The organism is Alkalinema sp. FACHB-956, from assembly GCF_014697025.1.
GTDB lineage: Bacteria > Cyanobacteriota > Cyanobacteriia > Leptolyngbyales > Leptolyngbyaceae > Alkalinema.
In genome coordinates, this window is sequence record NZ_JACJRC010000004.1 from 115,343 (window position 1) to 230,685 (window position 115,343).

Consider the following 115,343-nt stretch of genomic DNA (forward strand, 5'->3'; position numbering starts at 1 on the left):
CGGTGATGTTGACGGCGTGGACGCGACCTTGGAGCAGGCTGGCCATTTGGATCATGTGGGCGGGGTTGGTGCCCTTGGGGGGGGCGACTTCGGCGGTGATGAGGAAGTCACGGCGATCGATTGCTTGGCGGAATTGGGTTAAGGGCTGGCGGCTCTGCTGCATGGGTTTGGGCTGGGAAAAGCGTGAACTCCGAAAAATTACTGACCAGACAATTTCTACCAGACTAGGCGGGATGGCGCTGGTTAGGTAAGAATTGTGGCGAAATTTTACGAGAACTTTAACCTATCACGGTTGCTGATGGGTGAGGTGGGTGGGTATGGGAGAGCTGGAGGGGACTGTCGGGATCTGTACCTAAAAGTTGACAATTAGATCTCAAAAAGTTGACAATCTAGTTGAGTCTGGTTGACAAATAATTAGGAAAACCGAAGGAATAGGTGTGATGTGTCAAAAATTCTGAAGCGAAGTGAACAGATTCGTCAATTTATTTTGACCCATGTTGAAGAACATCCTCAGGATGTGGCTGTTTTAGCGGCGCAAGAATTTGGCGTGAGTCGGCAGGCCATCAATCGACATATTCAGGCTCTGGTCAAACAAAATGCAATTGTTGTTGAGGGGTCAACAAGAAGTAAGCGCTATTGTCTACATCCCTTGGTGGAATGGACGAAAACTTACTCGCTGAAAAGTCCTTTGGAAGAAGATCGGGTATGGGATTCTGATATCAAGTCGCTCATTGCAGATTTACCTGATAACGTTCGGGCTATTTGGTATTACGGTTTTACTGAAATATTGAATAATGCGATCGATCACTCGCTAGGTCATCACGTTAGTATTACGGTGAAAAGAACTGCGATTAGCACTGAAATATTTATTCATGATGATGGAGAAGGAATTTTCAAAAAAATTCAACGAGAATTGAATCTCTATGATGAACGTCATGCTGTTCTGGAATTGTCTAAAGGAAAATTGACGACTGACCCGAAACGCCATAGTGGCCAAGGGATCTTTTTCTCATCACGGATGTTTGATGCGTTTGATATCCTCTCGGGTACTGTGCATTTTTCCCATCAATTTCACAGGCCAGAGGATTGGATTGCTGAGTGGCAAATGCCGGGTTCTGGAACCTCCGTTTTTATGTGCTTGAGTAACAATACTTCGAGAACCTCTAAGCAAGTGTTCGATCAGTTTTCGTCGGGGGATGATTATGCTTTTACGAAAACGGTGGTGCCTGTGCGGTTAGCGCAGTACGGTGATGAAATGTTGGTATCGCGCTCTCAAGCGAAACGCCTATTGGCCAGGGTGGATAAGTTTAAAGTTGTGATTTTTGATTTTGCTGGGGTGGAAGCGATCGGGCAAGCCTTTGCAGATGAAATTTTTCGGGTGTTTAAGCAACAGCATTCTGAGATTGAAATGATGTCCGTAAATGGGAATGAAGAGGTGAATAAGATGATTCGTCGGGCGCAGAGTAGTTTGTCGGATTAAGGGCTCGGATTCAGGACAGAGCAGGCTAGGCGAGTTGAGTTTGGGCGACCCAGGTGCGCATGAGTTCGACGCGGTATTGGTAGCGATCGTCGGGGTTGAGTTGGATGATGTCGTGGTCTAGGAGGAGTTTGAGGCCGATCGTGAGGTGCTGAGGGTCGAGGTCTAAAGCGGTTTGGAGTTGGGTTGCGGTGGCGGGGTCGTGGGTGAGGTGGCGGAGGATGGCAAGTTGGGTTGCGGCGTCGGTTTCTTGGGCTTGTTCCCAGATGGCGCGGAAGTAGGCGCTGCCTTCCTGGAAGAAGTGGGGATGGTTGATGACCTCGTAAACATCATCTTCCGTGAAGAGGGGTTCAATTTCTTGGTTTTGCTCGAAGCGTAGTTGGTTGAAGCGGGATACGAGGTTTTGGCAGATCAGTTGGATCAGGTAGGGTTGGCCGCCGCTGAGGTGGTAGATCTGGTCTACGGCTTCGGGGGTGTAGTCGATCGGGAAGTCGTCGTTGGGGTTGGTGATGAGTTTGCGGGCGGCGGCGGGGCTGAGGAAGCTGACGGGGATTTTGCGGACGCTGCCGAAGAGGGGGTTCCAGTAGTCTTGGGTCATTTCCTGGAGGGTGTGGAGTCCGGCGAAGGCGAAGATGATCCAGGGGAAGTCCATGAGGATGCCGCGCCAATGGCCGATGAGGCTGGTGTCGAAGCGCTGTTCGCGGATGCCGGTTTCGATCAGTTCAAATTCGTCGATCGCGATGATGAAGCGATCTTTTTGACGATATTGGTCGAGTTTTTTGAGCCAACGACGGAAGTCTTTTTCGGGGGTCGGGAAGTCGGTGGGTTGGGGTTCGGGGAGGTGGGGTTGGATGTGGGTGGGGAGGTCGTCGTAGAGGGTTTGGGCGAGGGCGAGGATGAGGTCGGCGGTGGTTTGGAGGGTGCCGAGGGTTTGGATGTTGAAGTTGATGATGTGGGTGTGTGGGTCGAAGCGTCCGGGGAGGTTGCGGAGGATGGAGGTTTTGCCCATGCGGCGGTGGCCGTAGATGACGACGGATTCGAGTTGGCCGGGTTTGTTCCAGAGTTCTTCGAGGGTGGTGAGGATGTCTTCGCGTCCGACGAAGAGGCTGCCGGTGACGGGGGGGCCGACGACGTAGGGGTTGGCGACGGGTTCCAGGAGGGGGGCGTTGGCGAGTTCACCGCCGACTTTGGTGATGATGGTTTGCCATTGGTCGATGATGCGGAGGAGGAGTTTTTGTTCGGGGTAGTTGGGGTGGATGGTTTGGGTGACGGTGGTTTTGAGGGTTTCGAGTTGGTTGTTGGCGTTGAGGATGGCGTTGCGTTGGGTGACTTTGCTGGAGAGGATGTTGGCGCGGTGGACTTCTTGGCTGAGGGTGCTGAGGGTGTGCAGGGCTTGGATGACGGTGGGACGGAGGAAGGTGTCGGTGGGGTTGAGCCAGGTGAGGTGCTGGGGAAGGTGCTGGGGAGCGGTGGCGATGTCGGCAGAGGTTTGGAATTTGAGGTAAGCCAGGAAGGTTTGAAAGGAGGCGGAAACTTCGCTGCCGTGGGGATAGGTGGTGAGTTCTGTAAAGTTGGGTGAGTTTTCGAGATGGGAGATGGGGCTTTGGTTGTCGTCAAATAGGAGGTGATGGAAAAGCTGAATCAGATCACGTAATGGGCTTTGGGGAATTTTTCTGAGGGGATAGGTGAGGGAGTACGGTAGGGTTCTAAAAAATCCTGCTTTGCCTTCGTGGTTGATGGGAACGCCTGCTAACTCACTCAATAAGCTTTGTTTAACGGTCACGAAGTCGCGTTGTTCTTGCCGATCGATGGGGAATGAAACATAGCATTCCAAAAACTCTGGTTTGAGCCAGTTATAGAGGGTTTGTAAAGGATGCTGAGTTTGGTGCAGGTGTCGATAAATGGCATTATGAACAGCCCAGGCTTGAAAGGGATTGCTGAGGACTTGGGTACAAAGCTGGAGTCCTTGTTCTGGATCAGTGTTCAGTTGAGTGAAGAGATAACGACTGCTGCCAGGGAGAGGAAGGACGTTTAGTTCATCAGTGATGAGAGGATGGCGTTTCCTACGCTGCCAGGGATTGTATACCCTAATCAGATGTATCAACCAAAAAGGTACCCGTAACGCACCCACGCCTCCCGCCACGCCTCCCGCCACGCCGACCGCCACGCCTCCCGCCACGCCGACCGCCACGCCTCCCGCCACGCCGACCGCCACGCCGACCGCCACGCCTCCCGCCACGCCGACCGCCACGCCTCCCGCCACGCCGAACGCCACGCCGACCGCCACGCCTCCCGCCACGCCTCCCGCCACGCCGACCGCCACGCCTCCCGCCACGCCGAACGCCACGCCGAACGCCACGCCTCCCGCCACGCTAACGGCTAATCTGCTAAGCATGAATGCTAAGTTCGATGTAAACCAATTTATCCAGTAAATAAGTGTGAATTTTTGAGAACGTATATCAATTAATTTGCAAATTCTTTCGAAATCTTCTTTACTCAAATTTCTGGGAGTTGAACGTGGGCAAGACCAATAGACAGAAGGACTGAATAATTCTTGAAAAAAATTACCTAGTAATATTATTAAAAACGAAACTAAAGTTGTAGTAATTAATGCTGTAAGCAATAGATTTTTATAGGTAGGTAAACGGATATCTGCAATAAATTTTTTCCAGCCACCTTCACTTTTGTAAATCTCTGGATCGGCCTGATACAAATAACACTTCAACGCCGTCGGACGGAAAAACACCCAATACAACACCAACCAATAATGCTTTGGGTTCAGGGGGTTGAGACATTGCGGCAGTTCGCCATCGTAGGTGGGGAAGGTGGGCATGGGGAGGGGGAGAGTATGGGGGTAGGAGGGTGGAAGGGTAGGAGGGTGGGGTTAGTGGATGGCGAAGCCTGTGAATTGGCGTTTGAATGGAGAATGGAAGCCTAAGACAATATCTTGCTTGTCAATTCCGGCTTCGACTAATTCATGGGCAATATCAAACTCGGTGCCATTGTGCTGAATCCAAATCTTGTTATTCAAAATATCTAAATGTAAAACGCAGCCGTAAATCCGTCGATCGTTCTGCCAACCAACGTTTACCAACTGATAATGATCATGTTCTCGATCGGTAATCAACTCTGACATCACATCTTCTGCATCCTGATCTCGATGCTTTTCCAAGACGGTAAGAATCGCCGATCGGTAAGCTGCTAGTTTATTCTTTGCTGACATTACCTTCTCCGAATCGAAGCCCGCATCTCTTCTCTTGTCATCACATCCTCAGGATTAGCATCGTATGCTCTTGCCCGCCGATCGAGCTCCTGCTGTAGCTCTGAGGTTAACTCTGGATACCCCTTCTCCCCAGCAATGCTCTCCAAAATTGCCTGCACAATCTGAATGCGCTCCTCCACACTCAAAGCCATAATGCCTTCTAAAGTTTCTGCAATGTCCATGATTTTCCCTTCATCTTCAGATTATAAACAGCGATCTCACTCCAGCCCCACCTCCCATTTCAGCCTACTTCACAACTCATCCCCTACCATTGGCGGCACATCCGGCACCTTGGCCATTACTGCTTCAAAAGCTGCATCATTAGCTCGACTTGCGTAGGCACGCATCACAGCAAATGACTGCTCCGCCTTCACCTTCTCACTAATCGCTAACAGCATCCATTGCTCCAACGAAAGCTGCTTCTCGGCTGCCAACTGTTGTACCTGCGCTAATAGTTCATTGGGTAGTTCCAAAGAATAAACACTCATTCTCCTAACCTCCTGACTAAATCATATTGCTTGACTAAATCTCTTGGCTGAATTAGCTCAATACCAAACTGAGTTGCTGCTGGCAGAAAATCACGCTGATTAAATGTCACAATTCCACGTGCATTCACATTAATCGCACATTCTAAAACCATTTCATCATTAGGATCCCGTAACTGGGGTCGCCATTGAAAATAAATGGGAACAGCGATCAATCGATCGGCCAATATTTCCATCACCGTATCAACCTCCACATCGCTTGCCCAAAATGCCTCACGATTTGCCTCGCGTCCTACCACATCCAAATATTCTAGAAAGAGTGCTGCTGAAACTGCGCCAAAAATTAGTCGCCGTTGAACTGCCTGTAAAATAACAAAACTTGCACCTTGCCTTGAACGTAATGCTGCTATCCACACATTGCAGTCAAATACATACATATCAGATCTTGAATTACCCCTCTCACACCATGGCCATAGTTTGGTATTACCTCCGGTCTTGCAAAACGTATTGGCCGAACGATCGAACCGCCTCTCCCAAATCCGTCTCTGCCATCATCACATGTTGCTTGAAAACCGCTAATTCTAACTGCCGTAACCCGTCTAATTCACTCTGTTCAATCTGCTCATAACCGCCCTCCCGCAAGTGATACAACACCAACGTCCCATCCTCCCAAAACCAAACCTCAGTCACCCCAAGGGCCTGATACCGCGCTAACTTGTGCACCCCGCCACGGCTAAAAACCACCTCGATCGACAAATCCGGAATCTCTTTCAACCCGCCAAGACAATAGGACTGATCCGGCTGTGCGGCTGCAACGTTTGCTTGCTTCTGGTCGGCAGACCCCGTCGCGAAAAATACGATTCCCTGCTGTGCTAGAAATAGAGTCAACAACGTCCCGATCGCATGGGAAAAAATTTCGTGTAACTGTCCCGGCATAAGTAATTCGATCGTGCCATCAAAATAAAACAACCGCACGCCGGAACTCTGCTCACAGCCCCGACGAATCAACTCAAAATGCTCCCAATCTCCCTGCAAAGTCACCACCCGATCGCCCTCGGAATAGGACGCCGGAGCATTCCCCCACGATCGTTGTTGATCCGTTGCGACGGTCATAGCCAGTTCACCTCACAAAAGCGGATTGCATCGCTGCTTTCATCATAAAGGATCTCATCGGGCCACCCGGCGATCGTACAACTCCCGCGCCAGTTCTCGCACCCGTCGGGGTTGCCCACTGCTTTGCTCATAAATCTTGGCAATCTCTGTCCGATCGAACCGAATCCCTGTCCCCGCCAAGCGATCGCTGACAAACCCTTCCACCTTTTTCAAGCTCCAATACTGCAATTCCAACGTCTGCCCCCCAAAAAAGTCAGCCAGGGGGGAAGTCTGGTTTGGGTTATCAGGAAACAGTTGCCGTAAATCTTTCTGACTGCTGACGACCAACTGCAACGGAGACTCTGGCATTTCCGCTGTACCCCGCAGCCAATTTCGAGTGGCTTGTGGAAAAAAAGCTTCATTTGTCAGTACGTGAATTGCATCCAGACACAGAACGTAAGGCTGTTTTGCCTTCTTTAACTTGCGTCGTATTTGATTTTGGTCACAAGTCTCATAATCTAAAGCAGTGGCCAGTTCCTCAAAAAAACCTTGCTCATCCCGAATCCAGTGCATATCAATGTAGAGAAAAGTGTCAGAATCTCGCCCGAGTTTTGTTGCGCCTTGCCGCCCGATCTCCCTCAAAATCTGTGACTTCCCGCAGCCCGCTGGCCCAATTAACGCCTGACTGCCCCCTTTACCCAATCGCTCAACAATCTGCCGTAACAACTCATCGCAGCCCCATAAATCTGTGCGATCGAAGGGATTATCAGGGTAGAGTTTCGCGTTGGTTCTAGCCCCCGTCTGGGATTTGGGTGGGGCTTGTTTGACGTAAGAACTTTCAGTTAACTCTAGCCCGAAGCCCTCCATCATCTTTTTGAGACTGCTATAGCTGACTGTCTTGCGATCGAGAATTTTGGTTACTGAATCGTTGTCTAGATTCACGAGCCGTGCGATCTCAGAAAAATTACTAGCGTCTTCTGCTAGCGTCTCTCGAATGGCATCCCATAGCAGCCTGTGAGCTTCATCTGTCAGCAAACAATATTTTTTTGATTCGCTGACCACAGGCTACCTCGAATTCATCTCCAGGAATCTTTCCACTATTCTACGATGATTTCCAAAATCCACTGTAACTTACCGATCATCCCTGCCGATCATCCCCAAACCCAGAATTGACAAGCCTTATCGTTGGAATCAGTTGAGAGCTAGCCCAACCCCAATCCATTGATTTCTAAGGTCAATATCACCATGTCTAATCAAATTCAGCAAGAAATTCTGCGCCAATCTCGCGAGAGCTTCAACCTAGCTCAAAAATACTACTACCTGGGGCTGTGGAGCAGTGCTGCCAGTAGCGCGATCGGGTTGGCGGCTGCCATCAGTCTCCTCTGTGGTCATGGTAACATTGCCACGCTCACGGCATTGACCAACCTATTGCCAACCCTCACCTGCCACCAAGTCATCAAATCTGGCGCGAAACAACTCGAAGATGCCAGCGATCGCCTCCGTGAATTTTTAAAGTAATGCTAGGTGTATTGGTTCAGCTAGCATGTCAACGGTTGAAAGCCTTTCGCAGAGAATGTGGGAGGCTGCATAGAAAAAATGTAACGATCGCAGCGGTCAATCACCAATACAGTCCACCGATAGATTTTCTGATAATGCCAAGAGTAGGATTGACTCTAGTGCTTGCAACCATTGCCAATGGGGTTGTTTTTCCAGAGTCTGGGTAACCAATTGGTTTAATACTGTTTGACGAATAGCCGGATCTTGAGGCAGTTTGGTGCGAGTTCGGTAATGCTGACAAATTTCCTCCTCTACCTCCTGACGTAGTGCTTGCAGGAGTTGTAAGACAGCCTGTTGGGCGTGGGAGTCTAAACGGCGATCGCTGTAGGGATCTACCCAATTTAAGATGGTTGGAGTTTGCTCAATTAACCAGTCCATAAAGGCTGAAGGCGGAACAAAATCGATCACGATCTCTCCTGATTTTCGGATAATCCAGTTCATGGGTCAGTCCTGGTAGCTCAAGAGGTTGCCAATCGTTGCACAAAAGCTGCGTGTTCCGCCGATCGTAATCCTGCTTGTAGGGTTGCCATCACTGCCTGCATTTCACCCGATAGCATGGCATTGACTGACAGCCATAAGCCTGGATAGATGCGACTATGAATCACGCCTGCATTATCCATCGGTAGGAGTGTGTAAAGGCCATTTTCCAGAATGAACCAGTCGATCGCGCGATCGTAGACTCGCCAGACGATGTATTCCTGCACGCCATTGCGTTGGTAGGCTTGCTTTTTATCTCCGAGATCAATGGCAACGCTGCTACCTGCAATTTCTGCCAACAGTTCTGGTGCACCCTCGATGTAGTCATCCTGACTGAGCTGAGCTTGTCCCCCACAGGCCTCGCTGATAAATAGTGCGGCATCGGGTTGGGGTTCGTTGCCCATGTCTAACCTGACCGTTGGTTCGACGCCTAGTTCCAGGCCGGGAGTCGCAATTTTGTAAGACCAGAGCCAACCTAGGAGGTTACTATGTGGATCAGCGTGGGTTTTGAAGCGTAGCGCAGCAGGCAAGTAAACAACTCCTTCAATCAGTTCTGCTTTTTTCAGGTGGGGCATGGTTTGATAGCGGCGCTCGAATTCAGCACGGGTGAGCCGATCGCCGTTTTCTAGGGGAGGTGTAGTGGGGAGTTGGAACTGGGTCATGGGAGGGAGTCGATCGCGAAGAATGCAACGCTTTCCTTAGTGTATCGAAGGTGTCTGGAAAAGATCGAGGGCAAAATGCCTTGAAGGTGCCCGCGATCGGTGATGTGGATTTGCCTTTACCGTTGCTGCTTGCGTGGATGGGTTTCTGGGCAAATGAACGATCGCTTATCATTCCAGGAATTCTATTTGCTGATTCAGTTGCATTAGCGTGGATTAATTTTTAACCATGCAAATACTTGCTCAGCGGTGAGTTCTAGTTTGATGTCATCTAGGAACGGTGAACTGGGCCGGTGCCAATCCGAACGCACCACGGTTGAGCATTGGGAAGGCGTTGGAACAGCCGATCGGTGGCACTCAAGCTATCATCGCCAATTTCAAATTCACCTGTCTCGATGGCGTTCACAAAGTGTCGCGTGAGCGAATGGCGACAATCTTGTTCCGATGGGTTTGCTCAACCTGAAACCGGATTTTGGATTCATAGAGCGCATTTCCCCTTCGGGTAAATTCTTCTTTGCTGTATGGGGGTTGGCGTCGGTGAAACTTTCCTCTGAAGAAACTGCTATAGGGGTGACCTCGCTAGGACTTCAGTGCTCTCCTTGTAGCTTGGGTGGATGGGCGATCGTAATTCACAATCGAAATGTTAGGCACGGTCTGAGCCTGAAAGAGGAACCAACTGGAGTGTTGTAAGTTTGCTTTCCTTAGTAGATCTAAGGAGATAATAGGTAGAATGTTGATAGCTCGACTCAAAACATAACTTCTTCCCTTGTCCTACTATCATCAGTATCCCCAAGCGTTTTCTCAAATTTACCTCAGTGAGTTGCAAGGACAAATTTTAGCTTGTCCCTACTTTGCCGTAAATAATCTGAATCGTGATTTTGTAGGGACAAAAGGGTTTTCCATAGTATTTCGGCGGTCTCATCTGATGGACGTCAAGCAGCGTTTCCCTTACCTCAAGCTCTACCTGAATCGAGTAGTGCAACAAGAGTGCAATGCTTTTTACCTCAACCCCCTACTACTCGGACTAGGCTCTCGGGTAGACCCCCACATCGATCGCTCCCTGCGCTCCTACTGCGAAACGATCACCCCTCCTGTTGTAGTCAGCGTTCTTTATATCGAGGTACCCGCAGATTTAGAGGGAGGGGAACTGGTGCTGCGATCGCGCAAACGCCAAATTGGACAAATTCGCCCCCAAACAAACACCCTGCTATTTTTCCAGGGAGATTTGATCCATTCGGTGAATCCTGTGACGAGTCCAGGTATTCGCCTGAGCCTCGTTTGTGAACAATACAACCTGGATGATGCTCAACTGAGGGAAATCCCAGAACTTCAACTAGAGTCAAGGGCAATTAGAGTAGAGAAGGGGAGAAATAAGCGAAGAAAAAGAAGTTGAAGCAATAGCTTTGGTAAGCAAGTTTTCCTACTAGTCTTCTTAACAGATATGGTTCTTGTGCCTAACGCAAAGTTCACCTGCTGGGAGTTGACTTTGCTGAGAACGGTCTAGCATTGCCAGTCAGGTGCGACGACGGGTTAGGCTGGGCTAATGAGGAAGATTTTCTGAAGATTTAATTCAGAACGACTGCCTACGAAATAACCTGAAAAGCCGATCGAACTTTGCATCACACAAATGAGTGAGAAAATACACGATCGATCTCAACTGCCGCCATTTTTGCTTTCGCGGACAGGTTTCTGGGCAAATGAACGATCGCTTATCATTCTAGGAATTCTATTTGCCTATTCAGTTTCGTTAGCGTTGATTAATTTTTAACCATGCAAATACTTGCTCAGCCGTGAGTTCTAGTTTGATGTCTTCTAGGACTGGCAGTGGGTGGCTTCCTCGATAAATGTTGGGTTCTTTGTGGGGGATAAAGGTGAGAATGGAATAATCATCTGGATCAATCATCCACCCTAACTGACACCCGTGTTTGAGGCAATGTAAAAGGTTGTCAATGACGCGGTTGGCTTTTTGATCAGGGGAGAGAATTTCGATCGACCAATCGGGGGCTTTTAGGAAGTTGTCTTCGGGTTCTCCTAGGTCGTTGACTGGAATGCGATCCCAGGCGATGACTGCAATGTCAGGCACGATCGATCGGCCAGCGAAGGTACAGCGTAGTTCGGGGAGTGCGGTATAGGTTTGGCTATGGCGATCGATTTCAGCTAATAGGCGTTTTTGTAGGATGGAGTGGCGGGTTTTAGGCATCGGTTTTTGAAGTGCCGTTCCATTGATGTATTCCCACGCGGGGGATTCTTCGAGAGATGGAAGGTCGAGAAAGTCTTCAAGGGTCAGAATTTGGGTGGGAGAAGCAGTCATGGTTGGAGAATGGGTATTGATTGTGCTTCTGCTGGGGCATGAAAGCCTAAACGGTGAACTGGGCCGGTGCCAATCCGAACGCACCACGGTTGAGCATCGGGAAGGCATTGGAACAGCCTATCGGCGGCACTCAAGCTATCATCGCCAATTTCAAATTCATCTGTCTCGATGGCGTTCACAAAGTGTCGCGTGAGCGAATGGCGACAATCTTGTTCCGATGGGTTTGCTCAACCTGAAACCGGATCTTTGACTCATAAAGCTCATGGCCACGCTGCGCAAATTCTTCTTTGCTGTATCGGGGTTGGCGTTGGTGAAATCTCTCCTCGGAAGAAACTGCCATAGGGGTGACCTCGCTAGGACTTCAGTGCCCTCATTGTAGCTTGGGGTAAAAACGAAGCGCTATCTATCTGGGCAAAGGCGTTTTATCAAGCTCAGAAACAGGCGGGGAAAACGCATCAAGCAGCGATTCGCGCCTTGGCATTCAAATGGATTCGCATTCTGTTTCGCTGCTGGCAAGACCGGGTACCTTATGATGAGGCCAAATATTTGTTGGCGTTGCAGCAGAAAGGTTCACCATTAGCACAACAAATCATTTCACAAGTATGAACGTAATATTTGTCAACTTGTGAATGACAATGATAAAGTGAATTTAGGATTTAGCCTTCGATTCCAACAATGCTAGAGCAATTCAGTTGAGAATCACTAGACCGCTATGCTTGTATTTGGAATAGTAACAACAGTAGAAGTGCATTTTCGCATTCTGACTTGACTTAGTCAGGCTCAGGGCATATGTTAGGCTCTCGCCAGCTATGCCCATTTAACAATAATGCTTATTATCTCTGAAGCTCATCTACTGCTTGGTTTTAGGCCATGACGATTAGCGAGGAGAGCAACATCCTTTCGGTTGGTGCTATGGCAGAGACGCTGGAGAACAGTTTGCTGCGTCTCTGGTGTCCAGAAAATCTTCAGATTCTCACGTGCCCGAGTTACAGCTGTGTAGAAGATGCTGTGCGTGATATCATCTTCATTGGCATCAGTGATCACGATTTTAACGGAGTCATACTCCAGACCTTGCGCCTTATGAATCGACACAGCGTAGGCTACCTGAAATGGCACCGTGTTGTTCAGAGAGTCATCATCCTCGTCGCTCGTATCGTGGCTGTAGACCTTGAAGCGTACTGTTGAGTCGCCCATCCATTCGAGATCATCAACAAAATAGACATCAAACTCATCGAGTGCTCGATCCAGTTCAATATCGAACTGAATCCAGTCACGATCGTGCTCGATTCTGATGATTTTCCCTTTCAGGTTGTTGTAGATTACCGGACGAAATCTCTCGATCTCGTTGAAGAGAACAGGATCACCAATCTTGTAAGTGGAGACACGCCAGGTAGTCGCTGCACCAGGATTGCTGCTCTGTAAAAACCGGTTGATGTTATTAATGCCATAAAGACCGTCGTAGTTCAGGCAAAGGATGATCTCGTCCTGTATTTGGGTCTCGAACAGTGATTCGTCAAGCACGGTTGAGTACCCGTTTCGGGCCATGACCTCAGCGATGTCGTCTTCGATAGATCGAACCTTGTTCCAGAAGCCCAATAGTGCGTCGTTTTTGGTTCTGAAGGGTGTCGTCAGCTCGAACACTGACGTATTCGGTATGAATGAACGAATGATTCCGAACCAGTTGCCAAACTGAATCGACTCAATTTGATATACATCGCCAACGAGTACGAGCAACTTGAAGGAGGTCTTATCCAGCACCTTGATGAAGTCTGCGTTGCTCACAGTGCTGCACTCATCAATGATGAGAAGGTCATACTCCGGATCGGAGGCACTCCTGTAGATCTGGCTGCTGATCGTCCGGAATTCCGATCTCTGAGCAGTTACCTTGCGCTTGAGGTTGTCAATCGCTGGGTTGGTGTGCGCGAGAAAGAGCTTCCCCTTATCGTTAAAGTATTGCGCGATGTGATCCACCATCGTTGACTTGCCAGTGCCTGCTGCCCCGTAGATCAGAGCGACACGCGACTGGCTGAACAACTGCTTGAGCGCATCCTTCTTCGCCGGGTCATCAATAGGATGAGGTGTTTGAACAAGCCAGCGCTCGACGGCTTGGGTATAGCCAGCGATTCCAGATGATGAGTACTCCTGCAACTTCTTAACGATGGAAACAGTGTCATTCTCATATTCGCAGATGAAGATGTGCTTCTTGTCGAGTACAAGCCGACGCCCAGTATGCTTTTTGTAGAGATTGTTGTTGTAGGTGGAGATTAAGTTGTTAACGTCCCCGAAGTCTTCGAGATCGACCTCAGACGTGTAGAGGACTCCGTGACGCTCCACGTTGTTCTTTACGTATCGAGCGAGCAGTTCATGGCTTCGTCCCGTCACATCGAGGCTCTCAACAAGATCCCAGTAACGGGGATTATGCCCCGGTAGCGAGGTACAAAACGGCATAGTGTCAAAAGGAATACAACCATACTGAAGTTTCATGCTGGAGAGACGGGGGCAACCAGCTTGGTCGTACAGAAGTTTGAGTATCTTGTTGTTCATCCGCAGCATAAGATATCGGAGAACGTTATAACCCGGAGCAGCTAAACGCACGATGTGACGCGCCTCATCCAGCGCGGGGAAGATCTGCGGCTTGACGACGTTGGCAATACCTTCTGCCTTCACCTTTTCGTACTTGTCGTCGGGAATGTCCATCAAGTCTAGTAGGCTGCCGGAGCTAACTGTCAGCCTCCGCATCAAATAGCTATACTCACTCGATCTGGTTTGAACTTTTGTGGGCAGGCCTAAAAGCCGCGCGAAGCTGTCGAACTCGCATGGGCGGATTGAGACTGCCCAGTCGCGAATAATCATGATGGGCATCGTCTGGTTGAGCACTTCAATCGAGTCCCGCTCAAGCAACAACAGCGCTGAATACTTGTCATTTATGTCAATATGAGTAAAAGCGATGATGCGATCAAACTTGCTTACTCTATTAACAGCGGGGTAAAAAGTAACTTCATAGTAGATGCGCCCGCCGACAAAGAACGGGCGCGTCTTGTGTATGTAGTACCGATCCATACGGCTGCCGTATGGCTGAGTTAATTGAATTGCCTCAATTCTTGCGGCTATCTTCTCGTGGTACTCTTGCAGCGATGGGTCGAGGTTAACAGGGAAGTCCTCAAGGTTTGCTAGCACCGCGATTCCACAGTGGTCTTGGAGCAAACTGCGGATACGGTGGAGATACTCGTAATACTTGAGCATCAACCGCTCAGAAGCATCTCCGTCCATGGTGTAATGGGAAGCACTTTTCTGGATTAGAGTGTGAAACTTTCCGAGGAAGTTGAATTTTGCCTTACTCTTGACAAAGGTTAGTCCTGGCTCTATTGCAGCGTACTTGAATTCGGCATCGGGTGAATTTGTGTGGAGACGAACCGCAACTCCCTCAACTAGGTTCCGGAGCTGTGCGAGAATGTTTTGGGAGAGTAACGCCCGCTTGCCAGCAAGCGATTCAATATTCTGACAGATTGCCTTATCAGCGCTCTGAATTTGCTTGGTGACTGTAATCATTAACTATCCAATTCCGCTCGGTTAAAGAAAGTCATGGACATCCTTTTCTTATCTCATAGCCATACATCTGTAATCTCATCTTCAAGCAGGCAATGAAACTCAAGTAACTCACGCTCTAACCATGCCTAAGTAAAGTTCACCTGCTGTGAGTTGATTTTGCTGGAACCAGTTTAGCATTGCCAGTCAGTTGCAACGATCGATTAGGCTAAGCCAATGATGAAGTTTTTCTAGATTTTCACCCGAAAACGATGCCCACAGAACAACTTGAAAAGTAGGTTACGATTGCATCACCCTAATGAGCGAGAAAGGTTCGCGTTAGCTGGGGTGCCCACAGACTGCTAAATAAACCTGTGGACACCAATGCTTCAACTGTTACCTTTGCCGTTCGCGACTGAGGATGCTGATGTATTGCCCGTCGGAATGGACAATCTTCATCGGTTGACTCCAATGAATCCTGTCAGCAATTCGATGGACATGCAATTGATTAATCGTATCCTGAATGAATTCTTGATGACCGATTAAGTGGATCTGTAAGCGTTGTTTTTCATGTTCAACCGAACGATCGCTCCGATCGCTAGAACCTTTCGCCATATTGTGAGCTTCTCCTTGTTGAAGTGAATCCCATCCCGAATGTAATCTTGCTCCCTTCTCCTGCGGGAAAAGGGCTGGGGATGAGGGTCTTAAGAAGCCCAAAAATTTAGAGCCACCCCGTTTGACATCACAAACAAGAGTGGCTCGATCGAATGTTAAAATTCTCAACAAGCCGCCTTGCTGCGCAACCAGCGAGGGGGAATAGCTACTTGGGGTTGTTGGCGCAATCCCGAGTAGTGGCCTAAATTTTTGGAACCTAGCGACCCCATGCTTCATGCCGACCCGTTGAAAGAAGGATGTCCATGGCAATCGCTTAAGAAACAAGGCTACTGACAAACCACCATCACTGTCAATAGTATTTAAAAAATCCATCAAGTGTCATTCAGCACCCGTGCAGTTGAACACCACACATCCCTGACCCAACCTGTAAGCCCCCATGCCCATCCGCTACACTGATGAATAAACCAACTCACGGATCTAACCCCCTATGCAAATCACCCTTGACATCCCCGAAGCCCTACAGCAAAACCTCCTCAGCCAAGCTGCCCAAACCCAAACCACCCTGGAACAACTGATCATCCAAGTCCTCGATCAATACCTCCAACCCGCAAAATCAGACAACGCAACCGATCAACTACTTTCTCTAATCGGCACCCTAGATCTCGGCACAACCGACCTTGCCGAACGCCATGACCAATACATTGGTGAAGCGCTCTACCGAGAACTCCATCATGCCGAATAACCTTTTTATTGATACCTCTGGCTGGGCAAGCATCTTCATCCCTACCGAAACCCATTATTCGATCGCTGCTGAGCATTTCCGTACTGCGATCGCTAATTCCAGTGAAATCGTAACTACTAACTCGTCACCACTAACTATGTAATCGCCGAACTAGTTGCATTGCTCAACAGTCCCCACCGACTATCTCGATCGCGCATCTTCAACCATATCAACATCATTCGTCAAAATCCCTACATCACCCGTATCCACATTGATTCCACGATCGACCAGACCGCCTGGGAACTCTGCCAAAACCGCCCTGACAAACCTTGGTCCCTCGTCGATTGCAGTTCTTTCATCGTTATGCGGCAAATGACGATCCAACAAGCCCTCACCACTGACCATCACTTTGAACAAGCAGGTTTCACTCGGCTCTTGAAATAATGATATAGAGAAACTCCCTCAACATCGTCATCGCGTGAGTCGCTCAACGGGTCAAGGGAGAATAGTCTCAGTTTAAGTCTTAGAAAAAATAGTGCTTGGAGAATCTAGCTTACCGAGCCGCAGCCACAGCCCCCAGCCCCACCAAATTCATCGTCAGATCCCACATGCGACGCGCATTTTCATCATCCCGCGCCTGGGGAGACACCCGCTGCACAAAGGACTGACCATCCTTGCGTTGACGGTTGCCCCAGCTCCAGTAAGCCCCCGACTGCTTGTACTCCGGATCAGCCAGCACCATCGCCACCCGATCGCCCGCCAATTCCTGACTGACATAACCACCCGTGATGTTCTTTTGGAACAGGGGGAACAGCTTTTGGAACAGCGGATAGTGGTTGCGGAACAGCGGCGTATCCGCCACGCAACCGGGATAAAGCGAAACAAACGTAATACCCGTCGAGGTATGGTAACGGCGGTGCAGTTCCCGCATCGTCAGCACGTTACACACCTTACTTTCTTTGTAAGCCCGCACGGGTTCAAACTTATCACCCTTCGCCATGGTAATCGGCGCTTTGAACCCAGCCGCAAAACCATCAAAGTTACCCACATCGGGACGGGGCGGAATCTTACCACCGAGTTCATCGGGGTTGTGGGTCACGGTGCCCAAGATCACCATCCGCCGATCGTTATAGGTAGACTTTTTCATGTCCTCCAGCATCAGATTGCACAGGAGGAAATGGCCCAAATGATTGGTCGCCATGGTCAGCTCATAGTTCTCTGGGGAAAAGAGCGGCTCCTTCAACAACGGCATATAAATCGCCGCGTTGCAGATCAGGCCATCCAGCGATCGGCCCAAGGCCCGGAAATTGGCAACAAACTGGCGCACACTGGTCAAGGACGCCAAATCCAGTTGCATGATGGTGTAGCTCTCCTGCGGAAAGCCCAACTCATTGGCCGCAGTTTCCGCCTTACCCACGCTGCGATTCGCCAAAATAACGTGCCAGCCGCGATCGATCAACGACTTTGCTGCATACAAACCGACACCCGATGTGGTCCCTGTAATTACGACCGTTGGCTTTTGATCATTTCCCATTGCTTCAAACTCCGTTGATCGTCCTTGTTTCTCTTAAGTGTTTTGTCTCAGTGTCGCACCCCAGTGAGCGCAATTTCGGGGTGTCCATCAGTGTTCTAACCCGTTTAGGGATCCCATTTCAAGATGTTAGACAAATCGATGCAATTCTTTATGGAAGCCCAGAGGCACCCTCGGAAAACCCAGAGAACAGGCACTGTGCCGCCCTTCCCCGCCCTGCGATCCCGGCTGATGCTGGCCCATTCCGTCCGCTGCCCCCAGCCGCGCTCCCAACGGAGCCAATCGCCCGATCCGCTAGGGATTCCATCGATGCCACGGGGCGGGATCGATCGGGCCAAAGGCTGATTTAACAAGACCTTTCACCCGAGGGAACTGGAGGCATCGGGAGCGATCGAATATTTTTGTCTATTGTTCTTATTTTATAATTAGGAATGTATAAATACTTCTAGAGTTCTAAAAATAGATTTCCAGGTTATTCAGATTGATTTTTGAATACCTTTAATTTTCCATGAATCTAACGAATCATTAATTCGCAGCCTTTCAGGGTTTACCGAACCTGAAACATGAACAATAATGCTTGTCATAGACCAATAGATTCCATTGAGCGGACTCACTAATTTCGACCGCTTCCCCCTTACCCCCGCTTGAGATTGATTGGTCATCCCTTCACCCCTAACTCGCCAACCCCGACACCCGCCCGTAACCCCTCCCTCGGAGATTCAACTAGGAGATTCCACTTATGAGACTGGCTGTATATGGAAAAGGTGGCATTGGTAAATCAACCACCAGTTGTAATATCTCCGTAGCCCTAGCCCGACGCGGTAAAAAAGTACTGCAAATTGGCTGCGATCCTAAGCATGACAGTACTTTCACCCTCACAGGTTTCCTGATTCCTACCATCATTGACACCCTACAAGAAAAGGATTTCCACTACGAAGATGTTTGGCCGGAGGATGTGATCCATGAAGGCTATGGCGGCGTACATTGCGTGGAAGCGGGCGGCCCCCCAGCAGGCGCGGGCTGTGGCGGCTATGTGGTGGGCGAAACCGTCAAGTTGCTCAAAGAACTGAACGCCTTTGACGAATATGATGTGATTCTCTTTGATGTGTTGGGTGACGTGGTGTGCGGCGGATTCGCAGCCCCGTTGAACTATGCGGACTATTGCATGATCGTCACCGATAACGGATTTGATGCCCTATTCGCTGCCAATCGTATTGCCGCTTCTGTGCGCGAAAAAGCCCGTACCCATCCCCTACGCTTGGCTGGACTGATTGGCAACCGCACCTCCAAACGGGACTTGATTGAGAAATATGTGGAAGCGGTACCCATGCCCATCCTAGAAGTGTTGCCCTTGATTGAAGACATTCGGGTGTCCCGCGTCAAAGGCAAAACCATGTTTGAACTGGCAGAGTCCGATCCTTCCCTGAGCTATGTCTGCGATTACTACCTCAACATCGCCGATCAAATTTTGGCTAGACCGGAAGGGGTCGTGCCCAATGATGCTCCCGATCGGGATTTGTTTGCCCTCCTGTCTGACTTCTACCTGAATCCCCAAACGCCGAAGCAGAACGAAGCTGAATTGATGATGGTTTAGTTCGCAGGTCCGAAATCCCTGAGATTCGATCCCTAAATCCCCTAGATTCGATCCCCCTAAATCCCCCTTAAAAAGGGGGACTAAGAAATCTGATCCCCCCTAAATCCCCCTTTTTAAGGGGGACTTTGAGAAAGTCTTATTTGCAAAGAGACATTTAATGTAAATCTCCGGTTCCCCCTTTATTACCCTTTATTAAGGGGGGCTAGGGGGGATCGAATCACCCGATCGTCAGTCCCCGAATTTCTCCTTGTAATCATTTTTCTGCTAAGGACGCGCAACTATGACATTGGCCGATCCACAACCCCAAGCTCTTCAATTTGACTGCGAAACGGGTAACTATCACACCTTCTGCCCGATTAGCTGCGTGGCATGGCTCTACCAAAAAATTGAAGATAGCTTTTTCCTAGTCGTTGGCACTAAAACCTGTGGCTATTTTCTGCAAAATGCCATGGGTGTGATGATCTTTGCAGAACCGCGCTATGCCATGGCGGAGTTGGAGGAAGGGGATATTTCCGCCCAACTAAATGACTACGAAGAACTGAAACGACTGTGTTTGCAAATTAAGCGCGATCGTAATCCTTCGGTGATTGTCTGGATTGGCACCTGCACCACAGAAATCATCAAGATGGATATGGAAGGGATTGCGCCGAAGTTGGAAGCGGAAATTGGCATTCCGATCGTCGTGGCCCGTGCCAATGGCTTAGACTACGCCTTCACCCAAGGGGAAGACACCGTTCTCGCGGCCATGGCTCAGCGCTGCCCCACCTCCGCCCAGGTCAGTTCCGAAGCCGAAAAAACCGAACGGAACGCGATTCAAAAATTACTCACCTTCGGCCAAAAGAAAGAAGATGCCAAGGCTGCTGAGGAAACGGAATACGTCAACCACGATCCGCTGGTTCTGTTTGGCTCCCTGCCCGATCCCGTGGTGACGCAGTTAACCTTGGAACTGAAAAAGCAAGGCATTAAAGTCTCCGGTTGGCTGCCATCCAAACGCTATACGGAATTGCCCGTGGTGGATGAGGGCTACTACGTTGCGGGGGTCAATCCCTTTCTCTCTCGCACAGCCACAACGTTAATGCGTCGCCGGAAAACCAAACTGATTGGCGCACCCTTCCCGATCGGGCCGGATGGCACCCGCGCTTGGATTGAAAAAATCTGCTCTGCTCTGGGGGTGGAACCGAAGGGGCTGGAGGAACGGGAAGCCAAGATCTGGGAAAGCTTGGAGGATTACCTGCAATTAATCCGAGGGAAATCAGTCTTTTTCATGGGGGATAACTTGCTGGAGGTGTCACTGGCGCGATTCCTGATCCGCTGTGGCATGACCTGTCCTGAAATCGGCATTCCCTACATGGATAAGCGCTACCAGCAAGCGGAATTGGCATTGCTAGAGAAAACCTGCCGGGAAATGGGGGTGGCAATGCCCAAGATTGTCGAAAAACCCGATAATTACAATCAAATTCAGCGGATTTATGATGTGCAGCCGGATTTGGTGATTACGGGGATGGCCCACGCAAACCCCTTGGAGGCGCGCGGCATCAACACCAAGTGGTCGGTGGAGTTCACCTTCGCGCAAATCCATGGCTTCAGCAATGCACGGGATATCCTGGAACTGGTGACCCGCCCCCTGCGCCGCAATGAAGCGTTGAAAGGGTTGGGCTGGGAGAAGCTGGTGAAGGATGAAGCGCAAGTTTAAGCTGTGCCAGTTTAAGCTGTGAAAGTTTGAGATCAGGTGTGGTTTAGACTCTTCTCAAGGAGATAGCAATATCTCCTTTTTTTTGCGTAGTGGACTAGAAACCGGGGTTTTCTAAAACCCCCGGTTTCTCTTGCGAGGGTTTTGCGTACGGGCCATCAGCCTGTAAGATAGACGGTGCAATCGTTTCGTAAAGCCCCTCTGTTCCTTGTTATGACGCTCCAAGTCTACGGTATTCCCAACTGCGGCACCTGCAAAAAAGCCCTGGCATGGCTGGATGCTAAACAGATTCCCTACGAATTCATCAACACCAAAGACCATCCCCCCAGTCAGGCAGACATTACCGCTTGGGTGCAGACCTTGGGCAACAAACCCCTGCGCAATACCTCCGGCCAATCCTATCGATCGCTGGGCACCACCAAAGATAGTTGGGGCGATGGGGAATGGATTACGGCCTTTGCCCAAGATGCCATGCTGCTGAAGCGACCGTTATTCGTGCAAGACGGAACCGCCGTAGCCGTTGGCTTTCGCAATCCCGATGCGATCGCCCAGCAGTTGGCCATCGGTTAAAGCCTGATTAGTTAAGGCGAGATCGTCCTGAAAGACTCAATATTCAGGATTCAGGATTCAGTGAGACGGGAATTCAGCTTGTTAATTCTAGTGAATGGGTAGAGTGATTCCATGCGGGCAGTCGTTGTTGATCCCAATGCCGTTGGTCGGTTAGCGCTCAAAACCGTCGATCGACCCGTGCCGTTGCCGAATGAAGCGATCGTCACCGTCCATGCGTTTTCCATGAATCGGGGAGAAATTCGTCGGGCGCAAACGGCGGATGCTGGTTGGCGCATTGGTTGGGATTTGGCGGGTGTGGTGGAACAGGCAGCGGCGGATGGGTCTGGCTTTCCCGTCGGAACGCGGGTAGTGGGATTTCTACCCGCTGGAGCTTGGGGAGAACAGGTGGCAGTGCCGACCCAGGCCCTCGCAGCCCTCCCCGCAACGATTCCCTTTAACGTGGCCGCGACTTTGCCCGTGGCGGGTTTGACGGCCCTGATGACCTTGGAAAAGGGTGGGTTGCTGCTGGGCAAAAAGGTGCTGATCACAGGTGCCTCCGGTGGGGTGGGGCATACCGCTTGCCAACTGGCCAGAGCCGCCGGAGCCTACGTGGTGGCCCATGTGCGTCGATCGCAGCAGGTTTCCTTTGTCAAAACAACAGGTGCCCATGAGGTGGTGGAAGGGGAAACACCTGCCGATGCAGCCCAGTATGGCCCCTACGATTTAGTGCTGGATTCCGTCGGCGATCGGGTCTTACCCACGGTTTTGGAACTGCTGGGCAAGGATGGCATGGTCGTTACCTTTGGCTCGACCGCTGGCCGGGAAGCCTTGATTAACGTCGGGAACTTTTACGGCAAAGGTGGCCTGCAACTCTACGGCTTTATTCTGTTCCATGAAGTGCTGAAATATCCGGCAGCGTTGGGATTGGAGCGCTTAGTTAAATTAGTGGAAACGGGTTTGCTCAAACCGCACATTGATCTGGAAACCTCCTGGGAATCGGTGGGTGAAGTGGCGCAACAGTTAACCGATCGCGCCTTTGTCGGCAAAGCGGTCTTGCAAGTGCGATCGGACTAGATCAGTCACCATGCTCTTGGGTCGTCATAGGCTTGGGTCGTCATAGGCTTGGGTCGCCATACTCTTTGAACACAAAAATTTTCACCTGAAATCCAAAAAACTCAGCCATCTGACTGAGAATCAATAACTTATCAGCGGGAATCCGGTTGCTATTCCCCTTAGGGAGAATTAGGTTAAGGTGTACGACGACGGTTAGATTTGGCTTTTAAGGGAATGTCTCCTTGAAGGTCAGTCACCCTTATCTTTGATTCCTCTGTTGTCTGGGCTAATTGAACCGTTATGGATTCCTGTTACCGATTTCGACTCCCTTTTCTTAGCGTTGTTGGTGTTTTATCTGGCAGCCTTGGGCTTGGAATGCTCTTTCCCGGTGGTAGTTGGGCGCAATCCATTACCCCCACGATCGATGGTACCGGAACCCAAGTCACCCCAACTGGAACGACGATCGACATTTCCGGGGGAACCCAGAATGGCGGGAATCTCTTCCATAGTTTTCAGCAATTTAACGTAGGTGCTGATCAGACTGCGAATTTCCTGACGCAACCCACGGTACAGAATATTCTGGGGCGAATTGTTGGGGGGGATGCTTCGCTAATTAACGGCAAACTGCAAGTTACAGGCAGTCATGCGAATTTATTTCTGATCAATCCGGCGGGAATTCTCTTTGGGCAAAACGCGACATTAAATGTCCCAGGATCATTCACGGCAACGACCGCCGATCGCATCGGTTTCAGCAATGGCCAAGGGTTTAACGCGATCGGTGCCAATGACTATGCCACGCTTTTGGGACAACCGATCGAATTCCAATTCAGCGCCCTCCAGCCCGGTTCCGTGATCAACACTGGGAATCTAACCGTGAATGCAGGGCAATCCTTGGCATTACTGGGCGGAACGGTGGTCAATACTGGGACACTGACGGCTCCCAATGGCAAAATTACGATCGCTTCAACGCTGGGCAATCAAACCTTGCGCATTCAACCCGATGGTAGTTTACTGGGGTTGGAAATTCCCCTGAACGATCGATCGACCGTAAATAATTCCCCGATCGCGGCTAAGTCGTTACCGGAATTACTGACAGGGGGCGAAGTGGCCACAGCGACGGGCTTAACCGTAGAAAATGGTCTGCTTAAGTTAACCCAGAATTCTACCAACAATACCAGCCTAGTTCCCGTGCAGTCCGGTACCACGATCGTCTCCGGAAGCGTTTCCACCAGTGGTTCCCAAGCCCAGGACTCTCGCATTCAAATTCTGGGCGATCGGGTTGGTTTAATTAACGCGCAAGTTCAAGCGACCGGAGCCACGGGGGGTGGCACGGTATTGATCGGCGGTGATTACCAAGGACAAGGCCCAACCCCAACGGCAACAGCAACCTTTGTCGATCGTGCCTCTACGATTAATGCCAATGCGATCAATAACGGCAATGGTGGAAAAATCATTGTCTGGGCTAATGGCAACACAAAATTTGCAGGAACGGCAACGGCTCGGGGTGGCCAATTGAGCGGCAATGGCGGGCTGATTGAAACCTCTGGAAAACAATTTTTAGACATCACCCAGGCCCAAGTGGATGCCAGTGCCCCCCAGGGTCAAGTGGGCACTTGGTTACTTGACCCGACGGATATCAATATTATTAATGACGTTAATGGAGGGGGGAATCTCGGCACGATTAGTAATGGCATCTTTGACCCGCCCACAACGGGAGTCGCTAGCCAAATTGCGCCCGCCACGATCGAAACTGCACTCAACAACGGCACCAACGTCACCATCACCACGGCCAGCGGTACAGGCGGCAATGGCGATATCACCTTAACCGATAGCATTAATCAATTAGGGGGCGGCAGCGCATCTTTAACGCTAATTGGTCGGAATTTCCTCAATCCCAACGGCGCAACCATCAATCTCAGTAGTACTGGCGGCCTCACGTTCAAGCTGAATCAAATCAATCCCCAACCCAATCCCACAGCACAATCCATTCAGACGGCGATTCAATCGATCGGTACGGTGAACGGCCCCCGCAGCATTGAACTCGGCGCAGGAATTTATCGAACCGATGTCCCGATCGTGCTCGATCGATCAGTCAATCTCAGCGGAGCCGGAATCGGTAGTACCGTTATTAGCGGCAATCAAACCACCCAAGTTTTTACCGTTGCTAGTAATGATGTAACCAATAGTGCCGGGGTGATTGCGTCCCTCGCCAACTTAACGATTCAAGACGGGCGATCGTTGAATGGGGCCGATGGGGGCGGAATTTTGAATGCTGGGACTCTGACCCTTTCCAAGGTGGCGGTGACTAATAATGTTGCTAGTGGCGCTGGGGGCGGCATTGCCAATACGGGAAGTTTAACCCTCGATCAAAGTCTGATTACGAATAACCAAGCGAATAACGGCGGGGGGGGAATTTCCACCAGTGCTGGAACCGTCGATATTACTAATAGTACGATCGCGAACAACCAAGCTAATGGTGTTGGAGGCGGGGTCAAACTGGTTTTCAAAGCAAGCCTGAATGTGACTAGCAGCACCTTCAATAACAATTTTGCGACGGCAAATGGTGGAGCCTTAGATTTAAATAGCGATCTTGGCATTGCCGCAGCAACATTGGTCAATGTTACCCTGTCGGGAAATACGGTGAATAATGCAGGGGGCGGCGTTTCCTTGGGGCAAAGTCAACAGGCGGTTCTGGATAGTGTCACGATCGCCAATAACCAAGCGGCCAATGGCGGTGGCGGTATTTCCAACCTCTTCGGTGGTACGTTAACGCTGAAAAATACGATCGTGGCGGGAAATCGCGCTCCGATTAATCCCGATGTTCAAGGAAGTCTTACTAGCCAAGGTAATAATTTAGTCCAAAATCGGGGAACCAGCATTGGTTATATCAATTCAGATTTGCCGGATGGTACGGCTCCTAACCTATCTCCCTTAGGGAATTACGGTGGGCTGACCGCGACCCATGTCCCGTTAGCGGGGAGTCCTGCGATCGACGCTGGCAATACCACACTCACGATCGACCAACGGGGTGTGATTCGTCCTAGTGGCATCAACAGTGATATTGGTGCAGTAGAAGTAGAAACGCTTCCTCCAACCCCTCCCGTTGTTGCACCGATCGCCCCTGCTCCAGGACTCCCACCAACGGCTCCCCCCGCTCCTGCTGAGAAAAGTGCTCCGTCTGGAATCCAGCCGCCGGAACTGGTGCGTTCCAACCCGATCAAGCTCGCGCCCTCAAGGATGCCAGCTTCTGAGATGCCAGCTTCTGAGATGCAAGGACCTGTGATGCAAGGGCCTATGCTTTTGTCGCCCATCGAACTCGAACGTCTAGATGATCTATTTAGCCAGGACTATCGCCAGTTCCTCAGCTTATCTCCCACTCCAGAGATCGGGTTGAATGATATTCAAACCATGCTGCAACAGGCGCAGACTCAAAAGAAAAAACGTCCCGCCATTATTTATGGTCGGTTTACGCCCAATCGATCAACGGCCTCCCCGATCGCCCAATCCACCGTCAACCTGACTGGGTTCCAGGAGTTGCCTCTCCAGCAATCTAGCCCGACCGATCGCCTAGAACTTTTGCTGTTGACACCGCAGGGAAACCTGATTCGCAAGGAAACCCCGTTTACCCGCCAGCAAGTTCGCGATCGCTTACAAGCGTTAAATCTCTTTGTGTCGGATGTTGAAGATGTCAAAACCCTGCCCGTCTTTGGCCAGGAATTTTATCAATGGTTGCTTCAGCCATTGGTGCCTGAACTCCAGCAGCAGCAAATCAACCAACTCATTTATAGTCTAGATGCGGATCTCCGGTTACTCCCCTTGTCACTGCTGCATAACGGCAAAACCTATGCCATCCAAGACTACCAAATCTCCCTCATTCCCAGTGTGGGCTTAATGGATCGAACGATCGTCAGCCAGCGGCGATCGGTGTTGGCCTCCGGTGCGGAGACGTTTCAGCGCCATGTTCCCTTACCAGCGGCAGCAGTTGAAGTGAAGCTGGTCAGCCAGGAACTTGGATCGGGAAAAGTGCTGCTGAATGAAGCCTTTACGGTGAAGAATTTACTCAAAACCCGATCGACCTTTCCAGCAAATATTGTTCATTTAGCAACCCATGCAGCGTTTAATCCCGGTGCCCTTAGTCGTTCTTACATTCAATTTTGGGATCGCAAACTCACGTTGGATCAGTTACGCAGCTTAAATCTTGACCATCCGCCGATCGATTTATTAGTCCTGAGCGCTTGCAGTACAGCGGTGGGCGATCGCACCTCTGAGTTAGGGTTTGCTGGGCTAGCGGCGGCGGCGGGCGTCCGATCGACCCTCGGCAGTTTATGGCCCGTTTCCGATCTGGGTACCCTCGCCTTTATGAGCGAGTTTTATGGTCACTTGAACCACACCTTTACGCGATCGGCAGCCCTCCAAGCCACCCAAGTAGCAATGCAGTCGGGCAAAGTTCGCATCGAGCAAGGCCATTTGATTACGTCCTACAGCCGATTTCCCCTCCCACAAACCCTATTAGAACAAGGAATTACCGAATTTTCCCATCCCTATTACTGGGGCGCATTTACCTTAATTGGCAATCCCTGGTAGAGAAAAGGCAACGGAAAACGGTAGCAGGATGGCCAAAATCTTGAGACAATGGCGGGAGCCGAATCATCAACCCATTACTGAATAGCCTCTACATTGGCATTTTGATTTAGTAAACATAGGCGCAAAGTCATGTCTCAACCGACGATCGAATCCATTCTTCAGGAAAACCGTTTATTTCCGCCCAGTGCGGAGTTTGCCAGCCAAGCTGCGATTAAAAGCTTTGATGAGTATCAGCAGATTTATGAAACGGCCAAGGCTGACCCGCTGGCCTTTTGGGGCAATTTAGCCCAGCAGGAATTGCACTGGTTCCAACCCTGGGATACCGTCCTAGATTGGAGCAATCCTCCCTTTGCTAAATGGTTTGTCAATGGTAAGACCAACCTTTCCTACAATTGCCTCGATCGCCATTTGACAACGGAACGCCGCACCAAACCCGCCATCATTTGGGAAGGGGAGCCGGGGGATTCTAAAGTTCTGACCTATGAAGATTTGCATCGGGAAGTCTGCAAATTTGCTAATGTCTTAAAAAAATTGGGTGTCCAAAAGGGCGATCGCGTCGGGATTTACATGCCGATGATTCCGGAAGCGGCGATCGCAATGTTGGCCTGTGCTCGGATTGGCGCATCCCACTCGGTTGTGTTTGGCGGATTTAGTGCGGAAGCCCTGCGCGATCGCTTGATTGATGCCGCTGCAAAAGTTGTGGTGACTGCCGATGGCGGTTGGCGCAAAGATGCGATCGTTCCCCTGAAGGATGCCGTAGACAAAGCCCTTGAGGATGGCCAATCGGTGGTGCAAACCGTCGTCGTTGCCAAGCGCACGGGCCAAGACATTCCCATGCAGGCCGATCGGGATTTTTGGTGGCATGACTTAGAAGCTGGCATTTCCGAAGACTGTCCCGCTGAACCCGTGGACTCCGAGGACATGTTGTTCATTCTCTACACCTCCGGCTCCACGGGCAAACCCAAGGGTGTGGTGCACACCACCGCTGGGTATAACCTCTACGCCCACATGACCTGCAAGTGGATTTTTGACCTGCAGGAAAACGATGTCTACTGGTGTACCGCTGATGTGGGTTGGATTACGGGCCACAGCTATGTCGTCTATGGGCCGCTGTCCAATGGGGCAACGACGCTGATGTACGAAGGGGCACCCCGTCCGTCCAATCCGGGGGCTTTTTGGGATGTGATCCAAAAGCATAAGGTCAGCATTTTCTACACCGCACCCACGGCGATCCGAGCCTTCATCAAAATGGGTGATCAGCATCCCCAGTCCCGCGATCTGTCCTCCCTGCGGCTCCTGGGCACCGTGGGCGAACCGATCAACCCCGAAGCTTGGATGTGGTATCACCAGGTGATTGGTGGCGGTCGTTGCCCGATCGTCGATACCTGGTGGCAAACGGAAACGGGTGGCGTTATGATTACGCCCTTGCCCGGAGCCATTGCCACCAAGCCCGGTTCCGCCACCCTGCCTTTCCCCGGCATTCTGGCCGACGTGGTGGATTTAGACGGCAATTCCGTCGGCCCTAACGAAGGGGGCTACTTGGCGGTGCGCCATCCCTGGCCTGGCATGATGCGTACCGTTTACGGTGACCCCGATCGCTTCCGCCGCACCTACTGGGAGCACATTGCCCCCAAGGATGGGCAGTACCTGTATTTCGCGGGAGATGGGGCGCGGCGGGATGAAGACGGCTACTTCTGGGTTATGGGCCGGGTGGATGATGTGATTAACGTGGCAGGCCACCGGCTGGGTACGATGGAAATTGAGTCTGCCTTGGTGTCCCACCCCGCTGTAGCGGAAGCTGCCGTGGTCGGTAAACCCGATGACCTGAAGGGCGAGGAGATTGTGGCGTTTGTCACCTTGGAAGGGACGCAAACTGCCAGCGATACCCTGATGAAGGAACTGAAGCAGCACGTCGTCCAGGAAATTGGCGCGATCGCCCGTCCCGGAGAAATCCGCTTTGCTGATGCTTTACCCAAAACCCGATCGGGCAAAATTATGCGTCGTCTGCTACGCTCCTTGGCCGCAGGACAGGAAATTTCCGGCGATACTTCGACGCTGGAAGATCGCACAGTGCTGGAAAAACTGCGGGGCGAGGGGTAATCCCACAGGCTCCTAGTAGGGAGGCGTTGCAACCAGTGGTTGCAACGCCTCCTTTGTTATGGCTGCTATAGATGTTATGGCTGCTATAGACCGGTTTTTACCCTTTAACTGAGCCCATCTACCCCAACAAATACGCATTTCTCATTGCCCAGAGAATCAGTAGCACAATGCTACCCAGAATAATGAGCGAGGACAGAGTAACCGTTGCTGGACTATCTGCGCCATCAAACCGCATAATGCCTCGATTCAGATCAGACAATGGGTTGCGGAATCGTCTCATAGTCGGTTACTCCTTGGAACTTGATCCCTTAAAATTCAACTGAAAAAAACGTTACAGCTTTTCATGTCCAGTGCTCAGTCTTGATCGTCATCGATCCTGCAAGAGCATCGATCCTTCCTGTAAGAACATTGAGGCTGACAGTCATCTTGGTTCATCTGTGTACTGCACATTCATGCACTCATCTATTGCTAGCTCGCGCGTTGACGGCTATTCCCTGCTTCTGACTCAGCATTTGGACGATTACCTTTATCCTAATGGCTAAGACTCATTAGTTTCTTAAATATTCACAACTTCTCCAGCGATTTTTGAAATTTTTTGTAAACGTTTCTAAGGTTTGAGTCATCTGCGAAGGCTACACTGCCGATCGTCCTGGGTCTGATTTCCCTTGGCTCGATCGTCCCTGACCCGATCGGCTCTCTTCTCAGAAAGAACATTGCCCCGTACAATGCTAGCGACCCATTAATATTGCCATTTGCCACTTCGCCATAATGAAACTGCTCTTGGGTGCGATCGCGATCCTCTTGGCCCTGCTTGGAATCGAGATCTTTTTGCGAGTTCGCTTTGGATTTGGGCATCCTCTACTGTACCTAGCTGATCCAGAAATGGGCTATCGGCTTGCGCCCAATCAAACTGTGAAGCGGTTTGGGAATACGATTGCGATTAATCAATATTCCATGCGCAGTGGCGAAATTACCCCGGAGCGATCGCCTACGACCTTCCGTATCCTGTTGCTGGGCGATTCCGTTGCCAATGGAGGTTGGTGGACGGATCAATCCCAAACCATTTCCACCCTGTTACAGGTTCAGCTCCAGACCCAGATTCAGACCCAGGTTCAGAACCCAGCGCAGGCTAAGGGGAATCTGAGTGCTGCATTACAGCGAGCTAAGCTGTCTACGATCGAAGTGTTAAACGCCTCTGCCAACTCGTGGTCCCCTAGGAGCGAATTCCCATATCTCAAACAGTTCGGAACCTTTGAATCCCAAAGGATTGTTCTGATTATTAATACTGATGATTTATTTGCCACCGCTCCGACGGATCTGGTCGTAGGCCACGATCGCAATTATCCCGATCGATTACCGTTCTTAGCATTAGAAGAAGTGATCACTCGCTACGTGTTGCCCGCACCGAAGTTATCACCGCAGCTACAGGCCGTCTATGCTGAAGGGGGCGATCGGGTGGGCCGAAATTTACAGGCGATCGACCAAATCCACCAAATGGCCCAGCAACACCAAGCTCAGTTATTAGTTATACTGACCCCATTGCTGCGGGAAATTGAAACGGGATCCCGTAATTATGAAATCGATGCCCGCCAACGGCTGGCGCAGTTCCTGCAAGACCGTACAATCTCATTCATCGACTGTTTACCCCACTTCCAAGCACAATCCAGTCCTCGATCGCTCTACCATGATCACATCCACCTCAACCCCCAGGGGAACCAACAGATCAGCGATCAGATCCAGCAATGGCTACAGCAACTCCAGATTTAGCTAGCTTATTAATGGGTCTGTGCTTATTTGGGTCTGCGCTTATTAATGGGGCCGTTATGTGTTCCATCCCCGTATTCGTCCAAAAAGCATCATAAGTCAGTACATAACCGTAGGCTATATCTGGTAAAGTAGTGCATCTTTAATTTCATCCCTGCAATTTCACACCTACTTTGTTTTCTCTGTTGATGACAATTTATTCCGTTGCGCCATCCCCATTGGTCGCAATGCTGACGGTCTGGGACAAAACCAGTGGAACCTGGATTAATATCATCACGGTTTTATTGGGAACACTATTGGGGGTCAGCATTAGAGGGCGGCTACCACAGATCATCCAGCAGGTGATTACGCAAGGACTGGGGCTATTTACCCTCTTCCTAGGCTTCACCCTTGCCAGCAGCATGTTAAAAGCCAAGGCTGGCCCGATCGATGGCATCATTCTCGGGCTGCTTGCCATGGTCGTAGGCGGCGTCATTGGCGAAAGCCTCAACCTAGAGGCTCAACTCACAAATTTGGGTGATTGGTTGAAAGATCGTTGCCGAGGGACGGGACGGTTTACCGAAGGATTTGTGATTAGCAGTCTGTTATTTTGCATTGGCCCTATCACCATTGTGGGTTGCTTGAACAATGGTTTGTCAGGAAATAGCAATCTTCTGACTGTGAAAGCGGTGATGGATGGCTTTGCCTCGATCGCCTTTAGCAGTATTTATGGCATTGGGGTCGGTTTCTCGATCGTACCGATTTTGATCTACCAAGGGGGGCTCTCCTTATTTGCGGGTCTGCTGGCCCAATCGTTACCCGACCCGACGATCGATCCGCGCGTTCACTTGGTTTCTGGTGTGGGTGGATTGATGGTCGTCGGCATTGGCCTCAACTTGTTGGAGGTCGCTCGCTTGCGTGTCAGTTCCTTCCTACCCGCCTTAATCCTAGGCCCCGTCCTATTTGCCATCGCACAGATGATTACTGGTTAGACCATGGTGTGGTCAGTCCTAGGGTTAGCAAGAGAGTTACAGAAATGAACTGGCCGGGATTGGCTGGGGCGAGAATCGGAGAAATCTCCAAAAGGCGTCTCAGCTCTCTGCTATCCCATAACCATGGCAAGACTGCCAACGTAGACGATCGAGCCAGACAGATCGTAGAGGATGGCAGCTAGGTAATTGCGATCGGTATGTTGACTCGACAGGGCGAGAGGCGACAACATTCACCATGAGTAACGGGCCATGAATGGGCTAGTTACAGGTCGGTTATAGGTCAGTTATAGGTCAATTACAGGTCAGCTAGTCGGTCAGCTAGTCGGTCAGCTAGTCAGCCAAAATGAGTAAAACAACTCAATGGGATAACGAAATCGATCATCACTTAGGCGAATTTTTCTAAACATTTCAAAAATATTTCAGAAATTAGTTCGTCAATTTGCAAATATCAGGGTATACATAAATAAAGTCACAACGTTTATTTACTGTAGGGACAATCTAATGGCTGCACCAAAACGGAGATCGCCGACATCTACACTCGTTTCGAAGAACGCGATCGAACAAGCATCCTCTCTGCTGGAAGGCTTAGAAGAGAAACCCAAAGAGATCTGGTCTTTGCGGGAAGCGATCGACGCTCTGAAGGATCAGATCACCCTAGCCCTCGATCGTGGCTACACCTACGTTGAAATCTCTAAAATGCTTTCCGAGAGAGGCGTTGAGATTAGTGCTTCGACCTTGAAGTATTACCTCTCCTCTGTGAAGCGCAATACCGATGGAGGCAAAACGCGCCGTCGTCGTCGCACCCTGGGTAAGCTGACGGGTAAAACCCTAGAGCTGGCTACCGCTGCTGTGAATGGCGCAGTGGAACAGGCTGAAGTTACGAAAAAGCGTGGCGGACGCAAACCCAAAGCTGAAGTCGTGGAAGCAGCTCCTGCCCCCACACCCGCTAAGCGGGGTCGTAAGGCTGGTTCTACAGCTGCTAAAGCTGCCCCTGCTGCCAAAACTCGTACCGCGACCAAGGCCACCAAAGCCACCAAAGCACCGAGTACACGGGGACGTCGCAAATCGGCAGGCTAAGCCTATTTTTGATTTTCATTGCAGCAGGACGGTAGCATTTTCCATTGCCTATCGTCCGCTTTTTTTTGGCAATAGGAGGAACCGAGATTGTAGGATGATGGGATTCAGTGGGCGATGGTCATACTTGCGATCGAATCGACCCGTTGTCTAACCGTTGTCCAATCCCCTTCCCATTGCTCCACCGATGACGCTATCCTCCCTTGACGCATTTTGGATGCCCTTTACCGCCAATCGCCAGTTCAAAGCCAATCCAAGGCTGCTGGCCTCGGCCCAGGGCATGTATTACCAATCGGTGGATGGTCGGCAGATTTTAGATGGCACTGCGGGCCTCTGGTGTGTTAATGCAGGCCATTGCCGAGAACCCATCACCCAAGCGATTCAGAAACAGGCGGCCACCCTCGATTACGCGCCGACGTTTCAAATGGGTCACCCGATCGCCTTTGAATTGGCCGATCGTTTGTCGAAACTCTTACCGGGGGATCTCAACGCAGTCTTTTTTACAAACTCCGGCGCAGAATCCGTTGATACCGCCTTAAAAATCGCGATCGCCTACCACCGTGCTCGGGGAGATGCCAGCCGCACCCGCTTGATTGGTCGGGAACGGGGCTACCATGGCGTGGGCTTTGGGGGCATGTCTGTGGGGGGGATTGGCTCCAATCGTAAAGTGTTTGCTAGCAATCTCATTCCGGGTGTTGATCATTTACCCCACACGCACAATCTAGCGCAGAATGCATTTACCCCAGGGCAACCGGAATGGGGTGATCATTTGGCCGATGAGTTAGAACGGCTCGTTGCTCTGCACGATTCCTCCACAATTGCAGCCGTCATTGTCGAACCTGTTGCCGGATCAACGGGTGTTCTGATTCCACCTAAGGGATATCTGGAGCGGTTGCGAGCCCTGTGCGATCGCCATGGCATTCTTTTAATTTTTGATGAAGTGATTACCGGCTTTGGACGATTGGGCACAGCGTTTGCAGCGGACTATTTTGGCGTGATGCCCGATTTGATCACTGCTGCGAAAGGTCTGACCAACGGGACGATTCCCATGGGGGCTGTCTTCGCTCGACAATATATATATGATGCCTTTATGCAGGGGCCAGAAACCGCGATCGAACTGTTCCATGGCTATACCTATTCTGGCCATCCCCTAGCCTGTGCTGCCGCCCAAGCGACCTTAGAGATTTACGAACAGGAAGGATTGTTCGATCGGGCGCGGGAACTGGCTCCCTACTGGCAGGAAGCGGTGCATTCCCTCAAGGGCATTCCTGGCATTATCGACATTCGCAATCTGGGCTTAATGGCAGGCATTGAATTAGAACCTTACCCCAATCAACCGGGACAGCGCGCCTACCAAGCCTTGGTGAACTGTTTTGAGACCGGATTATTGATTCGTGTCACTGGCGACATTATTGCCCTATCGCCGCCTCTGATTGTGGAGAAATCCCAGATCGATCAAATGGTCGATCATCTGCGCAACATCTTAAAAACGCTGTAGCGAGGGCAGTATGAATCCCGTCTATTCCCTGGTGATTCCAATTTACAACGAGGAAGAAACCCTGCCGGAACTCTACAGCCGCTTACGATCGCTGATCGATCGATTGGATGGGCCAACGGAGTTGATTCTGGTCAATGATGGGAGTCGCGATCGTAGTTTGGCGATTCTGCGGCAATTGCATCATCAGGACGATCGGGTCTGTTACATTAACCTGGCCCGGAATTTTGGCCACCAAATTGCGGTGACTGCGGGCCTCAATTTTGTACGCGGCAAAGTGGCTGTGATTCTGGATGCCGATCTGCAAGATCCCCCGGAGTTGATTCCTGAAATGCTCGATCGCTGGCGGGAGGGCTATCAAGTCGTCTATGCCCAACGGCTGAAACGCCATCGCGAAGGCTGGTTTAAACGGACAACGGCCTATGTGTTCTATCGCCTGCTGAAACAGCTGGCCGATGTGGATATTCCCACGGATACCGGCGATTTTTGTCTGCTCGATCGCAGCGTGGTCGATATCCTCAACGCCATGCCGGAACGTAACCGTTATCTGCGAGGATTACGATCGTGGGTGGGGTTTCAGCAAACAGCGGTCACCTTTGAGCGCGATCCTCGGTTTGCGGGCGAGGTGAAATATACCTTTCGGAAGTCTTTGGCCCTAGCCATTAACGGGCTGGTTTCCTTTTCCCAGGTTCCCCTGCGCCTTTCGACCTATATGGGATTACTGGCCGCATTTGTGGCGCTATGCATGGCGGTGTTGGTGCTGTATTGGCGGATCTTTGTCCCGCACTCTCCCCTAACGGGTTTTACCTTGATTCTGGTGGCAATTTTCTTTTTAGGTGCAGTGCAACTGGTCAGCATTGGCATTCTGGGCGAATACATTGGGCGCATTTATGAACAGGTGCAGGGCCGTCCGCTGTATACCGTATCTGAAATCGCGGGTTTTACAGCCCTAGACTCGCCCTTGGCAGGGAACGCCCGATCTAGATCGAACGAATCTCAAGAGGCCAGATAGAAAAACAAGATGCATTGGGATATCCCTAAAAATGGGTCTACTCCCGAATACATCTCGTGTTAGCTCGAAGGACATCTTCAATTTTTCGCTGGCTGAATGCTGGTATCAGCACAAATTTTGATCCCCCGGATTCAGGCGGTGATGCTTCACCCCGCAGCATTCCCTGCGACCGAATTGCTGGAACTGCTAACCGCCTGTAATAGCGCCTCATCTTGCTGTTGCCACTGGGCAAAAATCGTTTCCCGTTCGTCCGTTGGAGGTACATAGCGATACACGCGCAGGCCACCCCGTCGCCCATCGGGAGCCCGATCGCGGGAAATGCAGACCAGTTTGACATCTAATTTATTCAGCAAGGCTTGAATCATGGTGATCGGAGCCATGCGATCGGTAATCTTCAGTCCGAATAACAGCTTGATATCTTGGCGATGGGCCAGGATCGTCGCGTGCATTTCCTGCACATCTAGGTCTGTTGATCTAGTTTTTCGTTCTGGATCGAGCAAGTTGACAACCCCTAGCGCTTTGAGGATTTCGACCTGTGCCGTCAACAGCTTTACATCCTGTAACGCCACATTGCCATTGCCGCGACTGAGATGATCTTCCCAGGCTTGTAAATCCCGCAACCGCACAAATAACGGATCGTGGATGAGATAGTAGTGCAGCCGTAACTGACTGTGCCACCCCTGCTCATCCTTGAGTGTTAACTCCGGTGTGATCGAAACGGGATAGCGGTTTTTCAGTTCATGTTTACGCTGACTATGACGTTGTTGCGTCGTGCGCGATCGGGTTTCTCGCATGGCCTGATATTCCTGACGGCTCAGTTCCGGTGACTCGGAAATGGCCTCAGCATCTGCCTGCTGGTTGTAATTACGAATCTCGGTGATTTGCTGGGCGATTCGATCGATCTGACCTAGGTCATGATTGACGGGCAAAAATTCAAATCCCGGCACTTGCCGTTGACCGCTGACTAATTCGTAATAGGCGACGGAAGAAGCCGTTGCGCCAAGAATTTTGTCTGCGTTATCGGTCACAACCACCAACTGATGACCTTCGCGACTCAGCCCGTTTTGCAATTCCCCTCGAAAATTCCACAGGGAGAAATTGACCCGTGCTGCCATTTTCGACCAAGTACGCAGGGCGATCGGATCGGTTTGGCGATCGAGATCAAAATCCACTTCCTTCAACAACATCACGTTATACTTCACGGCCTTGGTTGTGGATTGGGCAATGTCGCGATAGAAACAACTGCCGTTGCCAATTTTGCCGAGGCCGTATTTTGCCGACCAGACGTAACGAGGGACCTGATCGCGTACCCGTGCTAAGGATTGCCGTGACTCCGCATCGGACATCACCCCTTGGAAAATGCCAAAGACGGCTTGGAAATGGTTTTGTAGATCGATCGAAACGCCAGTTCCGATCGTCGGCGTTGCCAAGACGATGTCGTACTGGGCAATCTTGGCATTGATATCATTGGCGATGGCGTAGGCGGGGTGATCGGCGCTGGAAACCGTTTCACTATCAATCCGTAAAATCCGTTTTTCGGGAAAACGTTGGTGTAGGTAGGTTTCTAAATTGCGGGAACTCCAACGACTCTTTGCCTTTTGGGAATCCAAGCAAACAAAGACTGGGCCAAGTTCGATCGCCTGTTCCATCTTGGCAATTAACGGTGCAGGATTTTTTGTGTCATATATATAGGTGTGCTGGATTTTTGTTGGTTGCCAATTGTTGACGACGAGCCAAGGGGTGATCGGCGTTTCCGCCAAACTCAAAAGATAATCGACGCTAATGTCAGAGAGATCGGCATCCTGTGCCACAATCAACCCACCGCTAGACAGGACAACCTGCACCAATTCCTTCAGCGTTGCCAGAATTTTGACCCGCTGGCTGTAGCAAGTTGTACTGTTCAGCGCATGCCACAGCACTTGCTCGACTTCATCCAGAATGACGATCGCCCCTTCCCAGGCTTGTGGATCGAAATGCGCTTGGGAGAGGGGATGGAGCGAGTCAATGCAAAGGCCATAGCCGCGAAATTCAGTATTGTTCGCACTGCCATTGGTCAAGTTAGTAATCCAGTCAATGCCAAGACTATGGCAAATCGATCGCCCCAGTTGAATGCGGTGGGTAATCACGAGCACTTTACGATCGTCGGAGATCGCGCCCTGCACCAACCGCTGAAGTGAAGTCGTCTTGCCCGTTCCCTTGGGGCTTTTTAAGCAAACTAAACCCGTCGTTGGGTAATCAATTTCTCCTAAATAGGCTTGGCTTAACTGAACGGTGGGCGGATGCGTCAAAGCCCATAGCCGTCCAGCTTGCCAGTAATCTAACGTTTCCGCGTTGCGATACAGCGCTGCAAATTCCTCAACACCCCACTCCGCCACGAAATCATCGACCCCTTTTTGCGGCCCCGGCAAGGTAATGACCTTTACGGTACCACTAGCCCGATTTAGCAAGGTTCCTAATTTGGAAATGGCGATCGCGATCGCTTGCACAACCTTGGGACGGGTTTCAAAGTCAAAACAAATGTAGAAATCCCGACCCGATTTACCAGCATCATCCTGTGAGGGTGATTGGGTAAAAAACTCCAGTTCAGGAATTAACTGGTTGCCTTCCCGTCGGTATCCCCCAAAAATTCCCGGTAAGGCGATCGCGGCATAGCCCGCCGTCAGCAAGCAACCGGCCTTTTTTTCGCCTTCGGTTAACACCACGGGAACATTATTTTTCCAAACCCAATGCCAAAATCCGAGCTTCAGATCAGCTTTCGCAATGGCAATGCTCGATCGATCCGCAACCCTTTGCCAAACCTTAAACGGAACTTCCAATAACGTTAAACGACTGGAACCTTTGCCCAAACTGGGACTGAGGTATTTAGCCGGTTGTCCCTTTTCTCGATCGATCACTGGCGTATCGGCATCGGGTTTAAAGCGTCCCCACTGCATTTTTTGCCAGCCGTTCAGCGGATCAACGCCACTGACCCACCAGCCGCGTAGGTTAACCCGTGACTGTTGCCCAAACCGTTTTATCCCCCAGTTCAAACGTTCTGCGATGGGGTAACTCACTTCGTGGGAATAGCGATCGACGGCTGTGTCCGTCAGTGTTTCCACGTTTAATCGCACGATCGCCGGATCGACAGCGCTAGCAATCCACTCCTGTTCGTGGTCGGATGCAACGGCGCTGCCTAGGCGAGAAATCGCAGAATCCCAAGCTAAATCTCTAGAATTTGAATGCAGAAAACCGCGCGACTCTAGCCGAGAGCCGCAACTCCTGATACAATTCTTTTGCATAAGGACAGATATCCCAACGCAAATTGGGATGACAAGGTTGAACAAGTACCCCTTGGGCTAACTGTGGTAGGGAAGCGCGAGGGGTTTTGCTTTGGGAATTATTTGGGTGGTAGACCAGACAATTCCGGCAAGCGGGGAGGACAAGGTTAGTTTCAGAACAAGCTACAGAACAAGGTTCAAATGATTGAACAGGTTGTTGATTGACAAGTGGTTGATTGACAGGCTGTTGATTGACAAGTGGTTGACTTGTCGGTGATTTGACTGAGCTTGGTAAGAACTCAGCTTGGGTAGGTGGTAGCTACCCATCACGGGCAATACCGTAACACTGAAAATTTGGGATCTCAAGGGGTGATCGCAGCGGCAAGAGGGCTTGATCCGCAGGAGTTACAGTTAAGTGATCCGTAAAAGTTACAGGTAAATTGTGGACGGGAATGTTACAGGAAAGCCTGGATCACCCCAACCCTGATCGGTGAAAGTTGAACGAGAAAGTTACAGATCGCTGAATGATCCCAATGCAGATCAGTGGATCAGATCAGCCGATCTAGACGGGGGCGTTATGGGTGATAATTGGACGCGATCGTTACAGGTTTTCCCATTGCACCCGCTACAAAAACCGGATCCAAGTATCCGCTAAAGTCACAGATTTTTTTGATCAAAATATACGCAGGAGTTACGATCGTTTTCCTAGATGCAGTGTATTCTGACTACACGGAGTCACCACACCCCTAGATATGGTGTAGTGGTAAATCCGGATCCGGTTGTTCCTGCATTCCGGCTACAACCCCAAAATCCCCGCGATCGCTTGCCCCGTAATCTTTTGCTCGTTAGATCCTTCGCTAGATCATTTGCCAGATCATTCACCCATGTCTACCTCTGCATCCCATTCCCTGTGGAAAACTTCAACGGCTGCTTTTCCCGTCGATGGACAGTTGCTCATGCTATTGCCTCGGGCGGGGGCATCTTTGCGCAACCCCGATGTGCGATCGCCGATGTTTCGATCGGATCCAGATGGCTATTATTTGGAGATGCGGGTGGAGGCAGACACTACCGATAGTAGTGAAGTGGCAATTACGCGCCGAGTCCCCCTAGATAACCTGACGGAGGAGGCTTGGTACCAGCTCCAGGATGTTTATGCTCAACTGAATCTTGCGGGGTCTGGCAGCCTGGAAAAGGGCTTGAGTCAGGGTTTAACTCAAGTGGACGATCGTCGGATCCAAAGGTTGCTGAATGGTGTCATGACGTTTTTGAATCCGCGCCAGGTTGCAATTTTGCTCCATCTCTATGCCCTCGCCGCTCAGCAGGGGCAGCAGCCAACCCTAACGCTCCAGTCCAATGATTTGTTAGAAAAATTGGGCTACACCCGCACGAAGGATGGCGGATTTGCCTCGAAGTTGCGATCGCAACTACACCGGGATTTAGTCGCTCTCCATCGCACGGAATTAATGTTTTCCCACGCACCACGCAAGGGGGTGGCGAATCCCAAAATCAAGATTCAAAATATTCTGAAAATCCATGACTGGGAAGTGGGTGGTAAAGCCAAGAAATTTGATATTTTCCACGCGGCTGACTACACTTACGAATTAGCAGATTCCTATACGATCGAATTGCAATTTTTCGATGGCATTAGTCGTAGCAATGATTACCTACTGTTTCCCCATTCCTTTAACATCACACAACGCTTGGGTAACACGACGAAGAATGATTATAAAACGCGATTGTTAGTGTATTTAGCCAGTCGTATGAAATGGGATAATCCCCAGGATGGGCAATACATGATTATCTCGAAACAGTACTTGTTTAAAAATTTAGATCTCCTAGGCAGCAACAGTTCCCGCAATAATCAAATCTTCTGGCGCACGATCGAAGAATTGAAGCAGGAGCAGTATTTACTCGGTGCCCAGGAACTACCCGGTAAGCGCAAAATCAATAGCATTCAATTCCAAATCAATCCAGAAATGTTACGTTGCAGTTAGATCGCGATACAGTTAACTTTGGAATGTAATTTAGTGCAATTAGGGATCGATCGTAGTTTTGCTCAAGTTGGATTGTCAAAATCGTAGTTAACCGTAGAGCAATTCGCTATGACCTATCCCTCCGCTCAGCAATTATCCTTTGGGCAATTCGTGACTCAGTACGCTGAAGATTTGTACTATGAACTTGCTGACGGGAAATTGATCAGTATGGAACTCACTGGCCCCCATGAAACGGTTGGTGGAAAGCTAGCAACTTGCATTGGAATCGCGATCGCCCAGGCTCAACACCCTTGGTTTATTCCGCGCACTTGTCTTATCCGTCCCTTTGCAGAGGTGGCAACGGCCCGTCGCCCAGATATTGTGGTTCTTGATGAAACGGCACTGCCCAGCGAACCCCTCTGGCAACAACAGCCCGTCATCACCCTAGGTCGATCGATCAAACTAGTTGTGGAAGTAGTCAGTACCAACTGGGAAACGGACTACGCCCGTAAAGTGGAGGAATATGCCATGCTAGGCATTCCTGAATATTGGATTGTAGACTACCGGGGATTGGGTGGGGTTGCCTTTATTGGCAAACCTAAGCAACCGACTTTTACTGTCTGTCAGCTCCAAGGGGATGATTATGAGTTCCATCAATATCGGCTAGGAGAATGGATTCAATCCCCACTTTTACCCAACCTGCACCTTCGGTTGGACGATATTCTGCCCCGTTGAAATCCTGGTCTGAGAGATCCTAGTTCGCTCTTGCCCCCACTCTAATCGTTCTTATCTCAGTCATTCATCCGGCGAATATTCATGCAGCACCATTCGCCCCGTTTCCACAGCGCTGCCACAAACCAGCCATTGCCTTCCAGCGCATCCGCCACGGCCTTCGCTTGCTCCAGTAAAATGCCGCTGAGGATGCCCCAGGTTTCTTGCTTGACGATCGGCGTCCACTGGGGAATCAGTTCCACAATCACATGGGCGAGAATGTTACAAACAATGCCGTCAACGGGCTCTGGCACCATGTTGACTAGGGTTTCCACACTCCCTTCCGCCACGGATAAGCGGTTAGGATCCATTTGATTTAATTCAATATTTTCTAAGGTTGCCTTGACCGCGAGTGGATCCGTATCGACGGCATAGGCTTTCTTCGCGCCCATGAGTAGAGCACCCACGGAGAGAATTCCGGATCCACAGCCAATATCTGCAATAACAATCTTTTCGGGCTCTTCCGCCAAGCGCATTTCCAACGCTTCCAAACAAAGCTGCGTTGTGGCATGGTCTCCGGTGCCAAAGGCCACACCGGGTTCTAATTTCAGAATGATGCGATCGGTGTGTTCTGGCAGCGGTAACCAAGCTGGATGGATCAAAAGGCGATCGCCGATCTCCTGGGGTTGCCAATAGGCTTTCCAACTGCTGGCCCAATCTTCCTCGTCAATCAGGCTCCACCGCACAACGGGATGGGGCTGCTCCAGGCACAGCGCATCCTGGCGAATTTGCATGGCCAAGGCAGAGAGATCGAGGACATGGGCTTGAACCTGGGGTAAATAGCCAGAAACGACGGAAGAGGTTCCCATCCGTTGGCTTGAGGTGCCCTTACAACCAAATTCCTCCAAGCGCCAACACATTCCTTCTTCCAGGGGAATGGTGCACAAAACTTGAATTTCCCACCAACTATTTGCCATGGTTTGCCAGAGTTCCTAAATTTTGAGGAGAAAGGTCTGAGTTTTGAGTTTTGAAGTCCGGTTGTAGCGTCCCGGCAGTTAGCAAGCATCACCCAAAACTCAGGCTTTACTAGCTCAAAACGGTCGATCTCGGTTGATGTCCGATCGGTCATGCTGCGAAGCTAGCTGGGCAATCATGACCGATCGGGACAGGCGCTAGAGCGTCACAGTGTAGGCGTCTCGAATCCCCGAAATCCGTTTGATTTCCTCAACGGTATTCTCCGGCAGGGGATCATCCACCATCAGCACCATGACTGCATCACCCCGGACGATCTTCCGGCCCACTTGCATACTGGCGATATTGACATTCAGATCGCCCAACAGGGAGCCAATCCGGCCAATAATCCCAGGCATGTCGCGGTGCAGGGTGAACAGCATGTACTTGTTCGGCGGCACGTTGACCGGGAACTCATCAATGCTGATGACCCGCATTTCGCCATCCCCTAGCAGAGCCCCACTGACGGAATGCTCACCCAGGGCTCCTTTGGCCGTCAGCATCAGCGATCCGGAGTAATCCTTCACGGAAGCATCGCGCGTTTCAATCACATGGATGCCGCGCTCCTTGGCTTCGATGCTGGCGTTGACGTAGTTCACCCGCTCCTGCAAGGCATGGGACAGTAAGCCTTTTAGGGCTGCAATGACGATCGGTTGGCTTTGGTTCGTAGCTAGTTCGCCCCGCAGGCCGATGTTGAGGGAATCGATCCGACCTCCGGCCAATTGGCTGACCAGGTTGCCCAGGGTTTCGGCCAGTTGCAGGTAAGGCTTCAGCGCTTCCAACACATCCGGACGCAGACCGGGGATATTCACCGCCGATCGCGCGGGCAGTCCCAGCAACACATCCCGGATTTGCTCCGCAACGTCGATCGCCACATTCACCTGAGCCTCTTCCGTGGAAGCGCCCAAGTGGGGAGTCAGCACGAGATCTTTACCCAAGGCGCGCAGGGGCGATTCTCCCAGGGGCTCCGCGTCAAATACGTCCAGAGCGGCCCCGGCAATGCGACCTTCTTCTAGGGCTTTGGCCAGGGCAGCCTCGTTGATAATGCCCCCGCGAGCGCAGTTGATGATCCGTACCGTCGGCTTCATCTTGGCGATCGAGGTTTCATCGATCAAGTTGGCGGTTTCCGAGGTTTTGGGAATGTGCAGGGTAATGTAATCTGCCTCGCGCAGGAGGGTATCCAATTCCACGAGCTTACAGCCCAGTTGTTCGGCCCGTTCTTTGGAGATAAACGGGTCATAGGCCAGGATCGTCATGCCCATGGCTTTGGCAACGGTGGCAACGTGGGCACCGATCTTGCCTAGCCCCACGACCCCGAGAATTTTTTTATAGACTTCGACGCCCGTAAAGCTTTTGCGATCCCACTTCCCGGCCTTCATCGACTCATTGGCCGCCGGAATGTAGCGGGATAGGGACATCATCATCGCCAGAGTATGCTCGGCGGCGGCGATCGTGTTTCCTTCCGGCGAGTTGACGACCACAATCCCTTTGCGGGTGGCAGCGGGGACATCTACGTTATCAACCCCAACCCCTGCACGGCCAATGATTTTGAGGTTACTGCCCGCTTCGATAACGTCCTTAGTCACTCGCGTTCCAGACCGGATCATTAGCGCATCATACTCGCCAATGACTTTCACTAATTCCTCAGCAGACAGGCTGGTGTTGACGTCTACTTGGGCAACCTGGGACAGAATATCAATCCCGACCTGATCAATGGGATCAGAAACAAGAACCTTTGGCATAATCGCGGTGCTGCTAAGAGAACGCTGAAAACCTAATCTAATGGGCGATCGGCAGCGATCGTAAATGATTAGAAATTCCTCAGTAGGTTATTCTAAGGCATTGCGGCAACGGCCTTGGGAGAATTGACTAGAAGTTTTTGGGATTCCCCAAGCCGATAGAATGACTCTGGACAGATTCCCTGGGTTTAGCCCGGTTGGGATCCCCAGTTATCCAGGTCATTTTTGGTAATTTATGTCTGAACCAACTTCGCAATCCTCCACTAAGGGCGCAGACGCGATCGATGTCGCGATCGCCAATGGCATCGACTTTGACGGTTCGCCCATTCCTGCGGAAAAGCTCGATCTTTATCACAAGGTCATGGCTTTGGAGGCTGGACGGCAACGGAGCGGCGTTTCCAACACCATGCGTTCCCGGATTGTCCGCATCGGAGCCAAGCACATTCCCCAGGATGAGCTGAATCAAATGTTGGAAACGGCTGGATTTGCCACCCTCAAGGAAAAAGAAGTCGCCTTTTTCTACGGCGGCAAATAGTTGTAACCCAGTCGTTGCAAATGCTGTAGGCCGTTCTAAGTGATCCCGTGAAGAGCTAGGCGGGATATGCTTCCCGCTGCTCTTGCGATCGTGAGGATCTCCCAGAAACCCGCAGTCATTCTCGCTATCTTACAGGTACAAATGTTCGTTGTTGGCTAGGATTTTCCCGATCGCTTCATTACAATGGGGATAGTCAGTAGGCATATTCAGCAGCGATATTCAGCGAATTCTTGAAAACGAGTTCTCAAGCTAAGGGAGCGATCGCCATGGTTGCCAGTCGTCAGATCGACTACATCTCTCCAGAAGACTATCTAAAAGGCGAGCAACAGAGTCTCATTAAGCATGAATACGTCGATGGCGAGGTTTACGCCATGGCAGGGGCTAGTGATGCCCACGAAACGATCGGAGTTAATATTCCTATCTTGCTGATTCCCCATATGCGTAAACAGGGCTGTCGAGGCTATGGGGCAAACATGAAAACCCATGTGGCTCAACGCAACACCTATTACTACGCCGACTTTATCGTGACCTGCGATCCCCGCGATCGCGAAACAGATTATTTCAAGGCTCACCCGAAATTGGTGGTCGAAATTCTGTCCCCATCCACAGAAGCCTACGATTTTCCTTTGGAAACGCTACGCGATACGGGTAAGAAGTTTGAAACCTATCGGGAATTAGACTCTCTGGAAGAATATGTCTTGATTTCCCAGGATCGGGTGCTGGTGGAAATTTTTCGGCGCAATGCCCAGAATCGCTGGGAACTCTACACTTTCCAGGGAAAGGATGAATTGGAACTGGCTAGCATTGACTTTCGTTGCCCGGTGACGGCTCTTTATGAAGATGTGATTTTTCCGCCCCCTGCCCCGGAACCGCCCGGATCCAACCTGCAAACCCCTTGACTACCCCAGCGACCTCTGCATGAGTCTCCCCCTCGCCTACGCTGACCTTTGCGCCGCTGCCGATCGCCTTGCTGGAGTGGCCCATCGCACACCCGTTCTGACCTCTCAGCAGATCGATCGCCGCACGGGAGCCACCGTTTTTTTCAAGTGTGAAAATTTCCAGCGGACGGGATCCTTTAAATTTCGCGGTGCTTACAATGCCCTCGCCAGCTTAGATCCCACCCAACGGCAAGCAGGGGTGATCGCCTATTCCTCCGGTAACCATGGCCAAGCCTTAGCACTGGCGGGACAACTGCTGCAAACGCCCGTCACGATCGTCATGCCCAGTGATGCCCCAACGGTGAAGCAATCCGCCACCCAGGACTATGGTGCGGAGGTGATTCTCTACGATCGGGCCACCCAAAGCCGCGAAGCCGTCACCCAAGAACTGGCGGAAACTCGCGGTCTAACCCTGATCCCGCCCTTTGACTACATTCCCACCATGGCTGGCCAAGGCACCGCTGCCCAGGAATTAATCCAAGAAGTGGGCGATCTCGATTTTATGTTGGTCTGTGTAGGCGGAGGGGGGCTGATTTCCGGCTGCGCGATCGCCACCAAACATCTGTTACCCCACTGCCAAGTCATTGGTGTCGAACCTAAGTTGGCCGACGATGCCACCCGATCGTTTCAAACGGGAAAACTGCAACGGATTGAACAGTCCAACACGATCGCCGATGGAGCCAGAACGCCTAGCTTGGGGCAACTGACCTTTCCGATCGTCCTAGAACTTGTGGATGACATGGTGACGGTCAGCGATGCCGCGATCGCCCGATCGATGATCTACCTCTGGGAACGGCTGAAAATCGTCGTGGAACCGACCGGAGCCTTAGCCGCGACTGCGATCCTAGAAGGCGTCATCTCCCAACCCGGTGCCCGCATCGGGGTCATTGTGAGTGGCGGCAACTTGGACGTTCAGCAAGTCCCCAAATACCTGGCAAAAGCTACACCAAAAGAGCGGAAATCAACCAAACTTCCGCTCACCTGGGAACTTTCTTGAAATTGAATCGCCTTCAACCGAATTGCTTACGCTTCAACCCGAGGCAGACCCATACTGTAGTTGAGAGCCCGAGTGTTCAAGTTGTAGGAAATTTTTCCCTTGAGCAGCAAGTCTCGAACGAGATGTTCTAAATCGGAGCCAATCTTGCGCAGGTTGTAGTCCGTCAACTCTTCCCCGCTGTAGGATTCGACTAACCCATCAAACTTTTGGTACACCTGCTGGAGGGCATCATCGTTCCAAATGAATTCATTATCGGGATCAATATCCAGCGTTAAGACATTCTCACTGGGAATCAGCTCGTTGTCTTCAACTGAAGCCGTGAAGATGTGGATATGGCGCGTCGTGGATTTGAGCATCGTCATAGGGCTGAATTCCGTCAAACTAGAAAATTGACCTCTTGGTTATTGTAGTGCGATCGTCGATCGGATTTACTCCCATCAACCATTCCCATTTCTAATGTCTACAATTTTCTAGTGTCTAGGATCTGTCCGAGCCCGGAATGATCGAGTCCTCGATTGTGGTTGCAATTTATGAGGGTGTGTACTTGCAGGGTGTGTACTTGCAGGGTGTGTACTTGCAGGATTTGCGCTTGTAGGGTTTTCAGTTTAGGGTTTGCACTTTTTGTTCTGGCTGAGTTTGAGTACCATGCAATTTCTAAAGCTTCTATTCATCCGTCATGCAGAATCTACAGGCAATATTGAACGCCGTATGCAGGGACAAGGGGAATACCCGTTAACTAAGCATGGCAAACATCAGGCCGAAAAATTGGGTCAGGCATTGCTGAAAGAAGGTTGGATCCCCACCCATGTCTACAGTAGCCCGCTGCGCCGTACTCTGCAAACCACCAAGCTAGCCCTTGCGCCGTTTCAAAGTCATCCCCCCGCCTACATTAGCGATCTCACCAATGCCCCCAGTACTTCGGATGTGGATGCGGAGCCAGTCATCATTACTTATATGGATGACTTGAAGGAGTTTCACAATGGCATCTTTCAAGGACTGACCTGGTCTGAGGCGCGCATTCGTTATCCTGACCTGTGCCACAAGTTGGAATCTACTCCTGATTGGATCCCGGTGCCCGAAGCGGAAACCTTACAGGAAATTCGCGATCGTGCCCATCGCTTCATCCAAAAAATTCTGACGCGCCATAGAAATGGCGATCGCCTCTGGATTGTTACCCACAGCGGATTTCTACCCCATTTAATTGCGGAAGTATTGGGGGTCGATCGCAGTTGGCGCATTTCCTCCCACAACACGGCCATGTTTGAGTTCTGGATCGACCACGATCGCTGGCACCTTGACAATGAAAATCGCTATAACACCGACCTTTGGCAAATTCGACGATTCAATGACTACCGCCACCTTACAGAGAATCCCTAATTGCTTTTTCTCAACAGCGGGGCGATCGGGCACCCACTCATTCTCAGCCGATTTTTCTACAGCCGTTTTGATCCCTAGCGGGTATGATGAACACTAAATTCCGTTGCTCGGAACTCGATCGTCAGGTTTTTCTTTCTTGTTGCTCTAGAAAGTCCCGCCCTAATGTCTACCACCGTGAACCCAGCCAACGATATTCGGAAACAAGCCCACCAAGGTAGCGTTGCTGCCATCATTCAAGTTCTGAATGATGAATTGGCAGATTTAGGGGTTCGGACTCGTGCGGTGTTTGATAATCGGGTGTTGCAGTTGCTCTGTGAAGCGGAAACGGAAGAGCAACTCTCGGTGGAAGTGCTGCCCCAGCGGGTTAAAACGATTTTAGAAGAGATTTCTCCCCGCAGTATTCGCCGCGTGAATATCAACAGCCGCATTGTAAGAGAGCAACAGCTGCTGTGGTTGGATGAAATTAATCGCGATCCGGATAGTCAAGTGTTGTGGTCTAAGGAAATCACGTTGGCTCGGCAAAATGTCATCAAGTATTTCTTTGAGGATGTGCAAGCATCTCTCTCTGGCCCATCCACCAGTTTCCACAGTCACTCGCCTCGACAACAGCGCGAAAAACAACAATTTTGGCGCGGAACGGTGAGTGGGTTGGGGCTGAGCGTTTTGCTGTTATTGCTCGGAGGGGGACTTTTCTATTGGCTCAAAGGTGCCTCCAACGAAACAGTTGCGACCAATTCCACCACGAGTTCTACCAATGCTTCTCCGGTTGCAGTTGCGCCCAGCCCCGCCACAACCAATGCTTCCACCGCAGTCGTGAAGACGGCGACCTCTCCAGTGGCCAATCCCGGCAATTCCGCGATCGCTGATCCGTTTGCGGCTGCGGTGCGGTTGGCCGAAGAAGCATCCACTGAGGGCACGAAGGCGCAGGCTCCTGGGGAATGGCAAGCGATCGCGGACAAGTGGGGTAAAGCTTCGGAGTTAATGGCCCAAGTTCCCACTAGCGATAAACGGTACAGTGTGGCGCAGGATCGGACAGGTCGTTATAAAAACAATCAAACGGCAGCTCTCCAGAAAGCCCGTTAATGCTCCGTGATTGCAGAATCCGCCTAATCCACGCTGCGACTGCGTTTGCGGATCCCATTGGCGGTCGATCGCGGATCTGGGGTTGATCTAGGGTCGGTCGATCGGGCTGTCGGGATCGCGACCGGGGCATCTTGGAGTAATCTGGCTGCTTGGTGATGCTGCTGAAAATACTTCTGCCATTCATTCGGGGCATCCATGGTTTCGCCCCCATGCTGGGTATGCCGTTTGCGGACTTGGCAGAGCACGGGGGTATTCACACAAGCTCCGGACACAATCACCTGCCCCTTGGTTAAAGCAGGCAGCTCCTTCAATAAATCGCGCCCCGCCGCCTCGACGCCATATTTCAAACTATCTTGATCGACTGGATTGATGATGCGCATGATGAATTGGCTCATGCATTGGGACAGCACATCGGAATCAATTTTGCCAGGACGTTGGGTAATCAATCCCACCCCAAGGCCAAACTTTCTGCCCTCACTCAGGATAGTTCGTAGAATCATTTTGCAGCGGGAGGGCTCGTGGGCCGGAGCGAAGCGGTGGGCTTCTTCCAGCAGGATAAAGACTGGGTAGGGTAAATAGTTTTCATCGCCCCGATCGACCAATTGCCGATGGGTATTCATGCGGGCTTGATTGGTTTGGCGCAAAACGGCTGCGCAGATGACTTGCTGCTCTTCTTGACTAATTTCATTCATTTGCAGCACCGTGACTTGGCCGGGACGAAATAGATCGCGGGGAGCCACGGAATGTTCAAAGGTATGGAAATACTTCGATCGCTCCAACGCTTCCAGCTTCCACTCCAATGCGGGGGCCGAAGATCCCTTTTTCTCATTGCCCTCATCATCCATTTGGGTATCGGCTTCATTCACCGCTGCGATCAAATCCTGGACGCCCCATCGGAATTCCCCTTTTCGATGTTTGCCCAGGATCCGGAAGGCTTTGTTTAAGATCGCCTGCTGCCGTTCAGTCATTCCGGGCAACAGTGTCAATAAATCGTAGTAATCCAGCGAGGACATGCGAATCCGAATATCCTCGGGGGTCAGAACTTTGACCTCGGGTTGATAGCCATCCTCTCCCCGAAATTTCTCATGGGTTTGCAACTCCTGCAACGTGCCATATTCTCCATGGGGATCAAAAATCAAGACCGCTGCCCGGTTATTCGGGGCCAGTAGCTCTTCAATCAAGACTCCCGCTGTGTAAGATTTACCGGATCCCGTGCCCGCCAGAATGGCCATATGGGTACTGACCAATTCTTTGACATCGAGGGCGATTTGGACCGCTCCTTGGTCGCGGAGTAAAATAGAGCCGATCAGGGCGGCCCCCGTTTCTCCAGGCTGCTTTTTATTCAGAATCCCCTGGAGCATGGCATCATCGGCCAGAAATACTTTGGCTCCGGGATTGGGAGATCGCCGAGGGTTCATAAAGCCCAAGCCTTTTTGGAAGTGCCCAATCACATCCACGCTGACTTGATAAATCTCTGGATTCTTTTCAGTAAATCCGACTAAGGCCGCGATCGCCTGGGGACTAATTTCCGTGTCGGCAAAGAGGCGATCGGGTAAATGCTCAATCAGCCGCAGTTCCGAAATCTTGCCTAAAATTTGCAGGTTTTTTTCTACGTCCTGTACCTGATAGTAAACATACTCGCCGATTTTGACATGGCGGTTGTTCGAAGTAATGAAAACGTATTGGTTCCCGTTTTCACCGGGGCCTTTCACCGTCCCCACCACAGCTGCTGCGGAAAAATCAGGCCCAGAAGTCATGACTACCTGCTAGGGATTACCAACAAACTTATTTCGTTCAAGTGTACTATACTAACCGATCGATGGGATTCCAACCCAATTTATGTCAGCTTGAGATTCAGCGTGATGTCAGCCAATAACCCATAGCCCCGCCATTGAGCCCCGCTATTCTGATTCTGTATTCCGATTTTGTGTATCTTTAAGGACGTCCCTGACATATTCGGTTGTCAGCCTCAGTTGTCAGCTTCAGTCGTCAGCTTCATTGAAGATCTACGCTGTTTGGGTGATCATTCACCACCGTTCTAGAGCCAGACAACCCACGATTGAATTGGATCGTAGAGATTTAATTCAGAATTGTGGAATCGTAGGGAAATTACGGATACAGTCTACGATGTCACACTGTAATCTGAAAGATATTCATTGCTAATTTGCTGTTGATGTGAGGGTGCCACAGTACACCATCAAGGATCCTGAAAATTTTCAGGATCAGCGAAAAGGGTACAAGCCAAGTGGTTGACCTCCAGGCCCAGAGATACAATGCAACTAAACGTGTCGCGGTCTAAGTTAGGAGCACAGAAACCTATGGGGCGGATGGATGGCTTAACCAAGTCCCAAGGAGGTGAATGCCTCCTCACATCAGACTGTCCCTTGCCTCCCCCAGTCAGTCATCATTCCGATCGTACCGCTATGTTGGAGTCCTCGTCCCAAGTCGCCAATCTCCAGCACCAGGTTCAGCGCCAGGCATCCTACCAAAGATTAATTCGGCAGCTTACCTTTGCAATTCGTGGGTCAGTGGACTTACCCTTGGTTTCCCAGATTGCCCTTGAGGGAGCCACCGAAGCGCTCCACGCATCCCGTGCAACCATTCTACGGCTCAAGTTTTGGGATCCTCGCCACTTGATGCGATCGCCCGATCGCATTCCCAAAGCTCGGGTCATTATTGAAGGCTTCTACCCAACCCCCTCTGCGTCTGCTCTCGATGCCTCTTTGGAGATGGCAGAGGCTCAGCCCCAACCCCAGCCCCTGAGCCAGTCTTTTTGGGTTTCGGACTGCCACCTGTTTCAGTACGCCATGGGGCAGGGGGCTCAAACCTTAATTTTTAACAATGCTCAGGATTTTGCAGTCTGTCGATCGGTGATCAATCGGAGCTCAGAACAGAAGGATGCGGATCCAGCTAATCCGGACATGCCTGAGTCATCTTTGACCCTTGCTCCCCTGCTTCAGCCGGAGGAGATGCCTGCATTGCTGTTTGTACCGTTGGAGAGTAAGAACAAGCTTTTAGGCTTCTTGGCGATCCAGCACAATCAACCTCGGGCTTGGCAAGCAGATGAAATTGAGTTGGCAGAGTTGGTGGCTGCTCAGCTGAGTGCTGCCATTATCCAAACGGAAACCTTGCGCCAGGTAGAATCTTTGGTGGAGGAGCGGACTGCGCAACTGCAACAAAGTCTAGAACTTCAAGCCAAGTTGTATGAAATTACCCGTAAGCAGATTGAAAAATTACGGGAAATGAATCAGCGCATGGATGAGTTCCTCAGTACGCTCAGCCATGAACTGCGCACGCCCTTAACCAGTATGATGTTGGCGATTCGCATGTTGCGGGAAGCGAACCTGTCGCCGGAACGTCGTTTGCAATACCTAAATATTTTGGAGCAGCAGTGTGCCCAAGAAACGAGCTTGATCAATGATCTGCTGGCGCTGCAAGAACTGGAGAGCAAGCAGGTGGCCATGCAGATGCAGGCCGTGGACTTGCAACGCACGATCGAAGACGTGAGTCATTCCTTCGATCAACGGTGGGCGCTCAAAGGACTAGTTTTAGAAGTCACCATGCCCCCCGAAGTGCCTTCGTTGTTTACCGATGCAGCGAGTCTGAGCCGTATTCTCTTGGAACTGTTGACCAATGCGGGTAAGTATTCCGACCCCAATACGACGATTCAACTCCAAGTCAGTACAACCCCCGATCGCAAGCTGTTGCTCACCCTTTCCAATATTGGTCAGGGCATTTCCCCGGAAGAACTGCCCCATATTTTTGATAAATTCCGCCGCTGTCAAGGCATGACCCAGAATGCTGTGCCTGGAACCGGATTAGGGCTGGCCTTGGTGAAGAGTTTGGTGCAGCACTTGAACGGCACGATTACGGCAGCTAGCAATCCGCGATCGGATAGCCAATCCTATGAAACAAGCTTTGTTGTGACCCTTCCCCAAAGTCCAGATTTGCCGAAAGCTTAGGTCCTCGCCCTCTCTTGATCTCCATTGATAGAGAAGCCTCTATCAATGGAGATTCACTTGTTGATGTGAGGTTCGGAATTTGAAGCGGAGAGCGTGAATTCCCTAATGAATCTAGTTTTCATGAATCCAGGATCAGGAATTGTGCTTAGGGGTTTCCAAAATTCGTGGGGCAGACTAGGTATAATAAGCCGAGACCTATGCTAGTAACCTCAACTCCCCCCAAATCTCTACGTTGGCAACGCCCACGCTATTCGCCCGTCGCTCGACAGATGGACGTCTCAGTTTCTGCTGCCAAGTTAGGGGTTTGCCTATGGATGGATAGTAAAGGGCTGCGCCGCTCCAGTGCCGCCCGTCGCCAAACGGCAGAGTGGATGGTGCAAACCTTTTTGGACTTGGGGCCAACGTTTATTAAGATTGGGCAGGCCCTATCTACCCGGGCCGATCTGTTGCCGATGGAGTATGTCAAAGCCCTAACTCGGCTACAGGATCAGGTGCCCCAATTTCCGGTAGAGCAGGCGATCGCCATTATTGAAGAAGAATTGGGCAGTCCCCTCCAGACGCTGTATCAGGAATTCGATCGGGAGCCGATTGCTGCTGCCAGCTTGGGGCAAGTCCATCGCGCTCGTTTGCACAGTGGGGAAGAAGTGGTCGTTAAAGTCCAACGTCCAGGGCTGGAGCGACTATTTGATTTGGATTTCCAGGTTCTCAAACGTGTCATTCATTGGATCAAACGCTTTCTGCCAGGGTCTCACTATTACGACCTCGATGCGATTTATCAAGAATTTTCCGATATTCTCTACAAAGAAATTGACTATGTGCGAGAAGCAATGAATGCCGATCGCTTCCGCCGGAATTTCCTAGATCATCCCTATATTGCAGTCCCCAAGGTCTATCCGCGCTTTACCACGTCGCGGGTGCTGACGATGGAGTATATGCCCGGAATCAAGGTGAACGATCGGGCTCGTTTGGAAGCGGCTGGTATTAATCCTAAGGATATTAACCACATTGGAATTTGTGCTTACTTAAAGCAATTATTACAAGATGGGTTTTTTCAAGCGGATCCCCATCCCGGCAATATGGCCGTCAGTATGGATGGCAAACTAATTTTCTATGATTTCGGCATGATGGCAGAGGTGCAACCCATCAACCGCAACCAGATGGTTGAAACCTTTTTTGCCGTTCTGAAAAAGGATACCGATCAAGTGATCGAGACCTTGACGGATATGGGTTTAATCGAACCGATGTCCGACATGACTCCCGTTCACCGAATTATCAAGTTTCTCCTGGAACGCTTTACGGAAAAGCCCGTGGAAATTCAGGCGTTCAAGAGTCTGCGCAATGAGCTTTACAGTCTGTTTGAGCAACAGCCTTTTCGTCTGCCCGCTCGGATGACCTTCATTATCAAAGCGTTGACCACCTTGGATGGAGTGGCTCGGGACTTGGATCCGCAGTATAACTTGCTGGCGGCAGCGAAACCTTTTGTCAAGAGCTTGGCGACCTCGACGGTGCAAAATCAAGGACGCGGCATGGGCGAACTGGTGAAACAGGCGAAAGGATATCTGGCCTATCAGCTTAAAAAGCCGAATCCCACCGAAGTGGCGATCGCCCGTCTGGAGGAACGCCTCGCCCAAGGGGAATTGGAAGTGCGGGTGCGATCGGTGGAAAGCGATCGGGCACTGAAAACGCTTAACCTGTCTATCAAAGCCTTACTCTACGCTTGTATTGCTGGGTTCTCGGGGCTCATTGGTGCAGTGTTGTTACTGGCTGCCTATAAGGGAGGCGCGATCGCAGCGTTTGTCATTGCCGGAGTCGCGGGATTGATTTTACTGAAGGCGCTTCTGAAGCTTGCTGTGCGGGAAAAACTCGATAAGCTGATGGGGTCATAGTCAAGGCATTGAAGAAGATTATTGAAGAGTCAGCTTCGACGGCGGCTTAACCAAATTCCCCGCAACCCGACCGCTTTGGCAGCGCGGTAGTCTTCCTCTAAGCTATCCCCGACATGCCATGCTTCCTCGGGCCGACAGACATGTTTGCCCAGGGCGACTTGAAAGATTTTTGGATCCGGCTTGGCAGCGCCGACTTCCGTGGAAATGGTTACGGATTGGAAATACTGCGCTAAATTGAGCGATCGTAGGACGGCATAGATTCGCGAATCGAAATTCGACAAGATTCCTAACGGAATGCCCCGATCGTGCATTTGCTTCAGAGTGGCAACCGTATCGGGATAAAGCTCCCAAGGTTCCGCCGTTGCAAAGTGGGTAAATAACTCGGAAAAAAAGCGATCGAAGTCTTCAAACTGCGGCAAGATCCGCGCCCCATCAAACGTCGTTCGAACCACCTGCTTCCACCAGTCATATTCTAAAACGGGGATTTCTGAAGGTGATACGTTGGGAAACGCTGGCGAACCAGCCTGCTTAAATGCTGGGAAAAACGCTGCATCTAACGTTTGAGATGGTACTTCCACACCATAGCGGAGAGCAATTTTGGCATAACTAGATCCAACACTACCGCGCACTCCAAATAGCGTGCCAACGGCATCAAAAAAAATGACTTTCGGCGTTTCCATCGTTCTAGCTTCGATCGAGTTGACTGGCTTTCACTACCCTCTAAACTAGCGCAGCAACTCTACCAGGGGGCGCGTGATCCAGCTCATGCCGACCTTCAACTGATGTTCTAGGGTGGGCATCCGGAAGAGATAAATCATCCGCCGTGCCACATGGGCCGGGAAGCCGCTGAGTTGCAGCCCTAATCCTGCCAGCGCAGCTTCATCTGTCCCCAAGGTCAGCATTTCGCCCAAATGCTGATACTTAAAGGGCAATAGGGGCCGATGGGTCAGCGACGCCCAAAGGTTCCAGCCTGCATAGTCCGCCTGTTGAAAAGCGGCTTGGGCTGTGGCCGGAACAAATTGACCATCGGCATCTACCCCCGAGGCTAAATCCCCCAGGGCAAAAATTTCGGGATGATCGACCACCTGCAACGTGGGTGAAATTTTCACCTGTCCCCGATCGGTTTTCGGTAGGGGCAAGTCCCGAATGATCGGAGCAACGCGCGTTCCCACAGTCCACAGGACAATGTCCACGGGGAGGGTATCCATTTGCCCCTTGTAGCTCAAGGTGAGTTCGTCTGCGGTAATGCTTGCGATCGTTGTCTCTAGATCGACCCAGACCCCACGATCACTTAACGCTTTTTCGGCCACTTGGCGATTGAAGGGCGGCGAATTGCGCAAAATCCGATCGGCCATTTCCACAATTCGGATCCGTCCCCGATCCCCTAGTCGCGCTGCTAGCTGACAGGCCAGCTCGATGCCGCTGTAACCGGCCCCCGCGATCGCGACTCGAATTTTGTCCCGATCGGAGTTTTCCAGCCGTTGCAGCCGACTTTCTAGCTGATAGGCATCCTCCAGCGTCCGGAAGGGCAAGGCATAATCCTGAACCCCAGGTGCTAAATCCATGGGCGTTTCGCCTCCCATCGCTAGGACCAGGCGATCGTAGGTCAGCGATTCCCCCGTGGATAGCTGAACGCGCCGATCGGGTAACTGAATGGTTTCTACCGATGCTTGAATGAAATGGATCCCAGTATCGGCTAACAGCTCGACATAGGTGGGTGCAATTTCCCAGGCTTGCAATTCTCCCGTCAGCAATTCGTAGAGCAGCGGCATGAAAATGAAGCGATCGCGCTGATCCACCAAAATAATTTCTGGTTTAGAATGACCGACCCAGGGCAGTTGACTCAACCGCAACGCCGTATATAGGCCACCAAATCCGCCACCCAGAATGCAAATCCGAGACATAATCCAACCTTGAGGATTGCTATATTGCCAATTGTAAAGGGGATTCGTCCAGGGTGGGGTGGGATTGACCGTTTAGTACGAAGATGGGAAAGTCCTTTGCCAACCCTGACCTGTGATTGCGATTTATCCTGGAAGTTTCGATCCCGTGACGTTAGGACATCTTGACATTATTACCCGTGGATCCCGGTTATTCGATCGGGTGATTGTGGCGATCGCCCGTAATCCAAGCAAGGTACCGCTCTTTCCCGTCGAAGCCCGTCTTGAGCAACTGCGGCAGGCCACCCAACACCTGACCAACGTTGAGGTGGATAGCTTTGAAGGGCTGACGGTAACCTATGCCCAGGCCCGCCAAGCATCTGTCCTGATCCGAGGGCTGCGAGCTATCTCTGACTTTGAGATGGAGCTCCAGATGGCTCACACCAACAAAACCCTATCGGATTCGATCGAAACAGTTTTCTTAGTCACCTCAAATGAATATAGTTTTCTAAGCAGTAGTGTGGTGCGGGAGATTGCCAAGCTTGGTGGCCCCGTTGACCACTTAGTGCCCAAACACGTTGCCCTGGATCTTCACCGATGCTACGCCAAAACCCATCCGGCCCTGAAGGACGACACGATCGAGGATCCCAAAACCTCGACATCCAGCAAGAATTGAATCGTTTGGAGGAAATGCTACTGGATAGCCCCCGTCTCCCGCTGCCGTTGAGTCGTCGCACGATGGTAGATGAGGATGCTTTTTTAGATCAACTGGATCTCGTCCGCCTCAGTTTGCCGGAAGCCTTCCAGCTGGCGGAAGAAGTGGTGCGACAGAAGGACGAAATTTTAGTTCAAGCGGAACAGTATGCCCAGGAGATTATCGAAACTGCGGAGCAGCGAGCAGCCCAAATTTTGAATGAAACCGGGATTCTCCGGCAGGCAGAGTATGAAGCCCAGCAACTCCAGATGAAGGTGCAGCAGGAGTGTGAAGCTGCCCAGCAACAGGTCTTAGCAGAAATTGAGCAAACTCGACGACAGGCCCAACGAGAGTTAGAAGGGATGCAGCAGCGAGCCTTGGAGGAGGCAGAGGAAGTTCAGCGGGGGGCTGATGAATATGCAGATAAGGTGCTGCGAGACATGGAAGCACAGATGAGTGAGATGTTGCGAATTGTCCGCAATGGTCGTCAACAACTCAAAATCAATCAACCCGATGGTCGAGTCCCGCGCCCGCCTAGTCGATCGCCCCAAGGGAATCGCAACCGCAATTAAATCGCAACCGCAATTCAGTTGTCTTGTCTGCATGAAATCTGCAATGCATCCTGAGTTCACCCTGAGTTCACCCTGAGTGCATCAGGGGGCCTCCGTCCCTTGGCTGTGAATGTAGGTTGATGACACCCAGAGGGCTTGAACCGGGTTTCCCTTGAACCGGATTGCCCTTGAACCCGGATTGCCCTTGAACTGGGTTATTCTGGCTGGAGTCTGTCAATTGCAGCCCAGTATTGAATCCACTCCGAATCTTAAAGACTGTTATCTACTATCGACCGCGATCGTTATCAACTGTAGTTGCTATGTTTGCCAACAGGGTTGCCAATTGTTTTGCAATTGTGTGATGTATAGAGACTTTCCCTGGTATCAACCTCGAATTTCTCAATCATTAGAATGAATAGAAGTTTATCGATTATTCCCATTGGATTTTATATTCCAAATAGGCTGAAACCCTTAATCTACGGGAAATGATCGAAGACAGGTCTCCGTATTGAGTGACCTATCAGTAAAACTAAGACTCAAACTTACAAATGGAAATCATTGCATTGAGTTTAGATGTGATACATATTTAATTGAGCATTGATTTTTATAAGCGTTTCAATGCGACCTCATAGAAAAAACTCAATACTCCCAGGGCTTCTTATTTTTCTAGATTGACTTTTCAGAACCGTCACTTGGATGGTGGTCGATCGGAAGTACCCAGGTTGGGAGAGGTTGGGTAGACCCCTAAGTTTGACTGGCTGCTTTTTTAAGGTTTACTACACAGGGAGTGATGAATGGCTCACCCACTGGTTCAGTCGATTTGGCTGATTCCGATCTATACATTGATCGGCGCAAGTTTATCTGCCCTCTGGTTTCCTGGGATTACCCGACGAACAGGGCCCCGGCCCGCAGGGTATATCAATGCATTGATGACGCTGTTTGCGTTTGTCCATGCAGCGTTGACGCTGCCGATCGTCTGGGATGAACCCCCACTACATATTGTCTTGCCTTGGCTGCAAGTTGCGGGTTTAGACCTTTCCATTCCGCTGGAAATTTCGGGAACCTCGATCGCGGCGGTGGTCGTGATTACGGGCTTGAATTTGCTGTCGCAAATTTTCGCGATCGGCTATATGGAAATGGACTGGGGGTGGGCTCGGTTTTTCTCGTTGCTGGCTCTGTTTGAAGCCGGAATGAACTTTCTAGTGCTGAGCGACTCCCTCTTCTTTGGCTATATTGCCCTAGAAATTCTGACGCTGGGTACCTACTTATTAATTGGACTGTGGTTTAACCAATCCCTTGTGGTGACGGGTGCTCGCGATGCGTTTTTAACGAAGCGGGTCGGCGATCTGTTTCTGCTGATGGGGGTGGTGGCCTTGTTGCCGATCGCCGGAACTTGGAACTATTCAGAACTCGCGGTTTGGGCCAAAACTGCTGATGTTAACCCCACTGTGATTACCTTGGTAGGTCTCGCTTTGCTGGCAGGCCCCATGGGGAAATGTGCTCAGTTTCCGCTACACCTATGGTTGGATGAAGCGATGGAAGGGCCGGTGCCCGGATCGATTCTGCGGAACTCGGTCGTGGTACAGGTTGGGGTTTGGGTGCTGGTTAAGTTAGCGCCGGTGCTATCTCTGTCTCAAACGGTGCTCAATACCGCAATTATTATCGGGGCTCTGACGGCGGTGGGCGGTGCGTTGATTGCGATCGCGCAAATCGACATCAAACGGACGCTATCCTACCCCACCAGTGTTTACATGGGTTTGATTTTCATTGCAGTGGGTACGGGTGATATCCAAGCCGCGCTGTTGTTAGGGTTAACCCATGCTGTGAGTATGGCGCTCTTGGTGATGAGTACCAGTGCCGTTGTGTGGAACAGCATCACGCAGGATATTACCCAACTGGGGGGACTGTTAAGCCGTCGGCCCATCTCTGGGGGTAGCTTTGCGATCGGGGCTGCGGCAGCGATCGCGTTGCCTCCCCTCGGTGGCTTCTGGGCGCAAATGGAATTGATGAATGGCCTTTGGGCTCAGAATCCGATCGTGGCAGCCATTGTGCTGGTGGTAAATGCCCTGCTGGCCTTTAGTTACACCCGCGTATTCTGTCGAGTCTTTTTGGGTGAAGCGCAACAGATGTCCCAGCGTTCTCCAGAGATTCACTGGCCCATGGCGATTCCTATGATTTTTACGATGGGGTTTGTATTCCACTTGCCGCTGATCCTGTCCGCTGTGGATCTCTTGCCCAATTGGGCAGAACTGCAAAAAGATAATGCTCTCTTGCTGATCTGGTCTAGCATCACTGGGATTGCGATCGCTGCGGTGGTTTACCTCAGTCCCGCTGTCCAAAAACCCGTTCGGCTGCCGTGGCAGGGATTGCAAAACCTCTTTGCCTACGATTTCTACACGCCGCAACTGTACCGCAATACGATCGTGGGTGTAGTTGCCGTCGTCTCCTACATTACGGCTTGGTTCGATCAGTATCTTATTGATGGCCTAGCCAACCTCTTTGGGGTGGCCACGCTCTTCAGTGGCCAAAGTCTCAAGTACAGTACCTCCGGTCAATCTCAGTTTTATATGCTCACCATTCTCTTAGGGTTGGCGGCATTGGGTGCTTGGTTGAGCTATCCTCTGCTGTCCCACTTAAGGCTTGCGATCGGGTAAAGTCGCAGTCCCGATTGGATGGCTGCGGATGTTGTTCTACTTGTAGATTTTGTTCATTAGAGTTTGTCTATGCAGTTGCCACTCTTGAGTATGCTGGTTTGGCTGCCCGTTCTGGGAGCGGCAGTCATGGGGTTCTATCCGGGTCAACTCTCTGCGGCCCGAGCCCGCTGGGGCGCGATCGGGGTTGCTGGTGTTCTGTTTTCCCTGACCGCACTTTTATTTACCCAATTTGACCTCACCCAGGCGGGCTTCCAGATGCAGGAGTTAATGCCTTGGTTGCCTGCTTTGGGTTTGAACTATAGCTTGTCGATCGATGGTCTGTCCTTGCCATTAGTTGGGTTGGCCAATTTGCTCACCCTGATGGTGGCTTGCAATGGTGAAGTGGGGCTAAAACCCAATGAGACCCTGCAACGGCCTCGACTGTTCTACACCATGCTGCTACTGGTCAATGCAGGGGTGGTTGGTGCCTTGTTGTCCCAGAACTTATTGCTCTTTTTCCTCTTCTATGAATTGGAACTGATTCCCTTCTATCTCCTGATTGTGATTTGGGGTGGAGCTAAGCGGGAATATGCAGCCACTAAATTTCTGATTTACACTGCGCTGTCTGGCATTTTGATTTTGGCAGGGTTTCTCGCGATCGCATGGTTAACCCATAGCAGCAGCTTTGAGTATGGTGCGATCAACACCACAGAATTACCCACGACCATTCAACTCGTTTTATTGGTGGTATTGCTCCTAGGATTTGGTATCAAGATTCCCTTGGTTCCCCTCCATTCCTGGTTGCCGGATGCCTACGTGGAATCGTCTGCGCCGGTTGCCATGCTCCTAGGGGGTATTCTGTCTAAATTGGGAACCTATGGTCTGGTGCGCTTTGCGGTGGGACTGTTCCCAGAAACCTGGGCGTCTGTGGCTCCTGTGATGTCGGCGATCGCCGCTGCCTCTATTCTCTACGGTGGCTTCGCGGCCATTGCCCAGAAGGATATTAAGCGCATGGTGGCCTACAGTTCGATCGGGCATATGGGCTACGTGATGCTGGGGACGGCGGCCCTGACTCCCCTGAGTATGGTGGGTGCGGTATCGCAAATGGTGGCCCACGGCTTAATTCTGGCGCTGCTGTTCTATCTCGTTGGGATTATTGAATCCAAAGTCGGTACCCGAGATTTGGATGTGCTCAACGGCTTACTCAACCCGATCCGAGGCTTACCGTTAACGGCTGCTTTGCTGATCCTTGCTGCCATGGCGAGTGCGGGAATTCCTGGAATGGTGGGTTTTATTAGTGAATTTTTAGTATTCCAAGGGAGTTTCTCGGTCTTCCCGATTCCGACTCTCCTTGCGATCGCAGGAACAGGTCTGACAGCGGTTTATTTTGTGATTCTATTAAATCGGACTTGCTTTGGCCGATTGGATTCCAAGAGTGCTTACTATCCCAGTGTGAGCAAGCGGGAATATTTCCCCGCGCTGATTTTGATGGCGACGATCGTTTTCCTCGGAGTGCAACCGAGTTGGTTAGTGCGATGGAGCGAACCCACCACCCAAGCGATCGTGGCCTCTGCTTTCCCCAACCAATCGATTGCTGCGGTGCTGCCGACCCATGTCAATCTGCGCGATCGGGCTCCCCATCTGGAAGCAACCCATCTCTAACCTGAGTTAAACGTTTGACGCAAACGCTTGAGTCAAACGCTTGAGTCGAACTCTGGATTTCACCCACACTTATGAGGATCTGTGCTGATGACCGTCGCTACTCCCCCCTCCACCAAGCTGCCACCGTCCAACCATCCCCTGGCGGACATCATCTATCGCCTAGAAGCGGGCGGGGCAATGCTGCCAGATACACCAGAAAATCTCATGCAGATTATTGGGCTATACAAAGCCTATGCGGTGCCAATGGATTTCTACTGGCGGGATTTGCTGTACATCGGTGAACAGGTATTTTTAAATCCGTTGCCCTTTTTCAAATACTTTATTTCCGAGGAATACCTGCAACTGCCTAACCACTATGCAGGCGATACAGCGGACTTGCGGATTTGGCGAGGCGGGGCAGACTGTCATCCAGAACTGCGGGAATTCATTGAGAAAGGCGAACTGAAACAGAAACTCCCTCGATTGTTCCATCACCTCTGGCACGATCGCATCAACATGGAGTTTGCTGAAGAATGCATGCGATCGATGCTTTGGCACCGCGATATGTATGTGCCTTGGAACCAGTTCGATCCCTATCTTGACTCCGAGGAGTACAAGCAAAATGCCGATCGGGCTATTAAAGCCTACTTCAAAGGTAACCCGGTGATGCTGGGCTTGTATAAGCTCTTCCCCGACATGTTCCTCGAGCAGTGCCGTCAAGCGTCCTACTATGCTAACCTCGGCCTGTTTTGGGAAGTCATGGCTCCGGTGTTTTTTGAAATGTCCGATCTCTATGATGAGGGCAAGTTAACAAGCGTTCCGGAAGCAATGAATTTCCTGGTGAATGGCATTTTCGCGATCGCGGGTCGGCCTATTTATCACCATGTTTACATTCGCGGTGAATGCTACGAAATTATTCCCAAATCCAAAGGCTTCACTTGGCTGTATGAGGCTGCATTGCCCTACGTGGAAGCGGTGTTTTATCGCACTTCTCCCTTCCGAGGCACGAAATCCTATAATGCCCAAGCCAAGCAGGTTCCCGATGACCAGCAGGATTTCCACTACGGAGTGCTCTATGCGGATAAATTCCCCGTAGGCACCGCAGGCATTCCTCCCACATTCTTGGCTCAGGATATGCTACATTTCCTCCCACCCTATTTGGTGGAGTATTACCAGCAGCATTGTCGAGGAGAAGACGATATGTTGGTTCAATTGGCCGTCAGTTTCCAGCGATCGATGTACTGCGTCACCTCTGCGGTGATTCAAGCGCTACGGACAGCACTGCTGTATCCGTTAGACGATCCCAATCCCGAACATTTGAAAGCGAACCGCGCTTTCTTTGAAGCCCAAATGGATCGTTTCCTAAGACCGGAAGCTCGGATTCGCGATATTCAAACCCAAGACTATCGCTAGTCATCAAAAACGGGAAGGCGTGAATCATCAATTCATGCTTCCCGTGACTTTTCAAACGATTCAGTTCCGACTGTGATTGTAGCGAGTGATCGTAACGAGGTTAGTTGAGGCAAGCAAATCCTCAGATTCTTGCCTAAGGCCCCATCAGGATAACGTTATCAATCACATGAATGATTCCGTTGTCCGCTTCAATATCTGCGGCAATCACGGTAGAATTTTTGACTTCGTTGGATTTCATATTTAATCGAATCGAAGTGCCTTCTAAGGAATCAACTGAGTCCAGTTTTTCCAGATCCGCCTTGGTATATTTCCCAGCCACGACATGATATTTCAAAATTCGGCCTAACTGGGGAGGATTTTGCACCAAGGTTTGTACTGTACCGGGAGGTAATTTTTCAAAGGCAGCATCGATCGGTGCAAAAACGGTGAATGGCCCTGGACTCTTGAGCGCATCCACTAAGCCAGCTGCTTGTACGGCTGCAACTAAGGTTTTGAAGTTGTCATTACTGACTGCAATATCAACGATGTCTGCCATGGTAACTCAACTGGTAACGAATGGTATAACTCATATCAACAGTACCGCGATCGTAACCTGTTTCTTTAAACCTAGAGTAATCAATTTCTAATCGATTTGATTCCAGGAAATGGTCAAAGAAATGGTCGAAAAGTTCGATAGAATACAAGAGAGGATTTTACTTGCAATGCATTCGTACAAGAGTTGTCAAAACGTGCTTCCCATTAAAAAAGCGCTGCACAGTGAGCAACTGAATAACCACTTCAGGAATCGATCTCCTCAGGCTCCTGCAAATAGAAGGAGGACAGCATCATCGCTGTTGTAGTTCATTCAAAACTTTATTGTGCAACGCATGAATTGGAAGGGAGCATACGCTCTTAATCAAGTATAATACCCGTAAATTCCATAAACAAAAAGCATTGTAATAATTTTTTGACATAGATTCAAATCTATAGCACTTGTTGACCCCTGGAGATAGACCCTTGCAGAACGCCACTCTACACCAACTGAAGGTCTTTGAAGCCGTTGCTCGTCACAATAGCTTTACCCGTGCAGCAGAGGAGTTATTTTTAACTCAGCCAACGGTTTCTATGCAGGTCAAGCAACTGTCGAAAACTGTTGGTATGCCCTTGTTTGAACAAGTGGGTAAACGGCTGTACCTCACAGAGGCTGGGCGAGAGTTGTTTACGACCTGTCAAGATGTTTTCGATCGTTTATCGAAGTTTGAAATCGCGATCGCGAACATTAAAGGATTGAAGCAAGGAAAACTTCGTCTTGCTGTAATTACGACTGCGAAGTATGTTATCCCCAGAATTCTGGGGGCCTTCTGCCAGCGCTATCCTGGGATTGATATTTCCCTCACGGTAACGAACCACCAATACGTATTGGATGGATTGGCCAGTAATGAAAATGATCTCTATATTGTCAGTCAGCCCCCTGAGGATATGGATGTTGAGATTCATCCCTTTATGGAGAATCCCTTGGTCGTCTTGGCACCTCGCAATCATCCCCTCGTGGGCCAAAAGCAAATTTCCCTAGAGCGCATTGCCGAAGAACCTTTTATCATGCGGGAACCCGGTTCTGGAACCCGTAAAGCGGTACAAAAATTATTCGATGCCCACGGGTTACCCCTTAAGGTCAGACTAGATTTGGGTAGCAATGAAGCGATTAAGCAAGCGATCGCAGGCGGCATGGGAATTTCAGTACTTTCGAAACACACCTTGGCTTTGGAAGGATTGACGAACCAATTAACCATTCTGGACGTGGAAGAATTTCCGATCGAACGCTATTGGTATGTGGTCTATCCTTCGGGTAAACAGCTTTCCGTAATTGCTAAGGAATTTTTCCAGTACTTGCTGAGTGAAGGCAAAGCAGTCGCTGAAGCAACTGCTTTGCAAAAACTGCTGTAGAGGGTGAACCGCAATTTTTTCACTGACTGCTAAGATGCAGTTTCCGAACCCAATTGCCGAATAATTTCCGTTAAAGTTTGTTGGGGCGATCGCGGATTCCAGCCGAGTTCACGCATCGCCTTAGCCCCACTCACCCGCACACAGCGATCGTAGACGTAATGGACTCGCTCGTTATCGATCGGCGGCTGCCAGCCCGTGAGTTGCCCAATGACATTCAACACCTTAGCAACCCCGCGCACTAGCCATTCGGGGGCTTCTCGGGGGGTGGGTACTCCAATTTCTTGACCGCAAAGTTCAAACATTTCCCGCGTTGTCAAATCGCCTGCGGACAAAATAAAGTAATCGCCCGCTTGCCCTTGGTCGATCGCCCGCAGCATCCCATCGACCAAATCCTCCACATGGACAATGCCTGTCACCCGTTGGCCCCCTGCCCAGAGTTTTAACTTCCCTTTGGCAAAGGTTTTGAGCACGGGGCCAAAATGGGGGTCATCGACGCCAAAGATTCCCGATGGCATCACGCTAACGATATGGGTTCCTTGTTGAACGGCTTGATCGACCAATTGCTGAGCTTGATATTTGGTGCGATCGTAGGCTGAGGAAAAATCCTGCTGTTCCCGTTGAAAGGTTTCATCGATCGTGCGTCCCTGGGTATCCCCAAAAATCCCGATCGTGCTGCAATAGAGCATTTTGGGCACCCCTGCCGATCGCATTGCTTGCAAAACTGCTTGGGTGCCTTGTACATTGGTGCGTTCCATTTTCGCCGCATCAACTAAGCCTAATTCCACATAGGCTGCAATGTGAAACACTAAATCAACCCCTTGCATGGTTTGGGTTAATGCCACTTCATCGGTAATCTCGCCATAGGCATAATCTAAGTTGCTTACCCCTTGGTTGTTTAACCCTTGCAACCGGGTGAGGTCACTCGATCGACGGACGTAGGCAATCACCCGATCGCCCCGATTAAGTAGCGATCGTACTAAGTAAGATCCAGTAAACCCATTAGCACCCGTAACTAGTACTTTCATAGCAATTGTTGAGGAAATACAAAGAATTCACTAAAGAGTTCACTAAGGCTATTAGAAAGCAATGGCTGAATTTAATCTCCTAACTATCTAATCCTGAAAAAATAGGACAAGTGATGGGATTGAATTTTCAATGCAAAAAAACCGTTGAAGAATCGCTATCAGTAAAGAATCGCTGTCAGTTAGCGTAGACAACGTTGATGACTACAGAGATTTTTCGTAAATTCGATAGGTCTTATAAATTTTGCCTCCGGAAGCTTCAATTAATTTGCGAGAGGGGAAGTTATCTTCATACACCCAGGATAGTTCTGCCCGTTGGTAGGGCTTCCCCTTCATTTTCCCCCCTTGTAACCCGAGGTGGATTAACCCTAGGGGTACCATTTTTCGGCGAAATTCCGGTAGGCAAGCGATCGCAATGACCCGCCCTTGATTAATTTGCCGTTTATACCAAAGGAATTTGAGAATCCCCCAGATATCTAATTTGCCCTTCACCCGTTTTAATGGAATGTTGTAATCGGGTAAACCCATCCAAAAGCCAATCATTTCACCGTTATATTCTGCGATCGGAAACACATCTGGATCAACTAAGCTTTGTAGCGACTTCGCTTCCTCCATAAATTCTTCTTGGGTTCTGGGTGTGGAACTCCAATTCTGTTCAAAGGCACGGGTAAACAGGTTGTATAAACTAATTACATCTTCCGTAAACCCTTCTCCTTGGGTACGAAGAGGCCGAAATGTCACCCCTGCTTTCAAGGCGATGTGGTAGCCTTTTTCAAACTGCGCGGTCAACTGCCGATCGGTTAATGGAAAGTCATAGGCGTAGGCATCCTTGGCTTTCTGCCAGCCCATTTGTTCAAAGAACTTGGGATAGTAGGGTGGGTTGTAGGGCATCATGATCATGGGCGGTGAGTCAAACCCATCCACTAAAAAAAGACAGCTGTTATGGGTGGATAAATCGATCGGTCCTCGCACTTGGGTCATGCCCTGTTGTTTTAGCCAAGCACAGGCTGCATCCACTAGAGCCTGCGCTACTGGAAAGTTCTCCACACATTCAAAAAAGCCAACTAGCCCAACATTACACCGTTCTTTTTGGATGAGGCGATCGTTCACCGCTGCCACAATGCGACCGAGTACTGTGGGTTGACTCGTCTCGTTCGATCGATCAGTTTGCACGGCGATCCACTGTTGCAAGTGACCGTACTGAAAAAACGGATTACTGGGGTCAAACTTTTTCGCAACATCACTACGCAGGGGCGCGACCCAGTTGGGATCGTTCGCGTAGACACTGTAGGGCACATCCAAAAACTGTGCTTGCTGGGCAGGCGTCGTTACCGGCACAACTTGAAAGTCCATAATTTACAGAGGCAAGTAATTTACAGGGGCAAGTTTACAGGGGCAAAATTAAGAGATGGAAGAGACTTTTGTGGAAGTTGGTAGTACTATAGCAGCCTCCTGCCCACCTCTTTGCGAATCCTTGCTGGCCTTTGCCTAATGGAATCTCTGAGATGGCCATCTTGCCGGATTAACTGCTTGGTTGTCAATTTGGTGGCAATCGGCTGGTTCTGTTCTGCCCTTGATTCGCAATCAGCAATTTGATTCGCAACGAATTTGCAACAAAAAAAGGGTGGTAACCCACCCTTAGAGATATTGCTTTGCACCACTCAGACGTTCTGACAAAATCTGACGAGACCAGATCAAGTTTGTCGCCAATGGCTAGGATTGACCTCGATCGGCAAACTGGTTACTCATGAAGCAGCCCGACGACGACGGCCTAACAGACCTAAACCTGCAACTGCTGCAATCCCTGCCATGGTAGTCGGTTCAGGCACTTTGTGTAAATCCGATCGAATGGCCAACCCATCGTTGCCGCATTCTGCAAATAGGTTCGCTACAAAAGAACCCACCTTGAAGTCAGCTGTCCGTTTAAAGCTGAAGCCCAATGTTTGGCTGCCTTTCGCGCCAAATTGCGCAAAGTTCAAGCCTGCGGATTGAAGATCTGCCGAAGACATCATGAAAATGTCGCTGACTTTCTGACCGGATTGAATTGCATTCAGGATGGTTCCCGTTCCGCTTTGTTGTCCTGCAAAATAGCTATCCCGTGCAGTCAAATCTCCGAAGGAGTCATTGTAAGCTCCCTTGTTGGTTGTCTTTGTCCAGTCACTCCACTTCGTCAGATTTGCGTACCCATGGTTTTGGGATGTTGTACTCTTCGCCTTCACATTGGAGTAGACGCCCACTTGAGATACACCGGACTGGGAGCCGTTGGTGGCGAAGTGAATTCCCACGAGCTGACCGGCATCACTGGCTGCTTTAAAACTCTTGCCCGTGAAGTTGAAGAATAAATCACCATAGTTGATGACTTCGTTTTTATACAAGGAACCCTGAAGGGTCATGTTGGTGTTGAGCGCGACAAAGATGGAGTCGCCGGATTCCTTGATGGCAATGCCTTTGTAGTCAAAGACGCTACCGCCGGACCCGTTGTTGGAACCCCCGATCGCATAGTCCCATCCATTTAAACTGTAGGCGTTGGCCTGGGAGGGATTGGCAACCAGAGCAACACACAGGGTTGCTGCCGTGAGACTGGTGATTTGAGCGAGTGTAGCAATTTTGCGAGAGGAGATCATAGGACAATCAGCCTGCGTGATGGTTTCAGAAAAATTTGGTTTCAGAACTTGATGTCTGTTGTGTTTTGAGTATGTCTCCCTGAAAATACCCTCGACAAGATGAGTCATGGAAAACTCACTCCAGTTTTATGGATTACCCAGTGCTTGCGTAAAATTACGGATTTCATGGCGGTTGATATCGATCGTTGCGCAGCGATAGACCGATAGACTGATCTAGTAAATTGAGTAGTTCTAATGAGAGATTTTGGGCTTCGATCGTTCCTTTGCAGAATGTACTAGAAAGGCTACGGGGATAAAACTACAGAATTCCCCTGAGGCACATCGATTATTTTTTGTACCGTGCAATATTACGATCGTCCCATTTCCGTTGATTGTCCGTTCCCAAGACTGTGATCAAGCTCACAATGTGAAAGAGCGATTAAGCATTTTCCACAAAAAAGAGGCTCGACCGCGGTCGAGCCTCTTAGCTGATGATTTAATTGGTTAAACCATTGTCGGCAACACTGCCTGGATGATTTTTTCTCTAAACAGCTTCGCAAATTCTTCGCAAAGCAGCGCTAATCGTCTAAGCGCTAATCGTCTAAGTGCTAATTACCTAAGCGCTAATCGTCGTTTTGCAGAGACGATCGCGCACAGTTACCATGGCACTGACTAGCGCGTCCATTTCTTCCCGAGTATGGGTGGCCGTTACCGTTGTCCGAATACGGGGTTTGGCAATAAACCAAATGGCTGAAGCCCAAATTCCTAGCTCCATCAACTCCCGTGCAAACTCCTTGGGACTAATGCCCTCGGGTAAGAGAATCGGGACAACGTTCGTTTCTCCGATCGCCTCAAAGCCTTGTTCTGCTAAACGCTCCCGTAGATACTGGGTATTTTCCTGCAAACGCTGTACTAGCTCAGGATTTTCCTGCACGACCCGGAGACTTTGCAGGGCGGCAGCCGTTAAAGGGGGAGCTAGGGAACAGGTGCCGATCGAGGTGGGGGACACATTCAACAACGGAATCAGTTCTGGGATGTGGGAGCTAATGGCTGCCCCAACAGATGCCCCGAATTTGGAGAATGTCGTCATAATCAACGGATTGATGCCCCGTTCGATCGCGTAATCGGGCTTGATGCCAAAATGCTCGTAAATGCCCCGTCCCGTTGAACCTAATGCGCCACTGGCATGGGCTTCATCCATTACAAGCGTACTACCGGGATAGTGGGAGAGGATGTCGATCATTTTCAAGAGTGGCACTACATCCCCATCCATGGAAAAGACGGCATCGGAGACCACGAGAATGCGATCGTCGGGACGGGCATGGCGTTGTAGCTTGCGGGCAAAGTCCTCCATGTCGCAGTGGCGGTAGGCACGCACCCGCACCCGAGGACTGTGACCGAATAATTTGCCCGATCTCGTCCCCGCATTGGCGATCGCTGTTACGATACAGCCATGGTTCAATACATCCGTGAGAATTAGCGTTTCTCGCGTATGCTCAAACTCAGGGACTGGAATGGCAAGATGACAGAAGGCATCCATGAGAGCCTGCATGGCCATCCAAGCATTGAGAAAGAGTTGCGTATGGGGCAGATGCTTGAACTGAGAAATTTCGGTTTCCAGTTGACGGTGTAAATCAATCCGTCCACTCAACACCGAGGTGGAGCTATTGGAGGTGCCATAGTGCAGAATGGCATCGATCGCGGCTTGCTTCACCGACTCGTTTTGCGTCAGCCCTAGGACATCATTGGTGCAAAAGGTCAGAACCGTGCGTCGTTTGCCGGTTGTGGTTTCTTCAATCTCGACAATGTTACCGTCCTTGCGGTGGCAGATATACTCATCGGGATCCAATCCGCTCTCGTACCATCGCTGGACATACTCCTTTACAACTTGCACGGTTAACTCCTCTCAACCTTGTCCGAGATTGCACGATCTCAAAGTATATTTGCCTAGTTTAATGGCCAGAAATCATAGATTGCTACAAATTATGAATCTCAGCTTATCAGCAAGATAGAAGCATGGGAAGCGATCGCCCTAGGGTTCCCGATCGCCCCTCCATGCCCCTAATCAAATACGTTAGAGTTCTGCGATCGCCCGTTCAATCAGACGCCGAGCCAAGGTTTGCGTTCCCGTGTGGGTGTAGTACTTGACAGAAACGTCCAGGAATGCACCCACATAGTCCAGCTTGTCCGCCGAGATTTGGACAAATTTTTGCAGGTTCCCCAGCGCGTTGTCCTGGGTCAGGCCCGTGCTGGAAACAAAATTGGTCATCCAGCCCTTCACAGAGTCAAAGCTTTGGCCAATAAAGCTCAACTTGCCTGCCGCATCCCCACCGGGAATCAAGCTGCTGACACCCTGAAAGGTTTGATTTCCCTCGAGTTCTTGGGGGGAGAGGCTCCCCAGGGTGGACAGACCTTTGTCAATAAAGTGAGGGCCTAGGGGAATCAATCCGTCAAAGCAAATCAGGGCCACCATCCGCATCAGGGATTCCCCACCGTAGTCCCCTAGCGCCGCTAGAAAGTCCCCAATGCTATCGCCGGGAATCCCGTTGATTTGGCAGTAGGCCACCAGTTCCACCACCAGCTTGACGCAGAGGTCGATGCTTTGGGCCTTTTCTGGCTTGGGGGTCAGGTTATCTAAAAAGCCTAGGAAGGAAATATCCTGACCCAGCTTGTTGGCCATGGCGGCCATCCCCAGTGCCCCAGCAGCATTGTCTACGGTTTGGTAGAGCCACATGGCCCGCTGGTAGCCCTGGGATTCGTCGTTGTAAAGGTAGACGGCCCGATCTCCGATCGCCTGGATCATGGCTTCATCGGTTTCTCCGGTTACGACCTTAATCGTATTCGTAAAGCCCGTCAGGTTTTGCCACTGGCCCGGAATCACAAAATCCAGGGCATTCAGAGCCATTACGGTTGTGCCGCTGGTGGGTAGCTCATCGACAAGCTCATAAATCGGCTTACTCATAAAAAATGGATCCTGTACTTAAATAATGCAAATTTCAAAATCAGGCGATCGTGAAGGTGCGATCGTGATGGAGGTGATCGTTGCGGAATCGAGACTGAGCTAGGTTACTTCAGCTTCTCCAAGCCCTTCAGGTCAAACTTGCCGATCCAGGTTGCCCGATCGTCCTTTGTGAAAGACGGGGCTTTCGAAATGACTTTGACCTGGTAGCGATCCTTCACCAGCACACTGGTTTGGGTCGTCCCCATTTCTACGGAAGGATAGCCCGCAATTTTTGTGGTCGCGTTGGCAAACTTGAGGGCCGCAGACGGCAAGCTCTTGGTATCCGAAACGGCCAACATGGCAACTTCTTTGCCATCTTTCTTCAACTTGGCTTCAGCAAATCCTTTTTTCTCTTGGGTGTAGACGCGCTCATACCCAGCTCCCGGTTTGGGGAAGAACTTGTTGAATTCGCCGCCTTGGGTGGCATCTTTGGCGACGGCAGTCACCTTCGGTTTAGAACTGTCCTGCTGGGCTTGGGCAAACTGGGAGGGAGGCTTGGTCTGACAGCCGCTGATCAGCAGCACCAGGGTCAGGGAGATCGCAACAATGCCTGTTTGCCAATTTGTCCGCCAATTTGCTCGCCAATCAAAGGGTTTCATAGGTATGGTTTCTCCTGTGGGGGCAGCGATCCTGCCGAGCTCTGGAAACCGCTGGGTTCAGTGGAGTCTCATCAACCGGAGAGGACGATCGCTGCTGTCTTGTCACGTTATAGGTTATTTCTTGAGCGATGCCATCCTGAAAAAGACCCCATTTTAATTTCGGATTTCCCCCATTTTTGAAGAAATGCGCATTCCAACGGGCATTTCAAGGATCATTTCTAATGAAGAGAACGGCACAATTGAACGGATTTTAGCAACAGGCTTTAAAATTAAGGCATTCAACGCTTGATTGTTCTTTGATTCCCCTTGAGTCTGTCCCATGTCTTCCTCCCCACCTCCCTCCGAAGCACCGCTCTCTACTGACTCGGAAAAGGCTCCCAGCTACGTGAAGCTCGCCATGCGGAATATGGTGCGCCAAGGCAGTAAGTCTCTGTTTCATTTTGCGCTGACAACGATCGGGCTCCTAGGGCTTTTGGTTGGTTTGGCTTACATCACCCGGTAGGTTCCCTCGATCGTGATTGGCCCGATCGTGACTGACCCGATCGTGATTGTCTAATGGCGAGTGGCGGGCAGTTATCCCTACCCAGGTATCCCTACGTTGTTCCATGCAAGTTTTCATACAAGTTTCCATACAAGTTGAGCATGCCCGTTGAATATGCAAGTTGAAGTGAGTGTCCAAGATGTGTTTCATGAATCCACTTCAGCCCCGATTGCGCTGGAAACCTGGGAAACTTGGTTCGATCGTTGGCTCACCGCTTTAGCGCCAACGGATGGCGAAGGGGATCCACTGCACCCGAACCATGTTTATGAACTCAGCCTACGGTTAACTGACGATCGCGAAATTCATACCCTCAACCGAGATTTTCGCCAAAAAGACCAGCCCACGGATGTTCTCTCCTTTGCTGCTTTGGAAGTAGATGCTCCTGAATTGCCTGAGGAAGAACCGCTGTATTTGGGCGATATCATCATTTCGGTAGAAACCGCTGAGCGTCAAGCCGTCTCCCAAGGGCACCCTTTAAAGGTAGAGCTTGCCTGGTTAGCGGCCCATGGGCTGCTCCACCTCCTAGGGTGGGATCATCCGGACGATGAAAGTTTGGAACGAATGCTGAATCAGCAACAAGCCCTGCTTCAGATGGTCGATCTTTCAGGGGTACTCCTCTAGCTCAGTTAGGTCTGCGCGATCGTACTCGCTGAACTTTGGTAAGGTTGTTTACAGTCCTGTGAGCGCTTGTGCCTCCTAACAATTCACCTCAAACCCCTATGTCCCAGGAACTGCCCACTCAAACGCCGAAACGTCCCGATGGCAAAGTCGTGCAGTTCAAGCGCGAGTTTGCTTGGCAAGTGGCTCCTACCCTGCTCACCAGTTTTCGCTACGCCTGGATGGGTCTGAGCTATGCCTTTCAAACCCAGCGTAACTTTCGGGTTCATACCTTTGTCGGTCTGAGCGCGATCGGTCTGGGGTGGTGGTTGCAACTGACGGTCGTTGAATTGGCGGTGATTGGCCTGACGATCGGGGCTGTTCTAGCTATGGAACTACTGAATACGGCCTTGGAAGCGGTGGTAGATCTAACCGTCAAGCAGACCTATCACGAGCTAGCCAAAATTGCTAAAGACTGTGCTGCTGGAGCTGTGCTGATTTCCGCCCTAGCGGCCCTGCTCGTTGCCGGATGCTTGATTTTGCCAAAATTAGTCGCCGTGCTGCTAGCTGCTTTAGGATAGGGTAATTCTGCGCAATTCCCCTGGCCTGAACCCATGATCCTTGTTATCGATAACTACGACAGCTTTACCTACAACCTCGTGCAATATTTGGGTGAACTGGGGGCTGATTTTCCGATCGCCCAGGAAATCCAAGTGTTTCGTAACGACCAGATCACCCTAGACCAGATCCGCGAGCTGGCTCCGGATGGCATTGTGATCTCTCCTGGCCCCGGTACCCCCGATGATGCGGGCATTTCCATGGCAGTTATCCGCGAACTAGGGCCGACGATTCCGCTCTTGGGCGTCTGTCTGGGTCACCAAAGCATTGGCCAGGTTTTTGGCGGTAAGGTGATCTCTGCCCCGGAACTGATGCATGGCAAAGTTTCCCAGGTCAACCACAGTAACACCGGGGTCTTTACGGGGGTAGACAATCCCATGACGGCGACCCGCTACCACAGTTTGGTGATTGAGCGGGAAACCTGCCCTGCTGTGCTGGAAATCACCGCCTGGGTGGCGGATCAGACCATCATGGGGGTGCGCCATCGTGACTATCCCCACCTCCAGGGTGTCCAGTTTCACCCGGAAAGCGTCTTGACCCAGGCCGGAAAAGATTTGTTGCGGAACTTTTTGCGGGAGGCCAGCGATCGAAAGTAACCAGTTTTGCGTTATGAGTTTTGCAGGGCGGTTTGTGACGATTTACCGCGCACGGCTTGCCCCCTGACCGTTAGGAGAAGTCAATGAAACGTCGGCAATTGTTGGGTTACATGGGCGCTGGCACCCTGGCAGCGATCGGTACGAGCATGACAGGCACCCGAAGTTGGGCGCAAAGTAGCGGTGTGACGCTGCGATCCCTCGGCCACATGAGCTTTTTGATTACAGGCAGTGGCCAACGGATTTTGGTCAATCCCTTCCGTCCCCTGGGTTGCACCGCTGGTTATCCCGCTCCCAAGGTGGACACCGATTTGGTGTTGATTAGCAGTCAACTTTTGGATGAAGGGGCGATCGATGTGGTACCCGGAAATCCGCAGTTGCTCTATGAAGCGGGAGTCTACGAGGTCAAGGGCATTAAGTTCCAGGGGATCTCAACGGATCACGATCGTAAGGGTGGACGGCAATTTGGCACCAATGTGGCGTGGCGTTGGACTCAAGGGGGACTGACGATGCTGCATTTAGGGGGGGCGGCGGCTCCCATTAGTCTGGAGCAAAAGATTCTCATGGGTAGCCCGGATGTAGTCTTTATTCCCGTTGGTGGTGGCCCCAAAGCCTATAATCCCGAGGAAGCCAAGGCGGCTATCAAGGTGCTGAATCCTAAGATTGTGGTGCCAACCCAGTACAAAACGGGCGCGGCCAAAGGTCAACAATGTGATCTGGCCGGGGTGGATGCCTTTATCAGTTTGATGACGGGGACTCCGGTGCGCAAATCCGGCGCGACGGTGAGTCTGTCCAAGGCCGATCTACCGAAGGATGGCATGGTGATTCAGGTTTTAGGATAGAAGTCCTAGGCTAGAAGTATGGGTGTAGGTTTTGCTCAACAGTACCTACACCGCAACGCATTTTCTAGCAGACGATTTCTAGGGAACGATAAGATTCCCCTCTGGATGATGCCGGAGGTTCCTACCTGTCCTCGATCGAACTCTGTCCTCTATCCATCACGGTGAAACGCAGTGCTGGTTGAACTTAGTCGGATTCAAGTTTTACCTGGAGAGCGGCTTTTGCTGCGGGATATTGACTGGACAGAATTTGAAACGATTTTGCTGGATTTGGGCGATCGACGCAATAGTCGCATTGCCTATTACCAAGGGTTATTAGAAGTGATGGCTCCCTCCCCAGAACATGAATCCTACAAAGATTGTTTGGGCGATGTGGTCAAAATTTTGCTGATTGAATGGGACATTACGGCCTATCCTCTGGGTTCGACGACCCTGAGCAAACGGTCTTTAGGGAGTGGGATTGAACCGGATCAGTGCTTTTACATTACTAACGCGATCGCGGTTCAGGGGCGGAAGCGCTTAGATCTGGAGGTTGATCCCCCGCCGGATTTGGCGATCGAGATTGATGTGACCTCGCGGACTCATTTGGAGATCTATGCGGCGTTGGGGGTGCAGGAAGTTTGGCGTTTCTCGCAGGCCCAGTTAGAAATTCATCAATTGCAGCAGGGTGCTTACCAGCTTTGCCCAGAGAGTCAATTTTTTCCGGGCCGTGATTTAGTCAGCCAAATTACCCAGTTTATTCAGCAGGCCCAAACGGAGAGCTGGAACACGGCTTACAAGGCATTTCGGGATTGGGCGATCGCGAATCGACCTCCATCGCAGCCCCTGCCCTAATCCGATGCACCTACGGAAAGAAAGGTTTAGGATAGAACCTGTAGTTTTCCGAACCCTCGCCTATGCATCCCGAATTCCGCCAACGCCGTGAACAACTGCTCGCCAAACTGGGGAACGGAACGGCTATTTTTCGATCGGCTTCCCATGCTGTGATGCATAACGATGTGGAATATAACTTCCGGCAGGATAGTACGTTCTATTACTTCACGGGCTTTAACGAAGCAGATGCCGTCGCCGTGTTTGCGCCGCACCATGAGGAACACAAATATATTCTGTTTGTGCAACCCAAGGATCGGGACAAGGAAACCTGGACGGGGTATCGGGTGGGTGTGGAAGCGGCGAAGGAAGCCTATGGCGCGGATATTGCCTACCCCATCGCGGAATTGGATGAACATTTACCGAAGTATGTTGAGAAGGCCGATCGGCTCTACTATCACTTAGGTCGCGACAATGGATTCAACAATCGGATTTTGCGACTCTTTCAACGGTTTGTGGGACGCTACGATCGAACAGGATTTGGGCCGTTAGCGATCGAAGATCCGTTGCTGCTCGTGAGTTCGTTACGGTTACATAAAAGCGATTATGAAATTGAATTGATGCGCAAAGCTGTGGAGATTGCAGCAGAAGCCCATCAGTTAGCCCTGGATCATCGCAAGCCGGGACTCTACGAATACGAATTGCAAGCGGAAATGGAACGGCTGTTTCGCCTGCGGGGTGGATTGGGGCCTGCCTATCCCTCGATCGTGGCCTCTGGGGAAAATGCTTGCATTCTGCACTACACGGAAAATACCCGGCAAATGCAGGATGGAGACTTGCTGTTAATTGATGCGGGCTGTTCCTACGACTATTACAATTCCGACATTACCCGCACGTTTCCCGTTGGTGACAAATTCACCGAGGAACAGCGCATTCTCTATGAATTGGTTTTGAAGGCGCAACTGGCCGCGATCGAGCAAGTCCAACCAGGCAATCCTTGGAAGCAATTCCACGAAACGGCTGTGCGGGTGATTACGGAAGGCTTGTTGGAATTGGGTTTGCTCCAAGGTGACCTTGAGGAAGTGATTAAAGAAGCCAAGTATAAACCTTTCTTTATGCATGGTACGGGGCATTGGCTGGGCTTGGATGTGCACGATATCGGCGGGCGCAAAACAGGGGATAACTGGTATAGCTTTGCGCCGGGACAGGTCATCACCGTAGAGCCGGGAATTTACATTCGTCCTGATTTCCAACCCGCAGAAGGCCAGCCGGAAGTGCCCGATCGGTGGCGTGGGATTGGAATTCGCATTGAGGATGATGTGTTGGTGACAGCAACGGGAAATGAAATCCTCACCGCCGCGGTTCCTAAGTCCGTTGAAGCGATGGAACGTTAGCCGTTAATCGCAACATAAACACTAAAAGAAAAGGCAAGGAAAACTCCTTGCCTTCATTTGCTTTTATAGAACAGAGCAATTGATCCCCTGGATACTTTTGCTCGTAGTCTAGAGATTTATGCGCTAGAGGTTAATACTCAGAGGTTAATACTCTGGCACTGAAGGATCGATTTCGCGGCTCCAGGCGAGAATTCCACCCACCACATTAGTCCCTTGGATGCCTGCTTTTTCCTTCAAAATTCCAAGCGCCTTGGCCGATCGGGCACCGGATTTACAGTGAACGACCAGTTTTTTATTGCCTAGGGCATCTTTGACTTTTTCGATCCCGTCGCTGTTTTCAATATCCGGCAGAGGAATCAGCACGGAACCCGGAATGCGACCAATGTCAAACTCGTGGGGATTGCGCACGTCAACCAGCACATAGTCATCCGCTTGACTATCAATCAACTGCTTGAGATCCTTCACAGTGATTTCAGACAGTTCACTTTGGGCCGCAGCCTCCGCAGCTTTCGCTTGGGGAATGCCGCAGAACTCATCGTAATCAATCAGCTTCTCAATCACAGGCCGATCGGGATTGCAGTTCAGCTTCAGTTCCCGGAACCGCATATTCAAGGCATCGTACAGCAGCAGACGACCACTGAGGGTTGTCCCCACGCCCAGAATAATCTTCACCGTTTCCGTCGCTTGCAGCGTACCGATTACCCCCGGTAGGATTCCCAGCACACCGCCTTCAGCGCAGGAGGGCACCAACCCAGGAGGTGGCGGATCGGGATACAGGTCACGGTAGTTCGGCCCCGGCACTTCGGAATCGTAAAGCCAATCCTTACCCGCCTTGCGCTGTTCCGCTTTTTCCTGGGGCGAGAGCTGATCCCAACCCTCGGGACGCACCCAACCGCCCTTATGGTTAAAGACCGTTGCCTGACCTTCAAAGTGGAAAATCGAGCCGTAGACGTTAGGTTTACCCAACAGCACGCAGGCATCGTTCACTAGGTAGCGGGTCGGGAAGTTATCGGTTCCGTCAATCACCACATCGTAGGGGCGGATGATATCCAGCGCATTTTCGGAACTGAGGCGCGTTTCGTAAAGATCAATTTGGCAGAAGGGGTTAATTTCTAAAATTCGCTCTTTGGCGGAGAGGATTTTGGGTTTCCCAACGTTGGAGGTACTGTGGATCACCTGGCGTTGCAGGTTTGACGTATCCACCACGTCAAAGTCCACAATGCCGATGCGACCAATCCCCGCTGCGGCTAGATACAGCAATAGCGGTGCACCCAGGCCACCGGTTCCAATGCACAGCACACTGGCTGCTTTGAGGCGTTTTTGGCCATCGACGCCCACTTGGGGCAGAATGATGTGCCGTGAGTAACGCTCATAGTCGTCTTTAGTTAACTGGACTTCATCCAGATTTGGGTTCAACATGGCGTGAGTCAATGCGTGTGAGTCAGTGCGTGATTCAGAATGCGTGATTCAGGTAGACAGGTTACGATCGCCCGTGGATCGGACACCTGTGGATCGGATCGCCCATGGATGTCCGGTGCATCCCGATCGCAGTTCAGCAGAACCAGAAATCTATTCTAGGACAGGGACGGAACCCATAGTCTAATAGGTTTTTTAAAGCCGATAGTTTTAGTCGGGTTTCGAGTTGAGTTTTATAACATTCCTGCTGGTGCTCTCGTTGCGTGAAGGCTCAGGTTCTCTAACCCGATCGCTGCTGTTCTCTCCGATTCACACGTTATGATCAGAGACAAACTATTAACTTGTGTAAAGTTCCTTGACTGCAACTTTTAAAACTCCGGACACCTCTACTCTCACCGCTTGGTATGCCCTGGATCCGATCTGGCAAGGTACTGAGCCGCAAATTCAGCAGGGGCTTCCCCACAGTCAGCTTGCCCCAGCGTGGCAAATGGTTTTGCTGGGGGATGGTTCACCGACGCGATATTTACAGCTTTTGACGGGTGAACCGACGACGATCGATCTGATCGACATGTCCCCCGTCGGATTATTCCGCGATCGTGCGCCGGAGCAAATTCTGCAAGTGCCAGGGCCACGGGTGCGGCGGCAGGTCTGGCTGATGAATGGCGGCCAACGCACGGCCTATGCAGCCTCCTGGTGGGAACAGAGCCATGTGGATGAGTATTTACAAAACCGATCGCTACCCATCTGGGCCAGTCTGGCAAAACTGCGCACAGAACTCTACCGCGATGTCCAAGGGATCTACTACGGTCATTCCAAGGAGATCGCTGAAGCGTTTGGCCATCCTGGCCCCTTCTGGGGACGGCACTATCTGTTCTGGCACCGAGGCCAGCCGTTGACGTTGATTTACGAGGTCTTTTCGCCTGTATTGGAGCGGTACTTAGGCAAGCCTTAAATTCAGCCATGCCGAATTCAGCCATGCCGAATTCAGTCATGCAAAATTCAGTAACGCAAAAGCGCTATTGTGCGTGCCAAAGTACCAGGAACCGATCGCTCAGTGCGATCGTTCATAATCCTTCTCCCGCCAGCCGATCGACTCACCGCATCTATTCCTGGTGGAAATTTTCAACCGGATGGAAATTTTGAACCCGTGTTAGACCGCTAACGGGGCAATGATGAACAACGCAATCATTAACGCTAGGATCACCAAGATGATCTCAGCTAGTCGGTATTCTAGATTTCGGAGTATCCAAGCAGTGTGGCGCATGATGCTCACCTCCACTGCCATTCTCGCGTATATCCATTACGACCACGACAGGTTCTTTAAAACTGTTATCAAACCTTATTGGAAGTTTATCTAAGCAGGGCCGACCTGATTAACCTAGCCTACGATTCCGGTCTAACTAGGCATTGGCATTCGCTTTGAGATAGAGCTTGTGGGTAAAGGGATACTCAATCAAGGTTGGTTTTTCTGGCAGAAAACGGGCCTTCAAAAAAGTCTTTTGCTTCAACCCCTGCAATTTCCCGATCGGCATGCCTTTTTCAAACCGTTCCAAGTGGGCCAGCTTCCAGAACAGGGCCGCAGGTTTACGATCGCCCGTCGTGGAGGTTGGTCGATGGATTGCCTTACCCCGATAGCGACCGCCCCCAGAGGCCGCTTCACAGCCAAGGTAAATCCCCTTCCAAGTCACTTCTGGGTTGAGGGGTTGCTCTCCGGCCCCCTCTGCGGCATAGATGAAGGTTTCTATCGCGCGGGTACCCCGAATCTTTTCAATTTCACCAAAGGCTTCAAATTCCATACTGCCGTACACCACGTAGGATGGGTTAAACGCCTGAGCTTGCTGCGCTGAGAGGGCATCCAAGGCAGATAACAGATGAACTTCGGGAACAGAAACTAAAATTGCCAGATTACGAGACGTTTCCATGAAAAGCGCAACAAAATACTAGAGTCAGCAATCCATGGAGGTTCGGAGCAGAATGTCCCGGCGCACCATGGCCCAATCCACATTACTAAACAACGGTAACGGGAACAACCGCTAAAATTTGGGAATCGCAAGACTCCGGTTGATCCCACCAAAAGCCCGATCGTTAGGTTAAAATAGCGCCCCCCAACAGACGGGTGTAGCGATACTCCAATTCTGCGGCCATGGCTGGCCAGCGGGAGAGGGTTGGATCTTTGTCGATCGCCTTCTGGGCTGCATCACGGGCAATTTCCAGCACATCCTGATCCTCCACGAGACTCGCTAGGGCAAAATCCGGTAACCCCGACTGCCGGGATCCCAGCACTTCCCCTGGGCCTCGGAAGCGTAAATCCATTTCTGAGATAAAAAATCCATCCTGGGACTGCTCCAAGACCTTCAGCCGTTGTTGGGCGGGTTCGCTGCGGGAACTGGTCATCAGCAAGCAGTAGGACTGGGATGCACCCCGGCCCACCCGACCCCGCAACTGGTGTAATTGGGAGAGGCCGAAGCGTTCTGCATGTTCAATCAGCATCACCGTTGCGTTGGGCACATCCACCCCCACTTCCACCACCGTGGTGGAAACGAGGATTTGGGTTTGCCGATCGCGAAAGGCATTAATCGCTGCATCCTTGTCCGCCGAGGTCATTTTGCCGTGCAGTAATCCGACTTGGAATTCCGGAAACACTGTTTGTTGCAAGTCCGCATGGGCCACGATCGCAGATTTTAAGTCTAATTTCTCCGACTCATCCACCAAAGGGAGAACCACATAGACCTGCCGTCCTTGCACAATTTCCCGCCGCATGAGGTCATAGGCTTGTTGGCGATCGCGATGGCTGAGAACGGTGGTTTGAATGGCCTTCCGACCGGGGGGCAACTCATCAATTTGACTCACATCCAAATCCCCATGCAACGTTAACGCCAACGTGCGGGGAATCGGTGTTGCAGTCATAGTGAGAACATGGGGATTTTCGCCTTTTTGTTGTAACCTTGCCCGTTGTTGTACCCCAAACCGATGTTGTTCATCAATCACCACCAAGCCCAAGCGATCGAACTGCACGGGATCTTCAATCAACGCATGGGTGCCTACTAGCAAGGGCAATTCCCCGGTTTGCAATTGGGTGTGAATTTGTCGCCGTTTGGCTACCTTAGTCGATCCCGTTAGCAATTCCACGGGCAAATGCAGCAGCGTAAACCACTGCACGAGTTTTCGATAATGCTGTTCCGCTAGCACCTCCGTGGGAGCCATCAGCGCCCCCTGGTAACCCGCCTGAATCGCAGCCAGTAATGCAATCACCGCCACCACCGTTTTCCCCGACCCCACATCGCCCTGCACTAGACGATTCATCGGTGTCGTTTTTTGTAAATCCCCCAGAATGTCCTGTACCACCCGCTGCTGGGCTCCGGTTAATTCAAAGGGCAACACTGTGTAAAATTGATCTAACAATGGGCCTTGGGTCGTGAGGACAACGCCTGTTTGTTGGCTTTGTTGACGGTAACGCCGTGACAGTAACCCCAATTGCAAATAGAAAAACTCATCAAACACCAACCGTCGTCGCGCGGCTTCCAAGCTCGATCGATCGTCGGGAAAGTGAATGTTCGCGATCGCGGTTTGAACTTCCATCAACGCATACTGATCGCGCAATCCTTGGGGTAAGGTTTCCTGCAATTGCTGGGCAGCGGGTAATCCAGAGACCATTGCTCGACGGATTAAATCTGCTCCCACCCCTTCCGTCAGCGGATAGACGGGCACAATGCGTCCCACGGATTCGGAATCGATTTCGCCGCCGTAGTCGAGAACTTCAATTTCTGGGTTGTCCAACGTAAGGCCAAATTTCGTTTCCTTGACCAATCCGGATGCTGCCACCGCTGCCCCAGAGGGGTAGAGCTTTTTCTGCTGCTCCTGCCAACCCCGCCCGGAATAGCGACTGCCCATGTAGAAGCGGCTCAGCTTCATCCGTCCGGAGGAATCACGGATTGTTAATTCAAAAATCGTCAGTTTAGGATTTTTAGAACTGGTGAAGCAATTGCTAGAGGTAATGCTACCAACAACGGTGACGGTTTCACCCGCCTTCAGTTCCCGAATCTTGGCTTGGCGGGCATAGTCGATGTGGTCACGGGGATAGTAATACAGCAAATCCCGCACAGTAAAAATGCCCAATTTTGCCAATTTTTCCGCACTTTTTGGGCCAACTCCTGGTAGATAAGTGACGGCTTGTTCCAGATCGACCTTGCGGCTTCCAGCGGCTTTGGTGGCAGGCGTCACGGTGGCTACTGGGTTACCCGATCGATCACTCTTGCTGGCGGCCCGATCGGAAAATTTTCCAGCGGCTTCCTTCGCAGCGATCGCGGCAGGTTGCTCCGATGGGTCTAGGGCGGGCGGGCTATCCTGGGCGACCTCCGCCAGTGTTTTTTTCGTTTGGTGCAGCAGGCGGCGGGTATCGGCCACGAGGTGTTGCCGTTGGGCAAAACTCAGTTCACTGTAACGGCCATAGTCTGCGGCCAGTTCCTGGATTTTTTGGCGCTCCGATCGATCCAGTTCCGGCAAGGGCTGGCCTAAACTCAGTTGCAAAAACTCACTGAAGCGGTATTGGTTGCCTTGTAGGTCATTAAAGCCATTTTCCGCTTCCACTGAGAGTGCTTTTTGTAGCCGCAAAAAATCCATGGGCAACGTAAACTGGGAAATTGCAATTAACTGGGCGGTGCTCTCCCTGAGTTGTACCGGATTCATTTTTAATTGCGAGAGATTTGATCCCCCTAGCCCCCCTTAATAAGGGGGGGACAAGAGAAACACTGTCAAAGTTTCTCTAACTTCTTTTCAAAGTCCCCCTTATTAAGGGGGATTTAGGGGGATCGGATCTACCGCATTCACGAATCAATGAAGTACCAGGGTCGATCGCATCTAGAACATGAATCCATCAATTTAGAATCAATTTCCATCCTAAACTGGAGAGGACAGGATATTCCTAGCTTGTGTAAATTTCCCTGTATTCTCCCTGTAAATCTCCTATGGCTTCTACGATCGACTGGACTGCCCTCACCACAGAACTCAACGGCATCGAACTGATTACCGAGCCGACCCAAGTGGCCAAGCTCTCCCAGGATTATTATCACTTCAGTCCAATTTTGCAGCCGATTTTTGCTGACAAACGGGGGGATTTGGTGGTCAAACCCGCCAACGAAGCGGAGGTGATCCAAGTGGCCAAAACCTGTGTGAAATATCGGGTGCCGCTGACGGTGCGGGGGGCTGGAACGGGGAACTACGGGCAATGTGTCCCCCTTGAGGGTGGCGTCATTCTAGACATGACCAAAATGACAGCGGTGAAATGGGTCAAGCCGGGTGTGGCCTGTGTGGAGCCGGGAGCGAAGCTAGCGGCGATCGACAAGCAAACGCGCCCGATCGGGTGGGAATTACGCATGGTGCCTTCCACCTACCGCACAGCCACGATCGGTGGCTTCATTGGTGGGGGCAGCGGCGGCATTGGTTCGATCACCTACGGGCAATTGCGCGATCGGGGCAATCTGCGATCGGTCAAGGTAGTGACGATGGAGGCGGAGCCGCGCGTCGTGGAACTACGGGGCGAAGCGGTGTACCAAGTGGCCCACGCCTACGGCACCAATGGCATTATTACCGAATTGGAAATTCCCCTAGCTCCCGCCTTGCCTTGGGCGGAAGTCATTGCCACCTTCCCCAGCTTTATGGCAGCGGCTCGGTTTGGCCAATCCTTGGGCGATGCGGATGGTATTCTCAAACGCCTAATTACCATTTGTGCCGATCCGATTCCTCAGTATTTCGCTGCATTACGCAGTTCCATTCCCTCCGGTACCCACGCAGCATTGCTCATGGTGTCAGAGGATGGCTTGGAACCATTGCGGGAACTGGTACAGGACTGCGGCGGCCAAGTGACCTATGAGAAGCCAGCGGAAGACAGTCAAAAAGGCATTGCCCTGTGGGAATATACCTGGAACCACACGACGTTGCACGCCCGATCGGTCGATCCTCACCTTACCTACTTACAAACCCTGTTCCCCTACGATCCAAACTTAACGCTAGTCGAGCAGATGTATCAGGAATTTGGCGACGAAGCGATGATGCATTTGGAATTCCTGCGGGTGGCGGGCCGCACGACTCCGGCTGCATTGCAACTTGTGCGCTTCAGCACTCCGGAACGCCTGCAAGCCATCATCGATCGCCTAGAAAGCCTCGGTGCGATCGTCTTTAATCCCCACGCTTATACGATCGAAGATGGGGGCATGAAGGCGATCGATCAGGCCCAACTCGCCTTTAAGCAACAGGTCGATCCCTACGGCTTACTCAATCCTGGCAAAATGCGCGGCTGGACTGAAACACAGCCTTAGAGTTATGGTCGGGGCTTAGGGCGATTCGATAAATCCTCGAATCCACCTGCCATGCTGGCACAAACTTATAGCGCGAGTCTGTCTCAAACTGACTACAATGGGGCATCCTGGAAGTCATATCCTGTCCAAGTTTCCTGGCTCACGTCCTAAGGAGTTTTCTGGTGGCCCGCTCTGTGTCCCGTGTCCAACCTCCGCTCGAATTCATCGCACCGAATCTTGACCTCAATATGGTGCGGCTGACCTATGCGCTGTTACCTGTGTGGATGCGCTGGAAGACGGCGCTGACTGACGTGCAGGCCACTAACTTAGAAGAATTGGTGAGTTTGTATCAGCGATTCCAATCGGGCAAGATCCGGATGCTGTTGGCGTTTCGCCATCCTAGCGTGGACGATCCCGTTTGCATTGGTTACACCCTGAGTCGGCTGTTGCCCAAAACGGCACGGGCGATGGGTGTGCGGTTGCAAGATCCCATTCATGCCCATTTTATGTACGATCGCGGAATTCCCCTCTGGGCGGGTTCGGCGATGGGCTGGTTGTATGCCAAACTGGGCGGTACACCGATTATGCGTGGCAAGGTCGATCGGGCCGGCTTACGATCGGCCAGGGATTTACTCGCCAATGGTCGATTTCCCTTAATGGCGGCTCCGGAAGGGGGCACGAATGGGCATAGTGAATTGATCAGTCCGCTGGAACCTGGGCTTTCGCAATTTGGATTTTGGTGTGTTGAAGATCTGCAAAAAGCGGGACGATCGGAAGAAGTCCTCATTGTCCCGATCGGGTTGCAGTACAAGTACATTGCGCCGCCGTGGAAGGAAATTGAACAATTGCTGGCCCAATTGGAAGCGGATTGTGGATTTCAATCGGATTCTCAGTTTGGTTCTGACACCTTGGATGAAGCTTTATATCGCCGGATGTATCGCCTAGGTGAGCATTTGTTATCGATCATGGAAGAGTATTACCAACGGTTTTACCATCAAGATATTCCACCCTATGCAATGATTGCGGAAAATCCCAATGAACAACTGGGTAAACGTTTGAGTACTCTGCTGGATATTGCACTGAAAGTCGCTGAGCGGGATTTTAATTTGCAACCTCGGGGGACGGTGATCGATCGCTGTCGTCGGTTGGAGCAAGCGGCTTGGGATGCGATCCACCGGGAAGATCTCAAGCTGGATTCTCTGTCTTTGGTGGAGCGGGGATTGGCAGATCGCATTGCGGAGGAAGCCAGTTTTCGGATTTGGCATATGCGGTTGGTGGAAACATTTGTGGCCGTGACGGGGCAATACGTGCGGGAAAAAATGACCGTCGATCGCTTTGCGGAAACCGTGATTTTGATGTGGCAAATGATTGCCAAGATCAAGGGAGAGCATCCGGGCTTTAATACGCCGAAGCTCGGCCAACAACGGGCGTACCTCACGATCGGACAGCCGATTTCTGTAACCGATCGCTGGGCTGACTATTCCCGCGATCGTAAATCCGCCAAACAGGCAGTTGCAACGTTGACCCAGGATTTGCAAACCGCTTTGGAAGCGATGATTCATTAAGTTGCATAGCCTGCAAGCTAGATAGACTGTGCGTTGATTCGTTGGGCTGATAAATTTGTGCACCTCAGCCCCGTCCTCAGAGATCCCTCCTCACCCCTGGGCCTCAGACCTGTGCCACAATAGTCAAGTATCCTAACTGATGTGTGTGTAGAGAGTGTAGAAGCTATGTTGACTCGACTGGCTGTGGATCTGGGCTTCTTGGTGACGGCCTTTGTGCTGGCTAGTTTGGTGGAATATTGGGTGCATCGACTGATGCATCAGCCCTATCGGTTAGGTGAAAAACATCGCGATCATCACCGTCGCAATGAAGGTCAAGGGGTGATTTGGGAATTTCGGGACTATGTGCTGGGAACCTGTGTCGTGATGGCCATTCCCTATTTTTGGTCGTGGGAGATTGGTCTAGCTTGGACGATCGGAGGAATTGCCTTCGCAGCCTTTGCGGCCTATGCCCACCAACTGCAACATGAAAATCCCCGTAAATGTTTCTGGATGTCGATGCCTGTGCATTATGTGCACCACAAGTATGGTATGTGGAACCATAATTTTGGGTTGGCGGTAGATTGGTGGGATCGGGTGTTTGGGACTTACAAGGTTGTTGATTGGTTAGATGAGAAAGAGTTGCAGCGTCCTGCGGCTGGTTTTTTTGCCTTGCGCTGGCTGTAAATAGAAAAATAATTGCTGTAAATAATCAAAAATAAAATAATGCAGAGTGTAAATGGATCTAAAAAAAACCAACTCTGCATTTTTTATTGCATCATTTTATAGAAATTTCGACATAACGGTATTCGATCGAAGGCAACATGTTAGGTTGTGGTCAGCCCCTCCCGTTCCCCTCTAGGAGGCTAAATGACTCACTTTTCTGCGGCTAGAGACCATTTTATCGCCTGCCATCAACATCCGATTAATCAAGCGCTCCATCACTTTGCAAATTTCACCGTCATTCTTGCGTTCGTTCTGGCATTGCTCCATCGGCTAGATTGGAAACTGGCAATTTTATTGATTTTGCTAACTCAACCGTTGGTTTGGGCAGGGCATGCAGTGTTTGAAAAAAATCAACCCGCCTTTATCAAATATCCCGGCATTACGATTTTGGCGTCGCTTTCCTGGTCGTTCGATCGTGTATTTGGTTTGAAGGATCTCTGGTTACATTTTGCAAAATCGTCATTTTCACCGGACTAATCCATAAACAGGATTGTCACAGCAATTCATTCATACAGGAGTACAGCCATGTATCAAGATTTACTGGTGATTGATGCCGATGCTCACAAATTAGAAAATCCTTTAGTCATTCGGGATTATATTGAACCGGAATATCGCGATCGCACGAATTTGATTGTCGATCGTCTAGGTGATCAGCGAATGCAGATCCAGGATTTTAATCCCAAAACGGGATGTAACGATTTGGTGCGTATCTATCCCCAAGCCCAAGGGTTGGGTAAAGGTGGGTTTCGCAATTTACATCCAGAAACCACCCTGGGGGCAATGTTCAACCGGGCTCGGATCGAACATATGGATCAGTATGGCATTGATGTCCATGTGATTTATGGAACGTGGAATTTAAGTTTTGGGAGTTACCTCGATCGGGATTTAGCGATCGCGCTTTGTCGGGCCTATAACAACTACATGGCGGAGGATTGCCGGGGCTATGATGGGCGCTTGAAGCCGATCGGGGTGCTGCCCATGCAGGATGTGGCGGAAGCGGTCAAGGAAATGCATCGCTGTGTCAATGAGTTGGGTATGGTCGGGATTTCGCTGCCGCCCAATTTGCCGATTCCCCATCCCGCTGCTCCAGAAGCGTTTCCAGAAATTCGCACCTGTAAAACGCTGAGCCATCCAGACTTTGAACCGATTTTGCAAGCGGCGGTGGATTTGGATGTGGCGATCGGGTTGCATGGTGGCCCCGGTTCCTACATGGTGGGGGGCTTAGCGGATCATTTGGAAACCTTTGTGCTGAGTCATATTTTTGTGCAGCGCAACCAGCAACAGTTGGCGTTGGCCCGGATGGTCTTTGATGGTGTGTTTGAGAAGTTTCCAACGCTGCGGGTTGGCTTTTTAGAAGGCGGCTGTGGTTGGGTGCCAGACCTTGCCCATGCCTTCCATGAACACTGGGAGAAACGCATTCGTGATTTCGATCCCCACCATCCCTATCGGCCTTCGCTAATGGAATTTACAAAGCTGATGGTTCGAGAACGGGGAACACACAACAACAGTAACATCATCAGTCAGGCCAAAAATTTATTTGACCTGCTGTGGACGCGGGAACACGATCCGGAAAAGATTAATGATGCGAGTTTGTTTGAACATTGGGATCTGAAACATCGCGATCCGATCGAATACTTCCAGCGGGGACAAATTTTTGTGTCCTTTGAATCCGATGATCCGGCTCCGGTGTATTTACCGATCGCGATGGGCGAAACGGGGAAACAGTTGGCTTGTTTCTCCGGGGACTATGGCCATTGGGATGGAGTGTTACAGGATTGCGTGCAGGCGGTGGCCGATCGGGTAGACGATCGGGCCTACTTGGAACGGTTATTGAGTGGCAATGCGCTGGATCTCTATGGTTCACGGCTGCGGGATTCATTGCCGATGAGAGCGGATTTACACGCGATCGGGGCAAAGTAGGCAAGAGGAAACCACAATCTGACCCATAAGTTCCTATGCCATGGCCTCTCACCCGCTATGGCATAGCCTATTCCAGGACTAAAAAACTAATGGTCTAAAACATGGCCTGAAAACTAATAAATTCCTACCGAATTCGAACAAAGCCCGTCTGCTCCAACAATCCCTGCCCTTGGCCACTGAGCAACAGGTTGGCGTAGGCTTGTCCTACCTGCTGCGATCGCTGCCCATCCTGCTTAAACACCACATACAAATTGCGGGTCAATGGATAATCACCATTCTGAAAGGCTTGATGATTCAACTGATTCCGCTGTGCAGGGCATTGGCTACTGTCAATCAGAGGTTCGCGATAGGGCGGCACAAATTGCCCTGCGGCGCGACCCAGGGGTAATGGCTTAATCGTGCATTGCGGGACAACTTCCGGCGCAGACGCAAAATAAATACTACCTGCCGTTGCGCCTAACCGTTGCAGGGCTTGGGTGGTCGTATCAACAAACTGTACCCCAGGGCTAAAACTTCCCCCACCCAGGACCGATTCCATGAAGAGATCGACCGTTCCCCCCGATCCTGGTTTGCGGGATAACGGCACGATCGGGAGATTGGGGCCTCCCACTGCCTGCCAATTGGTCAGTTGCCCGGTGTAAATGGCCTTCAATTGATCGAGGGTCAGTCCTGGTACATTCAAGCTAGGATTGACCGCCACCGCCAAGCCATCGATCGCCACTGGAATTTCTAGCAAGTTCAGTCCCAATTGTTGTGCCTGCTGTTGTTCCTTTGTATTCACGGGGCGCGACGTTTGGGCAAATTCAATTTGCCGATTCAATAACATTTTGATGCCGCTACTGGTACTGGCAGCTTCCCCGCTAGGATTGACATAGCTGAGGCGAAATTCCGATCGAGCCGTCTGAAGGGCGGAATCTACTGAAAGGCGAATCGGAGCCCAGGAGGTGCTACCCCCATAGCGAAATTGTCCCGATGGAACATCCTTGACGGCACTCAACGGCTGATTGTTATTGCTATTCGTTCCCGTACTTGTCCCCGAATTGCTGCCATTTTGCAAGACCTGTCCCAGATTCTGACCAGATTTCTGCGTAAACCACCAAACTCCACCACCCACCACTCCCACGGTGACCAAGAGTGCGCCAAGTAATGCAGGGACATCATTTTTCTGGGACATAGGTCAACCTAATCCAACATGCGGTGTAAAACAACAGGTGCAAAACAATCAGGTGTAAAACAAAATCAGGTGTAACAACTTTGGCCCAACCTACACAGATTTGGCCCAACCCACCCAGAACCAGGCTTCGAGACAAGACTATGCTTTAAGGCAAGGTTTATCGGGAAGCTGCTTTATTTTAGAGGGCGGATCTCAGTTTGCCCCAAGTCTCTGGCGATACAGTCACGAAACGAAAACTCAGCCAACAAAAACTCAGCCAACAAAAACTCAGCAACGACTCGTGAGATAGGCTGGATTTTGGCAAGATTGCGGGGTCTTCAAAAGAAAATCCCCAGCAAACGGTAAACCAGCAGAAAGAAAATCGTCACAATCAAGCATCCGCCTGCCAGCAACAGCGCCCCCATCCAATAGACCAAGCTAGGACGCAGAAACCACCACACCAATCCTCCCGTCAACCCGGCAAGAATGACCAAATCAACTTTCTCGATCGTGCGGCGATATTGCAGAAAGACCACAAGGAGCGCTAGGGCCAGCCAAGCGATCGCCCGTGCTTCTAACGGAATCGGTAACGGCAACCGATAGAGTACGATCGCCAACAACCCACCCTCAAAGCCCGTAAAGGCGGCACTGCCTAAAATCGCTAAGGTCGATCGGGGGGGGACCGTGGGCACGATCGCGGGTGTGGACTGAACGGCTGCTTTCTGGGCTGCTTTCTGGGCTGCTTTCTGGGCCGCCTTCTGAGCCGCAGACGATCGGGCGGGCGGGGGGATAGGAGCTGGCGACCCTTGCTGTACCGTGGTCGATTGTGGGGGCGGGGCGGGCATCGGTGGCGGCGGCATAACCTGCGATGGCTTTTGCTGGGGTTGCAGGGCTAACAACACCTCCGCCGCAGACCAGTAGCGATCACTGGGAGAATGTTGCAGCATCTTGCTGAGAATGGTCGCTAACGGTGCCCCGATCGAGATATAGCGCTGCCACTGCCAGGAGTTAGTGCTGGCGTCGTAGAGCGCTGTGGGGGGCTTTCCCGTCAACAGTTCCAAGCAGGTGACTGCGAGGGAATATAAGTCCGTTGAAAAAAAGACCTCGCCCCCGGCCATCTGTTCCGGCGGGGCGTAACCGGGCGAAAAAATACTGGTTGAAGCTTTTTGTCCAGGGCTGGCGGAACTGGCTGCGGCCACCTTAATGGCCCCGAAGTCGAGGAGATACAGCCGCCCTTTGCGACTGCGCATGATGTTAGACGGCTTGATGTCGCGGTGAATCGTATTCCCTTCATGGACAAAACTGAGGACTTCCAGCATCGATGTCAGGACTTCCCGAACCTCCGCTTCAGAGAAGGCCCCCCGCCGGTGCAGCTCCTGTTCTAAATCTTCACCGTCGATGTATTCCTGGACGATGTAGAAATAGGTTTCTGTGGCACCAACACTGGATCCTGGGACATCCAGATCAAAAAAGGCATAGAGGTCAGGAATTTGAAAATGGTCTTGGCCAATTTTTTCGAGAATCTCTGCCTCGCGGACAAACAGATCGTGGGCCAGTTGCAGTTGGGTAGGATTGAGTTGGGCTGCTGGTTTGAACTGTTTCACGACGCAGCGACGCATCCCCGGCGTGTAGCGATCGCGGGCTAGATAGGCCGCCCCAAAGCCTCCCTGCCCCAGCAACTTTTCCGGCAGGTAGCGATCGGCCAAAATCAAGGGCATCCCGCAATTGGTGCAGAACTTTTGCCGGGTTGCTTTCAGAACCCCCGGATCACTTAATTCACCAAAAACGTTTTGTGGGCGCTGACAACCCGGTCGGGTGCAATACAGTTCCATAGCAGCAATCAGGAAGTTAGCAAGAGTTTCCCCAGCGGGTTGCACGGGAGTCTCCTAGGATGGAGGGCGATCGACCCCTTCTCTACCCTAACCCACAGGTTGAACCGAAGTCTCTCCTAGGAGAGACTTCTACGAGGAGACAGGCTCACTGGCCCACAGAATCCTTTGCTAGATTGTTTGCTAGCCTTCCCCGTCCGCTTCTGCCACCACTTCTGGGACAAAAGCTTTATCCCGTTTATCAAAATTGACGGGCAAACTGGTGAACTGGGGCAGGATTTCCTTGCAAAAGGCATCGGCAGCCTTCGATCGATAGCGGTTAGGGTTAATAATCACCGAGAGCATACGCCGCACCTCCATCCCTTCGATCGGGGCGCGGTGCAGAATCCCCATTTGCAATTCTTTCTCGATCGCCGAAAGGGATAAAAAGGCTGCCCCCAAACCGGACTGCACCGCCGTTTTAATCGCTTCAATGGAATTCAATTCCATCTCAATTTTTAGGCGACGGGCTTCAATGCCCCAGCGGGCTAGCACTTGGTCAATCACTTTACGGATGGTGGATTGGGAATCCAGGGCAATGAATTGCAGGCGATAGAGATCCTCTTTCTGGATCACCGTTAAGCGAGCCAACGGATGGGAGGGGGGCAAGATCAATGCAAGTTCGTCTTCAGCGTAGGGAATAATGTCGAGGGAATCTTGCAGTTCTGGAGGCACTTCTCCCCCAATAATGGCTAAATCAATTTGTCCATTGGCGACACTCCAAGAGGTGCGTCGAGTGGAGTGAACATGGAGTTGTACAGCAACGTCAGGATATTTCTGGCGGAAGAGGCCAATCATCCGGGGCAGGAGATAGGTGCCAGTGGTTTGACTAGCGCCAATGATCAGCGTTCCCCCTTGCAAATTTTGCAAGTCTTCTAACGCTCGGCAGGTCTCCTGACACAAAGTTAAAATTTTCTCTCCATAATTGAGGAGGAGGTGGCCAGCTTCGGTCAGTTGGGCCCGCCGCCCACCCCGATCGAATAACGGGACATCCAGTTGACGCTCTAGGTTTTGTACCTGCAAGCTGACCGCTGGCTGAGATACATACAAACTGTCGGCTGCACGCTTGAAGCTACCCTCAGCGGCAATCGCCTTGAGAATACGTAACTGATCCAGCGTAAAAGGAAGGTCAGACATATCGGGTCAAAGGGGGGTAAGGAAGCGATCCCGTTGATTTCATATCGGAGCGATGGGCTGTGTAGCTAATGAATGCAACAAAACGTAACAGCGGTATGAAACCAGAGATTGTGAAGGATTTTCTGAATGTACCAGGAATTCTGGGGATTGCTTTATTAGATAGACAGTCTCCCCTCTATTTCTGTGGCATCGAAACTCCGTTCCATCTCCAGCAAACCACAGTTCTGGAACAGGGATTGCGACAAATTTTGGCGACGATGCCCGATTCCATTAAAGAATTTGAGTTACAGTTTCAGACCTATCGGATCCATATTTACCGATTTGTGAATACCGCAACGGTTTTGATTCTGACCCAACCGCAACTGAAACCAGTCCACTATCAGGGAGTCTTAGATCCTTTATTAGGGTGGGTGCAAACCAGTCGTGAAGGGGCGATCGCGCAGTTTCGAGAGATTACAGAACAAATCCTACCCCCTGCTCAGCCTGCCTCCGTCGCTTCAGTCGTTTCCTCTGATGCTGGTCTGCCAAGAGTCATCCCGGAGGTTATCCTGCCGGAAGCCATCCTGCCAGAAGCCATTCTGCCTACTCGTGCTGTGTCATCGCAGCCCAGCCTCCCAGCGCCTTCTAACGCGGTGGTAACGCCTCGCCCCGACGTATCCCAGAAGCCGCAATCCGCTCCTCCCACAGTGCAGGGCGCAATTCGTTTGCAAGAGCAAATTGAAGCGTTTAATGAACTGAGTCAGATTGCAACGCAATATTTGGGGAACGCTATTATTGCGAACCATCTGTCCCGATCGCGGCCTGATGTACCTTGGCTGCAACAGTTCTCGATCGATCGCACTGCTCATCTCAGCTTTAACGGAGACGCCAAACAAGTTGTCCAGCCCATGAGTGAGGCCGAAATTAATGACATGCAACAGTGGGCTAAGGCGTTTATCAACCAATGTTCGCGTGTCATTCGCGATTTTCCGCTGCTAGTTAAACAGCAAAGTTCCGGTGGTTACGCACAATCCCGATTGTTGACTTAAATTTATATTTCTTAAAATTAATACAGCCTATTCCAGGAGATCCCATGGCCAAAGTTGTCCGTCTTGAACCCATTTCCCAGGAAACCTCGGTGGAAACCAACGGGAATCTTCTTTCCGTTCTAATTAGCAAAGATCTCGATGTGTTACGAGAATGCGGTGGGCGAGGGATGTGCGCTACCTGCCACATTTACGTGAAAGATGGCATGGATAAGCTGTCTGGGATGAATCGTCGGGAACAGCGGACGTTGGAAGTGATTACCTCCTGTCAGCCGAATTCCCGTCTGGCCTGCCAAGCAAGAGTATTGGATAACGGGGTAGTGGTGGAACTGCCACCGGGGATGTACATTAATTCGATTAAGGATATTGAAGATTTGATCGGTCGTCGGGCGGAGCAGGATTTACTGCACCCACTGACCGGGAAGGTGCTGGTGGAGGCCGGGAAGTTGATTACCCGATCGACCCTAAAGGCGATCGAAGACAACAACAGCTTCAACATGGGCGACTATTTCGCCAACTCGTCGGGTCTGTAGAGTCTTCCTAGCCCACCGCATCGCCCTCGCTTGGAGACTTGCAGTTTTGATGTAAGTCTCCAAAATTGCTAGCTCTGAGATGCAGCTTGGGATTCAAGACGGGATTCAAGACGGGATTCAAGACGGGACTCAAGACGGGATTGATATTGACGATTCGACCAGCGAATCAGGCGAATCCAGAAGCGAAAACGGTGGGCAATTTCAGCGTAGGAAATTTCCGGTTGGGCCAGCAGGCTAAAGAGGGGCGGACTGATCCAACCAGGAAACCAGCGGCTGAGTTGACTTTGCAGGCCCATGGCAAGGTTAAAGATCAAGGACAACCCTTTGGCTTGGGGGCGCAAATGGGCATTCAAGTCCGTAATGGCATGGCCTTCCTTGACCTGCTGGGTGGAATATTGGGAGAGTACCGTGGGCAGATGATCCGCCTCACTTTGTAACAGGCGATCGAGGGCCACGACATCGGCAAAGGCTGCTTGGCACCCCTGGGCTAGGGCGGAGGACATGCCGTGGGCGGCATCCCCGATCAGTACTGCTTGGCCGGGGGTATCGTGGTAGCGGCTACAGCGAGTTTCGACAATGCTGGAAGGCCGCTGGTTGAATAGCGCTTGGGCCGTGGCATCGGCGATCGCTAAACCCGGTAACCACTGTTCAGCCATTTGTGTTTGAAAATCCTGTGGACTGGCGATTCCCGGCGGATTGCCGATCGCGCGATCGGATGCTTGCTGCCAAAACATCAGGACGCAGAGGCGATCGTCTAATTCGGGAATTGCAGCACCGGAGAATTGATTGGGAGGCTGACCGGGAAGGGAAATTGTTTGGCGGAAAAAGTAGGACGTATCGCTGGAAAATTCCGCTGGCCGGGGGACATGCAGGACTTTCCAAACGGCGTTGAAGTAGGACTGGTGGAAGTCGAAGCCCGGTTGTTTCAGGAAGGCATTGCGCACCCCAGAATGGACGCCATCCGCACCGACTAGTAAATCGTAGGATTGCTGCACAATGTTCTGGTCGGCTTTCTGGTCGGCTTGCGGGTTAGCTTTCTGGTCAGCTTGCGGGGCAGCCTGAACGATCGTCAGTTGCCGTTGCTTCAGATCAATCTCACGACAAGTTGCATTAAAAATCAGTTTGACTTGGCGATCGGGGTGTTTTTCCAGGCATTGCTCCAGGGTGTCTAACAGGGCAATACACAGGTGATTGCGATTAATCAGGAGGCTAAATTTTTCCGGATCGGAACTGCGTTGGAAGGTTTTCCATTGCTTTAGTTTTTGGGAATAGACTCCGGTTTGCCGAATTACCATTCCCCGTTGGCATACCGCTGGCCACAGTCCTTCGATCGCCTTCAGGTGGGCTTGGCCCCGTTCCGTTAGGCTAATGACAAAGGCGCGATCGGATGAATGCGTGGATGAATTCGCTGGGGAATCGGCCAATCGCGGATCACTGCGCTGGTCGTAAATCGTGATTTGGTAGTGGGGCGATCGGGCGAGTAACCGATGGGCTAGCAGTAACCCCGCTGGCCCCGCCCCGATAATGACAACTTGCATAGAGCAACTTAATGACGACAATCGGCCTAGGGACTCTGTGACGATCGATGCGGACTGGATTGAGACTCGAGACTACAGACCGGGTTCGAGACTACAGATCTGGCGTGGTTTGGGCAAACAGTGGGGCAAAGTCCGTGGTGACGATCGCGGTCGCATCGTTCTCGGGCTTAGAAATCACATCAAAGGCTTTGTTTTTGGCAGTGGGGCAGCGCAGCGCCTGCACCACTACTTCCGCCACATCGGCACGGGGAATCGAGGGCGCAATACCGTTGGGGGCTTGGGTGAGCAACACATCATCTTTCCCCACTAGCAATTCCCGCACTCCACCGGGTTGATCCAGCAAGCCCCCGGCGCGAATAATCGTATAGTCAACGCCAGAGCCAATCCCAGCGTCGATTAAGTACGCTTCTGCCTTGCGTTTCCAAATCAAAATATTGCCCTGTCCCAGTTTATTGAGGGGATGGTTTTCCTGGGTGCCGCCCATGGAGCCAACTAGGACAATGTGCTGCACCCCAGCGGCGATCGCGGCGTCAATTTGGTTGATCTGACCTTGGTAATCAACGGCTTCGGGCATTCCCCCTGGTTCAAATTCAAACTCTGGTCGTTCTCCGGGCGCAGGGGGCGCTTTCATGCGGGGAGTCGCACTGGTCAGGATGACTAGGCAGTGGCAACCCTCGAGGGCAGCGGTGAGGGTGTCCTTGGCGGTAATATCCCCGAAAAAGAAGCGATCGACGGAACCAAAGAGATCCTGAGCCTTGGCTTGCGATCGGGCAAAGCCAAAGGCATTAAATTCCTCGGGATGTTGCAAGAGTTTTTGCAAAACGAGGGCTCCTGTGCGCCCGGTGGCCCCTGTGACTAAAACCTGTTTCAACGCCATAAATCTGGGGGAAATTTGTGTTGTTAACCATCAACCATTGTCGATCATACCAACCCTCGATTTCCCAAAGGTCAATTGGCCAGAATTCTAGTGAGTGGGTGCCCAAAGTCTATGGTTCGATGGCGATCGATGACCTCAACAAATCAATGGCTGTAACCATGGGTTGTAACCATGGGCAATATTTATTGGTGATATTTATCACCGATAAATATCACCAATAAATATTGCCGATAAATATTGCCGATTAAAAAATCCCTCTGCCAGTGCTGGAGAGGGATCAAGAAGAGATCTTTCAGGTTCTGGAGTCTAAACCACTTCCGAAGTCTCTTCCACTTCTACTTGGGGTTGGGGATTGAACTGGAACAACGAGTACACTACATCACGGCGGATGTTGATCATCATTTCCAAGAACAATTCGTAGCCTTCGCTCTTATATTCAATCAATGGATCCTTTTGGCCATAGCCCCGCAGCCCCACTGACTCCCGCAGGCCGTCCATCCCTTGCAGGTGCTCCCGCCAGAGGGTATCAATCCGTTGCAGGATGAAGAATCGTTCTGCTTGGCGCATTAGACCGGGCTGGAGTTGATCGATTTCCACTTCCTTGAGGTCGTAGGCAATCCGGATCTGCTCATGCATGAAGGTCTTAATTTCTGCCATGGACAGGTCGATTAATTGCTCAGGTTTGAGATCTGCGAGCAGATAGACAAACTCCTGGGTTTTGGACACCAGCTTGTCCAGTTCCCATTCTTCGGAGGGCAGTTCGGGATTGATATACGCTTCCACGATGTCATCCATGGTGCGTTCGGCGTATTCAATCACCAATTCCTTCAGGTCTTGTTGTTCGAGCACCCGACGACGGACGGCGTAAATGGCTTTCCGCTGGTTGTTCATCACTTCGTCGTATTCAAAGACCTGCTTCCGGATGTCGTAGTAGTAGGTTTCAACCTTCTTCTGCGCCCCTTCCAGCGATCGTGTGAGCATTCCTGACTCGATCGGCATATCTTCTTCCACGCGGAAGGCATTCATCAAGCCTGCCACCCGATCGCCGCCAAAAATCCGCAACAGGTTGTCCTGCAAACTCAGGAAGAACTTGGTGGTACCGGGGTCACCCTGCCGCCCAGCCCGACCGCGCAACTGGTTATCGATCCGGCGGGATTCGTGCCGCTCTGTCCCGATTACATGCAGCCCCCCTAGGTTGACCACTTCTTCGTGTTCCCGATCGGTGAAGCTATCGTACTCACCGCGAATCTTTTTATAGGCTTTCCGCAGGGCTTGGATCACCGGGTCTTCCGTAGGTGCTTTTTCCGCTGCCGTGGCGATCTTATCTTCCGCTTCCAGTTCCGCTAGGCTGCGTTCGCCGTACTCCTTCACAGCGAGATCAACGGCAGCTCGCAGCAGATCTTCCGCTTCCTTAGAAATTTCGATCGGGAAAATTTCAGGACTGGCTTTCCAGGTTTTCACCTTGCGTCCAGCCCCAAAGCCTTGGCCACCCTCGCGACCACCGGGGACAAAGCCCTGTCCGGCAAAGTCCATGTCATCTTCCGGCGCAACAATCCGGGGCATGAAATACTCCCGAATTTTTAACCGCGACATATAGTCGGAGTTCCCACCCAGGATGATGTCCGTTCCCCGACCGGCCATGTTGGTTGCGATCGTCACTTGGCCTTTGCGTCCGGCCTGAGCGACAATTTCCGATTCCCGTTCTACATTTTCAGGTTTGGCGTTCAGCAGGTTATGGGGCACCCGCAGTTCCGCCAGCAAACCGGAGAGCAGTTCCGATTTTTCCACACTAGTGGTGCCCACCAGCACAGGTCGCCCGCTTTCGTGCATTTCAGCGCATTCCTGGGCGATCGCTTGCCACTTGGCTGGCTCCGTTTTGTACACCACATCAGAGAGATCCTTCCGCTGCCGGGTGCGGTTGGTGGGAATAATCGTTACTTCCAGGTTGTAGATTTTTTCAAATTCCGCTTCTTCCGTTTTGGCGGTTCCCGTCATTCCGGCTAACTTGGGATACAGCAGGAAGAAGTTTTGGTAGGTGATGCTGGCCAGGGTCTGGGTTTCGTTTTGGATTTCCACCCGTTCTTTGGCTTCGATCGCTTGGTGCAGGCCATCACTCCAGCGCCGACCCGGCATCACCCGCCCGGTAAACTCATCCACAATGACAATTTCATCATTGCGGACGATGTAGTTCACATCTTTGATAAACAGTTCTTTTGCCTTGATGGCATTGAAAATGTAGTGCGCCCAGGGATCTTTGGGATCAAACAGATCTTTGACGCCTAGGAGTTGTTCTGCCTCGATGAAGCCTTCGTCGGTGAGGAGAATGTTCCGCTGCTTCTCATCTACCTCGTAATGGTCATCCTTATTCATCCGTAAGGCGACTTCTGCCGCGCCCATGTATTTCTCCGTGGGACGCTCCACTTGACCGGAAATAATCAGCGGGGTGCGGGCTTCATCAATCAGGACGGAATCCACTTCATCGATGACGCAGTAATTGAAGGGGCGCTGCACCACCTCCTGCATCGAGGTCGCCATGTTATCCCGCAGGTAGTCAAATCCCAATTCGCTGTTGGTGGCATAGGTGACGTCGCAGGCATAGTTGCGTCGCCGTTCCTCCGGAGTCATACTCTGCTGGATCAGCCCTACGCTCAACCCGAGGAAGCGGTGCACCTGTCCCATCCATTCTGCATCCCGGCGAGCCAGGTAATCATTCACCGTCACCACATGCACCCCCCGTCCCGTCAGGGCGTTGAGGTAAGCAGGCAGGGTGGATACTAGGGTTTTGCCTTCCCCGGTCTTCATTTCAGCAATTTGGCCATTGTGCAGAACGATACCGCCCAGCATCTGCACATCAAAGTGGCGCATTCCCAGGACACGCTTCCCGGCCTCCCGCACGACGGCGAAGGCTTCGGGCAACAGATCGTCGAGCATCTGTTTGCGCTCGTTGTCGTTTTTGGCCTTGTCCAGTCGCTGCCGAAACTCTGCCGTTTTCGCCACGAGTTCCTGATCCGACAGGGGAGCGATCTCCTCTTCTAGGAGTTTGATTTCTGTAACGATCGGTTGGAACTTTTTGAGCTTACGGGCATTGGGGTCGCCCAAAAGAGCTTTCAGCATGGCGGAGACTAGTGACCGTTTATCAAGTGGATTCTTCTGATGCGATGGCGCATAGAGGCTCGAGTTTCCAGGAAACCCAAGTCTCTCAATCCTATCACTTCGTTTCCCTTGGGAACGGTAGAGATGACCGCACTCAAGCAGAACTCGGCCCACTCCCTGTGCAAAAAGCAATAAAAGTGGGATAACTCCAAGACATTAAAAATATCCAGAAGTTTTTCCCACTGATTTTAGATTGCAACTCTGAATGACGGACTACTAGCAATCAGTAGCAGCTTTGAGCTGATGGTTGAACTGATGAGAGTACCCTCTCACTAGTTGTCGGACTAGTTGTCGGATTCCCCTTGGGCGTTTGCCGCATCGGGGCCAGCATGAATGGCTACAATTCTGCCGCCAAGACGGTTAATCCGCTGCATCACTTCGTTCATCCGGTTAAAGGGCACCTGAATCAACGTTGTGCTGCTCTTGCGAATTTCGTGGTTGTTTTGGGCAGTTTGCTCACTCTGCCGTAGCCCTTCCACTTCATACACAAAGGTGCGATTGTTGGACGTGGTGCTAGAAGCTCGGGTGAGAACAGATTGTCCAAGCATGCAAATAACCTCCTGAATACGCTGAGGACTAAACTTATTGAGCGAGGGTTACGCTGGCTACTTTGCCGCCCAATTGGTTAATGCGTTGGAGTGTGCTCGACAATTGATCGTAGGGCACCACAAATTCGGTGTTGCTACGACGCACTCGAGGATAGCGAGGCAGGGAAATGCCCGATACTTCGATGCGGTACAGTCGAGTTCCGGTTCCGTACATCGGGACTGCAAAGGCTCGGCTGGGCGCAACGCTCCGAGTCGCTGGTTTGTAAGAGAACCCAGCACCTGCACCCGAAGGGCTGACGACTGCCGAGGCAGAATTGCGAGCCAGTTCCGTTGCTAGACGCGACGAAGCCCCACCCACTTGGGAGCGATCGCTGGTCGCATAGCCACGATACAGTTTGAACATCCGGGTGAAACCAACCATTTTCTGGCCAGTTTGGGTGGAAAATCCCCGATAGTAAGGTACGATGTTGTCCCCAAAGCTGGCATCGTATTCATTGGAATCAATGAAGGAATCGATGTCCGCATCGTACCCTTCGTTTTGGTAGCGATCGAGGTGTTCAATCACTTCCGCTTCATCATAGGGAGCCCGTCCCAGCAGATGTTTGAAGTTCAGCTCGATCACGCGGGTTTGGAAGTGCGGATAGAGGAACTTGTTCTTGTAGAGCTCGGATTTAGCCAAGGCGCGCACGAATTCGCGAACCGTTAATTGGCCATTCACCAAGAGGGACTCCAGCGCGGTCAAACGCTCCGAGGCCATCAGGTGATCATTGCCCAAAACCTGACGGTAAATCGCATTGATGACGACTTTTGCGTCGGTTGCCGTAAAGTTAGGACGCAACTCGATCGGCGAAGCGTCACTAAAGGGCGCACTTCCCAAGCGAGATGCAGCAGTTGTAATTGCCACAGCGTATTCTCCTTAAAACACAATTCAACGGTTCATCCACTGCCAATCCCATGGTGTCATGACGCGATATAATGCGCACTGAACATGCAAGGTATCAATGAGCCCACTGGGTTTGTCCAATCATCAAATTAAGTGAATGATTATCAACGCAGCAGTCGATTCAATCAGACAATAACTAATTGATTGACAAACTAGACAAACTTAATACCCTGCTATGTGCATTAATAATGCGGAATAATTGATAAGCATCATGCCGCCAAAGAATGGCAAAGAACACCTTTAGCATAACAATATCAAGAACACTCCATAGGACTGTCATTGATATCAATGATGATGTTCTGAGTGCCTTCCGTGGCAATGCTGACTGACAGAGGATGGAACCCTATTTCCATTTAAGCAGGGGAAACGCTCAAAACTCGACTACCCCGTTGATTCAACCGTTGCAGCGAAGCCGACAACTGTTCGTAGGGGACGAGGTATTCACTAATACTCCGACGAATTTGAGTCGTCCGACTGCTGGCTGCTTGATTAACACGGATGCGATAGAGTTGGTTACGATCGCCGCCGGTGTTACCCGTCAGTTCACCCCCTAAGGTGGCTGGCCGCAAGGGACTCGCCAGATTCAGAGCGACTTCTTGACTGAGGGCACCCCCCCGACGCACGTTCCCCTGGGCCCGATCGCTGTTGGCATAACCGCGATACAGTTGGAACAGGCGATTAAACCCGATCGTCGTGTGGCCCGCTTGGGTGCTGAATCCCCGATGATAGGGCACAACCATGTCGCCAAAATTCGTCTGATATTCCTGGGAATCCAAGTAAGAATTGATCTCAGCTTCATAGCCATGATCAATGTAGAGATTCACATGTTCAGAAATCTCAGCCTGATTGTAAGGCGCACGACCTAGCAAATGCTTGAAGTTCAATTCAATGAATCGCAATTGCGAGGTAGAGTAGAAAAACTTTTGGCGATACAGTTCTGAATTTGCCAGGGTTCGCACAAAGTCCCGAACACTGATATCTCCCCGACGCAGCAGGGATTCCGCACCAACCAACCGCTCCGACTGCATCAAATGTTCATTACCGAACACCTGACGGTAAGCAGCACAAATCACGGCTTGAACTTCATCTTCCGTCGCGTTCATTCGGAGTTCCGTCGGCGAAGAAGAGACAAAGGGTTCAATACCGAGTTGTTGAGCCGTCATTGAACTGGTCATGATAAGCTCCTGAAAAATTGGCTTTAGAAAAAGCTTGCCCAGAACATTGGCTACCTGACGATGCAGCGTTATGCGCTACACCAACAGCCATCCAACATTCTGGGCAGGAACTAACCCTTAGCTCAGGGCGTTGATTGCGTAGTCGATGTAGGAGTTCGCTTCAACAGCGGGATCTCCAGACAGACCATGGTTAGCCTTGACATACTTCAGGGCTTCAACGTACCAGCTAGGAGACAGGTCGAAGATCCGGTTGATTTCAGCGACACCTGCGATCAGGTAGTCATCCATGGGGCCAGTACCACCAGCGATCAGGCAGTAGGTGACCATGCGGATGTAGTAACCGATGTCACGAGCGCACTTGTCTTTACCGCGTTGGGTAGAAGCAAAGTTGTTGCCCGACATGGTGGTGGTGTAGGGGAAGCGTTGGTAAACAGCGTTTGCTGCACCATCAGCCAAGGACTTAGCTTTGCTGCTGAGTGCTTTCGCAGCTTCTAAGCTAGCAGCAGCTTGACGGTAGCGACCAAATGCAACTTGCAGTTCAACGGAGCTGAGGTAACGTCCTTGAGAATCTGCTGCAGCAACTGCTTCGGTAAGGGGAGTTTTCATATTCGACTAAAGCCTCTTAATGAAATGTTTGCACATTACCCAGTGCGAGCTCTATCAAGCTCACATCACTGGACAGAAATGTCGTAAACCAAATAAGGAATACTTTGAGGGCCTCTAGAAACCTCGGTTTCTAGCCGACAGCAGCAGCAGCGCGATCGAAGTAGCCACCCAGTTCAGCCATCAAGGAGCTGCAATCGCCTTGGGTTACACCCGCGCGATCGTTAGCAATGCCGATTGCCGTAGCCTTCATTTTGTTGACAGCTTCAGCAACGGAACCACCGGGCACACCCAGAGCCAAGTAGGTTTCGCGCAGACCGTTCAGGCAGCGATCGTCCAGAACGCTAGCATCGCCAGTGAACACAGCGTAGGTCACATAGCGCAGAACGATGTCCATATCGCGCAAGCAAGCAGCCATCCGACGGTTGGTGTAGGCATTCCCACCCGGTGCAATCAGTTGAGGCTGTTCATCGAACAATGCACGAGCTGCATTCGCAACAATCGTAGACGCATTACCCGTAATGCGGTTAACCACATCCATCCGCTTCGGGCCATCTTTCACCATAGCCAGCAATGCATCGATTTGAGCATCGCTAACATAATCACCACGAGCATCTGCTTGAGCAACTACTTTTGTAAATGCATCTAACATGCAATTTTCTCCCTATTTAAAGGCGTTTATACCCTAGCCTCCCCAAAACTCCCCCAGTGTCTTCTGTCTATTCCCACTGGCAAGGCTTATTTGACGGTGTAGCCCAGGGCTGGAGCCGTGAAAGACTCAAAACTGTGAGCAAACATACAAACAAGCACCACAAAAGTGGTATCATAGACATAACTTAACAAAAAGTCACTTGAGGAACTTGGACTCTGGCTTAGCAGAGCTCAGAGTTCAAGTTGGTTCTTAACCAGGTGATTTTGATTTAATCAGGTTGTTTGTGCAATCGATGTGCAATTTAATGAGAAACATTGTGTAAATTTGTAAAGTCTAACAGGGTCTGTGTATCGTAATTGATCCTGCTTGGCTGCAAGGAATGTGTGCCCCACCTCATTTGTTGGCTAAATAGCTTGCCAAAGGATCTCCTTTCCTGTAGGAGATTATCGTTTTCGAGTTTACATATCAGTCTATGGGGCCGGAGATCGGCAACGGTTAGGGGGTTCCTGCTGAAGAATGAATGTAACAGTCAACCATAACAATGTGAAGAATGATTGATTAGTTTTTGGTCATTGTTGTATTCCTTCACAATTTGGGTCACAGTAAAGTCGAAATTAAGCTGTCATCCATCGGAAAAAGTTGCAATTAAGGCAGACTCAAGGACGTTGTCCTAATGTAAATCTTTTTTCTCTAGTGACTTGTTTCGGATTGGGTACAAGCGTTAACACGCTTTAATCGATTAAAAATCCGATCGAATAGATCAATGCCTGCAACCGGTTTACACAGGTAATCATCGGCCCCGACTAAAAATGCCTGATGCTGGGTGCGAGAATCTGCAAAAACGGTCAGGAAGATAACGGGTAACCGTTGCCAGCGTGGATCACTGCGTAGAACTTGGCAGAGTTCCAATCCGCTCATGCCGGGCATCTGAATATCGAGTACCACTGCGTCGGGCTGAATTGTTTCTAAAACGCTCCAAAGTTGTTGGGCATCATTCAAGGTAGAGACTGAAAGTCCCAACGATTGCAGTTGAGTGGTGAGGGTGCGTAACACGATCGGATCATCATCCACTAACAAAATACGAGTTTCGGGGGGTAAATGGCGTTGCTGAGACGTCGCCCGCACTGCATTGAGAATACTTTGGGGGGATGAGAGCCGTGACAGAATACAAGTTCCACCCTGGCGAATAATTTCTAGCCGCTCATCACAGGTGTTGACATTGGCAAGTACCACCGTAGGCACCGTAGGATACTGCAGCGCAAATTCCTTTAAAAAGGCCAGACTCTCTGAAGCGGGGTCGAGACCTATACCCCGTGCTGTCGGGACACAACCCAAAATCAGCCCTGTGGGTGTGCAATCAGACGCGGGATGGGAGGCGTAAGCTTTAGGGGCTTGTTGTTGTTGGAGCCAAGCTTGGGCCTCGGCCAGAGTCCCAAAGATTTTGGTCTGGAGTCCTTGCTGAATCCCCAACCGCGCTAATTTCTCCTGCATGTGGGAATCGGGATCAACGATGAGTAAACAATCCGTTGCGATCGTGGGAGTGGAGTCGGTGAGGGATGAATCGAGGGTTTGGCCCAGTTGATCCACGAGAGTTTGTAAATGGCTGGCATCGTCCGTTTCCAAGACCACGTCACTATGGAGCCACTGTTCCAGTTCCCGTGCAATTTCCATGCCTGCAAATCGTCCTAACGTTCCCAAGGTTCCCGCTAGGGTATGGGCTGCGCGGTTGGCTTGTTCCTGTTGATGAGGCCGCAAGGGGTGATCCTGTAATTCGGAGACCACTTCTTGCAGCATCTGAAACTGTTCACGAATCTTGGCTTGGCTTTCCAACCAAATTTGATCGAGTAAGGTTTGGTATTGCTGTTGTGGGTTGGGGCGATCGGCTAGGGGCTCCTGGGGAGGGCGAGGCACTGCCCAAAGGGAGGAACTGGAACGGTGTCCATTGTTGGTCGATGGATCTGTCGTTTCTAATTGACTCCAAGGGCCCGTGGCACTTAAAGCAGGTACCAGAGTTTCCTGGAGCGACTCTTCGATCGACGGTGTGTCCATCGGTTTCAGGTAGTAACCGCGTCCGTGGGCCGTGGAAATCAAATCCGGCGGAGCCCCCACCGCTGTCAACTTTTGTCGGAGTCGCCGAATGTGCGATCGCACGGTCGCATCGACCGGAAATTCCGCTGATGACCACAGACTTTCTAAAATCTCTTCGTTGCTGAAAACATGATGGCTTTCACGCAGCATTAATTCCAGCAGGGCATATTCCTTCGCACTGAGATTCAGGAGTTGCCCTTGGTAAGTTACTTCACAATTGCTGGGATTGAGCCACAGATCCCCCCAAATCAGGATGGGCAACGGATTACTGCTGCTCCGTCGGAGGAGGGCTCGAATGCGGGCAATCAGTTCAGCTTCGTCAAAGGGTTTGGTGACATAGTCATCGGCCCCGGCATCTAACCCTGTGATGCGAGCAATGGCCGTATTTTGGGCTGCGAGCAATAAAATTGGGGTGGTGTCTCCTGTAGCCCGGAGGCGTTGGCATAGGCTGATCCCGTCTAACTGGGGCAATTCTACGTTCAGAATGAGCAAATCATATTCATAGGTTGAAGCGTACTCCCACCCAGACAGCCCATCTGCGACCCCATCGATCGCATAGTGATGTTCCAACAATCGCTGGGTCAGGAGTTTACTAACGGTTGGATCATCCTCCACCAATAAAATTCGCATCAAGAACCTACCAATTCAATAGCTTGGTAATTTGCCCTGCTAATTCCAGTGCATTAAACGGTTTGGTAATGACCCCGTTTCCCCCTAGGTGATTGAGTCTATGGTGTTCGATCGTAGTTGTGATTCCAGTCAAAAAAATCACTGGAATGGATTGAGTGCTGGGATGTTGCTGTAGCGATCGAAACGTAGCTACACCATCCATGTTGGGCATCATCACATCGAGCAGAATGACATCGGGCTGTTCGATCTGAGCTGTAAGGATTCCTTCTATCCCAGAACTGGCAACCAAGACATCCCAATTACCTACCATGGGAAGGCCAAGCTGCACGACTTTTCGAATAGATTCTTCATCATCAATTATTAAAACGCGCTTAATGGTCATGGGGAAAGCATGATTTCAGAGGTCTTGCTACCATTAGCGCTTCTAACAAGCAGGATTTGTTGCGATGAATACCAGCATTTCTGAACAGAATCTCCTAGAAGATAATCAATCGATGATCAATTAGGACGTGAACAATTCAAGCCAACAACCATCTAAGTCAGGGACAAGCCAAGTCAGAAATCAACTAGGCCAAAAACTCAGATTGCTCTAGCCTAAAATCAGCCAATGACTCAGGTGATAAACCGAAATCAACGATCGAACACGTCATGCTGACGATCGTGATCCAGTTGCCCATTGATATTCACTCCCACGCCACGTGTGGCCTGTTACACAATAATTTATTAAGGATCTGGCAAGAAATGAAAAGATGATTTACAAAAATTAATAGATAGAGAAATTATCTGAGGACAATCAGCTTTGCTTCAACTAAACCGATATCGTCTTCTACTCATCAATTAATTTTAAATTCCATGGAGATCTGATTCAGATGGGGATGGTCGGTATCGTTGTCGTATAAAACAGCTAACCATGCAAAAAGCTAACCATGCAAAAAGCCCCCACCGAATCGGTGGGGGCTTTGGGTTAACTAACCAGTGCTAAACCAAATTAGCCTTGAAAAATTAACCGTTGATCGCAGGAGCTTGCAGTGCTACAGGTGCAGACTCGCCAGCAGCCAAGTCCAGAGGGAAGTTGTGAGCGTTACGCTCGTGCATCACTTCCATCCCCAGGTTAGCCCGGTTGATCATGTCTGCCCAAGTGGACACAACGCGACCTTCAGAATCCAGAATGGATTGGTTGAAGTTGAAACCGTTCAGGTTGAAGGCCATCGTGCTCACGCCCAGAGCGGTGAACCAGATACCCACGACCGGCCATGCACCCAAGAAGAAGTGCAAGGAACGGCTGTTGTTGAAGGAAGCATATTGGAAAATCAGACGACCGAAGTAACCGTGAGCAGCCACGATGTTGTAGGTCTCTTCTTCTTGACCAAACTTGTAACCGTAGTTCTGAGACTCGACTTCGGTGGTTTCACGCACCAAGGAAGAGGTCACCAGAGAACCGTGCATCGCGGAGAACAAGCTACCGCCGAAGACGCCAGCCACACCGAGCATGTGGAAGGGGTGCATCAGGATGTTGTGCTCTGCTTGGAACACGATCATGAAGTTGAAGGTACCGGAGATACCTAGGGGCATCCCGTCAGAGAAGGAACCTTGACCGATGGGGTAGATCAGGAAGACTGCGGCAGCAGAGGCCAGAGGCGCAGAGTAAGCCACGCAGATCCAAGGACGCATACCCAGGCGGTAGGACAGTTCCCACTGACGGCCCATGTAGCAAGCGCAACCGATCAAGAAGTGGAAAATGATCAGCTGGTAAGGGCCACCGTTGTACAGCCACTCATCGAGGGAAGCTGCATCCCAAATGGGATAGAAGTGAACCCCAATCGCGTTGGAGGAAGGGATAACCGCACCAGAAATGATGTTGTTACCGTAGATCAGCGAGCCAGCGACGGGCTCACGGATACCGTCGATGTCCACGGGGGGAGCAGCGACGAAAGCAATGAGATAGCAGATGGTTGCGGTTAGCAAGCAAGGAATCATCAGGGTACCGAACCAACCGACATAAATCCGGTTGTTGGTGCTGGTGATCCAATCGCAGTACCGATCCCACGCGCTACCTTCACGACGTTGAAGTGCTGTGGTCATAGGTTTGGATAATGGCTTGAATGAAGAACAAAAAATCCGTTCAACAAACAACTTATGTCTTTACACCTAGAAAAAGGCTTCAATCCAAAACTTGCTTGATGAGTTTTTTGGGGTAGTGAATTACCCACCCACATCTTATTGATACTGTTCTTTATTTTTCTAGTCTTTCTCCGTTAACTTTTATGTCTCAATGCATCAATCTGTTCACATCGATAGGCATTAAGACCTAGGATTAATCGACGTTGAAAATTTTTAGATTTTTTTAATAAATGAATTTTTGATCACTTGTGTTGCTTCAAAAGCTTGATCACTCGTTCTTGAATCTGAAAATAAAACATCTAACTCAATTTATCGAAATATTTTGCAATATAAGTATGATTAAGTTCATGAATTTATCGTCATACTCATTAATTCTTATTAATAAATTGATTCATAACTCTTATTGTTGTTGAGGATAAAAATTCACCTAACACAAAACGAAAGGCACTCGATCGAGTGCCTTCTGTCTTTTTCAAGGGGGAATGGGGGTGATTCCTGTCGCTGGAATTGAAAACGGTCTCGGAACAATCTCGAAATAACTCGAAACAAGTTGTCAGCAAGAATTAAGAAGCAACAATAATGCGTCCTTGTTCGCTGATGCTGTTGCGTTCGCTGATGATTACGCAACAGCCATTTCGAGTAATCCTTGAAACAGCGCTAAGCCATCCGTTGCGCCGATCGCGGCATCCGCCGATCGCTCCGGGTGAGGCATCATGCCCAGCACATTGCCCTGGCGGTTACAGATACCCGCAATATTATTCAAGGAGCCGTTGGGGTTAGCCGCTTCCGTCACATTACCCAAGGCATCACAGTAGCGGAACAGCACTTGCTGATTGTCTTCTACTTCCTTGAGGGTATCTGCATCGGCGTAGTAGCAGCCTTCCCCGTGGGAAATTGGAATTGTGACCACAGCGCCCGATCGATAATTTCTTGTCCAAGGCAAATCATTCCGTTCCACTCGCAAGGGCGTACGATCGCAGATGAAGTGTAGATCGCGATTGCGCATCAACGCACCGGGTAGCAATCCCACTTCCGTCAGAATCTGAAAACCGTTACAAACGCCCAAAACGTATTTCCCTTGAGCGGCATGGTCGATCGTGGCTTGCATGGCCGGAGAAAACCGCGCGATCGCCCCACAGCGCAAATAGTCGCCGTAACTAAACCCACCGGGCACAATCACCACATCCAGATCCGACAAATCCCGCTCTTCGTGCCACACCATGTGCGTCTCTTGCCCAAGGATGCCACGGGTCACCCAGGCCATATCCCGATCGCAGTTGGATCCTGGAAAAACAATAACACCAAATTTCATAGCTCAGAAAAAGTAGAGAACGGTTGTAGCCAAACTTGCCGAGAACAAGCACGTAATCACTGGGGCGCATCATCACTGGGGTTTATCCCACTTTTGCAATCCTCATGCAGCCCTCATGCAGCCCTCCCCTAAATTCCTCCCCCAGGCTGGGAGAAGGACTTTGATAGTGATTACACTGCCGCCACCGCTTTGAGATCAAACCGATAATTCTCGATCACGGGATTGGCCAACAATTGGTCACAGACCCGATCCAACTGTTCTTGAGCTGCGGCCTCATTCTCTGCGGTCAAGCTTAACTCGATGTACTTTCCGATCCGCACGCTCTCAACGTTGTCGTAACCCATGTGTTTGAGCCCGGATTGCACCGCTACCCCAGCCGGATCCAATACTGATGGGCGAAGAGTTACATAGATTTGAGCTTGGAACTGTTGAGCCACGATAATCGCCTTGAACGCAATGGAAAATAATTGTAAACCCAGGTAAACCCCATCTACCTAGATACCCACGAGAAAAATCCCAGCAAACATTCCCCGTAAACATCTTGGTTAACCGATCGTGCCCTAGCAAGAGTCTATCGAATTCACATTAGGCTACACTCAAAACCTAACCCCAGTTGATCACGGTATCTATGAAAACCCGCCGCACCCGTAGCCAAGAAAGGATTTTGGAAATCCTCAAAACCCTCGATCGTGCCATTTCTGCCCAAGATCTATATATGGAGTTACGGCAACAGGATCAAGTCATGGGGTTAGCCACAGTCTACCGAGCCTTGGACGGCCTGAAAAAAGAGGGCGCGGTTCAAGTCCGCACCCTCGCCACTGGGGAATCGTTATATAGCTTGATTCAAGAAGATCGCCACCACCTGACCTGCTTACAATGTGGGGCCACGATCGAACTGGAATCCTGTCCTGTCCACGAACTGGAAAAACAATTTAGCCAGCGCTACCAGTTCAAAATTCACTATCATTTGCTGGAATTTTTTGGCGTGTGTGTTCAGTGTCAGGAGCAGGGGTAGGTGGGTAAAAGGGTGGGTGGATGTAAAGGGTAGAAGGGTGAAAGGGGAGGTGGGACACTAGCGCTATGCTTGACCGTTGCCGTTGTTCACGATCGACATCATGCCAGCGAGCGATCCAGGAATACTTGCCGGATCCATAAATAGAACTTTGCTGCTGTTGCTTTTACCGATGGTTTCACCCATGGTTAGGTAGCCTAGGGCCATTAACAGTTGCGCCGCTTGGGGGGCTTGGGGATCGGCGTTCAGGGCTTGGGTGACAATGCTGAGGGCCTCGGCGGTGGCTTGAGCTTTCAATACTTGTTGCTGGCGGTTGGCCTGGGCTTCTAGGACAATCCTCTGCTGTTCTGCCTCTGCTGCCATCACCGTGGCGCGTTTGCGGGCTTCTGCATCCAGCACTTGGGACTCCGCTTTCCCCCGTGCGCTGTTAATGGCCGATTCCCGCTCCCCTTCCGAGGTCAAGATGGCCGCCCGTTTTTTTCGTTCGGCGGACATTTGCAGTTCCATCGACTCCTGCACTGCCTTCGCCGGAACGATTTCCCGCAGTTCTACCCGCGTTACTTTTACGCCCCAGGGATCGGTGGCAATGTCTAGCTCCCGCAGCAGGGTTTCGTTAATTTGCTCCCGCGCGGTAAAGGTTTCATCCAGTTCCAGTTTCCCCATTTCCGCCCGGATTTGGGTCAGCACGAGGTTAATCATGGCCGATTGTAGATTCTGCACCTTGTAGTAGGCTTTCTCCATGTCCACAATCCGCCAGTAGACCACCGCATCCGCCGCGATCGCCACGTTATCCCGCGTAATGCAATTCTGGGGCGGAATGTCCAGCACCTTTTCCCGAATGGTTTCCTGGTAGGCGATGCGATCTATGAAGGGAAGTACCAAGTTCAAACCGGGATCTAGTTTGCGATCGTATTGCCCCAACCGCTCAACCAAGGCTTCATTTCCCTGCTCTACAATTTTGACGCTCGAAACGGCGGCTCCACCCACTAACAGTGCAAGAATTAACTGCCACATAAATAACGGTACTCCTAAAATTTTTGTCAATTAATCTGTCAATTCACCCAGTTATTAACTCACCAGCTCTTAACTCACCAGCTCTTAACTCACTCACTCGTTGTCTCTTCACCAGTTGTCCAGTCACTCAGCCCCTCACTCCTTCGCTGCCAGCGGGACTTAGCCCCGACCCATGGACTAGCCGTGCAGAGCGCCTTCCGGCAAAACTAGCAGGGTTGTCCCTTGACGCCCCACGACTAGCACAGGTTGCTGGGCCGGAATAGTTGCCTCGGGATCTTCACAACGGGCTGCCCAAGAATTGCCTTCATAGAGTACCCGTCCTAGTTGGCCCGGTTGAATTTCCGTCAACGTTTCTCCCACTTTGTCATCCCATTTCACCGTTTTTCTCGGGGGGACAAAGGTGCGAGAAATCCAGATGCCGAGGAGGGATAACCCAATCCACAGCCAGACTTCCCAATTGAGGGAGAGCCATTGTGCCGCGATCGCAACTAATAGGGCACTAATCCCCATGACGAGGGCAACGTAAGCAGTGGGAAAAACGGCTTCTACTGCACATAGCCCAATGCCTAAAAACAGCCAAAATGTTTGAGATGCCATAGCTTCAAGCGTAGTGAGAGATTTGGGGGGCTGAGAGGGGTTTGGTATAGTTTGGAGGGCTGATCTAGAGCTGACAGCCCTCCGAACAGCCCTCTGATGAAACCTTGGATGCAGACCTGCAATCAGACCTGGGATCGAGGTGAGTTCCTGGGGGATCGTTGGAGGGTAACGTCTCTCAACCTTGTCTATTTCTATATCCCCTGCCTACCGACATATTCACAGCGTTCCCTGGAGATTTCGTAATTTAGACATAAACTTTTAGGATTCTGACTAAAATGATTGCCTCGCGCCTTTAAGATTGCCAATCCTATGAGCCGTTTTGACCTGAAGATTTACTGCACCAATCCCCACTGCGATCGCCCAGACAACGTCGTTGGGGCGAAGGTTTGCGCGAACTGTGGAACGCCCATTACTTACCGTCGGCTGTGGGCGATGGATGGCGGTAGCAAGCCCGTTGGCAGCATTGTGGGGAAAGGGCGCTATCAGGTGGTGGCTCCGCAGATTTGGTTGGATTTGCAACCGGGAATGCTGCCCTATCTGCCCCAGGAAATTCCTGAAACGGTCTTACCCTATCTGCATCTCTGTGCCTATCGCCTCCATCTCCCCAATGTCTACGGGTTCTGTCGTGAAGGTGGTAAGGAAATTCTCTTGCTGGACAATAGCCCGATCGATGCGGAGGGAACGCCCTATCTGCCGTTCGCACAAGCCTTTGGGCAGGCCAGCGCGGTGCGTCAGGTCTACTGGCTCTGGCAACTGTGGGAACTGTGGCAACCGTTGTTGGATTGGCAGGTGGGCAGTAGTTTGCTCATCGAAGAGAACCTGCGGGTTCACGACTGGCGGATTCGGCTGCGGGCACTGACGATCGATTCAACCCCGCCCAGCTTCAGCCAGTTAGCGGAGTTTTGGTCGGGGCTGTTGCCGGAATGTCGTCAGACGATTTTGCCGGTGGTGCAAGACCTCTGCGTTCAATTGCATGATGACGAGGTGGATCCGGAGAATATTCGCGCCCAACTGAACCAATTGCTGCTGCAACAGGCGGCTCAGCTGTC

The 115,343-nt window shown here is 51.0% G+C and carries 101 protein-coding genes and 3 pseudogenes (2 of these 104 running past the window's edge); 51 read left to right on the top strand and 53 right to left on the bottom strand.

All coding sequences use genetic code 11. The annotated features are described in order from the left end of the window. A protein-coding gene (locus H6G21_RS07495; protein WP_190572232.1) for a methylenetetrahydrofolate reductase crosses the window boundary here: on the bottom strand, positions 1-163 show its 5' end (the start). It extends 782 nt beyond the left edge of the window; only the first 163 of its 945 coding nucleotides appear in the window; its start codon is at positions 161-163; the stop codon falls past the left edge of the window. Between the two features lie 279 nt (positions 164-442). Between H6G21_RS07495 and H6G21_RS07500 the strand changes: the two genes are divergently transcribed. After that, positions 443-1,480 (top strand): DUF4325 domain-containing protein, encoded by a 1,038-nt coding sequence (locus tag H6G21_RS07500; RefSeq protein WP_190572234.1) that lies wholly within the window; start codon positions 443-445, stop codon positions 1,478-1,480. A gap of 25 nt (positions 1,481-1,505) precedes the next feature. Here the strand turns inward: H6G21_RS07500 and H6G21_RS07505 are convergent, their stop codons facing one another. From H6G21_RS07505 to H6G21_RS07535, 7 genes are all read right to left on the bottom strand, one after another. Next, entirely contained in the window at positions 1,506-3,872 is a 2,367-nt protein-coding gene (locus H6G21_RS07505; RefSeq protein WP_190572236.1) for an ATP-binding protein, read from the bottom strand. A gap of 489 nt (positions 3,873-4,361) precedes the next feature. Next, complete coding sequence (locus H6G21_RS07510; RefSeq protein ID WP_190572238.1) at positions 4,362-4,700, bottom strand: XisI protein; 339 nt, start codon at positions 4,698-4,700, stop codon at positions 4,362-4,364. After that, complete coding sequence (locus H6G21_RS07515; protein WP_190572240.1) at positions 4,700-4,921, bottom strand: addiction module protein; 222 nt, start codon at positions 4,919-4,921, stop codon at positions 4,700-4,702. The genes H6G21_RS07510 and H6G21_RS07515 overlap by 1 nt, the downstream gene beginning before the upstream one ends. Before the next feature lie 69 nt (positions 4,922-4,990). Next, positions 4,991-5,227, bottom strand: coding sequence for a CopG family transcriptional regulator (locus H6G21_RS07520; RefSeq protein ID WP_190572242.1), 237 nt, complete (start codon positions 5,225-5,227; stop codon positions 4,991-4,993). After that, positions 5,224-5,661: a putative toxin-antitoxin system toxin component, PIN family gene (locus H6G21_RS07525; RefSeq protein WP_190572244.1), complete on the bottom strand. Its 438-nt coding sequence runs from the start codon at positions 5,659-5,661 to the stop codon at positions 5,224-5,226. The genes H6G21_RS07520 and H6G21_RS07525 overlap by 4 nt, the downstream gene beginning before the upstream one ends. 46 nt (positions 5,662-5,707) lie before the next feature. Next, entirely contained in the window at positions 5,708-6,337 is a 630-nt protein-coding gene (locus H6G21_RS07530; RefSeq protein WP_190572245.1) for a Uma2 family endonuclease, read from the bottom strand. A gap of 54 nt (positions 6,338-6,391) precedes the next feature. After that, positions 6,392-7,378, bottom strand: a complete 987-nt coding sequence (locus H6G21_RS07535) for an ATP-binding protein (protein WP_190572246.1) — start codon at positions 7,376-7,378, stop codon at positions 6,392-6,394. Between the two features lie 183 nt (positions 7,379-7,561). On the opposite strand from H6G21_RS07535, the gene H6G21_RS07540 reads away from it, so the two are divergent. After that, a complete protein-coding gene (locus H6G21_RS07540) occupies positions 7,562-7,834 on the top strand; it encodes a hypothetical protein (RefSeq protein ID WP_190572248.1) in 273 nt (90 codons plus the stop codon). A 96-nt stretch (positions 7,835-7,930) separates the two neighbouring features. On the opposite strand, the gene H6G21_RS07545 is transcribed toward H6G21_RS07540, so the two are convergent. The 3 genes and pseudogenes from H6G21_RS07545 to H6G21_RS07555 form a co-directional block, all read right to left on the bottom strand. After that, positions 7,931-8,281, bottom strand: a complete 351-nt coding sequence (locus H6G21_RS07545) for a hypothetical protein (RefSeq protein ID WP_190572250.1) — start codon at positions 8,279-8,281, stop codon at positions 7,931-7,933. A gap of 50 nt (positions 8,282-8,331) precedes the next feature. Beyond that, positions 8,332-9,012 (bottom strand): Uma2 family endonuclease, encoded by a 681-nt coding sequence (locus H6G21_RS07550; RefSeq protein ID WP_190572252.1) that lies wholly within the window; start codon positions 9,010-9,012, stop codon positions 8,332-8,334. Between the two features lie 268 nt (positions 9,013-9,280). Beyond that, a pseudogene (locus tag H6G21_RS07555) lies at positions 9,281-9,543 on the bottom strand (hypothetical protein); the annotation flags it as partial. A gap of 232 nt (positions 9,544-9,775) precedes the next feature. Between H6G21_RS07555 and H6G21_RS07560 the strand changes: the two are divergent. Next, entirely contained in the window at positions 9,776-10,402 is a 627-nt protein-coding gene (locus H6G21_RS07560; RefSeq protein ID WP_190572254.1) for a 2OG-Fe(II) oxygenase, read from the top strand. A 354-nt stretch (positions 10,403-10,756) separates the two neighbouring features. Here the strand turns inward: H6G21_RS07560 and H6G21_RS07565 are convergent, their stop codons facing one another. Next, on the bottom strand, positions 10,757-11,320 hold the full coding sequence (locus tag H6G21_RS07565; RefSeq protein WP_190572256.1) for a Uma2 family endonuclease: 564 nt from the start codon (positions 11,318-11,320) through the stop codon (positions 10,757-10,759). After that, a pseudogene (locus H6G21_RS25635) lies at positions 11,317-11,660 on the bottom strand (hypothetical protein). Before H6G21_RS25635 ends, H6G21_RS07565 begins: the two are co-directional and overlap by 4 nt. A 62-nt stretch (positions 11,661-11,722) precedes the next feature. On the opposite strand from H6G21_RS25635, the pseudogene H6G21_RS25640 reads away from it, so the two are divergent. Next, a pseudogene (locus tag H6G21_RS25640) lies at positions 11,723-11,926 on the top strand (IS110 family transposase); the annotation flags it as partial. Positions 11,927-12,166: 240 nt separating this feature from the next. Here the strand turns inward: H6G21_RS25640 and H6G21_RS07570 are convergent. Next, positions 12,167-14,869, bottom strand: coding sequence for an ATP-dependent RecD-like DNA helicase (locus H6G21_RS07570; RefSeq protein ID WP_190572258.1), 2,703 nt, complete (start codon positions 14,867-14,869; stop codon positions 12,167-12,169). Between the two features lie 372 nt (positions 14,870-15,241). Then, positions 15,242-15,460 carry a hypothetical protein gene (locus H6G21_RS07575; RefSeq protein WP_190572260.1) on the bottom strand — a complete coding sequence of 73 codons (219 nt, stop codon included), beginning with the start codon at positions 15,458-15,460 and terminating at the stop codon, positions 15,242-15,244. A 487-nt stretch (positions 15,461-15,947) separates the two neighbouring features. Between H6G21_RS07575 and H6G21_RS07580 the strand changes: the two genes are divergently transcribed. Both H6G21_RS07580 and H6G21_RS25385 read left to right on the top strand, forming a co-directional pair. Next, positions 15,948-16,202: a hypothetical protein gene (locus H6G21_RS07580; protein WP_190572262.1), complete on the top strand. Its 255-nt coding sequence runs from the start codon at positions 15,948-15,950 to the stop codon at positions 16,200-16,202. A 159-nt stretch (positions 16,203-16,361) separates the two neighbouring features. After that, positions 16,362-16,625, top strand: coding sequence for a type II toxin-antitoxin system VapC family toxin (locus H6G21_RS25385; RefSeq protein WP_199307090.1), 264 nt, complete (start codon positions 16,362-16,364; stop codon positions 16,623-16,625). Between the two features lie 109 nt (positions 16,626-16,734). Here H6G21_RS25385 and H6G21_RS07590 read toward each other — a convergent pair whose 3' ends face one another. Beyond that, positions 16,735-17,715, bottom strand: a complete 981-nt coding sequence (locus H6G21_RS07590; protein WP_190572264.1) for a protochlorophyllide reductase — start codon at positions 17,713-17,715, stop codon at positions 16,735-16,737. Between the two features lie 150 nt (positions 17,716-17,865). Between H6G21_RS07590 and H6G21_RS07595 the strand changes: the two genes are divergently transcribed. The 7 genes from H6G21_RS07595 to acs all read left to right on the top strand — a co-directional run bounded on the left by H6G21_RS07595 (position 17,866) and on the right by acs (position 29,282). After that, positions 17,866-18,057, top strand: a complete 192-nt coding sequence (locus H6G21_RS07595; RefSeq protein ID WP_190572265.1) for a hypothetical protein — start codon at positions 17,866-17,868, stop codon at positions 18,055-18,057. Positions 18,058-18,451: 394 nt separating this feature from the next. Continuing rightward, positions 18,452-19,306 carry a ferredoxin:protochlorophyllide reductase (ATP-dependent) iron-sulfur ATP-binding protein gene (gene bchL, locus H6G21_RS07600; protein ID WP_190572266.1) on the top strand — a complete coding sequence of 285 codons (855 nt, stop codon included), beginning with the start codon at positions 18,452-18,454 and terminating at the stop codon, positions 19,304-19,306. Between the two features lie 280 nt (positions 19,307-19,586). Beyond that, positions 19,587-20,999 (top strand): ferredoxin:protochlorophyllide reductase (ATP-dependent) subunit N, encoded by a 1,413-nt coding sequence (locus H6G21_RS07605; protein WP_190572269.1) that lies wholly within the window; start codon positions 19,587-19,589, stop codon positions 20,997-20,999. Positions 21,000-21,209: 210 nt separating this feature from the next. Next, positions 21,210-21,566, top strand: a complete 357-nt coding sequence (locus H6G21_RS07610) for a Spx/MgsR family RNA polymerase-binding regulatory protein (protein ID WP_190572480.1) — start codon at positions 21,210-21,212, stop codon at positions 21,564-21,566. 111 nt (positions 21,567-21,677) lie between these two features. Further along, the gene (locus tag H6G21_RS07615; RefSeq protein ID WP_190572271.1) at positions 21,678-22,619 is read left to right on the top strand and encodes a zinc-binding dehydrogenase; all 942 of its coding nucleotides are present in this window, start codon (positions 21,678-21,680) and stop codon (positions 22,617-22,619) included. A gap of 354 nt (positions 22,620-22,973) precedes the next feature. Beyond that, on the top strand, positions 22,974-27,182 hold the full coding sequence (locus H6G21_RS07620; RefSeq protein ID WP_190572273.1) for a CHAT domain-containing protein: 4,209 nt from the start codon (positions 22,974-22,976) through the stop codon (positions 27,180-27,182). Positions 27,183-27,311: 129 nt separating this feature from the next. Beyond that, complete coding sequence (acs, locus tag H6G21_RS07625) at positions 27,312-29,282, top strand: acetate--CoA ligase (protein ID WP_190572275.1); 1,971 nt, start codon at positions 27,312-27,314, stop codon at positions 29,280-29,282. Between the two features lie 118 nt (positions 29,283-29,400). On the opposite strand, the gene H6G21_RS07630 is transcribed toward acs, so the two are convergent. Then, entirely contained in the window at positions 29,401-29,562 is a 162-nt protein-coding gene (locus H6G21_RS07630) for a hypothetical protein (RefSeq protein WP_190572500.1), read from the bottom strand. Positions 29,563-30,050: 488 nt separating this feature from the next. On the opposite strand from H6G21_RS07630, the gene H6G21_RS07635 reads away from it, so the two are divergent. From H6G21_RS07635 to H6G21_RS07655, 5 genes are all read left to right on the top strand, one after another. Continuing rightward, positions 30,051-31,049, top strand: coding sequence for an SGNH/GDSL hydrolase family protein (locus H6G21_RS07635; protein ID WP_190572277.1), 999 nt, complete (start codon positions 30,051-30,053; stop codon positions 31,047-31,049). Positions 31,050-31,234: 185 nt separating this feature from the next. Continuing rightward, the gene (locus tag H6G21_RS07640) at positions 31,235-32,017 is read left to right on the top strand and encodes a DUF554 domain-containing protein (protein WP_242041707.1); all 783 of its coding nucleotides are present in this window, start codon (positions 31,235-31,237) and stop codon (positions 32,015-32,017) included. Positions 32,018-32,518: 501 nt separating this feature from the next. Further along, complete coding sequence (locus H6G21_RS07645; RefSeq protein ID WP_190572279.1) at positions 32,519-33,094, top strand: hypothetical protein; 576 nt, start codon at positions 32,519-32,521, stop codon at positions 33,092-33,094. A gap of 184 nt (positions 33,095-33,278) precedes the next feature. After that, the gene (locus H6G21_RS07650) at positions 33,279-34,589 is read left to right on the top strand and encodes an aspartate aminotransferase family protein (protein ID WP_190572281.1); all 1,311 of its coding nucleotides are present in this window, start codon (positions 33,279-33,281) and stop codon (positions 34,587-34,589) included. Positions 34,590-34,599: 10 nt separating this feature from the next. Next, positions 34,600-35,598 carry a glycosyltransferase family 2 protein gene (locus tag H6G21_RS07655; RefSeq protein WP_190572283.1) on the top strand — a complete coding sequence of 333 codons (999 nt, stop codon included), beginning with the start codon at positions 34,600-34,602 and terminating at the stop codon, positions 35,596-35,598. 146 nt (positions 35,599-35,744) lie between these two features. On the opposite strand, the gene H6G21_RS07660 is transcribed toward H6G21_RS07655, so the two are convergent. Further along, on the bottom strand, positions 35,745-38,876 hold the full coding sequence (locus H6G21_RS07660; protein ID WP_190572286.1) for a plasmid replication protein, CyRepA1 family: 3,132 nt from the start codon (positions 38,874-38,876) through the stop codon (positions 35,745-35,747). Between the two features lie 863 nt (positions 38,877-39,739). Between H6G21_RS07660 and H6G21_RS07665 the strand changes: the two genes are divergently transcribed. Beyond that, on the top strand, positions 39,740-40,849 hold the full coding sequence (locus H6G21_RS07665) for a hypothetical protein (RefSeq protein WP_190572287.1): 1,110 nt from the start codon (positions 39,740-39,742) through the stop codon (positions 40,847-40,849). Positions 40,850-40,957: 108 nt separating this feature from the next. Further along, complete coding sequence (locus H6G21_RS07670) at positions 40,958-41,563, top strand: Uma2 family endonuclease (protein WP_190572289.1); 606 nt, start codon at positions 40,958-40,960, stop codon at positions 41,561-41,563. A gap of 56 nt (positions 41,564-41,619) precedes the next feature. Here the strand turns inward: H6G21_RS07670 and prmA are convergent, their stop codons facing one another. Together prmA and serA are read right to left on the bottom strand one after the other, a co-directional pair. Next, a complete protein-coding gene (gene prmA / locus H6G21_RS07675) occupies positions 41,620-42,516 on the bottom strand; it encodes a 50S ribosomal protein L11 methyltransferase (RefSeq protein ID WP_190572291.1) in 897 nt (298 codons plus the stop codon). 195 nt (positions 42,517-42,711) lie between these two features. Beyond that, positions 42,712-44,292, bottom strand: coding sequence for a phosphoglycerate dehydrogenase (gene serA / locus H6G21_RS07680; protein ID WP_190572293.1), 1,581 nt, complete (start codon positions 44,290-44,292; stop codon positions 42,712-42,714). 232 nt (positions 44,293-44,524) lie between these two features. Between serA and H6G21_RS07685 the strand changes: the two genes are divergently transcribed. The 3 genes from H6G21_RS07685 to H6G21_RS07695 all read left to right on the top strand — a co-directional run bounded on the left by H6G21_RS07685 (position 44,525) and on the right by H6G21_RS07695 (position 46,759). After that, a complete protein-coding gene (locus H6G21_RS07685; RefSeq protein WP_190572295.1) occupies positions 44,525-44,824 on the top strand; it encodes a DUF4090 family protein in 300 nt (99 codons plus the stop codon). A 230-nt stretch (positions 44,825-45,054) separates the two neighbouring features. Next, a complete protein-coding gene (locus H6G21_RS07690; protein ID WP_242041708.1) occupies positions 45,055-45,723 on the top strand; it encodes a Uma2 family endonuclease in 669 nt (222 codons plus the stop codon). A gap of 19 nt (positions 45,724-45,742) precedes the next feature. Further along, positions 45,743-46,759 carry a threo-3-hydroxy-L-aspartate ammonia-lyase gene (locus H6G21_RS07695; RefSeq protein WP_190572296.1) on the top strand — a complete coding sequence of 339 codons (1,017 nt, stop codon included), beginning with the start codon at positions 45,743-45,745 and terminating at the stop codon, positions 46,757-46,759. Between the two features lie 26 nt (positions 46,760-46,785). On the opposite strand, the gene H6G21_RS07700 is transcribed toward H6G21_RS07695, so the two are convergent. After that, positions 46,786-47,115 carry an NAD(P)H-quinone oxidoreductase subunit M gene (locus H6G21_RS07700; protein WP_190572486.1) on the bottom strand — a complete coding sequence of 110 codons (330 nt, stop codon included), beginning with the start codon at positions 47,113-47,115 and terminating at the stop codon, positions 46,786-46,788. A gap of 289 nt (positions 47,116-47,404) precedes the next feature. On the opposite strand from H6G21_RS07700, the gene H6G21_RS07705 reads away from it, so the two are divergent. Together H6G21_RS07705 and H6G21_RS07710 are read left to right on the top strand one after the other, a co-directional pair. Then, positions 47,405-48,136, top strand: a complete 732-nt coding sequence (locus tag H6G21_RS07705; protein ID WP_190572298.1) for a histidine phosphatase family protein — start codon at positions 47,405-47,407, stop codon at positions 48,134-48,136. Between the two features lie 162 nt (positions 48,137-48,298). Then, positions 48,299-49,219, top strand: coding sequence for a hypothetical protein (locus H6G21_RS07710; protein ID WP_190572299.1), 921 nt, complete (start codon positions 48,299-48,301; stop codon positions 49,217-49,219). Positions 49,220-49,242: 23 nt separating this feature from the next. Here the strand turns inward: H6G21_RS07710 and H6G21_RS07715 are convergent, their stop codons facing one another. Then, on the bottom strand, positions 49,243-50,976 hold the full coding sequence (locus H6G21_RS07715; protein ID WP_190572301.1) for an ATP-binding protein: 1,734 nt from the start codon (positions 50,974-50,976) through the stop codon (positions 49,243-49,245). Positions 50,977-51,537: 561 nt separating this feature from the next. Here H6G21_RS07715 and H6G21_RS07720 point away from each other — a divergent pair. Then, on the top strand, positions 51,538-53,181 hold the full coding sequence (locus tag H6G21_RS07720; RefSeq protein ID WP_190572311.1) for a HAMP domain-containing sensor histidine kinase: 1,644 nt from the start codon (positions 51,538-51,540) through the stop codon (positions 53,179-53,181). A gap of 197 nt (positions 53,182-53,378) precedes the next feature. Continuing rightward, positions 53,379-55,067 carry an AarF/ABC1/UbiB kinase family protein gene (locus H6G21_RS07725; RefSeq protein ID WP_190572313.1) on the top strand — a complete coding sequence of 563 codons (1,689 nt, stop codon included), beginning with the start codon at positions 53,379-53,381 and terminating at the stop codon, positions 55,065-55,067. Positions 55,068-55,096: 29 nt separating this feature from the next. Here H6G21_RS07725 and H6G21_RS07730 read toward each other — a convergent pair whose 3' ends face one another. Continuing rightward, positions 55,097-55,747 carry an HAD family hydrolase gene (locus H6G21_RS07730; RefSeq protein ID WP_190572315.1) on the bottom strand — a complete coding sequence of 217 codons (651 nt, stop codon included), beginning with the start codon at positions 55,745-55,747 and terminating at the stop codon, positions 55,097-55,099. A gap of 45 nt (positions 55,748-55,792) precedes the next feature. After that, the gene (locus H6G21_RS07735) at positions 55,793-56,971 is read right to left on the bottom strand and encodes an NAD(P)/FAD-dependent oxidoreductase (RefSeq protein WP_190572317.1); all 1,179 of its coding nucleotides are present in this window, start codon (positions 56,969-56,971) and stop codon (positions 55,793-55,795) included. A 112-nt stretch (positions 56,972-57,083) separates the two neighbouring features. On the opposite strand from H6G21_RS07735, the gene coaD reads away from it, so the two are divergent. From coaD to H6G21_RS07760, 5 genes are all read left to right on the top strand, one after another. Continuing rightward, positions 57,084-57,623, top strand: coding sequence for a pantetheine-phosphate adenylyltransferase (coaD, locus tag H6G21_RS07740; RefSeq protein ID WP_190572319.1), 540 nt, complete (start codon positions 57,084-57,086; stop codon positions 57,621-57,623). Next, positions 57,545-58,213 (top strand): hypothetical protein, encoded by a 669-nt coding sequence (locus H6G21_RS07745; RefSeq protein ID WP_242041710.1) that lies wholly within the window; start codon positions 57,545-57,547, stop codon positions 58,211-58,213. The genes coaD and H6G21_RS07745 overlap by 79 nt, the downstream gene beginning before the upstream one ends. Before the next feature lie 773 nt (positions 58,214-58,986). Further along, a complete protein-coding gene (locus H6G21_RS07750; protein WP_190572321.1) occupies positions 58,987-60,846 on the top strand; it encodes an NAD(P)H-quinone oxidoreductase subunit F in 1,860 nt (619 codons plus the stop codon). A 69-nt stretch (positions 60,847-60,915) separates the two neighbouring features. Beyond that, positions 60,916-62,487, top strand: coding sequence for an NADH-quinone oxidoreductase subunit M (locus H6G21_RS07755; protein WP_190572323.1), 1,572 nt, complete (start codon positions 60,916-60,918; stop codon positions 62,485-62,487). Positions 62,488-62,574: 87 nt separating this feature from the next. Continuing rightward, entirely contained in the window at positions 62,575-63,879 is a 1,305-nt protein-coding gene (locus H6G21_RS07760; RefSeq protein WP_190572325.1) for a CO2 hydration protein, read from the top strand. Positions 63,880-64,012: 133 nt separating this feature from the next. Here the strand turns inward: H6G21_RS07760 and H6G21_RS07765 are convergent, their stop codons facing one another. After that, on the bottom strand, positions 64,013-64,414 hold the full coding sequence (locus tag H6G21_RS07765; RefSeq protein ID WP_190572327.1) for a fasciclin domain-containing protein: 402 nt from the start codon (positions 64,412-64,414) through the stop codon (positions 64,013-64,015). Between the two features lie 461 nt (positions 64,415-64,875). Between H6G21_RS07765 and H6G21_RS07770 the strand changes: the two genes are divergently transcribed. Next, positions 64,876-65,802 (top strand): LysR family transcriptional regulator, encoded by a 927-nt coding sequence (locus tag H6G21_RS07770; RefSeq protein ID WP_190572329.1) that lies wholly within the window; start codon positions 64,876-64,878, stop codon positions 65,800-65,802. A 29-nt stretch (positions 65,803-65,831) separates the two neighbouring features. On the opposite strand, the gene H6G21_RS07775 is transcribed toward H6G21_RS07770, so the two are convergent. The 7 genes from H6G21_RS07775 to H6G21_RS07805 form a co-directional block, all read right to left on the bottom strand. Beyond that, entirely contained in the window at positions 65,832-66,827 is a 996-nt protein-coding gene (locus H6G21_RS07775) for an NAD-dependent epimerase/dehydratase family protein (protein WP_190572331.1), read from the bottom strand. 201 nt (positions 66,828-67,028) lie between these two features. Then, a complete protein-coding gene (locus H6G21_RS07780) occupies positions 67,029-68,177 on the bottom strand; it encodes a GNAT family N-acetyltransferase (RefSeq protein WP_190572333.1) in 1,149 nt (382 codons plus the stop codon). 392 nt (positions 68,178-68,569) lie between these two features. Then, entirely contained in the window at positions 68,570-69,448 is an 879-nt protein-coding gene (locus H6G21_RS07785) for an XDD3 family exosortase-dependent surface protein (protein ID WP_190572342.1), read from the bottom strand. 595 nt (positions 69,449-70,043) lie between these two features. After that, a complete protein-coding gene (locus H6G21_RS07790) occupies positions 70,044-71,321 on the bottom strand; it encodes an aminotransferase class I/II-fold pyridoxal phosphate-dependent enzyme (protein ID WP_190572344.1) in 1,278 nt (425 codons plus the stop codon). A 180-nt stretch (positions 71,322-71,501) separates the two neighbouring features. Then, positions 71,502-72,389: a hypothetical protein gene (locus H6G21_RS07795; RefSeq protein WP_190572346.1), complete on the bottom strand. Its 888-nt coding sequence runs from the start codon at positions 72,387-72,389 to the stop codon at positions 71,502-71,504. Between the two features lie 104 nt (positions 72,390-72,493). Then, complete coding sequence (locus H6G21_RS07800; RefSeq protein ID WP_190572348.1) at positions 72,494-73,027, bottom strand: hypothetical protein; 534 nt, start codon at positions 73,025-73,027, stop codon at positions 72,494-72,496. Positions 73,028-73,180: 153 nt separating this feature from the next. After that, entirely contained in the window at positions 73,181-73,348 is a 168-nt protein-coding gene (locus H6G21_RS07805; RefSeq protein ID WP_190572351.1) for a hypothetical protein, read from the bottom strand. Here H6G21_RS07805 and H6G21_RS07810 point away from each other — a divergent pair. The 7 genes from H6G21_RS07810 to H6G21_RS07840 all read left to right on the top strand — a co-directional run bounded on the left by H6G21_RS07810 (position 73,347) and on the right by H6G21_RS07840 (position 78,419). Further along, a complete protein-coding gene (locus H6G21_RS07810) occupies positions 73,347-73,529 on the top strand; it encodes a DUF3285 domain-containing protein (protein ID WP_190572353.1) in 183 nt (60 codons plus the stop codon). The genes H6G21_RS07805 and H6G21_RS07810 overlap by 2 nt on opposite strands. A gap of 153 nt (positions 73,530-73,682) precedes the next feature. Continuing rightward, complete coding sequence (gene ybeY / locus H6G21_RS07815) at positions 73,683-74,189, top strand: rRNA maturation RNase YbeY (protein WP_190572355.1); 507 nt, start codon at positions 73,683-73,685, stop codon at positions 74,187-74,189. Positions 74,190-74,287: 98 nt separating this feature from the next. Further along, positions 74,288-74,746, top strand: coding sequence for a diacylglycerol kinase family protein (locus tag H6G21_RS07820; protein ID WP_190572357.1), 459 nt, complete (start codon positions 74,288-74,290; stop codon positions 74,744-74,746). 33 nt (positions 74,747-74,779) lie between these two features. Then, entirely contained in the window at positions 74,780-75,379 is a 600-nt protein-coding gene (locus tag H6G21_RS07825) for an aminodeoxychorismate/anthranilate synthase component II (RefSeq protein WP_190572359.1), read from the top strand. Positions 75,380-75,462: 83 nt separating this feature from the next. Further along, positions 75,463-76,218, top strand: coding sequence for an MBL fold metallo-hydrolase (locus tag H6G21_RS07830; protein WP_190572361.1), 756 nt, complete (start codon positions 75,463-75,465; stop codon positions 76,216-76,218). A gap of 171 nt (positions 76,219-76,389) precedes the next feature. Then, complete coding sequence (locus tag H6G21_RS07835) at positions 76,390-77,049, top strand: Uma2 family endonuclease (RefSeq protein WP_190572363.1); 660 nt, start codon at positions 76,390-76,392, stop codon at positions 77,047-77,049. Between the two features lie 62 nt (positions 77,050-77,111). After that, on the top strand, positions 77,112-78,419 hold the full coding sequence (locus H6G21_RS07840) for an aminopeptidase P N-terminal domain-containing protein (RefSeq protein WP_190572365.1): 1,308 nt from the start codon (positions 77,112-77,114) through the stop codon (positions 78,417-78,419). Between the two features lie 144 nt (positions 78,420-78,563). Here the strand turns inward: H6G21_RS07840 and moeB are convergent, their stop codons facing one another. Beyond that, the gene (moeB, locus tag H6G21_RS07845; RefSeq protein WP_190572367.1) at positions 78,564-79,838 is read right to left on the bottom strand and encodes a molybdopterin-synthase adenylyltransferase MoeB; all 1,275 of its coding nucleotides are present in this window, start codon (positions 79,836-79,838) and stop codon (positions 78,564-78,566) included. Positions 79,839-80,190: 352 nt separating this feature from the next. On the opposite strand from moeB, the gene H6G21_RS07850 reads away from it, so the two are divergent. Both H6G21_RS07850 and H6G21_RS07855 read left to right on the top strand, forming a co-directional pair. Then, positions 80,191-80,787, top strand: coding sequence for a chorismate lyase (locus H6G21_RS07850; RefSeq protein ID WP_190572369.1), 597 nt, complete (start codon positions 80,191-80,193; stop codon positions 80,785-80,787). A gap of 69 nt (positions 80,788-80,856) precedes the next feature. Then, positions 80,857-80,997 carry a hypothetical protein gene (locus H6G21_RS07855; protein ID WP_190572371.1) on the top strand — a complete coding sequence of 47 codons (141 nt, stop codon included), beginning with the start codon at positions 80,857-80,859 and terminating at the stop codon, positions 80,995-80,997. Between the two features lie 238 nt (positions 80,998-81,235). Here the strand turns inward: H6G21_RS07855 and H6G21_RS07860 are convergent, their stop codons facing one another. Both H6G21_RS07860 and recG read right to left on the bottom strand, forming a co-directional pair. Further along, positions 81,236-81,757 carry a hypothetical protein gene (locus tag H6G21_RS07860; protein ID WP_190572373.1) on the bottom strand — a complete coding sequence of 174 codons (522 nt, stop codon included), beginning with the start codon at positions 81,755-81,757 and terminating at the stop codon, positions 81,236-81,238. Positions 81,758-81,920: 163 nt separating this feature from the next. Then, a complete protein-coding gene (gene recG, locus H6G21_RS07865) occupies positions 81,921-84,455 on the bottom strand; it encodes an ATP-dependent DNA helicase RecG (protein ID WP_190572490.1) in 2,535 nt (844 codons plus the stop codon). A gap of 344 nt (positions 84,456-84,799) precedes the next feature. On the opposite strand from recG, the gene H6G21_RS07870 reads away from it, so the two are divergent. The 5 genes from H6G21_RS07870 (at position 84,800) to H6G21_RS07890 (ending at position 90,315) form a co-directional block, all read left to right on the top strand. Next, positions 84,800-86,149: an FAD-binding oxidoreductase gene (locus H6G21_RS07870; protein WP_190572375.1), complete on the top strand. Its 1,350-nt coding sequence runs from the start codon at positions 84,800-84,802 to the stop codon at positions 86,147-86,149. A 161-nt stretch (positions 86,150-86,310) separates the two neighbouring features. Then, on the top strand, positions 86,311-87,693 hold the full coding sequence (locus H6G21_RS07875; protein ID WP_190572377.1) for a 1-acyl-sn-glycerol-3-phosphate acyltransferase: 1,383 nt from the start codon (positions 86,311-86,313) through the stop codon (positions 87,691-87,693). 165 nt (positions 87,694-87,858) lie between these two features. Next, positions 87,859-88,356, top strand: coding sequence for a sterol desaturase family protein (locus H6G21_RS07880; protein ID WP_190572386.1), 498 nt, complete (start codon positions 87,859-87,861; stop codon positions 88,354-88,356). Between the two features lie 183 nt (positions 88,357-88,539). Then, positions 88,540-88,872, top strand: coding sequence for a DUF962 domain-containing protein (locus H6G21_RS07885; protein WP_190572388.1), 333 nt, complete (start codon positions 88,540-88,542; stop codon positions 88,870-88,872). 48 nt (positions 88,873-88,920) lie between these two features. Further along, the gene (locus H6G21_RS07890; protein ID WP_190572390.1) at positions 88,921-90,315 is read left to right on the top strand and encodes an amidohydrolase family protein; all 1,395 of its coding nucleotides are present in this window, start codon (positions 88,921-88,923) and stop codon (positions 90,313-90,315) included. Between the two features lie 124 nt (positions 90,316-90,439). Here the strand turns inward: H6G21_RS07890 and H6G21_RS07895 are convergent, their stop codons facing one another. From H6G21_RS07895 to H6G21_RS07905, 3 genes are all read right to left on the bottom strand, one after another. Continuing rightward, positions 90,440-91,489, bottom strand: a complete 1,050-nt coding sequence (locus H6G21_RS07895) for a PstS family phosphate ABC transporter substrate-binding protein (RefSeq protein ID WP_190572392.1) — start codon at positions 91,487-91,489, stop codon at positions 90,440-90,442. A gap of 317 nt (positions 91,490-91,806) precedes the next feature. Further along, entirely contained in the window at positions 91,807-93,345 is a 1,539-nt protein-coding gene (locus H6G21_RS07900; RefSeq protein WP_347277993.1) for a serine/threonine-protein kinase, read from the bottom strand. Positions 93,346-93,480: 135 nt separating this feature from the next. Next, positions 93,481-94,473, bottom strand: a complete 993-nt coding sequence (locus tag H6G21_RS07905; RefSeq protein WP_190572394.1) for a LysR family transcriptional regulator — start codon at positions 94,471-94,473, stop codon at positions 93,481-93,483. Positions 94,474-94,541: 68 nt separating this feature from the next. Here H6G21_RS07905 and H6G21_RS07910 point away from each other — a divergent pair, with 68 nt between their 5' ends. Both H6G21_RS07910 and H6G21_RS07915 read left to right on the top strand, forming a co-directional pair. Continuing rightward, positions 94,542-95,501 carry a hypothetical protein gene (locus tag H6G21_RS07910; RefSeq protein WP_190572396.1) on the top strand — a complete coding sequence of 320 codons (960 nt, stop codon included), beginning with the start codon at positions 94,542-94,544 and terminating at the stop codon, positions 95,499-95,501. Positions 95,502-95,545: 44 nt separating this feature from the next. Beyond that, positions 95,546-96,031 (top strand): 2Fe-2S iron-sulfur cluster-binding protein, encoded by a 486-nt coding sequence (locus tag H6G21_RS07915; RefSeq protein WP_190572397.1) that lies wholly within the window; start codon positions 95,546-95,548, stop codon positions 96,029-96,031. Positions 96,032-96,099: 68 nt separating this feature from the next. Here H6G21_RS07915 and H6G21_RS07920 read toward each other — a convergent pair whose 3' ends face one another. The 13 genes from H6G21_RS07920 to purS form a co-directional block, all read right to left on the bottom strand. Continuing rightward, a complete protein-coding gene (locus H6G21_RS07920) occupies positions 96,100-97,569 on the bottom strand; it encodes an NAD(P)/FAD-dependent oxidoreductase (RefSeq protein WP_190572494.1) in 1,470 nt (489 codons plus the stop codon). Positions 97,570-97,660: 91 nt separating this feature from the next. Continuing rightward, the gene (locus H6G21_RS07925; protein WP_190572399.1) at positions 97,661-98,446 is read right to left on the bottom strand and encodes an SDR family oxidoreductase; all 786 of its coding nucleotides are present in this window, start codon (positions 98,444-98,446) and stop codon (positions 97,661-97,663) included. A gap of 306 nt (positions 98,447-98,752) precedes the next feature. After that, on the bottom strand, positions 98,753-101,560 hold the full coding sequence (secA, locus tag H6G21_RS07930; RefSeq protein WP_190572402.1) for a preprotein translocase subunit SecA: 2,808 nt from the start codon (positions 101,558-101,560) through the stop codon (positions 98,753-98,755). A 323-nt stretch (positions 101,561-101,883) separates the two neighbouring features. Next, positions 101,884-102,147 (bottom strand): phycobilisome linker polypeptide, encoded by a 264-nt coding sequence (locus tag H6G21_RS07935; protein WP_190572404.1) that lies wholly within the window; start codon positions 102,145-102,147, stop codon positions 101,884-101,886. Positions 102,148-102,181: 34 nt separating this feature from the next. After that, on the bottom strand, positions 102,182-103,051 hold the full coding sequence (locus H6G21_RS07940; protein WP_190572406.1) for a phycobilisome rod-core linker polypeptide: 870 nt from the start codon (positions 103,049-103,051) through the stop codon (positions 102,182-102,184). Between the two features lie 392 nt (positions 103,052-103,443). After that, positions 103,444-104,265 carry a phycobilisome linker polypeptide gene (locus H6G21_RS07945; RefSeq protein WP_190572408.1) on the bottom strand — a complete coding sequence of 274 codons (822 nt, stop codon included), beginning with the start codon at positions 104,263-104,265 and terminating at the stop codon, positions 103,444-103,446. A 117-nt stretch (positions 104,266-104,382) separates the two neighbouring features. Next, the gene (gene cpcA / locus H6G21_RS07950; RefSeq protein WP_190572410.1) at positions 104,383-104,871 is read right to left on the bottom strand and encodes a phycocyanin subunit alpha; all 489 of its coding nucleotides are present in this window, start codon (positions 104,869-104,871) and stop codon (positions 104,383-104,385) included. A 130-nt stretch (positions 104,872-105,001) separates the two neighbouring features. After that, a complete protein-coding gene (locus H6G21_RS07955) occupies positions 105,002-105,520 on the bottom strand; it encodes a phycocyanin subunit beta (protein ID WP_190572413.1) in 519 nt (172 codons plus the stop codon). Between the two features lie 690 nt (positions 105,521-106,210). Continuing rightward, a complete protein-coding gene (locus H6G21_RS07960) occupies positions 106,211-108,238 on the bottom strand; it encodes a response regulator (protein ID WP_190572415.1) in 2,028 nt (675 codons plus the stop codon). Between the two features lie 7 nt (positions 108,239-108,245). Then, positions 108,246-108,620, bottom strand: coding sequence for a response regulator (locus H6G21_RS07965; protein WP_190572417.1), 375 nt, complete (start codon positions 108,618-108,620; stop codon positions 108,246-108,248). Between the two features lie 620 nt (positions 108,621-109,240). Continuing rightward, positions 109,241-110,320, bottom strand: a complete 1,080-nt coding sequence (gene psbA / locus H6G21_RS07970; RefSeq protein WP_190572419.1) for a photosystem II q(b) protein — start codon at positions 110,318-110,320, stop codon at positions 109,241-109,243. Positions 110,321-110,978: 658 nt separating this feature from the next. After that, positions 110,979-111,671, bottom strand: coding sequence for a phosphoribosylformylglycinamidine synthase subunit PurQ (gene purQ, locus H6G21_RS07975; RefSeq protein ID WP_190572420.1), 693 nt, complete (start codon positions 111,669-111,671; stop codon positions 110,979-110,981). 170 nt (positions 111,672-111,841) lie between these two features. Continuing rightward, positions 111,842-112,108 carry a phosphoribosylformylglycinamidine synthase subunit PurS gene (purS, locus tag H6G21_RS07980; RefSeq protein ID WP_190572422.1) on the bottom strand — a complete coding sequence of 89 codons (267 nt, stop codon included), beginning with the start codon at positions 112,106-112,108 and terminating at the stop codon, positions 111,842-111,844. 191 nt (positions 112,109-112,299) lie between these two features. On the opposite strand from purS, the gene H6G21_RS07985 reads away from it, so the two are divergent. After that, on the top strand, positions 112,300-112,686 hold the full coding sequence (locus tag H6G21_RS07985; protein WP_190572424.1) for a Fur family transcriptional regulator: 387 nt from the start codon (positions 112,300-112,302) through the stop codon (positions 112,684-112,686). Between the two features lie 63 nt (positions 112,687-112,749). Here the strand turns inward: H6G21_RS07985 and H6G21_RS07990 are convergent, their stop codons facing one another. Continuing rightward, positions 112,750-113,697: an SPFH domain-containing protein gene (locus H6G21_RS07990; protein ID WP_190572426.1), complete on the bottom strand. Its 948-nt coding sequence runs from the start codon at positions 113,695-113,697 to the stop codon at positions 112,750-112,752. Positions 113,698-113,874: 177 nt separating this feature from the next. Beyond that, positions 113,875-114,294, bottom strand: coding sequence for an NfeD family protein (locus tag H6G21_RS07995; RefSeq protein ID WP_190572428.1), 420 nt, complete (start codon positions 114,292-114,294; stop codon positions 113,875-113,877). Between the two features lie 309 nt (positions 114,295-114,603). Here H6G21_RS07995 and H6G21_RS08000 point away from each other — a divergent pair, with 309 nt between their 5' ends. Further along, positions 114,604-115,343, top strand: the start of a protein-coding gene (locus tag H6G21_RS08000) for a 4-Cys prefix domain-containing protein (protein WP_190572430.1). 1,168 nt of this gene lie beyond the right edge of the window; the window shows 740 of its 1,908 coding nt (coding positions 1-740); the start codon lies at positions 114,604-114,606; the stop codon falls past the right edge of the window.

Bases quoted from the DNA above. Each gene is read 5' to 3' on its own strand.
- H6G21_RS07640 (WP_242041707.1), top strand. From the start codon at position 31,235: ATGACAATTTATTCCGTTGCGCCATCCCCATTGGTCGCAATGCTGACG.
- H6G21_RS07710 (WP_190572299.1), top strand. From the start codon at position 48,299: ATGTCTACCACCGTGAACCCAGCCAACGATATTCGGAAACAAGCCCAC.
- H6G21_RS07765 (WP_190572327.1), bottom strand. From the start codon at position 64,414: ATGGCAGACATCGTTGATATTGCAGTCAGTAATGACAACTTCAAAACC.
- H6G21_RS07550 (WP_190572252.1), bottom strand. From the start codon at position 9,012: ATGACCCAGTTCCAACTCCCCACTACACCTCCCCTAGAAAACGGCGAT.
- H6G21_RS07805 (WP_190572351.1), bottom strand. From the start codon at position 73,348: ATGGGACAGACTCAAGGGGAATCAAAGAACAATCAAGCGTTGAATGCC.
- H6G21_RS07715 (WP_190572301.1), bottom strand. From the start codon at position 50,976: ATGACTTCTGGGCCTGATTTTTCCGCAGCAGCTGTGGTGGGGACGGTG.
- H6G21_RS07725 (WP_190572313.1), top strand. From the start codon at position 53,379: ATGCTAGTAACCTCAACTCCCCCCAAATCTCTACGTTGGCAACGCCCA.
- H6G21_RS07520 (WP_190572242.1), bottom strand. From the start codon at position 5,227: ATGAGTGTTTATTCTTTGGAACTACCCAATGAACTATTAGCGCAGGTA.
- H6G21_RS07985 (WP_190572424.1), top strand. From the start codon at position 112,300: ATGAAAACCCGCCGCACCCGTAGCCAAGAAAGGATTTTGGAAATCCTC.
- H6G21_RS07660 (WP_190572286.1), bottom strand. From the start codon at position 38,876: ATGCAAAAGAATTGTATCAGGAGTTGCGGCTCTCGGCTAGAGTCGCGC.
- H6G21_RS07655 (WP_190572283.1), top strand. From the start codon at position 34,600: ATGAATCCCGTCTATTCCCTGGTGATTCCAATTTACAACGAGGAAGAA.
- H6G21_RS07895 (WP_190572392.1), bottom strand. From the start codon at position 91,489: ATGTCCCAGAAAAATGATGTCCCTGCATTACTTGGCGCACTCTTGGTC.
- serA (WP_190572293.1), bottom strand. From the start codon at position 44,292: ATGCCAAAGGTTCTTGTTTCTGATCCCATTGATCAGGTCGGGATTGAT.
- H6G21_RS07915 (WP_190572397.1), top strand. From the start codon at position 95,546: ATGGCCAAAGTTGTCCGTCTTGAACCCATTTCCCAGGAAACCTCGGTG.
- H6G21_RS07685 (WP_190572295.1), top strand. From the start codon at position 44,525: ATGTCTGAACCAACTTCGCAATCCTCCACTAAGGGCGCAGACGCGATC.
- H6G21_RS07910 (WP_190572396.1), top strand. From the start codon at position 94,542: ATGAATGCAACAAAACGTAACAGCGGTATGAAACCAGAGATTGTGAAG.
- H6G21_RS07825 (WP_190572359.1), top strand. From the start codon at position 74,780: ATGATCCTTGTTATCGATAACTACGACAGCTTTACCTACAACCTCGTG.
- H6G21_RS07820 (WP_190572357.1), top strand. From the start codon at position 74,288: ATGTCCCAGGAACTGCCCACTCAAACGCCGAAACGTCCCGATGGCAAA.
- H6G21_RS07750 (WP_190572321.1), top strand. From the start codon at position 58,987: ATGGCTCACCCACTGGTTCAGTCGATTTGGCTGATTCCGATCTATACA.
- H6G21_RS07635 (WP_190572277.1), top strand. From the start codon at position 30,051: ATGAAACTGCTCTTGGGTGCGATCGCGATCCTCTTGGCCCTGCTTGGA.
- H6G21_RS07510 (WP_190572238.1), bottom strand. From the start codon at position 4,700: ATGTCAGCAAAGAATAAACTAGCAGCTTACCGATCGGCGATTCTTACC.
- H6G21_RS07905 (WP_190572394.1), bottom strand. From the start codon at position 94,473: ATGTCTGACCTTCCTTTTACGCTGGATCAGTTACGTATTCTCAAGGCG.
- H6G21_RS07955 (WP_190572413.1), bottom strand. From the start codon at position 105,520: ATGTTAGATGCATTTACAAAAGTAGTTGCTCAAGCAGATGCTCGTGGT.
- H6G21_RS07745 (WP_242041710.1), top strand. From the start codon at position 57,545: ATGCTACGCCAAAACCCATCCGGCCCTGAAGGACGACACGATCGAGGA.
- psbA (WP_190572419.1), bottom strand. From the start codon at position 110,320: ATGACCACAGCACTTCAACGTCGTGAAGGTAGCGCGTGGGATCGGTAC.
- moeB (WP_190572367.1), bottom strand. From the start codon at position 79,838: ATGTTGAACCCAAATCTGGATGAAGTCCAGTTAACTAAAGACGACTAT.
- H6G21_RS07665 (WP_190572287.1), top strand. From the start codon at position 39,740: ATGTCTACCTCTGCATCCCATTCCCTGTGGAAAACTTCAACGGCTGCT.
- secA (WP_190572402.1), bottom strand. From the start codon at position 101,560: ATGCTGAAAGCTCTTTTGGGCGACCCCAATGCCCGTAAGCTCAAAAAG.
- H6G21_RS07645 (WP_190572279.1), top strand. From the start codon at position 32,519: ATGGCTGCACCAAAACGGAGATCGCCGACATCTACACTCGTTTCGAAG.
- H6G21_RS07755 (WP_190572323.1), top strand. From the start codon at position 60,916: ATGCAGTTGCCACTCTTGAGTATGCTGGTTTGGCTGCCCGTTCTGGGA.
- H6G21_RS07735 (WP_190572317.1), bottom strand. From the start codon at position 56,971: ATGTCTCGGATTTGCATTCTGGGTGGCGGATTTGGTGGCCTATATACG.
- H6G21_RS07700 (WP_190572486.1), bottom strand. From the start codon at position 47,115: ATGCTCAAATCCACGACGCGCCATATCCACATCTTCACGGCTTCAGTT.
- H6G21_RS07505 (WP_190572236.1), bottom strand. From the start codon at position 3,872: ATGCTTAGCAGATTAGCCGTTAGCGTGGCGGGAGGCGTGGCGTTCGGC.
- H6G21_RS07580 (WP_190572262.1), top strand. From the start codon at position 15,948: ATGCAAATCACCCTTGACATCCCCGAAGCCCTACAGCAAAACCTCCTC.
- H6G21_RS07920 (WP_190572494.1), bottom strand. From the start codon at position 97,569: ATGCAAGTTGTCATTATCGGGGCGGGGCCAGCGGGGTTACTGCTAGCC.
- H6G21_RS07925 (WP_190572399.1), bottom strand. From the start codon at position 98,446: ATGGCGTTGAAACAGGTTTTAGTCACAGGGGCCACCGGGCGCACAGGA.
- H6G21_RS07785 (WP_190572342.1), bottom strand. From the start codon at position 69,448: ATGATCTCCTCTCGCAAAATTGCTACACTCGCTCAAATCACCAGTCTC.
- H6G21_RS07575 (WP_190572260.1), bottom strand. From the start codon at position 15,460: ATGGCGAAAGGTTCTAGCGATCGGAGCGATCGTTCGGTTGAACATGAA.
- H6G21_RS07810 (WP_190572353.1), top strand. From the start codon at position 73,347: ATGTCTTCCTCCCCACCTCCCTCCGAAGCACCGCTCTCTACTGACTCG.
- H6G21_RS07730 (WP_190572315.1), bottom strand. From the start codon at position 55,747: ATGGAAACGCCGAAAGTCATTTTTTTTGATGCCGTTGGCACGCTATTT.
- H6G21_RS07565 (WP_190572256.1), bottom strand. From the start codon at position 11,320: ATGACTGCTTCTCCCACCCAAATTCTGACCCTTGAAGACTTTCTCGAC.
- acs (WP_190572275.1), top strand. From the start codon at position 27,312: ATGTCTCAACCGACGATCGAATCCATTCTTCAGGAAAACCGTTTATTT.
- bchL (WP_190572266.1), top strand. From the start codon at position 18,452: ATGAGACTGGCTGTATATGGAAAAGGTGGCATTGGTAAATCAACCACC.
- H6G21_RS07705 (WP_190572298.1), top strand. From the start codon at position 47,405: ATGCAATTTCTAAAGCTTCTATTCATCCGTCATGCAGAATCTACAGGC.
- H6G21_RS07870 (WP_190572375.1), top strand. From the start codon at position 84,800: ATGGCTTCTACGATCGACTGGACTGCCCTCACCACAGAACTCAACGGC.
- H6G21_RS07650 (WP_190572281.1), top strand. From the start codon at position 33,279: ATGACGCTATCCTCCCTTGACGCATTTTGGATGCCCTTTACCGCCAAT.
- H6G21_RS07630 (WP_190572500.1), bottom strand. From the start codon at position 29,562: ATGAGACGATTCCGCAACCCATTGTCTGATCTGAATCGAGGCATTATG.
- purQ (WP_190572420.1), bottom strand. From the start codon at position 111,671: ATGAAATTTGGTGTTATTGTTTTTCCAGGATCCAACTGCGATCGGGAT.
- H6G21_RS07760 (WP_190572325.1), top strand. From the start codon at position 62,575: ATGACCGTCGCTACTCCCCCCTCCACCAAGCTGCCACCGTCCAACCAT.
- H6G21_RS07990 (WP_190572426.1), bottom strand. From the start codon at position 113,697: ATGTGGCAGTTAATTCTTGCACTGTTAGTGGGTGGAGCCGCCGTTTCG.
- H6G21_RS07995 (WP_190572428.1), bottom strand. From the start codon at position 114,294: ATGGCATCTCAAACATTTTGGCTGTTTTTAGGCATTGGGCTATGTGCA.
- H6G21_RS07515 (WP_190572240.1), bottom strand. From the start codon at position 4,921: ATGGACATTGCAGAAACTTTAGAAGGCATTATGGCTTTGAGTGTGGAG.
- H6G21_RS07885 (WP_190572388.1), top strand. From the start codon at position 88,540: ATGACTCACTTTTCTGCGGCTAGAGACCATTTTATCGCCTGCCATCAA.
- H6G21_RS07530 (WP_190572245.1), bottom strand. From the start codon at position 6,337: ATGACCGTCGCAACGGATCAACAACGATCGTGGGGGAATGCTCCGGCG.
- H6G21_RS07775 (WP_190572331.1), bottom strand. From the start codon at position 66,827: ATGAAAGTACTAGTTACGGGTGCTAATGGGTTTACTGGATCTTACTTA.
- H6G21_RS07695 (WP_190572296.1), top strand. From the start codon at position 45,743: ATGAGTCTCCCCCTCGCCTACGCTGACCTTTGCGCCGCTGCCGATCGC.
- H6G21_RS07610 (WP_190572480.1), top strand. From the start codon at position 21,210: ATGACGCTCCAAGTCTACGGTATTCCCAACTGCGGCACCTGCAAAAAA.
- H6G21_RS07965 (WP_190572417.1), bottom strand. From the start codon at position 108,620: ATGACCATTAAGCGCGTTTTAATAATTGATGATGAAGAATCTATTCGA.
- H6G21_RS07795 (WP_190572346.1), bottom strand. From the start codon at position 72,389: ATGAGTAAGCCGATTTATGAGCTTGTCGATGAGCTACCCACCAGCGGC.
- H6G21_RS07880 (WP_190572386.1), top strand. From the start codon at position 87,859: ATGTTGACTCGACTGGCTGTGGATCTGGGCTTCTTGGTGACGGCCTTT.
- H6G21_RS07620 (WP_190572273.1), top strand. From the start codon at position 22,974: ATGCTCTTTCCCGGTGGTAGTTGGGCGCAATCCATTACCCCCACGATC.
- H6G21_RS07605 (WP_190572269.1), top strand. From the start codon at position 19,587: ATGACATTGGCCGATCCACAACCCCAAGCTCTTCAATTTGACTGCGAA.
- H6G21_RS07935 (WP_190572404.1), bottom strand. From the start codon at position 102,147: ATGCTTGGACAATCTGTTCTCACCCGAGCTTCTAGCACCACGTCCAAC.
- H6G21_RS07540 (WP_190572248.1), top strand. From the start codon at position 7,562: ATGTCTAATCAAATTCAGCAAGAAATTCTGCGCCAATCTCGCGAGAGC.
- H6G21_RS07830 (WP_190572361.1), top strand. From the start codon at position 75,463: ATGAAACGTCGGCAATTGTTGGGTTACATGGGCGCTGGCACCCTGGCA.
- H6G21_RS07595 (WP_190572265.1), top strand. From the start codon at position 17,866: ATGGAAGCCCAGAGGCACCCTCGGAAAACCCAGAGAACAGGCACTGTG.
- H6G21_RS07570 (WP_190572258.1), bottom strand. From the start codon at position 14,869: ATGATTACAGTCACCAAGCAAATTCAGAGCGCTGATAAGGCAATCTGT.
- H6G21_RS07840 (WP_190572365.1), top strand. From the start codon at position 77,112: ATGCATCCCGAATTCCGCCAACGCCGTGAACAACTGCTCGCCAAACTG.
- H6G21_RS07525 (WP_190572244.1), bottom strand. From the start codon at position 5,661: ATGTATGTATTTGACTGCAATGTGTGGATAGCAGCATTACGTTCAAGG.
- H6G21_RS07960 (WP_190572415.1), bottom strand. From the start codon at position 108,238: ATGCGAATTTTATTGGTGGAGGATGATCCAACCGTTAGTAAACTCCTG.
- H6G21_RS07615 (WP_190572271.1), top strand. From the start codon at position 21,678: ATGCGGGCAGTCGTTGTTGATCCCAATGCCGTTGGTCGGTTAGCGCTC.
- H6G21_RS07720 (WP_190572311.1), top strand. From the start codon at position 51,538: ATGGGGCGGATGGATGGCTTAACCAAGTCCCAAGGAGGTGAATGCCTC.
- prmA (WP_190572291.1), bottom strand. From the start codon at position 42,516: ATGGCAAATAGTTGGTGGGAAATTCAAGTTTTGTGCACCATTCCCCTG.
- H6G21_RS07860 (WP_190572373.1), bottom strand. From the start codon at position 81,757: ATGGAAACGTCTCGTAATCTGGCAATTTTAGTTTCTGTTCCCGAAGTT.
- cpcA (WP_190572410.1), bottom strand. From the start codon at position 104,871: ATGAAAACTCCCCTTACCGAAGCAGTTGCTGCAGCAGATTCTCAAGGA.
- H6G21_RS07800 (WP_190572348.1), bottom strand. From the start codon at position 73,027: ATGAAACCCTTTGATTGGCGAGCAAATTGGCGGACAAATTGGCAAACA.
- H6G21_RS07780 (WP_190572333.1), bottom strand. From the start codon at position 68,177: ATGGACTTTCAAGTTGTGCCGGTAACGACGCCTGCCCAGCAAGCACAG.
- H6G21_RS07945 (WP_190572408.1), bottom strand. From the start codon at position 104,265: ATGACCAGTTCAATGACGGCTCAACAACTCGGTATTGAACCCTTTGTC.
- recG (WP_190572490.1), bottom strand. From the start codon at position 84,455: ATGGATTTTTTGCGGCTACAAAAAGCACTCTCAGTGGAAGCGGAAAAT.
- ybeY (WP_190572355.1), top strand. From the start codon at position 73,683: ATGCAAGTTGAAGTGAGTGTCCAAGATGTGTTTCATGAATCCACTTCA.
- H6G21_RS07590 (WP_190572264.1), bottom strand. From the start codon at position 17,715: ATGGGAAATGATCAAAAGCCAACGGTCGTAATTACAGGGACCACATCG.
- H6G21_RS07670 (WP_190572289.1), top strand. From the start codon at position 40,958: ATGACCTATCCCTCCGCTCAGCAATTATCCTTTGGGCAATTCGTGACT.
- H6G21_RS07890 (WP_190572390.1), top strand. From the start codon at position 88,921: ATGTATCAAGATTTACTGGTGATTGATGCCGATGCTCACAAATTAGAA.